Here is a 115,343-nt window from a genome sequence, read left to right as displayed (position 1 = left end):
AATCCCTGCAAAGAATTCGCTTCATTAAGCAGGGGCATCATCAATCCACTCGCCCAAAAGTGATTCCCATCTTTGCGAACGTGCCAGCGTTCGTCTTCGGCCCGTCCTTGCAGTAGAGCCGTTTGCCTCTGGTACTCGGCTTGTCCTTGTTCGTTATCTGCAGGTGTGAAAATCATCCGACTCGAGCAACCAATTGCTTCTGTCTCGGTATAGCCCAACAGCCGTTCTGCCCCTGAGTTCCAACTGGCAATGATGCCGTTAAGGTCGAGGGTGAAGATGGCATAATCTTTGGCGCTTTCAAAGATCAGACGGAGGCGGGATTCACTCTCGCGCAAGGCTTCCTCAGCTTGTTTGTGGTCTTCAATATCAACACAGGAGCCGATGTAGCCCAAGAACTCACCTTCCAATCCGTAACGAGGAACAGCTTCATCCATCACCCAACGGTATATGCCATCAAAGCGTTTCAAACGATATTCCATCTTGAACGGTTGACGGGCATCAAAGCTAGTCACATAGGTGTCTAAACACCGATCGAGGTCGTCGGGGTGGACTCCTTCTGCCCAGCCATTACCCCTTTCTTGCTCGATCGTCCGTCCGGTAAAGTTGAGCCACGGGAGGTTGAAGTAATAACAGAGTTTATCGGTGCCCGACATCCAAATCAGCACAGGGGCGGCATCTGCCATCAGCCGGAACCTTGCCTCACTCTCCCGTAGTGTGGCTTCGGCTTGTTTGCGCTCGGTGATATCGTTGACCAGTGCTACAAACCCTTCAACTTTTCCCTGGCTATTGAAGCGGGGAACATAGGTCGCATTGACATAACGGATTCCACCATCTTTGTAGGGAATTTGGGTTTCAAAGGTCACTTCCTGTCCTGCCAAGACTTGCTCAACATAAGGACGAATCCCTTCATAGCCAGTTTCGCCTAAAACCTCTTGGAGGTGCTTACCATAGATTTCCGCTGCCGGATGTCCAAACCATTCTTCATATGCTCGATTGTTGAAGCGATAGCGCTGGTCTGAGTCTACAAAGGAAATCAAGGCAGGCACGGCATTGGTCACTAAACGAAGTTCTGCTTCTCGTTGTTGCAATACCTCCTCGGCCAGTTTTTGATCGGTGACATTTCGGAAATAAATTGTAATCCCGTTCGTGGCAGGGTAGGTGCGAACCTCATACCACCGATCGTGATCCGGATAAAACGCCGTGACTGACAAAGCCACGCGCTCGTTTGCCACGCGCCGATAAACCCGCTCAAACTCGCTGCCATTGAACCCAGAGAATTCTTCCCACAAATTCTTCCCAATCAGAGCGCCCGGAGTGCGGTCTAGCAGAATTTCCGCTGACCGATTCACGTAAGTAAAACGCCAATTCTCATCAAGGGAAAAGAATCCATCATCAATGCTCTCCAGAATGTTCCGACTGTGCTCTTCGCTTTGACGCAACGCTTCTTCGGCTTGTTTACGATCGCTGATGTCGATTAATACGCCGCGCGTCGAAATTATTATGCCCTCAGCGTTATAGGCGCAATCGCCCTTTGCCAAAATCCAACGAACGGTGCCATCTGCCCACAGCGTCCGATACTCAATTTCAGTATGCGGTTGATTCGCTTTTAGCTCACTGAGGGCGGTGTGAAGCAATGGGCGATCTTCGTGATGCACCGCTTCTAAAAACACCTGTATCGACATTGCGGTATTGACGGGTAAACCAAACATCGCTTTGGCTATGTCCGTCAAACTCAGCGTGTCAGTTTCTATATCCCAATACCACAAACCCAAATTGCCGCCTTCGGAAGCCAGTCGGAGCTGTTCTTCGCTCTCACGCAACGCCTGGAATGATCGATCGCGCTGGAAGACGATGCTGGCAACTTGGGTGCCGAACTCCGCGAGTTTATGTTCCCAATCAGTCGGCATCCGCGCCTCGCTAAAGCACAGCATCAGCGACCCCATAGGTAGATTGTCGTGCCTGAACACGGGCTGAGAATGACAGGCTAGAATGCCATGAGCCACGCATAAATTTCGCCATGCTTGCGACCAGCGATCGTCCTTGGCAATGTCGGCGCAGGTCACTGGCTGACCGCTATACACTGCTTCGCCGCAGGTTCCAATGCACAAATCGTTAATCGGAGCATCTTGAAGTCCTTCAGCAAAAGATGGTGGAAAGTCTGGAGTAATGTATCTGTTAAACGTTAGGCGCTGAGCATCGGCTAGCAGGAAGCCCGCGCGGGTACCCGGATTCAGCCTGGATACTGAGTTACATACTGCTGCCAGACAGTCGTCTAGTGGCTGTCCGAATGCGATCAACTCCAGCAGTCGTTTCTGCTCGATTAGGAGGAGTTCTGCCTGTTTGCGATCGGTAATGTCAGCAAGCAAAACGGTCAGTCCACTGGGCGAAGGGTAAATTCGATGGTCATGCCAACCCTTCCAAGGTGAGTACAGATAATCAAACTGGAGCGGCTTTTGTTCGCGCATTGCCCGATGAAACTGCACGTAAGCATCGGTGTCAACGGCAGCGGGAAATAACTCCCAAACGTTCTGACCCAAAATCGCTGACTGCGGCATTCCAACCATTTCACAGTAGCGATCGTTGGCATAGGTGTAGCGCCAATCGCGATCGAGGATGTAAAATCCATCGTTGATGGTAGAAAGTACCGTTTCTAGCTGTTCTTTTGCCGCAGTCGCCGCAGTTTGTGCTATTTGGCCGCGAAGCTGGGCTTTTTGTTCTAGCGACCTTGCCTCCTGTAAAGTTTGCAAGGCTGCTTTTGCATTTTTTAGAGCAGTGCGCCACGATAGATTGAGTGAAGCGCTCAATCCTGCGGCGATCGAAAACATACCGATCCGAACAATTGTCTCTACATTAGCGATCTGTAAGGAATAGAACGGCTCAATAAAAAAATAGTTGATTGCCAGCGTCGATAAAATTGTTGCCAGAAGCCCAGCCCCGAAACTGCCATACCAGGAACTCACCATCACCGCGATGAAAAACAGGGGCATCGTGGTTGGGTAGAGCCACGGTAAAAGCGATCGGGTTAGCCCCAGTGCCAGAACCACGGAGAGAATCGCCACACCATAGGGAAGTAGTCGAATATCTCTGAAAATGCTGTTGATTCCCTCTACACTCACCATTTTTACTCCTTATCCGAAAAATATCTTGCTCGCTGTGCCTTACTGCATTCGCCGTTGCATCTGGCGAATCACCTAACTCATCCAGCAAGATGTAAATTTGCTTGAGTGGCAAGCGAGAAGTCGTAGCGTGTCCCTTTTTCCAACGATTAATCGTGGAAAAGGTCATCCCTAATTCATCCGCCAACTTTTTCTGAGACAGGTTCAGCGCTGGCCGCCGTTCTCGCACCAAATTACCGATCGCTGGCTGTTCCGCCCTCAGCCGTTCTATTTTGAGAAGCCTCAGAAGTAACAGCTATAAAGCTGTTTATATTTTACACCTTTGACAGATTCCAGAGGTCAGTCATCACTCTCAAGATATATATCAATCCTTACAGGAGTCGTAAATTTTTCACCCACCCCAACTCTCCCCGAACCTGCAGGGAGAAAGTAAGAAATTCACAAGTGATGCGAGGATTGCTATATGGAGTCAATCTCAAATCTCAAATAGACTAGCTTGCTTTAAATTCCTTTGAGGAGCGATCGCCAATCCCGACAGCGTTTCAGGTAAATGCGAGCTACATGATCGCTGGGATTTGTTCGCAAACACTCTTCAAATAATTTTCCCGCTTCTCGGAACTCTTTGCGATCGCACAGTAACATAGCTTCATTATATACGGACAAATTTGCTAGCTTTGCCGACAAAATTTCCGGCGGATCTGCATCAAATACCTCATAGACTACGACATATTGAGATTTTCCTTTTACCTGTACTTTATCCACAATTCTAATAGCATAATCTGTGGGATTTCGCAACCGTTCCAAAGTCTGCTGAGAAATTAACAGAGGTACGCCGTAATCTTTGGTCAATCCTTCAATGCGAGATGCTAAATTAACAGCATCGCTAATCACAGTGCTGTCCATTCGGCTTGTACCCCCGACTGTCCCCAGCATCAAAGAACCCGAATTAATGCCAATTCCAATTTGAATCGGGATGTAGCCGACGCCTTGACGGTATTCGTTATAATTTTTCAGGATATTTAGCATTGCAATACCCGCTTTCACTGCATCATCTGCAAAGTCACTAAACAAAGCCATAATTGCATCGCCGATGTATTTGTCAATAAACCCGTTATTGCTAGTAATCGCAGGCTCCATCCGCGAAAGGTAAGCATTGATAAAATTAAAATTCTCTTGGGGATCCATAGTTTCCGAAAGCGTCGTGAAATCGCGAATATCCGAAAAGAGCACCGACATTTCCTGTTGCACTTGATCGCCTAAATGGACATCTATAATACTTTCATATCCCAACAAATTTAGAAATTGGTGAGGCACAAATCGCCCATAGGCATCAGTTAAGTCTGATTCTGCATCCAGGGATTTTTCCAAGTTTTGATTCAGGTCAAATAGTTTCTTAATAAATAAATGGCGATCCGCTTCAGCTTCTTTGCGTTCCGTGACATCTTGAAAAACTGCGATCGCAAAAGCAACTTTGCCACTCTCGTCAAAAATTGGCGTTCCCCAAATCTCCAGGGGAACTTTCTTGTGGGATTGATGAATCTCCAGATTTTCAGCCGTCGCGTTTTCGCCCCTCAAAGCTCGAACGATCGGCAAATTCTCGAAAGGGTAAATAGTCTCACTTCCCGCAATATAAATTTGATAACTTTGTGACAAATCCTCAACTGAATTTAAGGGCAAAACTCCTTGGCCGAGTAACTGCTCTCCGGCGTGATTTACGTAGTAAGGTCTGCCTTGAGAATCCAGCACGAGCACACCTATGGGAATCGCTTCGAGAAATTGAGCCAGCTTGATTTCGCCTTCGCGCACCGCCTCGAATGCGCGAGATCGCAACTCTGTTTCAACCGTATCGGAATGTTGAGCAGTAGTTTCCAGCAAGATTTCCAGATCCGCTTTTTCCTCCTTCAAGTCTTCCACTTGCTGGCGCAATCTTTCTATCTCTAAAAGTAGCTGTTCTCTAGATGGTTGTTCTTCCAGCATAACTCGAGAATTTGCGCCTTGACTAACAAAAAATTGCTCAACATCTCGCACCCTAAAAGTAATCGTATTTCTAGAGAAATTCCAACTGTAAACCAGGCATCAGGCGCTGGAAATTTCTCAAAGATTTACCGTGCCAACCTATGCTTTGAGAGCCTTGTACCGCCATTTGCACCTTGGCTGTTTTGCGTACATGGATAATAAACTTCGATAGCATATTGATGCCAGAACTGTTCAAAAATTCTAACTGCTCAAAATTCAGGGTAATTTTTGTCGGTTCCACGTCGGCAACCTGAGTCAGCAACTGCGCTATCGGCGCGTACTCTGCAGGCCCGCTTAGCCTTAGAGAGCCAATAAAACTCACGGTTGCCGTTGCTGGATCGTAACAGATCTGGTAATCTTCTGTATAAATTTCCATAGCCACAAAAAAAAGTCCCTTCGATATTATCGATCGCTAGCGTTGCTTATACTGTTAATTGCACCATAGTTGTCACCGCAATTACTTCCGGGTCTTTGTGCACGGTCTGGAATTTCCAGCCAAGTTTGGCGGTATAATCGGTGAGCATGGTCAACAAACCCAATCCAGAATTGGTACAGTTGTCGTCAGCAGCATTTTTTTCTAACCGCTGAATGTAAAGTTCGCTTGGCTCGGAGGTCAGCAACTGGTGAATATAAGCCTGAAACTTGTCCACCGCTTGGGGAGAGATGCTGTTAGCAACTGAGAAAATCACTCCGTCGCTCTCTAATTGCAGTTTAATAGCGATCGGGTACTCCAAGGTTTCATCATTAAACTTCATGGCATTTTCCAATAACTCGTTGGCAATGTAGCTAACAGCGCTTTTTATTTCAGCTTGTCTTTCTATTGTCGAGGGTTCATCTTGGTTGCCCGGAAAAAAAGTCGTCAGGTAGTCAGCCAGAAAATCCGCCGACAAACCGTTGTTCCGCCACCGCTGCTTGAGAGGAACCGAACTTGGAGAAAATCCAATTATTAAGTATTCTTGGCTAGCGGGCTGCTCGATGAAATCTCCGAAAATCTGAGTCATATCGATGTGAGAGCTAAAGTTTGAGATGAGGGGACTCGCTGAATATATTTTAAACTTTAGGAGGCATATCCAAATAGTTATTTTTGTTTCAGTACCAGCAATGTGATGTCGTCAAAAACTTTTTGTTCGCCGATGTGCCATCGCACGTCCTTAATTACAGCCTGTCTAATTTCGGCAGCCGAACGCTGCCAATTAATCTCTACTACCTCAATTAACCTCTTTAAACCATAAAGCACTTTATCCATATTTTTAGCTTCCGTAATCCCGTCCGTGTATAGTACAACCACATCTCCTGAACGCAAATGCACAATTTTCTCAGCAACAAATTCATCAATATCTACATCCAGCCCGATCGGGAAACCCAAATCGATTGTATCAAACCGCTCGACAGAACCGTTACACCGCACAACAATCATTTCTTCATGCTGGCCACTCAACTTCAGCATCCCCTCCTCATAGTCTAGCAAAGCAAGGGTGGCGTTTTTATCGGATTTCATGCGCTGCACATTATCGTAAATTACACTGTTAATAGCACTTAAAAATCTTACTGGGTCTGGTTCATTGTAAGCGAGCAAAGTTCGCACTGCCGTTTGAACCATAATCATTAAAACCCCGCTCTCCAATCCGTGTCCCGTCACATCTCCAATGCCAATTTTCACTCTACCTTTGTGTTGGAGTACATCGTAATAGTCGCCGCCTACTTCCTCAGCAGCTTCCATAAATCCCGCAATATCTAAGCCCACAACTTCATTGAGTTCTCGGTCTTTCGGCAGCAGCATCTGCTGAATCTTGCGAGTAACGTCTAGTTCGGCGCTCATTCGCATATTTTCAGCTTTTAGGCGATCATTGAGGACAGTAATTTTTTGATTGGCACCAACTAAGGCATCGGCAATCTTGTTAAACGCACCCACAACTTGCCCCAGTTCATCTCTGTTATCCAAAATAATTTTGTGGTCTAGATTGCCGCTTGCCATCTTTTTTGCAGCTTCGTTAAGGACAAATACAGTTTGCATAACGCTTCTGTAAAAACTTACAAATAAATAAATAACTAGAGCTAAGGTTATTAACACAACAATAGAAATTATGCGTTTTTTGGCAACAAAACTATCAATGCGTTTTTGCAGGAGAAAGTTTAATTCATTGAGAGTTTTGTCCCACAGTTCAAAACTAGAATTCAGAACTCGATCGCTGCCATCGATATAGGCATAATATTCCACTAAGGCTGTGGGATAAATCAGTTTATCTATTTGACCAGTTAGCAGCTCTACTACGGAGTTAAATTTGGTCACATCGTCGCTTAATTTCTGTCGCAGATTCCTGTGAGGATTATTGCTATATCCTACCTCCATATTGATTGCTAAATCCTGATTAAGTTCTCTCAATTTGCCTGCCAAAGTAATCAGTTTCGCTCTTTCTTCAGGTGTGGCATAGGAACGCAAGCTGTTTGTTTGAGAAATAAGCCTAATCTCTGACAAGATTTTTTGGATTTCTGGAATCGTCAGCAAGGTAGCATCCATCAAATAATAGGTATCAAGATCGGGGTCTAAAATTAGATTAGAAGTATCGCCGACGTGAGCGCTCAGTCTATTAATGTCGGCCGCTAAACGTTGATATACCAAATCGTAAGTTTCTAAACTCCACTGACTGCGGCAAAGTTTGAAGTTTTGCCAATCTTGATAAATATTATTAAATTTTTCACTGGACATTAATATGTTTCCAAGCTGACGATCTGTATTAGCCAGGGATTGAAAGTTCGCGTCCATCTTAGCTTCTAAATCGGCTCTCGTATCTGGTAGGCTTAAATTTGTATTTAAAGGCTGATAATTTAAGAGTTGAAGTTGAGGTAGGTATTCCCTCAACTGGCGCAGTGGGCGCAGGTATTGATTACCGTAGATTTCTTTTTGGGAAAAATCAACCCTGCTGTTAATTTCGGAAATCAGCAGGTACATGACCAAGGTTAACGGTATTGCAAATAGAAAACCGATTAAGGTAAATTTTTGAGGATAGCTCAGCCGATTCATTAAATCGATAGCCAAGGATTTTCTGTTCATAATTGATAAATTTAAATAAGATTATACTAAAAAAGTAGCGATCGCTACTAAAGTAGTTTGGGGGACGATCGCTCTAGAAAACCACAATGCTAAGACAATTAATCAGCTATCGCTGATTTAATTTCTAAGGCGTTTTCGTCCTCTTGCAACAAATTTTGTGGCATCCCTGTGATATCCTTGGCTCAGCTCGCCTCCCACAGTCTAAAACACGTTTAGCAGTTTTGGAACGAAGAATAGTAATTTGTACTGGGATTGGGGGGCAGGATTAGAGGCTTTTAAGAATATTTACTTAAGCATAAATTTTTCTTAATACCCTGAGACAAAAAGTAAAAATTAAGTAATAACTGGGTAGTGCAAGTTTCCTGAAGCACAACTGCCGGCAGCGAGTAGGAAATACTTGCGCCGCACCAGCAACCAGCAGTCAAGTGGGTTCTGCACAAAGGAACCAATAGCACCAGCAATAGTGTCTAAATAAGTATCTGCAGTTGAGTGTTCAGGAGCGATCGCGCATTGTGTAAAGTGAGGCAGAGGGCGTATGATGAAAAGAATCTCCAAAAATAAACTTCAAAAAAATAAACACCGAGACCAAAAGCAGCCCAATCCTGTAATCTTGGCTTTGGTGCTGACAGGAATTCTGGTATGGGAAATGTATCCGGCGCTAAGACACACCGCTGCGGCTAACGCGGGCGCCCTCAAAGATTCCCTTGCCCAGTTGGAAAGGCAACAGCAGCAAACCGCGCAGCAATTTTCCTCAGCCGCGGTGCCCCAAACAATCAGCTATTCGGTATTGGCACTTAATGCACTCACTTCCGAACCGGGGAATTTGGCCGAGGGTACGCGCAAAAATCCCCCGAAGCAATTGCCCGCAACCGTAGCAGAAGCAGTTCGCCGAGAGTTGTCGGGATCCACTGGCATTGCTGCTGACAAGTTGAAAGTAACGGAATCAAGCGGACAAAGTTGGCCGAATACTTGTTTAGGACTCTCGAAAGCGGATGAAATTTGCGGTCAAATGATTGTCGAAGGTTGGCGGGTTGTGGTTTCTGATGGTAGGCAAACTTGGGTTTACCGCACTAATGCTAGGGGGAATATCTTGCGTTTGGAAAAAAAGTTAGCTAGGTAAATTTGAGTCTGTGAAATCAAAGATAAACTTCCTTTTGGAACAGGCAAGATGCCTGTTCCAAAAAGTGTGAATTTTCTTGTGGGAAGTTTCTGGTGGGGAGTAGGGGTTGGGCTTCTAGCCCGCCCCTTGCCTTAATTTGGGAGTTGGTTTCTTTCGTTGACATCCTCACCGACCTAAAGGCGCGGTGATTCCCAAACCTCACGATTTAGGTTTCTGTTTCATAGCAACTGCCTCTACCCACAAGGAGTTTTATGGTCTTATGTTAGCTCCACAGACTAACTCTGCTAGCCCAGCGGTTTTTATGTATCGAAATTCCACAGAAGAATTTCTTTGTCGTTTAGATTCAAGGGATGCATATTTCATTGCCCCATCCTCTTTTCCCGGTCTACCGATTTTTCTTCCCCGTTGCGAAACATCGCAAACTTTGGTGTTAGGGTTTATGTCTCCATCGTCGCGGGTGGGTCATTGACCACTGAAATTATACTACGACACCGTGTAAAGCCGTCCTAGAAGGACGGGGTTTCTACCCAATTTTTTCGATGATGCCACCGCCCAACAGCACATCCCCGTCATACCAAACAGCCGCTTGTCCGGGGGTAATGCTCAACTGCGGTTCGTCAAAAATCAACTTAACTCTTGTACCGCCGACTTTTTCTTCTGCTTGGGATGGTTCCACAGGAATAATTGTAGCGGGGACAGGGTGCGATCGATAGCGAATCTGTACCTGAGCCCGAATCGGAGCCATCGGCGCAGCCACAGAAACCCAATTCACTTTCTGGACTGTACATTCAGATTCTACTGCCAACTGTCGATCGCCCACAATTACCCGATTGCCAGCAGCATCAAGTTCAATCACGTATAGCGGTTCCGGTGCAGCAATCCCTAGTCCCTTCCGCTGGCCGATTGTGTAGTGATGCACGCCGTCATGCTGTCCGAGCACCCGCCCTGACTTGTCCACAATGTCACCCTTTTGTGGCGCAATGTACTTATCCAGAAAAGCCCGCATCGAACCGTTACTTTCCACCAAGCACAAATCCTGACTTTCCGGCTTATCAGCAGTTGTCAAGCCAAATTCCGCCGCAATTCTGCGAGTTTCTGTCTTGGTAATTTCCCCCAAAGGAAACTCCGTACCCGCCAACAAATCCTGTGTTAAATCATACAAGAAATAAGACTGATCTTTCGCAGGGTCGATCGCCCGCAGCAACTGATAGCGACCCGTATCAGCATTGTAAGTAATCCGAGCGTAGTGGCCTGTAGCGATTTTTTCAATTCCGAGTTCTTCGCGAGCATACTTAAGCATTGGCCCGAACTTCACAGTTTTATTGCACTGCGAACAAGGCAAAGGCGTAACTCCTGCACTGTAACCCTCCACCAAATAATCGACAATACTTGCCTGAAAGACCTCGCGGCTGTCAACAATGTGGTGGGGAACGCCCAAATCTTCGCAAATTTTAGCTGCATCGACCATTCCCTCAGAGCAGCACTGACCTTTACCCTTCATCAACCACAGCGTTAAACCCACCACTTCATATCCCTGATGGTGTAAAATTGCGGCTGCTGCGGAACTATCGACCCCGCCGGAGAGGCCTACAACAATCTTGTTCATGATTCTGAGAGAAATTGCTATTTTACTGTGAGTTAGTTCGATCGAGCTAATTTATTATACCACAAGTATACTACAACCTGCCACTGCTGCTGTTAGCTGAAATTTTAGCACTAATATGACTATTCAAAAATTTGTTGTCACCGCCGACCAAATGCGGCAAATAGAAACCAGAATCTTTGCTGCTGGAATGCCAGTCGCAGCTTTAATGGAAAAAGTCGCGGGACTGATTGCCCTACGCATTCAGGAGCTTTTGAAAGTGGAAGGAAGTTCGGCAACTAGCAATGTACGGGATTTAACGGATAGAAGGAAAAGGGAAGAAGGGAAAAATCTTGTTAATTCTCAATTGCCAGTTATCGGCGTATTGGTTGGGCCCGGGCACAACGGCGGCGATGCTTTGGTTGTGGCGCGTGAATTGCATTTTCAAGGTTTCCAAGTAGTTATTTACTGCCCGTTTTCTAAACTAAAAGAACTAACAAAAAATCACGCTGATTATGCCCGCTCTTTAAATATTTCATTTCTTGATAAAATTGAAAATCTGAAAAAGTGTACTTTGCTCGTAGATGGTTTATTTGGCTTTGGATTAGAACGAGAAATTAATAACGCTACCGCAGCAGCTATTGACGAAATAAATAATTTAAACATACCCATTTTAAGTATAGACATTCCATCGGGAATTCATACAGATACCGGAGAAGTTTTGGGGACGGCAATCCGGGCAAAACATACATTATGTTTGGGTTTGTGGAAAATGGCATTTCTGCAAGATAGAGCGTTAGAATATATCGGGAGTTCCGAATTAATTGATTTTGATATTCCCGCAGCAGATATTGCAGCAATATTGGGTGAAACGCCAGCAATACAACGCATTACACAAGCCTCGGCAACTCAGCATTTGCCGTTACCCCGATCGCCAATTTCGCACAAATACACCAATGGTCACTTACTAATTATTGCAGGTTCCCGCCGCTACAGCGGAGCCGCAATTTTGGCAGCATTGGGAGCAAGAGCCAGCGGCATCGGAATGCTGTCAATTGCTGTTCCTGAGTCGATTAAACCGATGTTGAGCAGTCAGTTACCAGAGGCATTAGTTATAGGATGTCCCGAAACCCAAAGCGGTGCAATTAGCGAGTTGCCAGTAGCAATTGATTTGGGCACCTATGATGCGATCGCCGCAGGGCCAGGTCTGACATTGGAAGCGGCAATCGCTGTAGAATCTGTACTGGAGAGCGATCGACCTCTGGTTTTAGATGCTGACGGTTTAAATATCCTCGCTCAACTCGGCACAGTCCCGATTTTGTCGGAACGTTCAGCACTGACAATTATCACGCCTCACCCTGGCGAATTCAAGCGTTTATTTCCCGACTTAGCCGATCGAACGGGCGACGATCGAATTGCCGGAACTCAAGCAGCAGCTCAGCTTTGCGGTGCAACGATATTGCTCAAGGGAGCCAGAGTTTGCATAAGTTGGAAGGATGAGGACGATTCCCTACCGGATAGCTACGCTTCACGTACCATCACCTACCTCAATCCCGAAAGCACCCCAGCCCTCGCCAGAGGCGGCAGCGGCGACGTTCTTACAGGCTTGTTAGGGGGACTATTAGCAAGTGCGATCGCCCGCAAATCCCCCCCCCAATCAGTTGCAGCAACAGCAGCTTGGTGGCACGCTCAAGCCGGAATCCTGGCGGCCAAAGAACGGACGGAATTAGGAGTAGATGCCTTTACTTTGACACAGTATTTAATTCCAGCTTTGCGAGAGTTTGCCGAGTAAACAATCAACAGTAATGGGTAGGGTGCGTACCTCGCATCTTTGTATTGGGTAGGTGTCCACCGCGCACCTTACCCCTTGGTTTGTAGTGACGACAGAAGTCCTCATAAAAATATTACAACTTGCATTCCTGACGACAAACCCACGGGTAACTCAAACGAGTGACACTCACATGAGTGACACTCCAAAAAGTGACTGTGCATCCACAAATCCCACCAGTTATACCTGAAATATCAAAGACGAAAACTTAAATGTTGAGAGGAACCACATTATGTATACCGAAGAAAGAAGCTTGAACAATGAAACTATGGCTCTTGTCGCCGATACTACTGCTCAATCAAGTCTGGCATTTGCTGAAACCACTGGAGTAAACAAACCCACTTTACAAATGGGTTCAACAGGTCAAGCTGTCAAGGAACTACAACAGCTTCTATATCATTGGGCATATTATTTCGGGCCGATTGACGGTATTTTCGGCGTCCAAGTTCAAAACGCGGTCAAAGGCTATCAACACCGCGTCTTTTTAAAAGAAGATGGAATTGTGGGCCCTCTCACTTGGGAAGCACTATACTCTGGTGCACCTGTGAATATGCCGACCCTCATGAAGGGCAGTTCTGGCAATGCTGTTAAAATTGTTCAGAATGTCTTGAAAATGAATGGATACTATTTCGGCTTCATTGACGGATTATTCGGGCCGATGACAGATGTAGCAGTGCGACAATTGCAAATTAGCATGGCTTTACCCCAAGATGGTATTGTCGGCTACAGAACTTGGCACGCCCTCAGCAAGTTACCGCACTAATGACTGGTTGGATTCATATCAATTCCGGTTGTACTCAGAAATGATTGTTGACTGTTGACTGTTGACTGTTGACTGTTGACTGTTGACGGGCGGGTCGAAAAACTGAATGGTTGAGTGTTGACTGTTGACTCGATTTTATTATTCTGATGCAGCCGGAAACGATATTACTTTCAGTGAGCACCCCAAATCGGTAGATAAATTAGGGATTTAGGCTTTGCCTAAGTCCCTAATTATCGTTAAGGGTAAGGCAGCGCGCGGGAAGGGCGATCGCAAATTCTGTTACCGTTCCCGGCGATGAAAAATATGCTCAACTTCCCCGTGTTTTTTTGTTACTATATCGTAGGAAATTGGGACTCACAAGCCGGTTTATTTCCCTTCAGCTTTATTTATAAATAGTTTCACTCATAAAAATATGAGTGCGATACTTACCTAAAAAGACTTAGGTATAGGAGGCTTATTCCCGGTTTCTACGAAAAATTCCACGTTGAGTAACGAGAAATCTAGGAATCAACCGGGTTTTTAAGCCAAGCGCGCGCAAGTCACTAACTAGCCTTTGATGAACTTTTCTAATTTGTGAGCCATCTTCTCGACAATTCCCTCTGAAGTATCTGCAGCCGATGATTCAGCTTCAATACGCTTGACCACATCCTCTGAAAGATTCAGCAACTTCACTAATTTGTGATAAGCTGCGGCTTCTTCAGCGTTAATTTTGGGTTCATCGGGAGTGCGAGAACTAGAAGAAATCACTTCATAGCCGAGTTGCAGGACTAATTCCCTTTCATCTTGAGTTTCTAGTTGACCGATCAACTCATCAAGGGGAATATTTTGCATGATGTAATCCCGCAGTTCTTGTTGCATTTGTTGTCCGTCGGTATCTGGGGCAAACAAACGACAAAAGCGACCGAGCATTAAATTAACTTCTTCGGTAGCGAGTTCGCCGTCTGCCCATGCCATAGAAGCAACAATTCTCAGCAGATTCATCTGGCGGGGGGTAATTGATGGAGGAGGTGGGGTTTGCATAATCAAAATTGGTAATTGGGAATTGGGAATTGGGAATTGGGAGTTCAGCTTGATTCCTTCTAGTTTTTTCTTTCCGGTTCCCCTTCATTTATGTCACAATTTTGATAGAGGAACTCCCAGCCATCCAGTAAAGTTTTGTTTCTGAATAGTAGTGGGCTTTTCCACAGGCACGATCGAGTAACGGCCAGGCAGGGGCGGGGCGAGAGTCACACGACGAGTCCGCAGTTCGTCTTGGTGAAAAACTGTCACCTCTATTGTGTCCCCCGGCTGATAATCTTTAAGCCTCTCGCCTGCTTGTTCTGAATTTACCCGAAAACCTTCGATCGCCAGCAACTCGTCCCCAGCGTCAATTCCCGCCAATTGTGCCGGAGAGCCTATTTCGACAAATTTAACCATTTCCCGCCCGTTTTCGGCTCCCAACGTCCAACCGATGCGAGGCGTTTTGTCAGTTTCATCTACCCAAATTTGCAGCCCGAAAGGTTCGAGATATTTGTTGTAAGGTAACTCTTCTGTGCCGTCTATATAGCGCGCGAAAAAGTCGCTCAAATCGATGCCGGCGACGGACTCGATCGCACTTTGCAACTCTTCGGGAGTAAAGCCTATTTCTGCAGGCAGCGAAGCAGAATTTAACTTTCCGTTTGATGTCAAATGCGCCGACTTGCCGTCTGTTTCCGACTTCAGGTCAAAATCGCCATTTTCAGACGAATTAGCCTTGCCAAACTGCTGCCACATCAAACGCATCACATCGTCGAGCGATCGCTCATTGCCGTGTCTGGCTCGAATCAACAAATCGAGCAAAAATGAAACAACTTCCCCTTTCAAATAATAGGAAATCTGTGAATTGTCGCTGTTAGAATCCCGGCGATAAAGTTTAATCCAAGCATCCCAGCTCGACTCACTCAGAGGCTGCACGTTCCGCCCCGGAGTCGTCTGCAAGCGAGTAATTTCCTTAGCCATACCTTGGAAAAAACCTTTCACGCTGTAGAGACCCGCTCGAAAAGGAATCACCAAATCGTAATAACTGGTAGTGCCTTCAGAGAACCATAAAGAAGGAGTGTAATTTTCTTTTTCGTAATCAAATACTTCGAGAGCTTTCGGTCGAATGCGCTTGACATTCCACAGGTGAAAAAACTCGTGAGCCACCAACTGAATAAAGCGTTCATACTTTTCCTTAGCCCGAAAACCAAAACGCGGATAGTTGAGAGTGCAACTCTCCTTGTGTTCCAAGCCGCCAAAACCAGAACTGGACAAATGCAGGAAAAACACATAGCGTTCGTAAGGTAAACCGCCGAACATTTTTGCCTCGACTTCGATCACTTTTTGGATGTCTCGAATCGCCCGTTCCGGCTCTAAATTGCCTTTTCCCCAAACAACTAGCTGGTGGGATTTTCCCATCACTTCAAACTCGTACACTTCGTGATAGCCAATCTCAAAAGGACTGTCTACTAGAGTGTCAAAATCCACAGCAGCGAAAGTAAGATTTTGGCCAGAAACAGGTGGCAAAGTAGTAACGGTGCGCCATTGGGGCTGGGGTGGCACAACCTTCACCGTGTAGCAGTTGCGCTCAAAACCGGGCAAGAAAAAGCACAAAGCCGCTGGATTGAAATAACCGTGAGTCGAGTCTAAATGATTGGTTCGCACTGTCAGTTCGTTGGCAAAAATACGGTAGCGAACCGTGACATCTGACACCGAATCGGTCTCGATTTGCCAGTGATTTTTGCTTTTTTTGTGCCAAGGTAAAGCTCGATCGCCCGCCTGGGAGCTAAAATCTTGCAGGTGGCGGGCGTACTCTCGAACCAAGTAAGAACCGGGAGTCCAGACAGGCATTTTTAAATCCAGAACCGGCTCCGACCAACCTTGCACGCGCAAAGTTACTTCAAAGAGATGGGATTCAGGATTGGGCATCGCCACCGAATATTGAATTGTCGGTGCTGTTAATTGCACCTGACGGTGGCCGGCAGCGGACGAGGTATCCTCATAAGTAACATCAGTCATTGACTTGCCAAATTAATCAAGTGCTTGAGGTTGATCAAATGGATAGTTTCGCGGTCTGGATCGATTTTGATCCAACCTTTACTATCGAGTTTTTCCATAATTTTGCTGGTTTCATCTAGGGTGATATCTGTCACATCAGCTAAGTCTTCATAAGGAATATTGAAGATATCTTTGCCCTCAGCAGTTTTCTGACCGTAGTTTTCTGCCAGCTCGACTAAAGTATTTGCTAGTTTAACCGCTGGCTGGCGGTTTCGGAGTTGATAGCGGAGATTGGTTTGGCGGAGTCGCCGTACCATCAGTTGCAGCATCCGGTGGTGCAATTGCGGATCTTTAAACAGGGTTTGGATAAATCGCTGAGCTGTGACGCTGAGCAGCCGCACGGGCGATAGAGCAAGCACGTCATTCGATCGGGGAGATTCGTCCAGAATGGCCATTTCGCCGAAGAAGGCACCTCGTCCTAAAATAGCCATTGATACAGCTCGATCGTCTGAAAGGCGCCGGACTTTGACCCAGCCGGACACGACAAAGTAAATCGCGTTGCCCCAAGAATCCTCCATCACCACAGCTCGGCCCGGGGGATACTCGTGCTTGACGGCATTTGATAGCAGCCCTCCCAAGGTTTCTGGGTTAGCACCCTTAAATAGAGGGAATAGCTCACTGAAAGCTTCTGTCTTCATGCAAACTCGTGGAGGTGGGAAATATGATTAGGCGACACCCAACAGCTAGGGAACGATCGATGTTTGGGAACACAAACAATCCGTTGCTCCTTTAATTGATGATAAGGGTGCAGAGGCGCGCTTCACTTAAAATTGGCAGATTCTTTAATCTTAAACGGGTTTACAAGCCTGCCACTGCTTGTTGAACTTTGCCCAACAGAGGTTCTATGTATTCCGGCCAGCCGATCGCGATTGACTGGGTGTGGGCCAGAGTCTCCGGCTCGATCGCATCTTTAGTCCACCTCAGCGGTTGACCTTGCAAGTCGCAACAAACCAATCCGGCTGCTTTTGCTAAAGCCAGAGGGCCGGCGGTATCCCACACTTTAACTCTGCCGTTGAGATACAGGTACAAACCAGCTCGACCGAAGATAACTTCCATCACTTTTAAGCCAAAGCTGCCCAGCGAGTAAAATTCTGCTCCGGGGATGCTTTGGGCGATCGCTTGGGCGTAGTTTTTCTGGTCTTTGTCTCCGAGAATAATTTTACAATTTTCCGCTGTCAGAGCCGGGGGTTTGCACAGCGCGATCGGCTGCGGCGCTTGGGTTCCGACAGTTTGGAACAATCCCCAATCTTTGCCCCCAAAATACATTTGGTCAAAAGCCGGGGCGTAGAGCCAGCCTGCCACCGGTTCGTCCTCAAGCAGCAGCCCCACCATCGAAGCGTAGTGTAGTTTTCCCCGAATAAATTCTTCTGTCCCGTCCAGGGGATCGATGCACCAGAGGCGCTGGTAATTAGCCCCGTAAGCTGCTCTGGAGGCGCTGTTTTCCTCGGTGATCCTGCCATCTTCAGGAAACAAAGCGCTAAATGCTGCCGATAGTTGTCGGTCTAGGTATTGATCGATACTCGTCACGTAGTCGTTGGGCCCTTTCTCAGAAACTTCAAAAGGTTGGGCTGCTAGCTTGTAAGCTTCTTGACCGCACTCGCGCAGGGTGTAGCGGATTTTTTGGTCTTGCTCTGGAGAAATATACATGAGGTTAAACATAAATTTTTTAGCTAACTTCAGCATAAAAGCTTAAGTCCTTGGAATCGATGGAATCGATCGGCCTGTGTCACTGTTTTTGATTCGTACAGGATTTGCGTGCGGGTGTCGATCAACCCGGTTTCATAAACATCAGCACCGTTTGCGGTACAAATTAGCGGTTTTTCTAAAGATGCTAAGGCTTTATCGCAAGCTTTCCCCGATACTATGCCAGAAAATATGTCCCGCAAGTTATACGAATGGCCGGATTTAGTGCAGCTTTACCGCGATGCAGACGTAATTGCAGTTTGTTTGGTAGACAATAAATATGCTGCTGGAGTGCAGGTTTTGCTGGAAGCCATGGCCTGCCAGCGGCCGGTCGTCATTACTCGGACTCAAGGTATCGTCGATTATTTAGCGGTCCCGGATATTGCCAAAGTCGTAGATGTGGGAGAGGCAGCAGGTTTGCGCGAGGCGATCGTCCGTCCATTTGCTAAAAAATCCTCAAGAAGCTGAATCTCAAGTGCAGCGGGGCTACGAAATGGTTGTGAACCAGCATAGCAGCGAACTTTATATCGATGTTTTGGTCGAGAAATTGCGATCGCTTTAATAAAAATGTAGGGTACGCCGAGGCGCACCATAAATCACGCCCGGGGGATGCACAATGCACACCTTACTGATATAGATAAAAAGCCCAAATATTTATTACCTAAGTTATAGCAAAACCATTTGATTTGTAAACAATCGATTCAATCATCACAAGCGTTTCAGGTTGTTCTACATTCACGACTCAAATAGACTTGCTATATATTTAAAAAGGAATGAATTATGAGTTGCAGTTACTAATTAAATTTCACAGCAGTTACGTACCTCCTAAATAAACCGGGTTTTAAAAAGATAATCGAAAGCCTTAAGGAATTACTTTCGTTCATCAAACCCGGTGTCTGTGCCTAAAACGGTTTCACTCAAAACTGAGAAATCAAAACTATTAAGACTCCCGTCCACTCGCCCACTTATCCCGCCATTTCACCGTCCCTTCCGAAACTAAAACCCAGCGGCGACAAACCAGATTTTCTCGCAGCGGCGAGAGTCCTTCCCGTAGCAGCGCATACTTATAAGAAATCAACTTTCCGGCACTTTCATTAAAAGGAATTTCCCCAAACCAAGTATTAGTATTGATATACTCCAACGGGAAACCCTTACTAATATCCCAATTCCCCAGTTCAGGACAATCTCCAATCACCACAATTCTTTCCCCTGGCTGAGTTCTAACGCTGTTAAGCTGCGCCCGCACAATAGTTTTCGCCTTAACTCGCTCTCCGACGCGGCTAAAAATCATTACTTCCTGCGAACCCAACTCAAGGTTGTACAGCATCCCATCTTTAACTTCAAACTTGCGGCGCGATAAAACCTCCGTATGCTCTCCATCAGGCAGCTCAGTATCAACCTCTTCAATTGTTGTAACAGAACTGCCACGATTCATCGCTACAAACACCACGGAATCGCGATAGCGGCGCACGTAACAATAAACATCAGGAGTTAGATATTTTTGCCACTGACTCCCCATCGAAATAGCTGGATTCAGTCGCCGCAATCCAGACAGCAACCGCACATCTCGGTAAATCGGCGCATCAGTATTCCACTTTTCCATCATGGGGCGGTTGTAGGGGTCATTTCCCCCATCTGTATCATCGTGCAGATACTGTTCAGTGCCGTAATAAATGCAGGGAATACCGCGAGTCGTCATAATTAAACATATCGCCAAATGCAGCATTTCTGGATCTGGATTCAACGACTGAAACCTCGGCATATCGTGGTTGTCAATAAAAGTAATCAACTCCGTCGCCCCGTAGTAGCGGTGATCCAAATTCAGGACATCTTGGACTAACTGAAATCCCGCCTCCGCACCCTTTCCCAATACTTCTCGAATTGCCACGCACAGACCAAAATCTAAAATAGTCATCCCCGACTCGTTGACAAATTCCACAGAACGATCGTTTCTAGGGTCGCTGTAAATCCATTCGCCAAAAATGAAAACATCAGGTCTGTGTGTTAAAATGTCAGCATTAAATTCCTGCCAAAACCAAATAGGCATATGCTTGACTGTATCAACCCGCAAAGCATCAACACCTCTGTCCAGCCATTGTTTAATTGCTGATTTAATGTAATTCCGGTAGGCAATATTGTTTTCATTGAAAGTTGCTAAACCAGACAGTTCGCAGTTTTGAACTTGCCATTCATCTTCCCAGTTTGTGACTTCGCCATAGTGGTGATACCAGTCATCGTCATCGTCGTTAAAGTCAGCTATTTTTACGCCGTCGTCATAGAGTTCCCCTTTTTTACCACTAAAATCTGGGTTGCTGTGATTGCAGACAATATCGAGCACGAGTTTCATGTTTCGCTGGTGCAACTCGTATACTAATTTGTCAAATACGGTATCTTTAGTTTCTTGTGTTTGATTGATAGAAGGATTGTCGCTTGTGGCAATGAAGCGGGGATTTAGTCGCTTGAAATCCTTAGTCCAGTAGCCGTGAATTGCAGCTTGTTCGACAAATAATGCTTCAACTTGCTCGAACAGTGGAGTCAGCCAAACTGCGGTAACTCCCATATCTTTTAAGTAGTCTAGTTTGTCGATAACTCCCTGCAAGTCGCCGCCCCAATATTTGCCCCAATCTTTCCCTTCTGGATCGTAAAGTTCTGGGTTGGGGCCTTCGTTATTTGCGGGGTCGCCGTCGTAAAAGCGATCGACTACAATGAAATAAATTGTTTCTTGTCGGAATTCAATGTCTCTGGTGTAGAGGAATTCTAAATCGATTTCGCTTTCTGGCTTAACTTCTTCTACCAGAGACTCAATTTTTTCTTCTGGTTCGCTAACTTCGTATTGAGAGGAAGTTTGATTGGGAGTGACTGGTGTCATGAGATGTATTTTTTTATATTGTAAGATTGGTCAGTTATTCGGAGCTGGAGTCGGAGATAGCTTTCCCCTCTGACTGACTTTTACAGCATCATACGGAATTTACTGGTTTAATGAAATCTTCCTTTAGACGGAGGGCAGACTCATCCTTGAGCATTAAGTGGATGAGAGTTAATATTTAGCGTAATTCTCAATCCAAGAGGCAAAGCCTCAAAAACCTACGCTACCAGGCTGATCCTGGTAACGAGAAAAGGTACACTACTTGTGCGATCGTACTTTTTCCCTTCCTTTCATTCCTCCCGCAAATTTTGGATATCTTCAATGCTCAAACGAGTAGTTTGACTAATGGTTTGATTGTCAAGGACATTGATAAGTTGCCTAGCAATTTCTAGAGCCTTTTCTCTCATTCCTAGCGCGATTCCTTCTTCTCTGTCTTCTGCGATGCCTTGTTCTCTGGCTTGTGCAATTCGTTTTTCAATTCCCCTGAGCAAGACACCCAACCCTGCTGATCGACAATAAACATTTCGCGTTCTTCTAAATCTGCCAACTCCTCTGGATTCAAATTAGTTTCATTAGCAATCGCAAAGGCTTGCTGTATTTCCGATACTGTTTCCATTGTTGACGGCACTATTTCCAAGCTGGGAGCATTTTTCATAAAATAAATCCACTTGTCAGTCAAAGTTTCTAACTCATCCAATTGTTTATTGAATTTTGGCAATGCGATAAATATTAGTTCAATCTCTGGCTCGACATAATCAAATAAACGCTTTTGCTCCTTAAACACAAAACTAGAGATTACTTATTGGTCATTATCAAACATTTCAAAATCAGTAATTGTCAAAGCAATTACAGGTTTTAACTTAAAGTAACCTTGACCGCGAATCAGTTGAAAAGAACGATCGCGCTACATCCACCCCAACCCTAGCTAACTACAGCCACCGCAGACTCTGGAACCTGAGAATGCTCCACCCGAAAAACATTCGCGCTTAAATTAGCAACAATTTGTTTCCCCTGCTGCGTCAGTTCCAAATAGCCGATCGCATCCTTCACATACCGATAAACCACATTCCAATAAAACTTGGGATAACCATCCCGCAACTCCCCCGGATTTTGATAGCCCAAAACCCGATTTTGCCCAATTTCCTCAAACTCGTAAAACAGCGCCGCAATCTTTTGCAAATATCGCGGATCACTCAACTGACCAATTAAATCAGCAGCCCGAACTAAACCAGGATAATTTACAGTATCTTGATAATCTTCATTTGCAGGAACTGGAAAACGAGTCAGCTCAATATTATGCTTAACCAGCTCAGCATCAATCAGTTTGTGACCGCCAAAACGCTCGTCAATAAACATTTTTCCGCGATCGACATGATAAGGCATCAAACTAGCATCCGTCGCCCCCGGAGGCAGCGTTAATTTCAGGTCGCCTATTCCCGTCGCATACAGTCCCAAATCTCTTCTATCTTGTCGGCAAACACCTTTAACATACCCGATATCGTGACATAGCAAAGCAATGTGGAAGTGCAGCCAATCTTCGCAGGAAACACCCCCTTCGCGGATGTGCTTCCCACCCAGAATTGCTTGTCCCACCAAGGTCACTAAAATAGTGTGTTCGACATTATGGTAAAGAGCATCGCTATTAGCAATATTTTCTAAAGCCATACTCGCCACCCAAGCAATAATTTCGCCATAGTCAGATTTAAACCCGCCATAAGTGTGGCGGTAGCCTTCAATCAGGCGATTGACAAAAGCCTTAATCAGCAGTTCAGTTGCGTTAAACATATTCACTTCCCTGAGCCCATGTAGATTATTAAATTATTTTTATAGTTATTGTTTTTGCTGCTACAGTTAGATGTTATTTTTGGCTTAAGCGCCACGATGAATACCCACTCCTATCGACAGGCATCCATTGATATTATCAACAATTATGGCTTAAATTATGGCTCTCGCAACTACCAGAGCGACAGACCCCATAAATAATTGATATCAATGGGCGATCGAGGTATGACACCCCTCAATTAGCTACGGCGTTACATCTTCCCCGTATAGGTTAGGAAAAAACGAGGGCGATCGAAAACGCAGCCGCACTAATTCCTCATACACAGGATTAAGCTTGCACATAGGCGGTATGTGGAAAAGCTGGTGTCCCTATAACGGAATATCTCTCTCAAAAGGACACCGTGCGGGTATAAGTTGGCACACCACTGAGTTACTTGTGGCTCTCCCACGGCAATGCTATCAAGCCACTGTCGCACTTGTTGCACGAGGCGATCGCAAAAAGTTAAGTCTTGGCACTGATTTTCCGGGAAAATACTTGTAGTCAAGTTCATGATTGATCTCAGTAATCATTACTAACAAAAACTTATGAATCACCCGACTTAATCCTCAACGAAACCCACTGTTGATCCGGTGACATGAATAAGTTTTATGAGTGACACTCACAGTCGCAAAATGTGATGCAAAGAGCTAGCATTTGTGATTTAAAACTCGCTAAAGTGTGAGACAGATCACGCCCTCTGTTCCCTCCAGAATGTATATTTAGATAGATGGCAAGAAAATAAGACAGAATAACTGGCAGTCCTCCCTCGCAGCTCCCCTCTCCCATCATCTGCGATCTACGACTCTGTATACTTACTAATATAAGGTTTCAGGCAATGATTAAACAAAAACATAAATATGCCGACCTTGCTCAACTCCCCCACACAGATACCGTGCTCCAAAAACTCCCTGTAGAAGTTAAAGAATGGGCCCAAAGCTTGCCTTGGAACCAACGGCGCTATGTCTTGTCCCTCTGCTACATATTGTGTGCATCTACTCCCGACTTGCAAGCAGAATTTTTAGATAATTATACAGCCGACGGTTTAGTCTCAAAAATGTTTGAAGATGTAGATACTCTACACCGAGTCAAAGAGTATTTAATCAGATTTCGGGTCAAAAAACAATTAAACGAATCAGATTTAAGAAGCTACATCAAACAATTTTATATCCACTCAGCTCAACAATCGCTCCGAGAAACTGACCAATATTTAGAATCAGCACTCCGCTTCGTCTTGAGTACAGAAGAACGTAATAATGTTTTTAACTACATTTTGGGCTTTGAATTTATTAAAATTGTGTTTCAAATGAGCTGGTTGCAACACGAAAGATTAGCGAGACTGCAAAAAAATCAGTCGCAGTTTATTGAAACCTACATCAAGCCGATTCAACACGCCCACAGAATTAATGGCATAATTCTCCCGAAAGATGAGAGAATCTTTTTTGCCAGACGCACCTATTACGTTCAACTACCTAACATTTCCTACAGAAGGCTCATTGAGTTAGTCATGGCAACTTTTACTACAGAAATGGTGAGTAATTGCGGATTTTCTATCAGTCGCCACTCTCAAGCTCTGCGTTTTGACTGCGATTACATTTATGATCCAGAACCAGAAGAAGAAAGATTTCCTACTGACTTGCAATTTATTCATTAACTTGACCCAGTAAGGTGTACCCTAAGTTGCTTTTTTCTCTTTACTTTTAGTTGCGCTTTGGGCACAGGAGAGTTTTTAAAGCATGGGACTTCTAGTCGGCAAGTTAAAACTGAATTTTTCAGCCTGATTTTCTATAAAATAGGAGGGCAGTATCCATTAACTTTCCGCTTGCATTTCTTCAATATCAAACCAGCTAACTATCACTCCCGCTAGCGGAATCGCCAGAAATATACCTAAAAGTCCTGCTGATCTTGCCCCAACTAACAGTGCAAAAAATACCACTACCGGATTGAGGTTAAGGGAATTTTGCATCAGTCTGGGATGAATAAGGTTGTCTTGAATTTGCTGCAAAACAATGCAAGCTGCCAATACCTTTAAAGATAGCCACACATTTTGAGACAATACAATAAAACACACTAAGCTAATTCCCAGCGTCGCTCCGATCCCCGGAACTAAATCAAACAATCCGATAATAAATGCTAAAATTAAAGGAAATCTCACATCTAACAGTAGGAAAATTCCAAAGCTAGCGGTTGTCAAAAATAACATTAACAGAATTTGTGCCTGAAAAAATCCTAAAAAGTTTCGCTCAATTGTTAAACTTAAACGCCTGTGCAGGTGTCGGGGTATAAATTTGAGAACTAACAGCCACAGCCTCTCTCCATCAAGTAACATGAAAGAAGCCACTACCATAATTAATATTAAATTCAATAAATTGGTTAAAAATACTTGTAAGAAAGCAATACTCCAAACAACTCCAGATAAAGCTTGATTTCGCAGTTGTTCCTCAATAACTCGCAGGTTAACTTGCAGGTTTCTCGCCCGCAGGAATGCTTCGATGCGCTCAGACAGAGGCGCCAGAGCATTCACAAATTCAGTCAGGCTGTCAATTAATTGCTGTCCTTGAGATAAAAGAGTGACCCCTACGGTGACGGTGAGACCGCCAAAAACTAAAAGGGTGAGCAGGACAACGAAGGCGACAGCTAAACTTCGCGGTAAAAATCTCTGGAGAGTTCGCACTGGATAGTTAAGCAAAAAAGCCACGAGTGCAGCAATGGTGAAAACCGCGACTGCTGTTTCAAAGTAAGCTAAAAGTTGCAGTCCAGCCCAACCAGAAGCAAATAAAAGCAAAAACCGGACTAAGGCTAAATTGCTTAGCATATTCCAAAAATTGGGAGGGGTTTTTTCTTGCTCTTTCACAGGGATTTTTAGGGGTTAATAGTATAGCTCAAAAATATTGCAGAGCCCTCTTTTAGAATCGCATCTAAGATCTATCTGTGGCTATCCCCCTCAAGACAGAAAACAGATGTCGAACTGAGGCAGGAGTGGGTTCTATTCACCATAAGTTCGATCGTCACGAATGCCGAATAAAACACGTCGGCGATCGAACAAACAGCATTTTTGACTCTAAAACGGCCTCGGAAACTCTTTGCCAGGGGAGTATTTGTCGTGGCAGGCCCCCAACTAGGAAACAAACGCCCAAACTAGCGGACGCCGAAAAATCCGGTTTCAGTGCCAGTGGCGAAAAATTTCAACTCTGCCCCGTGGAAGATAGTATGAACAGGTCAATTTTTGGGATACTAGAAACTAGCACTCAACTTAGCTGAGGAACAAACGTGCTGCTATCAAAAGGCTTTGAAGTAGAAATGTATACCGGCACTCCCGAAGGTGAGGTTGTCGGTCTATCCGATCGCATAGTTGCCGATCTAGAGGGATTTGTCCGGGAGCCTGATAGCCGCAATGTGGAGTACACGACCGCCCCGCTGTGCAGCTACGATCGCCTGTTGTGTGCCTTAGTCAAGCCACGAGTTCGGCTGCGCGAGTATTTAAAACAATTGGGCGACTATACCTTGCTGCCGGGAAGTACCTTGTCTCTCGGAGGGAGCGATCGATTTTACCGATCCGATCCCAACAACCCCTACCACACCTACATCGAGCAAACCTACGGCACCAAAGTCGTCACCGCCAGCATTCACATCAACATCGGCATCTCCCAACCAGAAATGCTGATGCGCGCCATCCGCCTCGCCCGCGTCGAAGCACCGCTATACCTGGCCTTGAGCGCCTCTTCCCCCTTCCTCGACGGCGAAGTGACGGGCTATCATTCGACTCGGTGGGGTTTGTTTCCCAAAACTCCCGCCATCGTTCCCCTGTTTGAAAGTCACAAGCATTACATTCAGTGGACTGAAGAACAGCTAGAACTCGGTACTATGCAAAACGTCCGCCATTTGTGGTCTGCAGTGCGACCAAATGGCGATCGTCGCCCCTACTGTCTCAATCGCCTCGAACTGAGAATTTGCGACCTCGAAGTCAATCCTCTGGCTTTGTTGGCCATTACTGCCTTACTAGAAGCTCGCATCTGGCAGATGATGGAAGACCCCAGCTTAGACCCTTTAGAGCTCAGCACCTTGCCTGCGGCCACCCGCAACGAAGACTTAGTTGCCCTCACAGACGCCAACGAAATTGCTGCATCCCGGCAAAGTTTGGATGCCGAACTCACTCACTGGCAAGACGGCAGAACTATTCTGGCACGAGATTGGATTGAGGAAATTTACCGCGAAGTGTGGCCTATAGCCAAAAAACGCGGCTTTAGTTGCTTTCTCTCGCCACTCAAAAAGATTCTCCGGGAAGGCAACACGGCCCAGCAGTGGTTGAAGCTACACGAGGGCGGTTCGGACACCCGCAGTATTATTCTGCAAGGGATTCAGGGGATGGCTCACCAAGAATGGGAGCTAGAAGACAACTTGTGCGCCCAGTTAGTTGCCTGAAGTACCCGCCGTTATGATAATGGGGGCTTTCACTAGCCCCCTGGCTATGCGTACTCAGCCAATAGAAATAGCCCGAACCTCCCGGTCAATCGATTTTAGATTTTAGATTTTAGATTTTAGATTGACCCCACGGATAAATTCGGGGGCTTGTGTATTGGATACAGGTTTTTTATTTCTGGACGGATGAATCCGGGGGCTTATATCCTGGATGCTTGATTGTCAAAAGTTGCAGATCGCCGCCCTTAAAACAAATCAGAATATTTAATCAATGGAGTTCGACAAAGGTTATAAATAAAAGCTATAAGGTATATCTACCTGTGGGTAGTTTTATAAATTTCCCAAGAGCTGTATTTTTCGCTTTTAATTAGCTTCATGCCCCAACTTGTCTTGATTCACCCGCAAATCCCCCCGAATACTGGCAATATCGCCCGCACTTGCGCTGCCACAGGCACGGAACTGCATTTAGTCGGCCCGCTGGGGTTTGAAATTAGCGATCGCTACCTAAAACGGGCCGGCTTAGATTACTGGCCCTACGTCAATCTCCAGTGCCACGAAGACTTAGCGGCTTTTCAGGCCTATCGGGAGCAGCGCGGGGGACGATCAATCGGATTCAGCACTGGCGGGCGATGCAATTACGCGCAATTCCAATTTCAGCCCAGCGACTGGCTGATGTTTGGCTCGGAAACTGTAGGCATTCCCCAATTCGTCTTGGATGCCTGCGACGCCACAGTTTTTATTCCGATGAGCCAGCCTGGAGTCAGGAGTTTGAACCTCTCCGTCAGCGCCGCTGTGGGTTTATTTGAGGCTAAACGACAGTTGGGGGAGCTGGGATAAATCATTATCAACACATAAATATATAGATATTTAATAGCTGCCGGAGGCTGCCAAAGCTGCATTTAAATATAAGAAATTTGTATCAAAGGGGTGAAAATCTAGATAGCCGACATTAATATATTTTATTCAGTCCAAAACAGATTGTTATCAGCAACACAAAATTACTCCCAAGATGATTCAGCAACAAAAACAGAGGATTTTAGGGATTTAGGGCGTGAGCGAGTACCAGCTTGGGTCTGAACACTATATCTAGTAAATATACGGTTGTAGGTTGTCCGGAAATTAGCCTAAAGTTTGATAATAGGTGAGAGTTCAGAGCCTTACCGGAACGAAGATTTTATGTATTCGTTCCAGCTATTACGGTGTAAGGCTTGTGGGGTTAATTGCAGCAGGTTTGACCGAGAATTTTAAAATTTCTGACGGTTTGAGCTTGTCTAAATTAAAAAAGCAAGGTAATCTGGCCTAAGCATGATAGCTGTCAACAATCAGAATATTTTTGCTTGTTGATTTAAACTCAGCGTCATGCGATCCCCTTGAGTGTTTCCAAGGACAGTTAGCGCTTCTCAGTAGGAGGTCGTTTTTTTGAAACGAACATATCCCCAAATTAAGCCTGTTCAGGCTAGTGAAATCGACAGAGACGGTTCTGCGGAACCATCCAAACAGACAACGCTCAGCACAGGCAGAGTTCGCTCTCTCGCCACGATCGGGCTGGCAATATCGGTAGGTGCTTCTGGCATCCTGCTACCGAGAAATGGAGACAGCGCTCGCGCGTCTGAACTCGCACCGACATCAGAATCCACCGCTGAAGTACAGCCAGTATCGGCCAACGGGCCCGCTACGTCGGCACAAGTTGACGGTTCCAGGGCCGAACAGCCCGGGTCACCTTATGAATCCGCGACGGTTAAGGTGCAGGAGGGGCAAAGCCTTTGGGAGCTTTCTCGGGATTATGAAGTTGAACCGTTGGCACTAGCAACTGCCAACGACATCCAACCCAATACCATACTCCAAGTTGGCCAACAGCTCAGAATTCCGACTGCGACGGAAGCCACACCACAACAGAACGCCGGCTATAGCACATCGGCTTCGCTAGATCGCGCAGCGACGGTCAATCCCGAACAAGAGTTAAATCTGACTGGCTCCGAGCCATTGGATAGTGCAGCCATGACAGCGCTGCCATCACCCGCAGCGACCCCGCTGGTCACGACGGTACCGGAACAAAGTTTGATCGAGATCCCGAATGCAGACGGGGCGATCGACAGTTTGAAAAAACAGGAAAACCGCACCACAGAATCGGGTCGAACTATGTTCGGGTCGGAAGGGGGAGCAAATTTATCTACACCTGCGGCATTTTTGCCGGAGTCAGCACCGACGCTGACCTCCCCCGGATATGCAACTGGGACAAATATTCCTGACCTCGATGCCACATCTGTAATTCCCAATTCCGGGGGAGGTCAAGCAGCATCGCCCGATCGAGCATTCGAGTCAATTGAACAGTCTTTGGCAACACCCACTGTGCTAGTCCCCCCTGCGGGAAGTACCGCCGCGCCGGCTGAGGTTCTCTACAGCGTGCGTCCGGGAGATACGCTAGATGCGATCGCCAAAGGTCACGGCGTATCGCCCACAGATCTGATCTCCGTTAACAAGCTCGGCAACCCCAACTTGCTGAATGTCAATCAACGGCTGAAAATTCCCCAAGTTGGGTTTAAAAATCCAGGGGTGCAGGCGGCAGCCTCTTATTCTGCCTCCAACTCTACATCTGTCTGGGCGGCGAGTTCGGTTCCCGCATCTTTGAACCCCAGCTCGTCTACCTCGGAAATAGCCGGTGCTGGCGTTGCAGCACCCGCGCCCAAAGTGCCTGTTGTCTCTCCCCTGGAGAACCTGGAAGGTCTGAACAATATTTCAGCGCCGATGGTTCCCCAAATTAACAGCATTCCGCTGACTCAAGTTTCCCAAACCATTAGCGATCCACGGAAGCTGGATCTTCAAGGCGAACCAACATTTACAGGTGCAGTTGACACCAGTGCCCTGCCCTCGCCAGCCAGTGCAACTGCTACCGCCATCGCTACGGGAGAATACCCGCAGCCGATCAGCTTCGTGGCAAATACTAGCGCCCCGGGTTCAAATGCGGAGCCAACTAGCGCTGTACCAGAGTCGAAATCGGAGCCTCTCCCTACCGCAGAATCTCTCAACCCTTATTCCGAACGCTTGAGGGCAGAAGTTGTCAGGCTGCGAGAGGAATATCGTGCCTCGCGCAATTCGATCGGCGCCAATGCGGTGTCCCTGGCTCCAAATGACGGGCCCTCGGTCAACCCGTCTGAGGATATGCCAAGTGCCAATCCCTATCTCTACACCCCCGACTATACTGAGGCGGTGCAGAATGAAATCAGCAGACCGCCATCGAGAGCCTGGTCTGAGCAGGTTCAGAAGCAGCAGCAAGAGCGTTTAGACCCCGCTCGCGCAGCGGAACTGCAACCGATCAACCTGACGCCGAACTCTGCTGGGCAGCGGCCTGTGGTAGCAACTGCTCCTTTGGGAGCCGACGGTTACGATCCCCTAAGCAACCCGTCTTTGGGACGCATGGTTTCTCCAGAACTGCCTCCGCTTTCGAGCCCTGATACTTATCTGCCTAACGGCAAACAACAGTCGGCTAACCGGTTTATTTGGCCGTCTAAGGGCGTTCTGACTTCTGGCTACGGTTGGCGCTGGGGACGGATGCACAGGGGAATTGATATTGCAGGGCCGATCGGCACGCCAATTGTGGCAGCATCAGACGGGGTGGTTACCTATGCTCAGTGGAACGACGGCGGCTACGGGTACCTGGTGGAAATTACCCATCCTGACGGCACTGAGACTGTCTATGCCCACAACAGCCGAATTTTGGTCCAAAAGGGTCAGAGAGTCGCTCAAGGGGAACAGATTTCAGAAATGGGCAGCACTGGATTCAGTACCGGGCCGCACTTGCACTTTGAAATTCATCCCGCCGGACAGGGTGCTATCAACCCAATGGCTTTACTGCCCGACGATGCCTCCAGCGCTTCTCGGTAACGACTGGTCGAAAGTTATGGGTTTTGAATGATTACCAAAACTCATAACTTTTACTGGAAGTCATTAGAAATAGTGTTGCTTGAAAAGAAGACATAGCTAGCCCTACCGTGCTACGATAGTAAATCGTGAAGTAGATTTGGCTCAGTGGCGCAGTGGTTAGCGCAGGGGACTCATAAGCCCAAGGTCGCAGGTTCAAATCCCGCCTGAGCCATTATTTAATCCAAAAAATTGCGCTCTCAAATTTGAGAGCGTTTTTTTTTGATTTCTCTAGAACATACTTGTAGTCGTTATGAGTATGATATATTTGTAACAGTTCGTAAAAAAGGAAACAAAATCTATGACCAGTGAATGCCTCCGGGTTGGTCAAGCTGCACCCGATTTCGCAGCAACAGCCGTAGTGGATCAGGAATTCAAGACAGTTAAACTGTCCGACTATAAAGGCAAAAAGTATGTAGTCCTGTTCTTCTACCCCTTGGACTTCACCTTTGTGTGCCCGACTGAGATTACAGCATTTAGCGATCGCTTCGAGGACTTCAAGAAAATCGATACCGAAATCCTCGGCGTATCCGTTGACAGTGAATTCTCTCACCTCGCTTGGATACAAACAGACCGCAAATCTGGCGGTGTTGGCGACCTCAACTATCCCTTAGTTGCTGACCTCAAAAAAACAATTAGTTCGGCCTACAACGTCCTCGACCCAGAAGCAGGTATTGCCCTCCGAGGTCTGTTCATCATCGACAAAGAAGGCATCATCCAACACTCTACTATCAACAATCTTGCCTTCGGCCGCAACGTGGACGAAACTCTCCGTACTCTGCAAGCTATCCAACACGTCCAGTCTCACCCCGATGAAGTTTGTCCAGCCGGCTGGCAGCCCGGTGACAAGACCATGACTCCCGATCCTGTCAAGTCTAAGGTATTCTTTGCTGCGGTTTAAGCAGATTATATTTGTACGGACACGGCAGTGTCGTGTCCGTACCTGCACGGGCATTCATTTAACCGGATTTTTAATTAGCAATTAGCAATTACCCAATTAGGAAATATGCTGACTTCTACTAATTTTAGCGGCTTGTTAAATCAGCGGTTTTTCCAAAATCTATTGCCTGTTCCGGCGACTAATGTTCTTAATCTGGAACAGAGAACGCCAGATTTTGAATTGCCGGATATTAATAATGGCAAATTAGTGCGGCTATCGAATTATCGGGGCGATAAGCCGGTAATTCTAGCTTTTACACGGATTTTTACAGAAAAGCAATATTGCCCTTTCTGTTTTCCTCACATTAAAGCTTTGAATGAAAACTGGGAAAAATTTGCCGATCGCAATATAGAATTATTGATGGTTGCCAGTACCGACGATCGCCAAAGCCAAATTGTGGTTAGAGATTTAGGCTTGAAAATGCCTCTGCTTTCTGATCCAGGCTGTCAAGTTTTTCGTGCTTATCAAGTCGGTCAGGCTTTAGGTGCTCCTTTGCCCGCTCAGTTTGTTCTGGATGCAGATGGAAAACTCCTCTTCAAACATTTGTTTTCTTTCATAGACCACAATGCTAGTGTGGACACTTTGCTGCAATATGTCGATCGGTAAGGACACCGCTGCTGTGTCCTAATTTGGAGTTTTTAGCCGCTGATGCACGCTGGTGTAGGCCCATCAGCGGTTTTTTTTTATCGGTTGACACTTGCTGCAACAGATATTTAGTGATAAATACTTATTGTGCCAATTTCAATGGCGGAATGTTGCCATGTTGGCTCGACATTAATCTAGGCTATAGCTTGAAGGTACTTAGTACAAGTTTAAGCCAATGTCGTCTCCCAAAGATCGATCGAGCAAAATTGAATTGAGCGTCTTAGCGTCGCATCCTGAGTTGTTGACAGGTTTAGATGCGTGGCTGCGACTAGGTTTACTTTCGCCCGCTGAGGTTGAGGAATTGTGCCGACAGTATTTAGTCTGCCCGCTTCCCGATCGCGCTGTAGATTTTTCTGAAATTGAGAACCCGCGAGCTCCTATTGCCGAGCCAAAAGTACCTGCCTTATCAACGCCTCAAGCATTACCGAGCAGCAGAGAAAGCGTTGCTAGGCCCACAGAAACTACTCAAACCCCTAATTTTCTCGCTCAAATTTTGCACTCGCTAATGGCAGAAATTAGCGTGGTGTGGCTGTTGTTTTTAGGAGTGTTCATGGTAGTTGTCTCCTCTGGAGTCTTAGCTGCCAGTCAGTGGGAAAGATTTCCTGCCGCCGGACAATATGGAGTTTTGTTAGCTTATACTTTAACCTTTTGGGCAATTAGCAGTTGGGCAAACAGACAGCAGAATTTGCACTTGACTGCTCAAACTTTGCAAGAAGTGACGCTGTTGCTAGTGCCGATCAATTTTTGGGCAATGGATACTTTTGGATTGTGGCGGTATCCTTGGGATTGGGCGGTAGCAATCGCAGCGGCACTTATTTTGACTTGGATAACTGCCCGGATTATCAAAGATCAATATCAAAGCTTTTCAGGAAAAAACATCACTCGCTCGATCGCCCTAAATCACTTGGGATTGAGTTATTTGCACTCTTGGTGGGCATTGGCAGGCTTTTCCCTGGCTGCGGTTTATGTGGGTACAGTGGGAACTGCTGCTATTACAGTTTATCAAGTTCAGCAACAACGATTGCAATCTATCCAACTTGGGGGAAATACTGAAACATTCCCGGCTGCTTTCAGTTTGAGCAGAGATTTTTTGACTTACAAAAAAGCGGCTTTAGTAGCTTATTCATTAGGCATTTTACTGGGTCGAGCGATATTTGTCAAGGATGTAAATATCGCTGAAATGGGTTTAGCTTTGGCGATTTGTGGCGTGCTTTTAGCATGGCTAGATTGGCAGCAACCCCGGCCATCTGGGACTATTGAAAACAATATATCCGACCAGCCAAATCCCAGCAACTTTTTTAAATGGCAATTAGCGGGAATGGGTTTGTTGGGTTTGGGGTGGCTGGTTTGTTTTCGCGACATTCCGCTACAGGCGATCGCAGTTAGCGGATTGGCTGTTTGGTTTTTTTATAACCGTTTAGTGCGGTTTGGGCAAGAGTTTGATTTGCTAATGCTTGAGGCGGTGGGACTTCAAAGTATTTGGCTGTTTTGGCGACTGCTTCCTTTAGGGATTAAAACACAAGTTGTGGCATTTTTAACTCAGCTTACAAACTCTCAGGAAACTCCTTGGGCTTTTTGGAGTGTTCTGCTATTGCCTTATTTAATTTTAATGGTAAGTGCGGCCGAGTGGCTCTACCGCAAGCGAAAGTTTCAACTCGCCAGTTTTGGCGAAAACCTTGCTCTCGGTTTGGGGAGTTTTTTAACTGTTATTAGTTTTGTCAATCCGTTTTGGCGATCGCTCAATTTATTAGTCTCTACTTTAATTGTAGGTTGGATAACTTGGAAATACGTAATTCCCGATAATTACCGGCGAGTTTCGAGGCCGGCTTCTGCTGTGGAACAACAGGGACATCCGGCAATTTTGGTTCCCATAACTCACATTATGGGTTTAGGCGCGATCACTTCGGCAATTGACTTATTTTTTCCCAACCAGCAACCCAATATTTGGTCGGCAATATTATTAATATTCATGGTGAGTGAATGGGTATTTTTTGTCTGGATGAAAGCGGCGAATTTCCGAGAAAATTCTGTGTTTTTTCGCTGGCCTCCTGCATGGTTCCAAAGTTCCTGGTATCTGGGCTTAGTGTTAGCAGGATTCAGCTTTATATTGTTGCAAAATTATGTAATTGCCGGTACTGCCACTCATCGCCCTCAGTGGAGTTTGCTCTGGCTGGCGACTCCTTTGGCTTTGACTGCTGTTGCTAAATATACTGAGGTTCCTCACAAACGAGTTGCCAGTAACTTTAGTACGATCGCCTTAATATTCGCACAATTTCTAATTTTTACTTTTCCGGGATATCGGTTAATTGGTTTGGGGGTTGCCACCGGATTAATGTTGGTCAATACTTACTATTTAGTCGAGCTACCAGCGGCTGCGATTGGAGTGGGGTTTGGCTTGAGTTTCGTAGCTGCGGTGATTGATCAATTAGGTTTTGTGTCTGGTTGGCTTTGGGGAATTGCCGGGGCGATCGCTCTTTTGTCTCTGTGGTTGCTTCGCAGCATAATAGTTCGTTTTTCCAGCCGTTTGCCTGAGTCTTCTCAATTAGCTGAAATTTACGAGCGAGCTTTAGATGGGTGGGCCATCTTACTGGCAAGCTTGCTGTTAACAACTATTACTTTTTATTCCTTTGACTTCTACGCAGGCAGGACATTGATTTCCCCGCCCTCTGCTGAAGTTTTGGCTGCTATTTTGGTGATAATGGCTGCGATTATTTTCCGAAGTTTACGCCAAATTTCCCCTCTGGCAATTTATGCCTTGGCTTGGAGTTTGGAGTTGTTGACAGCAGTCGGTTTGAGTTTTGTCGATCGCACTACGGTTAATTTGGCAGTTGCTAATATCGCTCTCGGATTGTTTACTCAATTGTTGGGGGATTGGTGGCGGCGCCGCCACCGGACTCAAACAAATTTACCTAGCATTCATTTTATACCTTTGGTTTACGGGGTATTGGGTTTAACTTTCCGATCGCACACTTTTGCGAATTGGACTGGTTTAACTGTGTTGGGGGCGTCTTTAATTGCGATCGGCATTGGTAGGCGGGAGCCAGAATTCAAACCTTTGGTTTATTTAGGATTAATTGGCGTCTCCGCTGCTGCTTACGAATCGCTACTCTATCAACTTTTTCAAACACCAGGAGGAGCTTTTGGCGACGGCTTAATTGTCCTGGCCACTCTCGGCACAACTTTAACATATATCTATCGCATTTTATCTCCTTGGCTCAGCAATTATTTACATTTAACTAATGCAGAGTTAAAAATATTTGCTCACCTGCACTGGGTTTTGAGCAGTTGGCTGCTGATTTGGGCTTCTGCCGATGATATTAAGTCCGGCCTAAGTTTAGGATTAGTCACTGGTGCTTTATTAGTTCAATATGCTTTCTTGCAAGGGCGAAATAATCTCGATCGCCAATGGGCTGAAATTTGGATTTACTTGGGCTGGCTAGAAGCCTTTGGCATCCGGCTTTATTGGATCAATACGCCTTTAGTTAAGTATATTTCCGGGCCGCTGGGGCCTTGGAAAGTTGCCCTCGCTTCTCTATTAGCCTATTTCCTTTACATTTTGCCTTGGGACAACTGGGGTTGGTCAAAAAAACCTTGGCAGGTAATTGCTTCGCTGATTCCAATAGTTACTATTTTGGAAAGTCCGGCTAAGTTTTATCCGATTAGCTTGCTGATAGCTGCCGCCTTCTATGTTTTCCTAGCTTGGGAAAGGCAGGAAGTCCGTTTTACCTATGTGAGTGTGGCGATAATTGATTGGATAATGCTGCGGTGGTTTGGGGAAATAGGATTGACTCAGCCGGAGTGGTTTTTTACTCCTTTGGGGCTTTCTTTCCTTTATATTACTCAGTTCGATCGCACTCTCAAATTACCCGCACAAAAACCGCTACGCCACACTCTGCGAATGCTTGCAACGGCGCTGATTTGCGGGATGCCTCTTTTGACTCAGCAAAGCCACGGTTTAGTTGCGGCAGCTTTTAGTTTACTGGCGATTGCCGCGGGTTTGGCGCTGCGAGTTCGGGCGTTTTTGTTTGTGGGAACGGGATTTTTTTTAATCAATGTTTTCTATCAGTTGGTGGTTCTAATCTTCGATTATCCGCTGATTAAATGGGCGATTGGTCTGGCTTTTGGGATTGCGTTTATCTGGATTGCTGCTACTTTTGAAACGCGGCGTGATCGCATTTCTGCTTTGGTGCAGCATTGGGTTGTGCAATTGCAATCGTGGGATTAAATTTTCCCTTAATCAACTTTTGTTGGGTGGTTAGGGTGGGTTTACCAAAACCCTAACCCTATGATTATTTGTTGATGAAGTTTTGAAAAATCGCCCTTTTTTTTTGGGTAAAAAGCTTGACACTGTTAGCTTGACAATGTATTATTTAATAATGGGAATAGTGGCAATTTTAAAACTTAACTCACTACTTCCATTATCTAAAATATACCTTAAAAGCAAACTAATATCAATAGGTAAAAATTCCTTTTTTTGCGCCGCGATTTGAGATTGTGAAAGCAGCAAAGGCGATGAAACAGAAAAAGGGCAACTAAAAGGAGCGCCAAATAAATGATGACAACTCAGTTAATCAAGCGCCTGTTCACAGTAAAAGAATATCATCAGATGATTAAATCTGGCATCTTGACAAAAGATGATAAAGTTGAATTGATTCGAGGAGAAATCGTTCAAATGGCCGCCGTCGGTAGAAGGCATACATCTCATGTCAAGCGTCTGACAGAGTTATTTTATACCCGCTTATTATCGAGAGTAACCATTGGAGTTCAAGATCCGGTAGAATTGGACGATCGCTCGGAACCTGAACCGGATATTTCCTTACTGCGACGGCGCGATGATTTTTACGAATCGGGACATCCTCAGTCTGAGGATATTTTACTCATTGTGGAAGTAGCGGATGCAACCGCTGAAACTGACAGAAATATCAAAATTCCTCTTTATGCCGAAGACAATATTGTAGAAGTTTGGCTGGTAGATATTAACGAGCAATGTGTAGTAGTTTATCGCGAACCTTCTCCATCGGGATACCAAAATATTCAAAGATTCCAGCGGGGTCAGACTTTATCTATTCTAGCTTTTCCAGATGTAGAAATTGCTGTAGATAATGTGTTGGGATAAAAGAGCCAAAACTCATACGATTTTAGATTTTAGATTTTAGATTTTAGAATGGGGAATGACTTATTATATAAGGATTTGGAGCTTGCCTAAAGTTGCTTTTTTTAAACGGGTTTCATTTAATTAAAAACCCGGTTTCTCCGAGAAACCGGGTTTTTAATTAACAGTATTTATCCGTCTGTAGACTGCATTAATGGCTCAATGCGAATTCGGGCAATTTCGGCTCAGATGAACCATCGGGCACTACCTTAACCTGACCGTTTTCATCCACATCCACGATCGCCTTTTGGCCGTCTTTCAGCTTGCCAGACAGCATTTCCTCAGCCAGTACATCTTCCAACAACCGCATGATGGCGCGGCGCAAAGGTCGAGCACCGTAGCTGGGATTGTAGCCTTCTGTAACTAACAAGTCCTTGAACCGTTCTGTCACCGACAAAGTAATACCCTGTTCGGTTAAGCGGCTGAAGACTTGCTGCAACATAATGTCCGCAATCTGCTTGACTTCTTCCCTGTTCAACTGGCGGAACACGATAATCTCATCCAAGCGGTTGATAAATTCGGGACGGAAAAACTGTTTCAGTTCTTCGTTTACCAAGCTGCGAACGCGGTTGTACTGCGCGTCTGCGGCACTTTCAGTAAACTCGAAACCAAGACCGCCACCACCTTTTTCAATCACTCGCGAACCGATGTTGGAGGTCATGATCAGCAGTGTATTCTTAAAGTCTACTGTCCGACCTTTAGCATCCGTCAAGCGGCCGTCTTCTAAGATTTGCAGCATCATGTTGAAGACATCCGGGTGAGCTTTTTCGATTTCGTCGAACAAGATGACCGTGTAAGGACGGCGCCGGACTGCTTCTGTTAGTTGGCCGCCTTCATCGTAGCCGACGTAACCGGGAGGCGAACCGATGAGTTTGGAAACCGTGTGGCGTTCCATGAATTCGGACATATCTAACCGAATCATGGCTTCTTCGGAACCGAAGAAATAAGTTGCTAGGGCTTTTGTAAGTTCCGTTTTGCCGACGCCGGTGGGGCCGGAAAAGATGAAACTGGCGATCGGGCGATTCGGATTTTTCAAGCCTACCCGCGCGCGGCGGATGGCCCGAGAAACTGCGGTGACAGCTTCTTCTTGACCGATCAAGCGCTGGTGCAGGGTGTCTTCCATGTGCAGCAGCAATTCCGATTCGGATTCTGTCAGCTTGCTGACTGGTACTCCCGTCCAATTAGCCACGATGTGGGCGATGTCTTCTTCGGTGACGACAGGAGAGGTTTTGAGTTGGCTTTTGTTGATCGTAGCTTCGGCGATTTCGGCTTCAATTTCTAATTCGCGATCGCGCAATTTTCCAGCTTTGTCGAAGTCTTGCTCGCGCACTGCTGCATCTTTTTCTTTTGTTACTGCTGGCAGTTGCTTTTTGAGTTCTTTAACTTCGGGCGGGGTTTGTGAATTCATCACGCGGACGCGGGAACCTGCTTCGTCAATTAAGTCGATCGCCTTGTCTGGCAAAAACCGATCATTAATGTATCTGTCTGACAGTGTTGCTGCTGCTTCTAAAGCTGCGTCGGAAATTGTCAGTCTGTGATGCTGTTCATAAGCCGATCGCAACCCGTACAATATTTCTATTGTTTCAGCCACACTCGGTTCACCGACTTTGATCGGTTGGAACCGGCGTTCTAAGGCAGCGTCACGCTCGATGTGCTTACGATATTCGTCCAAGGTAGTGGCGCCGACACACTGCAATTCGCCTCTAGCAAGGGCGGGTTTGAGCATATTGGAGGCGTCCATGCTGCCTTGAATTGCGCCTGCACCGACTAAGGTGTGAATTTCATCGATGACCAGAATAATGTTGCCGGCAGCCCGAATTTCGGCCATGATTTTCGTCAGCCGTTCTTCAAATTCGCCTCGGAACTTTGTACCAGCAATCAGCGAACCCATATCGAGGCTGATTACTTGTTTGTCTTCTAAAATTTCCGGGACGTTTCTATTAACAATCCGCTGGGCTAGGCCTTCGGCGAGGGCTGTTTTGCCGACTCCCGGTTCGCCTACTAATACTGGATTGTTCTTGGTGCGGCGGCCGAGAACTTGGATCACGCGCTCGATTTCATTTTCGCGACCCACCACGGGATCGAGTTTGCCTGCTGCGGCTAACTTGGTCAAGTTTGTGCCAAATTCTTCTAAAGTCGGGATTTTACGATCGCCACTATCTCCCCTACCTCCGGGTACCGCCGCCACTTCTCCTACGGCACGAATTACCTGCGTGCGGACTCTCTGGCGATCGATTCCCAAGTTTTGCAGCACCTTCGCCGCCACCCCTTCATCGTCCTGAATCAGCCCCAGCAGGATGTGTTCGGTGCCGATGTAATTGTGGCCTAACTGCCGCGCTTCGTTCAGCGCCGTCTCAAAAATGCGCTTGACGCGGGGGGTAAAAGGAATTTCCGGCGGGAGGAACCCAGAACCTCTACCGATGATATTTTCGATTTCATTGCGCGCCTCTTTCAAGTTGAGGCCCATATCCAGTAATACTTTTGCAGCGATGCCAGTGCCTTCGCCGACGAGCCCCAGAAGAATTTGCTCGGTGCCTACAAAATTGTGACCGAGGCGTCGCGCTTCCTCTTGGGCTAGCATGATTGCTTTAATGGCTTGTTCTGTAAAGCGTTCAAACATATTTTTTCTATCCTACTGTCTTGGCGAGGGCTGTATCGCTGCTGGTGAGGAGCGATTTGGAACACTACACAAATTATAGATGTAAATTTTTGTGTATTTCCTTCTCTAACAATGTATCTTGCTAAAGGGGTAGGGACAGTGGGGAGAGCCGAATAGTAGGGGTGTGGTTGCCGTCCGCCACCAACGACTATTAATTGAGAATAATAGTAGCAAAATGGCTTTGTTGCATAGATACTATAATTTCTTATATATCAAAATTTTATACCCGTAAATAAAATTGATTTTTTTACTTTAAGTAGACCATTTAACTAAGCTAAGCATATAACGGTTGCCCTGTCAAGACTTTTGACGATTGACGGTGGTCGTGCCGTCAGCCAACAGTCAACAGCGAACAGCGACTCGAATCAAATATATTTCCAACTCAGAGGAGAACTCCATGCAATTTCTCTCGCAATACCAAATCTACTCCACTCTCCACGAAGGTATCGAAACGATTATTTATCGAGGAAAAATCCCCACCCACCAGGATACAACCGTACTCAAAATCCTGAAAGCTGAATATCCCACCCTCGATGCAATTACCCGCATCAAGCACGAGTATCGCATTCGCCAACATTTAGACCATCCGGGCCTAGTTAAAGTCATTAGCCTAGAAACATTTGACAACCGTCTGGGCTTGCTTTTAGAAGACTTTGAGGGCGAATCTATCGATCGCCTGATGTCCAGACAAAAGCTCGAAGTTATCACCTGTTTGAGGTTTGGTATTCAACTCATAAAAACCTTAGAATATCTGCATCTTCAAAAAATTATTCATAAAGATATTAAGCCTAGCAATATCATCATCAACAGCCAAACAGGAATTATTAAGCTGACAGATTTCGGGATTGCTTCACGATTGTCCAAAGAAAATCCCCAAATTAATAATATTAACTCGATCGTCGGTACTTTTGCTTATATGTCTCCCGAACAAACCGGGAGAATGAACCGCACCCTTGACTACCGCACCGACTTTTATTCTCTCGGAATTACTTTATATGAAATGCTGACAGGTCAACTGCCATTTATGAGCAACGACCCGTTAGAGATAGTTTACAGCCACATAGCTTGTCAAGCAATTTTACCCCATCACATTAATTCAGACATTCCACCAGCAATCTCACAAATTGTGATGAAATTGATGGCCAAAAATGCCGAACAGAGATATCAAAGCGCAGGCGGATTGTTGGCAGATTTAGAAATTTGTTTAAATCAGTTAGAAACTACAGGCAAGATAGTAGATTTTACGCCGGGAAACTTAGATATATTGAGTCAGTTGTTGATTCCTCAAAAATTGTACGGTCGGGAAACACAAGTCAGCGAACTATTGGCAGCATTTGAACGTGTAGCTAATCCTCGCGAGGAAAATTCTTCCCCTTCCCAAATTGAACTGATCCTAGTGTCGGGTTATGCAGGTATAGGCAAATCTGCCGTAGTTAGCGAAATCCAAAAACCCATCACCAGACAGCGGGGTTATTTTATTTCAGGTAAATTTGACCAATTCAAGCGGAATATACCTTACGCATCTTTAATTCAAGCTTTTCAATCTTTGATCCAGCAGTTACTTGCCGAAAATAACAAAAAATTACAAGATTGGCAACATAAACTTTTAGCCGCACTAGGCGATGCCGGACAAGTAATTATTGACGTGATTCCCGAACTAGAATTGGTAATAGGCAAACAGCCTGCCGTTGCGGAACTTGCCCCCACAGAAGCACAAAACCGCTTTAACAGGCTATTCAAAGAATTTATCCACGTATTCGCGCAAAAAGAGCATCCATTAGTCATCTTTCTTGATGACTTGCAGTGGTCAGATTCAGCAACCTTGAAATTAATGGAATTGCTGGCGACTGACCCCGATAGCAAATATTTACTATTAATTGGAGCCTATCGAGACCATGAAGTTAGCTCTACACATCCTTTAAGGCAAACAGTAGAGTACCTTCAACAAACGGGTATTATTATCAACAATTTAGTGCTGGAACCTCTTTCTTTAGCCCAGGTTACTGAGTTAATTTCGGAGACATTGAATGACTCAGACCGAATTCAACCTTTAGCGGAGTTAATTTGGAATAAGACTGGTGGGAATCCTTTTTTCTTGACGCAATTGCTCAACACTCTTTATCAAGAAAAACTTTTGAGATTTGACTTTACCAAGCTGCTGTCTCCCGCAAGAAGAGGGGAGTGGCAGTGGAACATTGAGGAGATTCAGGCTATTGGCATCACAGATAAGAGTGTAGTTGAACTGGTAGCCAGTCGGATTCAACAACTGCCAGAGAGTACACAAGAAATTTTGAAATTGGCGGCTTGTGTTGGGGACAAATTCACTTTAGATGTTCTCTCTACTGTCAACGCAAAATCTCCATCAGTCACTGCGACTGAACTCTGGGATGCTTTGCAAGCAGGGTTAATACTTCCTTTGAATGAGAGTTACCTCATTCCTTTATTTTTAGATGGAGAAGGAGGAGCTAATTTAACTTTCGATTCTTCGCGAATCAGCTATAAATTTTTGCACGATCGCGTCCAGCAAGCTGCATATTCGCTGATTCCTGATGATGAAAAGAAAGTCACTCATCTTAGCATCGGTAAATTGCTGTTTGAAAATACGCCCGCCGATAAAGTAGAAGAGAAAATTTTTGATATTATCAACCAGTTGAATGTAGGAATTGATTGTCTGCTCCTGCAATCAGAAAAAGATGAATTAGCAGGATTAAATTTAATTGCTGGACATAAGGCAAAAGTAGCTAATGCTTACGAACCCGCTGTTAAGTATTTAAATGCCGGAATGTCGTTATTAGCACCTGATAGCTGGGATCGCAACTATAGCATGACGCTGCGGTTGTATGTAGAGACGCTGGAAGCGGAATATTTAAACACCAACTTCGATCAAGCAGAAAATTTGGCGGAAGTGGTTTTGCGATCGGCTAAAAACCAGCTTGACATAGTGAAAGTGTATCAGCTCAAGATCCTATTTTATCAGGCTCAAAGCCAGATGCTAAAAGCTGTTGAAACAGGTCTAGAAGTGCTGGAAATGCTGGGACTCAACCTATTAGACAACGAAACCATTGCAGTGCCAAAATTGCCACGAATTGAGGAATTAGAAAACCTGCCAGTTATGACAGATCCATATCTACTGGCAGCTATGGAAATCCTGACAGCCCTCTATCCTCCTGCTTATATTGCCAAACCTGAAATTGTGTCCTCCCTCGTCTTGACTATGGTCAATCTTTGTATCGATCACGGTCATTCAGCATTAGCTACTTTTCCCTATACTCTTTATGGAATGATTCTGTGCGGCATCGAAGGCGACATCGAAGCAGGCTACTACGCTGGATTAATCGCTTTAAAGCTACTAGAACAATTTAATGCTAGCCAACAGAAAGCTAAGGTTTATGTAATGTTTAATGCTCATATAAGAATCTGGAAAGAGTCTAGTAAAAATACACTTAATTCATTTCTAGAAGGGATGAAATCTGGTGTAGAAAATGGTGATTTAGAATGGGCGGTTTATAATTTTATGCACTATATTACTAATTTAGTGTTAGTGGGAGAACAGTTAGAATATGTCGAAGAAAAACAAAGCGTTTGTATGGAGTTTTTGCAAAAAAATAAACACGAATTTGCCATGGGTTATGCTCAAATTTGGCAAGTAACTGCTTCAAGCTTAAGAAGCAAAACATCAGAGCAAGTACGATTAGTTAGCGGCAGGTTGGATGAACCTGCTGTGATGTCCCGTTGGCAGAAAGAAAATAATCGAATGTCGCTGTTTGCAGCTTATGTTGCTAAATTGATGCTGCTTTATTTATTGAAAGATTATGCTGCGGCTGTGGCCAGCGGTAAATTAGCGGTAGAATACGCAGATGGGGCGATCGGCTTAATCACTGTTGGGATACACAATTTCTACTATTCGCTGGCTCTCCTCGCTCACTATCCTGACAGTGACAATCAAGAAGCATACCTAGCTATTGTTAACTCTAATCAGCAAATTATGAAAAAGTGGGCCTGCCATGCACCCATGAATTATCAGCATAAGTACGAGTTAGTCGAAGCAGAAAAAGCGCGAGTTGTCAACGATAAACTTGCCGCAATGGATTATTATGACTTAGCTATTAAAGGAGCTGCTGCTAACGGTTACATCCACGAAGAAGCATTAGCTTATGAATTAGCGGGAGAGTTTTATCTATCTTTGGATAAAGAGATAAGTGCTCGAGCTTATCTGACCAAAGCTTATTATGCTTACATCCGCTGGGGATCTACAGCCAAAGTTAAAGACTTAGAATCCCGTTATCATTATTTAGTTGAGCGCCATCAAGACCCAATACATAAAAATGTTATCAGCACTGCCCAAACTACTATGAACAATAGTTTGGTGCTGGATTTTTCAACAGTTGTCAAAGCATCACAAGCTGTTTCGAGCGAAATTATTCTCAGCCGATTGCTAGAGAAACTCGTACAGCTTGTAAAGGAAAACGCAGGCGCTCAAAAAGTATTATTTCTTGCCAAGACAGGTAATCAATTATTCATAGAAGCTGGACTTACCGATCAGTTTAATGATCTAACCGTGTTACCATCTCTCCCGATTGCCGAATCGGATATCCTCCCAATTTCCTTGATTAACTATGTAGAAAGAACCCAAAAATACTTGGTTTTAGATGATGCTACCCGATCCGAGCAATTCCAATTTGACCCTTATATTGCGGTCAATCAACCCCTATCTATCCTAGTATTGCCAATTATCCATCAAGGCAACCTTACGGGAATTTTTTACTTAGAAAATAATTTAACCAAAGGTGCTTTTACTAGCGACAGGCTAGAAATTTTGGGAATCCTGTCTGCACAAGCCGCTATTTCTCTAGAAAATGCTCGTTTTTATAGTATTCTGGAAACGCGAGTAGCCCAAAGAACTGAGAATTTGCATACTGCATTAGAAGAACTTCGCCACACTCAATTGCAGCTAATTCAAAGTGAAAAAATGTCCAGTTTAGGGCAAGTTGTCGGGGGAGTGGCTCACGAAATTAATAACCCGATTAACTTTATTTATGGAAATTTATATTACACCAATGAATACGCTGAAAACTTACTAAATATACTACGTTTATACCAAAAAAATTACCCCAATCCCGTGCTAGAAATAGTAAATGAAACAGAGCAAATAGATTTAGATTTTTTAATGAATGATTTCACTAAAATGATAGATTCAATGAGAGTGGGCGCTGCGAGAGTTCGCGATATTGTGCTGTCGCTGCGAAACTTTTCTCGGCTAGATGAATCTGATAGAAAATGGGTTAATATCCACGAAGGTATGGACAGCACCTTGATGATTTTGGATCACAAATTACTTAATATTCAAGTGATCAAGAAGTACGACAATTTGCCTTTAGTTAACTGCTATCCGGGAGAAGTTAATCAGGTATTTATGAATGTCCTGACCAATGCGATTGATGCTTTTTGTCGCGAAAGAGGGAGTGAAGTTGACTCGAAACACACTCCTACAATTCAGATTTGCACTGAAGTCGCGGAAGGAAATCAAGTAGCGATTCGCATTGTTGATAATGGTGTGGGGATGAATTCGGAGGTGCGGGGTAAAATATTCGATCCGTTTTTTACTACTAAACCGATAGGTAAGGGGACTGGTTTAGGATTGTCTATCAGTTATCAAATTGTGGTAGAACAGCATGGAGGAAAGTTAATTTGCAAGTCGGAACCTGGAGAGGGCAGCGAGTTTACTATACTGCTGCCGTATTGATTAATTAAAGCCATCGTGACAGCAACTGCTCAAATACTTCCACAAAGCCGATCGCAAGTTGAATCAATGGCCAACCCACCAGACAAATTAACACCGCCCAGCGAGTTTGAATATCCAAACCTTGCCGAACCGCGACAATTACAGCTAGCAAACTCCAGACAACTAATATGCGCTCTATTCCTTCTCCCAGCAAGGGAATTAAGGTTAAGAAACTCAGAACTTGGGGGGCGTAGGCAAATCCGATTGGAACCAGCAGCTCCCGATAAGTTACGTGACCCGGTTTCAGCCACTCCCCGATTTTAAAGATAGTGAAAGTCCAAAAATAATAACCCCCCGCGACTGCCAAACCCTCTATGAAAAGTCCTAGAAATAATATTGATAGCTCAGTTCGGTTGATTAACAAGATGACAGAACTGCCCAACACGCGGGACAGCGCAGCTAAAATTACAATTGTTAAAGCTATTCGCTTAGTTCTGCGAGTGTAGGGAGTTTTTTCGTAAAAGTTGCCGTTCAAAGAAAGTGCGTTCCAAAGCGTTGCGCCCAAACCTGCAATTGAATCTTCTCCCTTCACGTTGAACTCCTGCTCCTCAAGATAGTTGACAACTTGTACAAAATAAGCTCTAATACAGCAGAATCACCGAACTATTTCTAGGTAATTAAGTAATTAATTGGCATTCTACCAGATTTTATTAAATGCTAAGATTGATTTTACGGATACTTGCATGGCTGCGCGGGGGAAGTTTAAACTTGTTGCTGATCGCAGGTGTAATTTTGATAATTTGGGGCATTCTTTCGCCGGTGGGGACTGTTATATGGTGGCTGAATCAAAGTGCCGAAACTTTTGGTATCAAGAAAAATCCACCGGAGATATTGCCATCTAAGAAGGGCAATCTAGAAGCGCGTAAGTCTTCGCAGATAAATTGTTATATCATTTTTTTACCGGGAGTTGGCGATTTTTCGGGGGACGAATTAACCCCTGGTGAAGAGTTGTTTCTCAAGCGTTTAGTTAAAAGTCACCCGCAGTGCGTAGCAGTGGGCGATGTTTTTCCTTACTCAGTTTCTAACAAAAGTTTAGGAGGAGAGCGCTGGCTAGCTCCTTTTTGGCGGTTTGCAGAACAGGCAAAAAAAGGGCCGATTGCGGGGAATATATTCATTAAAATTCGCAATCTCTGGAGGTTTGCAATTTCTCTAGATTATCGCTACGGCTTTGCATACAATCAGGGAATAGCTAATGTAATTATCGAGAGGATGAATGCTCAATCTCCCTTTTCAGTTAAGTCTCAACAACCGGTGAAAGTTATTTTAATTGGCACTAGCGGCGGCGCACAAGTTGCTTTGGGTGCTACTCGCTATCTTAAAGAATGGCTGAAGGCAGAAATTACGGTTGTTTCGGTTGGGGGGGTTTTTTCGGGAGAAAATGGTTTTGCAGAAGCCGATCGCATTTTCCACTTTCGCGGCACTCGCGATTCAATTGAGGATATCGGCGGCATAGTTTTTCCCAGTCGCTGGTACTGGTACGCGACTTCTCCTTTCAACCAAGCTCGTTTGCAAGGCCGCTATGCAGAAGCTGTGAGCGGCCCTCACAAGCACGACGGCGATGAGGGATATTTTGGGGAAAATCTAGCAGCGGATGGTAAAAAGTATGTAGATATAACGCTGGACAAAATTAATCAATTGCCTGTTTGGTCTGAGGGCGCGCGCGATTGATGAGTTCTTGCATATTCGATAGTCATTAGTTATTAATTGTGTCATTGTTGGTTGTGCGTCGCTTGAAGCTGGGCCTTGTTGACTTCCAGTCTCTACCTCCAATTCGCAATTCCCGATGCCCAATTCCCCATTCCCCATTCCCCATTCCCTATTATAAATGTCTCGACCAACATTATATATTGCCATCACAAATCACGGATTCGGCCACGCTGTCCGAGTCTCCTCCGTAGCTGCAAAAATTCAAGAATTAAATCCAGAGATTTTACTAATTATCACAACAACAGCTCCTCGCTGGCTGCTAGAATCTTATATTAGTGGCGACTTTATCCACCGTCCCCGTGCTTTTGATGTGGGTGTGGTGCAAGCTGACAGTTTGAATATGGATAAAGACGCGACACTGCAAAAATTACGGGAAATTCGGAAAAAGCAAAATTCCCTAATTGCCAGCGAAGTTAATTTTATTAAGCAAAATCGGGTGGGTTTGGTGCTGGCAGATATTCCTCCTTTGGCAACGCGAATGGCGGCAGCGGCTGGGGTTCCTTGCTGGATGATGAGCAATTTTGGGTGGGATTTTATCTATCGCGATTGGGGCGGGGAATTTGCAGAAATGGCAGATTGGATTGGTGAGTGTTTCGGAATGTGCGATCGGCTTTTTCGTCTTCCTTTGCACGAACCGATGGCAGCTTTCCCAAATATTCAAGATGTGGGCTTGACTGGTGGCAATCCTCGCTACAGTAACGAAAAAATTCGGGAAGTATTCGGCATCGAAGCACCGCTGGAAAAAACTGTATTGCTGACTTTCGGCGGATTGGGTTTAGAGGAAATTCCTTATCAAAATTTACAGCAATTTAGCGACTGGCAATTTATTACTTTTGATGCGGGATCTCCCGATTTGCCGAATTTGATTAAAGTCAAAAATCAGGAGTTTGCAAAATCTCTCCCGATTTTACCGCGTCCGGTTGATATTATGCCTGTCTGCGGGCTGTTAGTTTCTAAACCGGGATACAGCACTTTTGCGGAAGCTTTGCGCTTGGAAATACCTGTTGTTTCTATAATGAGAGAAGGTTTTGCAGAAGCTGCGGTGTTGCTGGAAGGGATTCAAAATTATGCGGAACATCAAATTTTGACGGCGGCTGAGTTTTTTGAGGGGGATTGGGAGTTTTTGCGAAAACCGCTGCATCCGCCCTGTTTGTCGGATAAATTGGATAAAAATGGTACGGAGGATCTCGCCCAAGCTGTTGTAGACTATTTTTCATAAGTGCGATTAGAAATCGATCTTAAACAAACAAAGTCTACCTCCGCCGACAGAAGACTTTTGCATCAGTGTCATCCAAAATCTAAAATCTAAAATCTAAAATCGAATGAATCACTATCAACAGATACTCAAGATTCAAACTACAGGGAAATCTTTGGGGAAAATCACTCCTAAGATAGAAGATGTGGTGGCGAATTCAGGTATTAAAACGGGACTTTGTAGTTTATTTTTGCGCCATACTTCTGCTAGTTTGGTGATTCAAGAAAATGCTGACCCGGATGTACTTAAGGATTTGGCTAACTTTTTAGCTAAACTGGTACCGGAGGACGATCGCTACATTCACGATGCGGAAGGCCCAGACGATATGCCGGCCCACATTCGCACTGCGCTGACTCATACTTCTGAACAAATCCCGATCGATCGCGGCAGGTTGCTGTTAGGAACTTGGCAGGGCATTTACCTGTGGGAACATCGCCAGCGGAGTCACATTCGCGAATTAGTTGTTCACGTCAGCGGCACTTGATCGGAATTTGTACCTCGCTGATTTTAGTTGCTTCCGGCGTCATCGGGGAATTGTAAAAAAAGCGGCGCGGCGGCCCGACTATTTCGTATTCAGGATGTTCTTGAAGCCAATCTTTGAGTTTCTGGAGGTTATTTTCGTAGCTTTCCCAAGTGTAGGCCCCGCCCACGCCGATGCTGACAACCATCATGGGCGAAGTATCCGTAACTTCTACAGCGGAGTTAACGCTGCTGGGGGCGATATTTGGTGCGGGATAGAGGAACGAAACTTCAGCTTGAGGAACTGCATCGATTTGCCCGGAAGTTTCCGTGTAGCGCGCTTCTACTGGCGTTGTCATCGCAATTTGGTTGTTGCTGATGTGTTGAAATAAGGGATTGAAGGCGATTCCTGTTGCTTGTCGCAAATCGCCCGCGTGGGTGTAGGTGACAGCGCGGTAGTGAGGATATTGCTTAACTTCTATGACCCCAATCTGTGCGGGTTCAGGGAATCCAGTAGGTAATACCATTTGAGATTTGAAAGTTGAGATTTTACATTGAATAATGGGGAAGACTGACTCCGCAAGGGTTTGGAACTTGCTTGCAGTTGCATGGTTTTTGGCAACTGGTATAAATAGGCTGAGATTGTTTGCAGACAATCGTTCAGGTGGCACAATTAGTTTAGCAGTTATTTAAGGCACTGCTAACTGTCGATCGCCTAGAATTAGTTGAGAGATTATTAATTAACCTCATAATAATACGGACGGCACTGAGTAAGCAGAGAAACATTAATCTAGTTGTGCTTGAAAAATTAGCGTTTTTCAGGTGTTTGCTATTTGTGTCGGAAAATATTCGGTTGTTGGGCCGATCGAGCTGTGCGTTCTCAGTTATTGCCACGCTTATCGCGTTCAGTAACGTCGATCAATTATACCGCTTTCAGGGAATGACGTATGAAAAAGATTCTAGTGATTGAGGACGAGCAAGTAATTCGCGAGAATATTCTCAAACTCCTCAAAGCTGAAGGTTTCGACGTGACGGGTGCAGAAAATGGATCACAAGGTTTATATGCGGCGGTGTCAAATGTTCCCGACGTGATTATTTGCGACGTGATGATGCCAGAACTTGACGGGTATGGGGTGCTGATGGCCTTGCGATCTAATCCTGTTACTGCTACAGTACCTTTTGTTTTTCTCACCGGTAAAGCCGATCGCTCTGAAATGCGACAAGGTATGGAATTGGGAGCAGATGATTACCTGACTAAACCTTTTAGTAAAGCTGAACTTGTGGGCGCGATATCGAGCCGCTTGAAAAAACAAGAAGCTGTAGCCGAACAGTACAGTATTTTGCAGTCGCAAGCCAGCGAATTTATCCAAAATACAGCAGATAAATTAGAGCAGATAAAAACCCGTTTGTGCAACGCACTGGAACGAGAAGAATTCCAAGTTTACTATCAGCCCCAAGTCAATGTCCAGACAGGTAAAATTATGAGCGCAGAAGCTTTAGTGCGCTGGGTACATCCAGAAAAAGGGCTAATTTCGCCCGCAGAATTTATTCCCCATGCCGAAGAAACTGGCTTCATTGTACAGTTAGGGGAGTGGGTTTTGCACACAGCTTGCAAGCAAATGCAAGTTTGGCAAAATGCTGGTTTTTCGCTTCGGATAGCGGTGAATCTGTCGCCGCGCCAATTTCACCAACCGGATCTCAGCAGCAGAGTTGCCCAAATTTTAGCAGAAACTGGTTTGCAAGCGAGCAGTTTGGAATTAGAGCTGACAGAAAGTTTGATGGTAGAAGATGCCGAAAGTGCGATCGCGACTTTGCAACACTTGAAAAATTTGGGAGTTTGTATCTCTCTTGACGATTTCGGAACTGGGTATTCTTCTTTAAGCTATCTCACACAATACCCCTTCGATACTTTAAAAATAGACCGCTGTTTTATCACCAACATCACTGATGGTTGCACAAATGCAGCGATTGTGAAAGCTATTATTGAAATGGCGCACAGTCTCTGTCTTGAGGTAATTGCCGAAGGAGTTGAAACAGAAGCAGAAAAAGATTTTCTCTGGCGCTATAAGTGCGATATAATGCAAGGATATTTGTTCAGTCCTCCTTTGGCGGCAGCGGATTTTGAACAGTTGTTGGTGGCAGGTAAATAAAATATCTATTAAGTCAATATTGAGCAGAGAATTAAGTGCGATCGGGGTGGAATATGGTTTTAGAATCCAGCAGTAACGTTGACTCACTCAAATCAAGCCATAAAAAAAATCAGGATTTTTACCTAGCTGTTCAAATAGCTATAGTGATAGTGTTTTTAGCTATTTTGTCCAAATTTTTTATCATAGTCAACGCTGGAGAACGGGGCGTACTGATGCAGTTTGGTAAAGTGCAAGAACAGGTACTCGGAGAAGGACTTCACGTAATATTCCCCACAGTTTATAGTGTAAAAAAGTTGAGCGTCCGGGTACAAAAACAGGAAATTTCCGCTGAAGCTTCCTCAAAAGATTTGCAAGATGTTTTCACGGATGTAGCGCTCAACTGGCATATTATCCCAGAAGAAGCCAATGCTATTTTTCAACAAATAGGTGACGAGAAAGAAGTCGTGACTCGCATTATCGAGCCGGCTGTTGAAGAAGTATTAAAAGCAGTTATGGCTAAATACACCGCTGAAGAAATTATTACTAAACGGGGAGAAGTTAAAGCCGCAGTTGATGATTCTTTGACCTTGAGGCTGGTTACATATCACATTGCCGTTGACGATATTTCTTTAGTACACGTTCACTTTTCTGAGCGGTTTAGCGAGGCGGTGGAGGCGAAACAAATTGCCGAACAGGAGGCAAAAAGAGGGGAGTTTTTAGCGCTGAAAGCAGCAAAACAGGCGGACGCTAAGGTGAATTTAGCCAAGGGAGAAGCCGAAGTGCAAAGGTTGCTGCGGGACAATTTGACTCCGGAACTTTTGGAAAGGCAGGCTATAGAAAAATGGGATGGGAAATTGCCGCTGATTGTTGGTGATGGGGGTAAAAATTTATTGGATTTGAGGAAACTATTGAACAGCGGTCATTAAGGTAATTAGATATCTCCCATAATTCTTGTGGAACAGGCAGGATGCCTGTTCAAAACTTGCTTTTGAGGAGATGTCTATTAAGTAGGGACACGGCACCGTGCCTTTCGTTGTGTCCCTACTTAACGTACAACCAATAGTCCGGCAAGGCAAGGGTTGAAACCCCTGCCTCAAAGCTAAAGTCGTCTGAAGACGACTAATGAGTTCTTCAGTCCTCTTTGAGAGGACTTTAGCTATTAGACAGGGGTTTCAACCCCTGGCGGACTGACGGGCGGACGGAAGGACTGGGCGGACTGACAGCTTAACTTGACACTAATCGGCTCTTGGAGTGTCCCTACTGGGGTCTTACCAATTACCAGCACCTTAAGTTAATATCTGTTCAAAAGCTTTAGTAATTCCAGTTTGAAAACGCTGTCGGTGCTTCAGTTTTAAAACGGGTTTAATTATTTCCAAACATACATTAGAACTTGGTTGGCTATCTATAATTTTAATCGCTCGTAGTGTAGATAGCTGCAATTCTTTTTTTACCATCAATTCAGGAATAGCCGCTGCACCTGTGCCACTTTCCACCACTGCTTTTACCATTTCACTGCTGTTCAAAACTAAAGTTACATTCAATTCATCGGGATTAACGCCCCAACTTTGCAAAGCTTGTTCCAACATTTGCTGAACTCCAGAACCAGCTTCTCGCATCACCCAATCCGTTTTCGCAATTTCCGTTAAACTCACTTCTGCACGTTCAAACCAAGGGTGAGATTGGCCAACTACAATCAGCAAGCGTTCGCTGCCTACAACTTCTTCCTCTAGAGTGCTCTTAAGCGAAGCTTTAATGTCTCCCGTCACTAAACCCAAATCAAATGTTCCCGTCGCCGTCCCCGCACAAATTTCTTCGGCATTTGCCAGAGTACAATTCACGGAAATACCAGGATATTGCTGTTTAAACTTGCTAAGTTTATCCGGCAACCAATAATTGCCAATGGTCAGACTGCAACCCAAGTTTAATTCGCCTCGCTGCAAGTCATTCAACTCCCGCAAACCTCTCTCAGTCAAAGCAACTTGGTCGAGAATTTTCTGTGTTTCAACTTGCAGCAACTTCCCAGCATCTGTGATTTCGATCCGGCGGCCGATGCGGTGAAATAGTTTTACTCCGTATTGCGCCTCTAAGCTTTGGATTGTCGCGCTGACAGCGGGTTGGGTGATGTAAAGTTCCTCCGCTGCGCGGCTGAAGTGCAGGTGTTCCGCCACAGCTAGAAAAACTCGCAGTTGGTCAAGTGTCATTCCGGCCATGCGGAGTACCTTTTTACTAAATACAGACATTTTTTTTTGGAAATAAAAATCTTTGGCGGCTAAACTTTGACCTGAACTTTTCGAGTCTCTGGTACAGGCTGGAATTCCCCAAAAAGCACGGTTGTCAGCCGCTATTTAATTTTCCTTTTAACATCAAGGGTTTGGGCTGGTGGCGACAGATAGGTCTCGTCTTCCAACAGTTCTTTTGCCACGGCACTGCATCACTTGTATTTATTAATTCGATAAACAACACCATTTGATTCTACCTGTCAAGAGCCTTAAGGTAATACTTAAGCTTCTAATGCAGGGTCCAATGCGGAAGCAGCACCAACAAGTTTAAGCCGATCGCCAAAAGTCGATCGACAAAAAGAGAGAAGATAAATGACCAAGAAAACGCCAAAAAATCAGAGTGCACACGGCTTAAAGCCGGACTGCCTCTCCTTCGGGGAGGTTTTAGCTCAATCCTTTGCCGTCATTGCACCTACAACTATCCCAGCATCTAATATAGGGTTAATTGTCGCTCTTTCGGGTAAGGGGGCTTGGCTGAGCTTTCTCATCGGCTTGATAGGCCTAGTATTTGTCAGCATCAATATCAACCAATTTGCAAGTCGATCGGCTTCTGCAGGTTCTCTTTATTCTTATATTGTTAAAGGACTAGGCCCGACTGCCGGCGTAATTTGCGGCTGGAGTTTGGTACTCGCTTATCTATTTACTGCGATGGCCGTTTTGTGTGGTTTTGCCAACTTTACGGGTATTTTCATCGGTCATTTAGGCATCCATCCGTCACCGATTACCCTGTTATCGATCGGGGCTGGCGTTGCTTGGTATGCAGGTTATAAAGATATCCAGCTTTCAGCTATGGCGATGCTGTGGCTGGAGGGAGCATCAGTGGCGGCGATTGCACTTTTAGGAATCATCATCTGGGCGCACAAAGGTTTTGCCTTAGATATGTCCCAACTGACTTTGGAAGGCGTAACTCCGGGGAACATAGCGACGGGACTTGTCTTAGTAATGTTTGGTTTCTCTGGTTTTGAAAGTGCTACATCTCTGGGTGACGAAGCGAAAAAACCCTTAAAAAATATCCCCAGGGCTGTCATGGGCAGCGCTGTGATGGCAGGCTTATTCTTCATTTTGATGACCTATATTGAGGTTTTGGGTTTTAGCGGTACTGGAGTTTCTATTACTAATACTGAAGAACCTCTGAGTTTTCTGGCGCAACAAGTGGGCATGGGTTGGCTGGGAGAGTTAGTGGCTTTCGGCGCTTTATTTAGCTTTTTTGCTTGCGTACTCGGCAGCATCAATCCAGCGGCGAGAGTGTTTTTTATGATGGCGCGCCACGGTTTGTTTCACTCTTCATTAGGTGTAGCGCATTCGTCTAATAAAACTCCCCACGTTGCAGTAACCCTGTGTACATTTCTGACATTTTTGGTGCCGGCTGTGATGTCTATGTTTAACATCAAACTGTTCGATTGTATGGGTTATTTGGGGGCAATTTGCAGCTACGGATTTTTAACCGTTTACGTCTTAATTTCGATCGCGGCTCCGGTTTACCTGCACAAAATTGGTAAGTTGCGCCTGCGAGATGTGCTGTTCTCTGTGGTGGCGATCGCATTTATGATGATTCCGATTGCGGGCAGCGTGGGCATTCCCGGCAGCACTATGTTCCCACCTCCAGAACCTCCTTACGATGCGTTTCCTTACTTGTTCTTGATGTACTTGGTGGTTACTTGCGGATGGTTTTTCTGGCAGCGCCTGCGTTCTCCTGAACTCGCGGGATCGATGCAGCAGGGTATTGACGCAATTCATGCCAAGTTCGAGGAAGAAAATGCAATTTACGGCGGTGTTCGATTGAAAGCCGTCCCCTTTGACAGTGAGCGTTTTTGATTAGCAGTTACCAGTTCGCTGTTCGGAGAAAGAGTTTTTAAGCAACTGGGTTTTTACTGAGATATTGCAGAATTGTCAATCAGCATTTCAAGGGCGTTGATCAGCTCAACAGCCCACAATAAAATTTAATTTTTGTGGAACGGGCCTGAGAACCCGTTCCGAAGATACGATCCCAGCAAGTACAACGAAATAAAAAATCTGAGGAGACACAGAAATGAATGAATTACTAACAGCAATTTCTACGGCAATGACAGCTTTTACGGCTACGAATCTAGACGATATTCTGATTCTGCTGCTGTTTTTCTCGCAGGTGAATGCAGTATTTCGGCGCAGGCATATCGTCTTCGGTCAGTTTCTGGGCTTTACTGCACTGGTTTTGGTTAGCCTTCCCGGGTTTTTTGGCAGCTTAATATTTCCGCCTGATTGGATCGGAATGCTGGGTTTGCTGCCAATTGCGATCGGGCTTAGCCGCTTGCTGAATCCAGAAACTGATGATTCGGAAGTTGAGGCAGAATTACAGCAATCTGAGAAATCTTTTTTTAGCAGTTTCCTGTCTCCTCAAACTTACAGCGTAGCAGCGGTGACGGTGGCAAATGGGGGCGACAATATCGGGATATATGTGCCGCTTTTTGCTAGCAATACTTTAGAAAGTTTGGCGGTTGTTCTCACTGTATTCTTCGGGATGGTGGGCGTTTGGTGCTACGCTGCTTATCGGTTAATTCAGATGCGGACGATCGCAGATACTTTGACTCGCTACGGCAATCAGCTTGTGCCTTTTGTTTTAATCGGATTGGGAATGGCGATTCTGGTGAAAAGCGGCACTCTGGCAAGCCCAACTTTAAGTATAATATCTTTAGTGGGTTGCGCTTTCTGTTTGATAACTATGAGCAGAGGTAACGCCCGGGAAACTGAAGTCTAGAAAAATTGCAGGGACAGCACATGAATTGGATTGCAGCAGCGATTATTGCCGGGATTACATCTTTTGCCGCAACCAATATCGACGATATGGTGATTTCGATGCTGTTCTTCGCCCAGGTAAATGATACTTTCCGCCCCCGGCATATCTTTGTCGGTAAGTACCTCGGATTTGCAGCACTCATCGCTGCTAGTTTGCCCGGTTTTTTTGGCGGTTTAATTGTGCCGAAAGCTTGGATTGGCTTGCTGGGTTTGGTTCCGATCGCGATCGGCCTCAGTCACTTAGTCAAGAGAGAAAATGAGGAAAATGACGTACAAGCCGTATCGGGCGAATTTAACCGTCAATCTAACTCATCTCTGCTGTCAAAACTCGCCAATCTTTTCAATCCCCAAACTTTGAATGTGGCTGCGGTAACAGTGGCCAACGGGGGAGACAACATCGGCATTTATTTGCCGCTGTTTGCTAGCAGCGATTTGCCGAGCTTGGTGGTGATTTTGGCGGTTTTCTCGGTGATGGTAGGTGTTTGGTCTTATGCCGCTTACTGGTTAACTCGCCACAGGGCGATCGCCCCTATTTTGACTCGCTATACCAAGGCTGTTGTCCCTTTTGTATTGATTGGCTTGGGAATATTCATTCTGATTGAAAGCGGTACTTATCGCCTGCTCCCGGCATTTCAATTTAACTAAGAATTAGCCTCGGTTCCGCTACTTACATCCCTCTCTAGGTAGATAACTTTTTCGATGTTCATGATTTATAACTCATCATTTTTACCTTACAAATTGTTTTCTTAAAATGGTGTCTAAATTACTTGCCATATATCACCAAATATGCTAAGTTAATAATGAACTAATTAACCGAGCTAAAAGCAGCTTCAAACTAATTTAGCCTCGAATTTGTACGAAAGTTCAAGCCATTTTGTGAGCTAGCAAGTTGCCAGACTTAGGCAAGAATATACCTGTCATTTCACTAAATCCTGTAGTGGTGAATCCAACTCAGCTAAAAACTTGAGGAGGAATTCTTAAAATATCGCCCGCACACTTTGCCACTACCCCACACCGATCGACTTTGACAATAGGTCTCATCCTAAAAAACCAGATTTTTCGATTCTGCCAAATTTGGTTTCTCAGGCCAACCTGTTAAAGAGAGTTCGTTTTTGCCTAAGTCTTAAGATAGCAAGCAAACAGAAAGTTGAAAAAAACCTGACAATCTAGAAAAGGACAAAAATTGTGAAAATCTTCAAATTTGTTTTAGTGCTCTTGGTAATGACCGCCAATTTAGTATTCGTTCCCCCCTCCTGGGCCGACGCTCCAAAAACGCCGAAATATGCGAGCAATCCCGACTACATAGAGGTGACTCAAGCTCTAAACACTCTCAGGACAGCGAAAGATGCACCCGATACCGCCCAGACTTATACCCCTGAGCAACTTCAGCAAAAAATCGCTCAATTGGAGTTTCAAAAATACACTTTAGAAACGGGAAAACCTTGGGGTCAGTGCCGCAACGAGACAGGAAAAACCCTGGCTGTCTACGGCCCGAAAGGCAAAAAAGCCGCTTCTTCTACTTACGAGAATGCCCTTTATTTTCTAGCTGACGGCCAAACAACTGAACATAAATGGGATTGCGATGGAATTTATCTACCCAGCGATATCAAAGCAACCGATTTAAGAACTACCGATCAACCTTCAGAAGAATTGACGGGCGGTATAGCTGTTAAGATAGTTGACGGAACTCAAGTTGTAGCCAGAGCTAATCCCGATACGGGGGCTGTAGAATTCAACGTTCCTACTGCTAAGGTTTTCCAGCCTGGGGATGCGAATTGGTTTGTTCCTGATGTGACTCAGGCTTACATAGATACACAAGTTCCCAACGCACCAACTGAGGAAAATGATTAGTTTTGGTGAAGTTGTAATGCGATCGGCTGTGTAAAGCCTGTTCCAACGCAACAACCCGCCGGGGATCGATCCCCGGCGGATAATCGTCCCAGCGGAAATATATCAGTTTACCTTCATATTTGGAGTTAATCTTAAAAGGCTAATCTATGCTATTAAATTGGAAATCCACGAAAGTAAATACAGAAAAGATTAGGCGACCAAATCCGTCGCGGGTGCGGGATCACTTGGCAAACGAGCGCACTTATTTAGCATGGATGCGGACAGCAATATCGCTGATGGGTTTTGGCGTAGTTATCGTCCGCCTTCGCACCTTTCACCCCCCTCTACTCCCAACTCCCGGCAATGGCTGGAAGTTGGGTTTGCTTTTTTCAGCAGTGGGTTTGCTGACGGTGTTATTCTCAACTAAGCACTACTTTGGTGTCCGTCACGATATCGATTACGATACTTATGAACCTACCGATCGCTGGGTAATTCTTTTCAGCCTCGCGATCGCCATCCTAGGGGCTGGGGTAATTTATTATATGTTCACCGTTCCTTCTAGCTCATTTGGTTTGATGGCACCTGAATAATGGTGGCGGTTTAATATGAATATTCAAGAGTTCGATCGCGTGCAATTATCGTTCAAACCGATGCAAGTAGATGATGAGAAACCAAAGCAGCAAAATCTGTCGCGGGCGATCGATCGATCGGCAAATGAGCGCACATTCTTAGCCTGGATGCGGGCCGCGATCGCCCTCATGGCTTTTGGCGTCGTCATCATCCGACTTCGCGTCGTGCAAATGCCCGTACATTACCGTCAGGCGATGGGGTGGAAGTTGGGTTTAATCTTCTCTCTAATAGGTTGGGTGACAGTCTTAATCTCAACTAAGCACTACTTCACCGTTCGCCACCAAATTGACCACGATACCTACAATCCCCCAGACGCCATGGTTTTATTTTTCAGTTTTGCTGTGGGCTTATTGGGAATTGGAGTAATTTATTCGATTTTGGCAGCCGCCCTGGGCCCAAGTAGTTTTGTAATACCCGATTGATTGTCAACAGGAGTTAATCATGAACAGCGATACAGTTGCCACGATCGCTTCCATTATCATCTTAGCGGCTGCTATCTGGGCAGCCTTCGTAGTGCTGGAAACTGTCGCGAAAATAGTCCCTAAATTGCTGGGCGTGACAGTCGCGATCGGGATTTTGCTCGTTTACCTGCAATTTTACTGGGGTATCGATGTTGCATATCTTTGGCTAACTGTCAAGCATTTGCCTGAAGCTTTCAATTTCTCGATCGCAGCCTAAACCGACACCAGCCAGCATTCTCAACAACCTCTCCCGGATAGATATTTTTGTCTCGGAAAGAAAGTAGATTTAGGGGATCAACAATAAAATACGGTAACTTGATTGACTTACTAGACATAGCTCAGTTTTGCTGCTAAACTACGGTAAGTCGATCGAGTTATGAGCTATTAACGTGGAAAACGCTAAAAAAGTCATTGAAGAGTACCAGCTTGCAGGACAACTGACCCAACAGTTGCCAGAAGCTAAGGGGTTGAAGGAAGTCTGGTTTAAAAAAATCCGAGGCGGGTTGCTTCTGGCAATTGGATATTTGCTATCACCCTTGTGTTGGTGGAACGACATATTTTTCAATCTGCCAATTGCCTACGCCTTTGGGTATATCTTTAGTTGGCTTTCCCCAGATTTACTGTTTCCTTGCACAATTGTCGGCTACTGGCTTTCCAATATTGCTGGAATTCTGTTGATGCAGCTAGGAACTTTAGATGTTTTGACAGACAAACCCAAGGAAAAAAACTTCAAAAAAGAGTTATTGACGGGTTTAGTTTCCTCAACCGTCTTCACTGTTGTCATTGTGGCATTGATTCATTTTAATGTTCTCGATACTCCTGATTTATTTGCCGGCAAGCAGTCGGTTAACCTCAGCTCTACTTTACCTATGACGATCGTCACTTCCAGGTAGAAAGCAGAATCTAAACCCTCAATAAATCTAGAATTTTCAATCAGTTACACAGGTAGATTTAAGAAAATCAGGGAGCTTTTACACTACAATTTTTGTAGCTTTATTTATTTGCATTTAATTACTGTTACCAAGAATTTTGTATCTGAACGCGCGGAAAAGTCAAGCGTTGAAAAGCAAAATTTATAGCGGTAAATATTGAAATGCGAGTGATCTTTTGCCTGTGTAGCTGTGTTGCAGGAGCCACCCAAGTTATCTATTTGTTGGTTGCCAGCGCTTAAATACACAGTTTTTGGGCATAACCGTGAACTACTTATTACTATCCTTTCTCAGCTTTTTTGTGGGCATTATCGTTGGTTTGACCGGAGTTGGCGGAGCCTCGCTCATCACCCCAATGTTAATTTTTGTTTTCCAAATTCCAGCATCAATTGCTATTAGTTCGGATGTCGTAGCTGCCACATTAATGAAAGTTGTTGGCGGCTTCAAACACTGGCAGCAAAAGACCCTCGACTTGCAAGTAGTTAAGTGGCTGGCTGTGGGCAGCGTGCCGGGTTCGCTGACTGGCGTGTGGATTTTACACTGCATCAAATCCAGCGGAAATCAAAACTTAGACAGCATATTACTGCGGTTTCTGGGAGTAGCGATCGCCCTAATTGTCGCTTTATCGTTGACCCAATTAGTGGTCAAAACATTTTTCCCTAATTTTAAATTACCTTCGCCCCCTGAATGGGACTTAAATACTAATTATGGTCGTTTTTGTACTGTGGGTGCAGCAGCAATTTTAGGCTGCATAGTGGGAATCACTAGCGTTTCTTCCGGTTCGATGTTTGCACTGTTGCTGATTGCTTTTTTCCGCCTGGATACTTCTAAATTGGTGGGTACAGATATTTCGCAGGCGGCAATTTTGTTGATGTTTACATCTCTGGGACACCTCAGCCTCGGAACAGTAGACTGGAGTTTAGTTTTGCCAATTTGGTTTGGTTCGGTGCCGGGAGTTTTGGTAGGCGCTAAATTCTGCCAAATTATGCCTCAACGCCCGCTAAAGTTTGTGATTTACGGAATGTTGGCGATGGCGAGTTGGAAGTTGTATCAAGTCTGAAAAGTAGGGGTAGTGCCGGGCCCATTGGTGTCAACAAAGATGCGCTTTCGGTGCAGTCCGGCAGGGGTTTAAACCCCTGCCTCAAAGCTGAAGTCCTCTGAAGAGGACTATTAACTCATTCGTCCTCTTCAGAGGACTTTCGCTTTGAGCCAGGGAATTAATTCCCTGGCGGTCTTTCGGGTTAAGCTGATAGCAATGTCGCAGTAATGACGCTCGCCCCTACTACAATTTAATACTTGCTGACTAATGCTTCAAGTTCGCTGACCGTGGGCAATTCTAAATCTTTGAACAAGACTGTGCTGAGGTAGCGTTCGCCATAAGAAGGCTGCACAAAAACTATCAGTTTTCCAGCATTTTCGGGACGCTTGCCGACTTGAATTGCAGCACACAAAGCGGCGCCGGCAGAGATTCCTGACAACAATCCTTCTTCTCTGGCAAGTCGGCGACTGTAGGCGATCGCATCTTCGTCGCTAACTGTAATCACCTCATCAATTAACTCTGGTTTCAACACTTCCGGGATGAATCCTGCGCCAATCCCTTGAATTTTGTGAGCACCAGATTTACCTCCAGAAAGCACGGGGCTGGTGGCGGGTTCAACTGCGATCGTCCGAAAACTCGGTTTCCGCTGTTTAATTACCTCAGCAACTCCAGTAATCGTACCGCCGGTGCCAACTCCAGCAACTAAAAAATCTACTTTACCTTCTGTATCTTCCCAAATTTCCTCGGCCGTGGTTTCCCGGTGAATTTTCGGATTAGCGGGGTTGCGAAACTGTTGCAGCATGAAAGCGTCGGGGGTTTCTTCTACAATTTCTTCCGCACGGGCGATCGCGCTTAACATCCCTTCATGTCCGGGAGTTAATTCCAACTGAGCTCCGTAAGCTTTCAGCATCGATCGGCGCTCTAAACTCATCGTATCCGGCATTGTTAAAATCAGACTGTACCCTTTCGCCGCCGCGATCATTGCCAAAGCAATTCCAGTATTTCCTGAAGTCGGTTCAACTAAAATAGTTTTCCCCGGTTGAATTAACCCTGCATCTTCTGCAGCCTGAATCATGCTCGCTGCAATCCGATCTTTCACCGAAGCAGCCGGATTCATCCCTTCCAATTTGGCCACAATTTGAGCAACTACTCCTTCGGCTTGGGGAATTTTGTTGAGCTGAACTAAAGGAGTTCTGCCAATTATTCCTGTAACATCCTTAGCAATTTTCATGGCTTAATTTTTCTCCAATTAAATGTAGTACATGGGATGTGCTTGTTTGCGAACATCCCGCTGTTCGCACAAATCTTGTAATGTGTATTTGCCCAAAACAGCCCAAGATGCCTGTTGAGCTTCCTGCCAGATTTCTAGCACCGCAGTTTTTTCTATTGTTACAGATTCCGAAACTTTTTGGATCTTGCCGCTCCCTTCGCCTTCGAGACTCGAAAACACCTCTAGCAAAGTAATCTGCCAAGGCTCTTTCGCCAGCAAATAACCGCCTTTAGCGCCCCGCAGACTCTGGACAATACTTGCACGCCGCAGCACGGCAAGAATTTGGTCTAAATAGCGTTCCGGTATCTCTTGAGAAGCAGTAAGTTCGTTCACTGTTAGGGGCGAATCCTTCGGGTGGTGACTCGCCAATTCCAAGAGCGCTAACAGGGCATATTCTACTCTAGAAGATAGTTCCACATTCCCCACTGGCGATCGAGTTTAAATTGTACATTATATAATAGTACACAATTCCGGTAGGTGTACAGGTGTTAGTATATTTTTATTACAAAAACGGTTGGATAAATCCCGTGAGCAACGTAAATGTAGGTTTAAGCTGTCGGCACTGTCGGTTTTACGAGCAGCACGGGCACAGGGGCGGAAACTGCCTGATGCTCGGCGTGGGGGTACAGGGTGGGTGGAAAGCTTGCTCCTTCTTGGTTCCACCCTTTGCACAGTCTTGGGAACACCCCGAAGCGGGTAGAGCCCGAAAGTCTCAAATGTTGCAGGGAGCGAGTATTGTAGAGGCAATACCCCCCCCTTAAAGTAACTGCTAAGTAGGTAAGCGGATATATGGTGTGTCATCGTTAAGTTTATTCAGACTCACCTACTTAACCGCAGTCAACAGGTGCGAGATATCGCATCTGTTGACAGTGAGAAGAAAGAAATCAACACAAAGAAAAAAGCAAGTGCGACGATCGCACTTGCTTTTGAACTTATTGACGAGTCGATGAGAAAATTTAATAAACGCACATTCGATACAAATTATCTGTTGCCCAGACCATTCTGAATTTGATCGAAGATTGCACCGTCACCTTTGAACAGGGACGATTTTAACAGAGCGGCTGATTTAAGAGAAAATACTGGCAAACCAGTTTTTTTCCTAAATGGCTGCAAGACACTATCTGCGAGATGATGATTCCGCATTGATGCTTCTTAGTTCCTCTGGTTTTTCTCAGATCGATTGAGCGCATAATTAAGTTTAATGCGCTTGATATAGGGCAAATGCATCCTGATGAGATTTGCCCGGATAATCTATAAGATTTCGCTGATGTGGCAATTCTTATTAATGGCAACAGTGGCAAGATTGAGAGACTGTTTTGCTAGCAGTTTGGCGATCGATCTTTGAGTGCGATCGCCACATCTCTCTACTTAATCTAATACATTACACTATTAAATACTTAATGTATATAGATAAACAGTAGTTTATTGTTTTAGGTGCGCTTGCCGGGAAAACGCGACATCTGTAGGGACAAAGGCTTTGCCTTTGTCCCTACCCGCAGGTCGATCGCCTATTCAGGTTGGAAATTAATTCTCAAGTCGAAAGAGCGATCGCAATTTAATTCCCGCAACGCTGCCCAACAAAGCAGTCGCAATCCACAGCCAACCGTGCAAACTGGTAGAAGCAATACCGCTAAAAAAAGCGCCGACATTGCAGCCAAAAGCCAGCAGCGCCCCGTAACCCATCATGAAACCGCCGCTCAAAACGGCTGTAACTTTGGGTAACGAAAGGTTTGTTTTGACGGTGAATTTGCCAGCCAAAGCCGCCGCTAAAACTGCTCCCAAAACAATGCCAAAATTCATCACGGAAGTAACATCAGCAAAAATGCCTTTTTGCAAGGATTCCAACTTGTCGGGAGTATTCCAAAACGGGTTATTTGCGGGATTCCAGCCGAAAGCAGTAGCAATTTCTGCGGCCCACAAAGTAAACCCCCAAGTCACTCCCCAAGGCCTGCCGTCAATTAACAGTTTTACCCAGTTGAGAAAGGCAAGGGCAAAGGCTCCGGCAGCGAGAGACCAAGGCCCGTAAAGCCATTGATTCTTGATGTGAGATTGAGGAGTTTTAATGATAAAATCTACTGTTAAGGGTTGCTTGCCATTGGTGCGATTCCACTGCCAGAGGGCGATCGCAATTAACAGAAATACGCTTAGCTGCAAGATGACTGCGGGCATCCATCCCAAAGTTTTTCCTAAAGATATCGGCGGCAGCGAGGGCAAATGCCACAAATGTCTGGTCAAACTTCCTGCAAAAGAACCGATGCAAAAAGTCAGCAGCGTTAACAGCATTGACGTGCTGCCGCCGCCAATTGTCCAAAGCGTGCCGCAAGCGCAGCCGCTGCCCAATTGCATTCCAATTCCGAATAGAAAAGCGCCGATCGCATTTTGCCAGCCCACAGGCGCAACAGCCCCGGCTATTTTGTGTCCGAATGCCTCTCCTGATGCAAGTACGGGAGCAAAAAGTACAGTAGCAATTCCTAACATCAGCAAGTGCGCTAAAACACCTGTAATATCGCGATCGGCAAATAATTTGCGGTAAGCAGAAGCAAAGCCAAAACTTGCATGATACAAACTCGCGCCCAGCAAGCCTCCAATCAGAAATAAAACGCTCTGCCGCCAGCCGTAGGCGCTCAAACCGGCCGCACCAGCAGCAAATAGCGTCAGTATCAGAGCTAAAATCGGACGCTGCGATCGGGGCTGTGAAGTTTTTGTCAGCGGTGAAAGAGCAATTTCTGCGGTGTTATTCACAATAAAATACTTGACTCCAAAAACAACTGTAAAGCGAGGCAGAGCCTCCATTTTAGCGCTAAGTTTTTCGCGGCGAAGTCTCCGATTTTTCATCGGGTTGTTCGCTAGGAGTGCAAGCAACGGAATTATCTGCTTGTCGGTGCTCAGCTATTGTTGATAAACCAAAGCCAATCGCGCTGATTATTCCGAGCATTGATATCGAGATAATTGCTGTTTTCATTCTACCTATTCGGTCAATTTTTAGCCAAAATTGCTGTTAACTACAGATTTGTTTTCTACACTGCTTGTTCCGGACCAGTTTCTACAGGTAAATTAGTCTGACTGTATTCAGTCCAAGAACCTTCGTAGATTCTGACTTTCGGATAGTTCAGCAAGTGTTTTAAAACTACATATTGCAGCGTTGCTTCCCGCCCCGTACTGCAAGTAACGATGATGTCGCTGTTGCCATCGATCTTTTTAGCTGCCAAAATCTGCTTGATTTCGTCGAGAGACTTCAACTTGTGCGGGTTTTCAGCATCGGTAAAAGTCGGCCAGGGAATGTTGCGAGCGCCGGGAATGTGTCCGTTGCGCGTCCAGATTTTTTCTTCCCCTTGAAATAGTTTTTCCGGTCTGGGATCGATGAATGTAACGCCTGCTTTGCCAATTAAATTTTTGACTTCATCCAGGGTGACACGAATTGATTTGTTGTCGCGCACAGTCAGTGTACCAGCCACGTATTTTGGAAACTCTTTCGTCACAGTTTGAGCTGCTTTGTAACCCGCATAACCTCCGTCGATAACGGCGATATCCGAGTGTCCCAATCGCTCCAATACGTAAGCAACCATTGTCGCGCCTAGAATGTCTCTGCCGTCGGAATAAACTAAGACGCGGCTGTTGTCTGTTACTCCTGCCCGCGACAGTAATTGCCCCAGTTGATCCGGCGTTAGATACTGTACTGGCAAACCGCTGTCCGGCCCGCGCAAGGTGTTGTCGGCGATGTTGACTGCGTTGGGAAGATGCCCGATAAAGTAGTTCATTGGATTGGTGCGGACATCGAGAATTCGCAGGTTTTTGTCTGTGGCGTTTTGGGCAACCCACGCGGGGGAAACGAATTGAATTTTACTTTTTGATTCCGCTGCTTGGGTTGGGAAAAATGGGCACAGAGGAATTGCGATCGCCAGCACCGCTAGGACGGCAATTAATGCCTCTATTTTCTTTCTTTTAAATCGAGCTTTCAGGGATTTAGTTTTCATTTTCTTTCCTCTTGCATTGTCTCTGTCGAAAAGCACAAAAAGCTCCTCGCTGCTAGAGAGCAGATCGCTCCCTACACTAATCACCTTAAACTTGACCGATTTACCGTATATTATAGCTATAGCTGTTGATTGTTGCACAGACAGTCTCAGAAAGTCAATAGTTTTTTTTAGTAGCGAAGGATACAGGAATTTTGGGGCGATTCCCTCCGGGATAGCTTCGCACGCGCGTGCGAATTGGCCCGTGTCAGCAACGGACTCGCGAGCACGCGGGTGCGAGACATTGATTCTACCCTTAGATTTCGTAGTGCCAAACCTCGGAAGGTTGTAGAATAATCCGGTGGAGAGGCAGACGATCGATCAAGCCTTGCTGCTCAAAATGACCGAGGGTGCGAGTGACAGTTACGCGACTTGTACCGATAATTTCTGCAATGTCCTGATGCGTTAAAATCATATCGATCAGATGTCCTTGCTCTACCTCAGAGCCAAACCTCTTAGCCAGCCAGGTTAATAGTTGATAGAGCATAAAATCAACTCTTTTGTAACCTCGCATTACCATAAAATCTTCAGCCTGCTGAATGTGAGTGAGCAAAATATCTCTATTTAGCCAGCGATCGCCAGATAGTAAAATTGCTTCGACTTTAGTGAGGCATTCAATTTGAAAAGGCTCGCATTTTGATATCGGTTTGCCGATCGTATCACCAGGCCCCCACAATCCCAAGGTGATAATTGTGCCATCTTCAAGCCACGTTACAGTTCGCACTACTCCAGTTTCAATTCGCCACAGAGCATTGCTTCTGTTAGGCAAGTGCGAGCGACGAGGAAATATATGTCGGCTCGTTTCATCAAAAGTTTTAGTGGAAAGAGAAGCAATAGTCATAGCCAGTTACTGAAAGAATAAGAGTTAGTTTGTCCAATAGCAGCAGGATAGTGTCGCTGGCAAAAATCTATATAAATTAAAGCTTTACTAGATTCCGGCCCCGTCTAAAAACTGTGTAATGAATAAATCCGAAGACAGGAATAATTCATGTTTTTCGACCTCTGCTCGCTCTGATTGAGTTGTTGGGAGCGGAGATAATTGAGATTTCAAAAAAGCAACCTGCTCTTCTAAATCCTTAATTCTATCGAACAAAGCTCGAATCGCTTGAGCTTCCAAATCCGGTATTACTTGAGAATTTATAGCATCTTCCACCTGCTTTTTCCGAGAGATAATGCGGCCGGGAATTCCCACAACTGTGCAATCGCTAGGGACATCCCGCAGCACTACCGAACCCGCACCAATCCGAACATTATTGCCAATTTGAATATTGCCTAAAACTTTAGCACCGGCTCCCACCACTACATTTTCTCCCAGCGTTGGATGCCGTTTTCCTATTTCTTTGCCCGTGCCGCCAAGGGTCGCTCCTTGATAAATTACAGCATAATCTCCAACGATCGCAGTTTCGCCAATTACCACCCCCATGCCGTGGTCGATAAACACGCCCTTACCAATTTTCGCACCTGGGTGGATCTCAATACCTGTTAAAAACCGACTCAGTTGGGAAATCAAGCGGGGTACAAACGGCAGGCCAGCGGAATAAAGCCAGTTTGCTATCCGGTGCAAAAAAAGTGCTTGCAGTCCGGGATAGCAAAATAATACTTCCAGCCAGTTGCGCGCCGCGGGGTCGCGTTCGTAAATAATTTGCAAGTCACTGAACATATTTAGCCTCGCCGTGTTTCGGTTATACAGTCTCGGCAGTGCCGACGGTTTAAGCTGCATAAAGCAGTATAGGTTGTGGCATTATTCCTTATAATACTATAACCCGACCGAATTACAGTAGTTAATGAGAAAAAAATTTTCCTTCCCAGCCTTTTCTAAGCTGCCTCGGATATTTTCCGCGAAACAAACGGTACAGCTTGTTTGACTTCTTGCCGCAGCGGAATCTCGATCGAGAATTCCGTCCCCAATCCCGGAGTCGAATCGCAGCGCAGCGTACCTTTGTGCTTTTCTACGATAATTTTATAGCTGATTGACAGTCCCAATCCTGTCCCTTTTCCCACGGGTTTAGTCGTAAAGAACGGGTCAAACAGCCGTTTTTTGACATTTTCTGCCATACCGGGGCCATTGTCCGATATCCGCACAATTATTTTATCGGGACTTGAATATTCTGTGGTAATGGCGATCGCAATCGGATTGCCTTTCGCTGCTTCGATCCCGCGATCGAGGTTGTAACTCTCAAGGGCGTCGATCGCATTAGCCAGAATATTCATAAACACCTGATTTAATTGTCCGGCATAGCACTCTACTAAAGGTAAATGGCTGTAATTTTTAACAATCTCGATCGCCGGGCGATCGGCTGTAGCTTTCAGGCGACTTTGCAGAATTAGCAGAGTGCTGTCAATGCCTTCATGGATATTGACAGGTTTCATTTCGCTTTCGTCTAAGCGAGAGAAATTCCGCAAAGATTGAACAATTTGAACAATGCGCTCGGCTCCTATTTTCATCGAGGACAGCAGTTGCGGCAAATCTTTGCTGAGAAAGTCAAAGTCAACATTTTCTAAATACTCAGAAATTTCCGATGGAGGGTGTAAATATTGTTTTTGGTATAGTTTTACCAACTCTAACAAATCGCTAGTATATGCCGTGGCGTGATGGATGTTGCCATAAATAAAATTTATAGGATTGTTAACTTCGTGGGCGACACCAGCAACTAATAAACCCAAACTAGACATTTTTTCCTGCTGAATCAGTTGAGCTTGAGTTTGTTGCAACTCTTGCAAAGTTTGCTCTAGTTTTTTAGATTTAGCCGTGCGTTCTGCGGCTATTTTTTCAATTTTTTCGGTATAATTTAACAAGCTAATTATATAAAGTGTCGCCACCAAAGTTAAGATTATCCCCAAAATCAAAACAGTCAAAGAACGCCAAAACTTTAGAGGATTAATGTACTCGGGCGTTAGCCGTAATTGCAGCAACCACCTGCGATTTTCAATATTGAGAATGCGGGTGCAACTGCTGCCGTCCGGGCAGTAAGCTCTTTCCCCAATTTGGATGTTATTTTTAATGTTTTCATCGGTAATTATCCTTTTTGTCTTGGCTTCATAAAAAGCTAGAAATCTTTCGGCTTCAGGAGCCATAGCATCTTGAAGATAAACGTTAACAAAGTTGAGGTTAGTTTCCTGTAAAGCCGATTTGACAATAGCATCAACCAGCAAAACGCCAAAAGTAAAACCTTTCAAAATTTCTGGTGAGCGAGCAGGTAAATTTGGCTGCAATTCTGCGCCATCGTCAGCAGAATTTTGAGTAAAAATTGGCATGAAGACGAAGACGGTGGGTTGATTTTGGGAAGACCATTTTTGGCGATCAGTCGCGGTAATTTCTTGTCTTTTTGTGGCGTTTTCTAACGCTATCCGATTGGCCTTTAAATCTAAACCTAAATCTATTTCATCTGTTAGGAATTCGGGAGAGTCAGAAACACGGGGCAGCCAAGCGATCGCCTTCAGGCTAGGATGGCGGTAGAGGGCAGGCCCAACAAATGTCTTCACTTCTGGTTTTTTAACGCCGTCAAATACGCTGTAAAATGCTCCAGCAGCCCGAATTATTTCTAAATTACCGCTAACATCTCTCTGAATGTCGGTAGCTATTTTGTCCAGGCGGTCTTGCAGTTCGGCTTGCATGGATTTGTATTCCCAATTGTACGCAACTGAAGAGGCGATCGCAGACAGTCCCAATCCTGCACAAAGTGTTAATCCTGCCTGGATGTGGCGGCGATAAGCAAGTAAAGTGCTAGTTGCTAAATTCTTGAATTTGTTAGCAGTCATATTCTTCACCTATCTTGTTTCTAGTTCTCCGTCCCAGGCTCTGCCTGAGATTTCTCGTTTTTCTCGTTCCCAGGCTCTGCCTGGGAATGAATTTCAGGAGGCTGTGTCTCCGATTTAGAGCCACGAGACAGCATTACCAGGCACGAGCCTGGTAACGATGTGAGAGGAGTGTTTTGTAAAAGCTCCCCGATAGTATTTTGAGTAAGATGCCGCCGCTGATTTAAATTGAATAAACAGGGAAAGTCATCGCGTGTTTGGGCTTGACGTAAACCTGCTGATCTCGCGTTAACTGTAGAGAATCGAAGCGCTCGCGACTCACGTAAGCTGTTACTACCTGCTGCGATTCTAACAGTAACTCGGTTTGTATTTCCCGCCCTAAATGAATGATGCGGCTGACTTTTGCTAATGCAAAACCAGACTGCGGCTTAGTTTGAATTTCCACATCGTGGGGGCGCAAAAACACTACTTCAGAATGAGCTGCTCCGTTCTTGTGAGCCGTTGTGCCGTTGCTGGCGAACAAACCCGCAGCATTCGACAGCACATTGACCGGCCCAATAAAACTCATCACAAAAGCTGATGCCGGTTTGTCATAAATTTCAGCAGGAGTGCCAACTTGTTCGACTCTACCTTTGTTCATCACCACAATTTCATCGGCTACTTCCATAGCTTCTTCTTGGTCGTGAGTCACAAAAACTGTGGTGATATTAACTTCTTTGTGAAGGTTGTGCAGCCACGATCGCAATTCTTTGCGGACTTTAGCATCTAATGCTCCAAAAGGTTCGTCTAGCAGCAGCACTTTCGGTTGAACTGCGAGAGCTCTTGCCAAAGCAACCCGCTGCCGCTGCCCGCCGGAAAGTTGCGAAGGATAGCGATCGCCCAAACCTGTCAACTGCACTAAATCCAAAAGTTCATCAACCCGCCTGCGAATAGAGTCTTTAGGAACTTTGCGAATTTCCATCGCAAAAGCAATATTTTTCCGAATACTCATGTGTTTGAACAAAGCATAGTGCTGAAACACAAAACCAATATGCCGTTCCTGCACCGACTGCTGGGTAGCATCCTCCCCGATCAGGTAAATCTGACCGCTATCCGGCGGTTCGAGTCCCGCAATCATCCTCAGCAGAGTCGATTTCCCCGAACCGGAAGGCCCTAAAAGCGCGACTAGAGAGCCGTTTTTTATTTTCAAACTCACGTTGTCAATGGCGTGGAAGGAGCCGAAGTGTTTCGATACGTTCTCAATTGTAATGCTCATGACTTTGTGTACCTATTTTAGGAGTTGACGATATTAACTCCATATATCTGACCGATTTACAGTAGTATATCCTGAAATTAATATTTGGCAAGGCCTGTAACTTTTTGTATTGTATTTCGAGCCCTGCTGATGGGGACGGCACTGGAAAGTTGACGCTGGCGGGTCGTCCGAGTTAACCCGCGAGGGTTTCCAGATGTGGGATTATCGGTAAATGCGATCGTCGGAGAATAAGCCAATGCTGAAATTACGTAGAAACCGGGTTTGATGGACGAAAATACTGCCTCATAACCTTTAAAACCTTTAATCCCCGTAAAAAACCCGGTTTCTTTGCTGTCGATCTATCTATATTTTACCGCTGCCGACAATTCCCCGACTCCCGGCGATATTAAAGATTTCATGTACAAATTGCTCAATCAGAGGTGCGATCGCACACAATTTAGATCACAATAGTTAATTCAGAAGCGCGCCAGCTTCACCTTTGACAAACTACCAGAATAGTAAATTCTAACCAGAACACCACTATGGGAAAACCAACCGGCTTTATCGAATTCTTGCGCGAATTGCCCTCCGAACTCTCACCAGTCGAGAGAGTCCACAACTGGGACGAATTTCACCTGCCGATGGAAGAGGACAAACTCCGCACCCAAGGCGCGCGCTGCATGGATTGCGGCATTCCGTTTTGCCACACGGGCACAATTATCAGCGGCATGGCAAGCGGCTGCCCGATTAACAACCTCATCCCCGAATGGAACGACCTCGTATATCGCGGACTCTGGAAAGAAGCCCTTGACAGACTCCACAAAACTAACAACTTCCCTGAATTCACCGGCAGAGTCTGTCCCGCACCCTGCGAAGGCGCTTGCGTGCTCGGCATCAACAACCCGCCAGTCACGATTAAAAACATCGAAGCCGCAATTATCGATAAAGGCTGGGATGAAGGCTGGATTACCGCCGAACCACCCGCCAAACGCACCGGCAAAAAAATCGCCGTCATCGGTTCCGGGCCCGCAGGTTTGTCCGCCGCCGCGCAACTCAACAAAGCCGGTCATTGGGTAACAGTATACGAAAGAGCCGATCGACCAGGCGGCCTGCTAATGTATGGCATCCCCAACATGAAGCTAGACAAAGAACAAGTCGTGATGCGCCGCCTCAAAGTCCTTGAAGACGAAGGCGTGACATTCGTCTGCAACACCGAAGTTGGCAAAGACTTGCCAGCGGAACAACTGCTAAAAGAATACGACTCCGTTGTGCTCTGTACCGGCGCCACCAAACCCCGCGACTTGGGCATCCCCGGCCGGGAATTGAAAGGCATCCACTTCGCAATGGACTTCCTGACTGCGAACACCAAAGCAGTTTTAGACAAGAGCACCAACGATAACTTCATCTCCGCCGAAGGCAAAGATATCGTGATTATCGGCGGCGGCGACACCGGCACCGACTGCGTGGGCACCTCCATCCGCCACGGCTGCAAAAGCCTGGTACAGCTTGAAATCCTGCCCAAACCTCCTTCAGAACGCGCCGCCAACAATCCCTGGCCCGAATGGCCGAAAGTCTACCGCCTCGACTACGGCCAAGAAGAAGCTGCAGCCAAATTCGGCGACGACCCGCGCGGCTATCTCACCACGGCGACCAAGTTCGAGGGCGACGAAAACGGCAATGTCAAAGCTGTGCACACCGTTGAGGTGGAGTGGACGAAAAACGAGAAAGGGCAGTTTATTCCGAATCACATCCCGGGCACGGAAAAAGTTTTGCCGGCACAGCTTGTCTTGCTAGCGATGGGCTTCCTCGGCCCCGAACAGCCCTTGCTGGATGCGCTGGGATTGGAACGCGACGCGCGCAGCAATGTGAAAGCCGAGCACGAAAAATATACAACCAGCATTCCGGGAGTTTTCGCGGCTGGTGACTGTCGCCGGGGACAAAGTTTGGTGGTTTGGGCGATTAACGAAGGGCGCGGCGTGGCCCGGGAGTGCGACCTTTATCTGATGGGGAGCACTGATTTGCCTTAAGACTTGACCTGTGAAATGCCGTAGGGACACGGCTGCCGTGTCCTTGACTTGTGAAATGATGTGTCCTTGGCCTGTGAAGTATGTGTCCTTGACTTGTGAAATTAACGCGCTTGTTGACAAGATAAAGGACACGGCAGTGCCGTTTCCCTATCTTGATTTGACGGATAGAGGACACGGCAGTGTTGTTTCCCTACCTTGAATGGACTGAAAACCGCTATTTTATCCATTGGTTTGTAGACTTCCTTCCCTGCGGGTTTAACGCGATTGTTGACAAGATAAAGAACCCGGTAGTGCCGTTTATCTACCTTGACTCGACTGAAAACCGCTATTTTACCGATTTGGGCGATCGCTCTGGTAGGGCAAGTAGTTGGGGAGTATGGGGAGATATCGAGGGAAATCGCGGCAATTGGGATGAATTAGAAGTTGAGACAGATGTGGGCGATCGCTCTGGTATGGCAGCTTCGATCAATTGTTTGGGAGAAAATGAACTCGGTAGAGGCAATCTAGATGCAGCAGAACCGCTTTTACAAGAAGCTTTAGCGAAATTACAAGAACTGGGAGAATCTGCAAAAATTGCCGAGGCTAACTACGGTTTAGCACAACTTGAACGCAAACCTAACAACCCAGAACTTGCCCAACAACATTACAATAGTGCCCATCAAATATTTTAACAATTGGGAACCGCCAAAGACTTAGAAAGAATCGAGCGAGAGTGGGAATCCGATTAATTTTCATCAAGAAATGCCGCAGGCGATAGGTGGAAAAACTCAGCTAATTTCTGAATTTGACTCACCGTCAGTTCTCTGTTACCATTCAACACCTCAGCCACCCGAGACTCAGTAGCAAAAATATCAACCAAGTCTTTTTCTGAAACCTCAGCTTCCACCATCAAAGCCTTCAGCAATTTAATCCCTTTCAGCACAGGCATTGGCTCATGTTTTTGTTCGTAATCATAGACAAGAATACCCAGCACATTTAAGTAATCTCGGTCATCTTGCGTCAGTTTTCGGCGATCCAAAATATAATTAATCCGATTTTGGGTAGCAATTAACTCAGCTTCACAACTAATCGGGCGCGGGGGAAAAGCTACGATTAGCTCAATGTAATCGCTACTAGGAGTTTTCAAACCAATCGTCATTTTTCCAATTCTCCTTGTCGTATTCTGAATGAATTAATACACTGCGGACGAATACTATTTGGTATTCATAATCAATAAAACAGATTAGTCGGTAATTATTGCCACCAATATTAAAGACTGTAAAATTACCTACTAAGTCAGCGGAGGGAAAGACTTGGCGTACCTCGACAAAATTTTGCCATTCAGCCTCAGAAGTACGCTGATACCATATTAATAAACTTGGTTCAGCATTGGGGTGTTTTTCCCAAAATTCTCTCAGTGGTTTTCGGCTGATGACACGCATTAGATAATTATTTTATTCCTTGCTTGATAAGTATCATAGCTTTTAAGGTGCGTCAGCTTGGAGGTTTTAGATTATGGATACAATTGTCGAAGCTGACACACCCTACGATTACACCACCAATCAACCAAAATTCAACGGATCGACATCAATAGTTAAACTAACAGAACGCGGCGTGCGATCGCGCAATCCGATCAAATCCGACAAATCCACCGACTCATCCAAAGGCAACTTCAGCAAAATCTGCCACCGATACCGATTTGCCACCCGCATAATCGCCGCAGGTGCAGGCCCCAACAACTCACATCCCGGTACAGACAATCGCTGAATATACTCGTGACAAACAGACGCTAATTGTACCGCCGTCACCGCCACTTCCGCCGCATCTACACTGCTCAATCGCAACAAAATCAGCCGCCCCGAAGGTGGATAATTCAGCGCCGCTCTTTCTGCTAATTCTGTTTCCACAAAATCTGCATATTCGTGCCGCCTAACTGCTTGAATTACCCGGTGTTCGGGAGTGTAAGTTTGAATAATTACCCGCCCCGGATCGTCGCCTCTGCCCGCACGGCCCGCGACTTGAGTTAATGTTTGAAAAGCTCGTTCGCTTGCGCGATAATCGGATAAGTTCAGCAACCCATCAGCAGACACAACTCCCACCAAGGTAACTCCAGCTAAATCTAACCCTTTCGTCAGCATTTGCGTACCCAACAAAATATCAGCTTCCCCATTAGCAAATTGCGTTAACAATCTGCGGTGATCGCCCTTATTTCTAGTTGTATCGCTGTCAAATCGAATTGCCCGCAATTCGGGAAATAATCTCGTTAATTCCTGTTCGACTCGCTGAGTGCCACTACCAAAGTTTTTGAAGTAAGGAGAACGGCATTCGGGGCAGTTTTGGGGGTGTCGTTCCGTGTGGTTGCAGTAGTGACAGCGCAATATTTCTGCTGTTGCTTCGCCTACGTGGTGATAAGACAGGGAAACATCGCAATTCGGGCATTCCATCACATAGCCGCAACTCCGGCAAGACACAAAGGTACTGTGTCCTCTTCTGTGAATAAACAGGATACCTTGCTGTTGTCTGGCTTGCAATTGTTCCAGGGCATTTTGCAGGGAAGCACTAAAAATTGAGCGATTCCCTTGTCGCAATTCTTGGCGCATATCGACTATTTCCACAGGCGGCATCGGACGGGAATAAATGCGATCGGGCAATGATAAATAATGGATATTTGGTAACGAGTAATAATCTCGGCGCGTCCCCACCCAAGTCTCTAATGCTGGCGTTGCAGAACCTAAAATTAAGGGACAATTTTCTAATTCGGCGCGCCATTTGGCAACGGTGCGGGTGTGGTAGCAGGGGGCTGGTTGGTCTTGTTTGAAGCTGCTGTCGTGTTCTTCATCGAGGATAATTAAGCCGAGGTGAGGTAAAGGTGCGAAAATGGCCGATCGCGTGCCAATGACAATTTGCGGGGTTCCAGTCAGCATCTGACGCCATGTATCGTAACGTTCGCCGTCGGATAGGGCGCTGTGGTAGACGCAAATTTGCTCGCCAAAACGGGCGCGGAATCTGTCTGTAAGTTGCGGTGTAAGGCCTATTTCGGGAACGAGTACAAGGGCGGATTTGCCGCTGGCTAAGATTGGGGCGATCGCCTGCAAATACACTTCAGTTTTCCCGGAACCTGTAACGCCGTGCAGCAGCACTTGACGGAATCCCGAAAAAGAGTTAATAAAGGCTAAGGCTTGAGCTTGAAAATGAGTTAAAGTTTTGGGTGCATCGGGCAATTGAGAAATTCCGCGATCGCCTCTGAGAACTTCCCTTTGGTCAATTACAACGCTACCTTTTTGCTCCAAAGCTTTGACAACCGAAGAACTCGCGCTGCAAATTCTCAACAAATCATTCAGCCACATTTCACCGCCACCGCGCCGCAAAACTTCCAATACTTCTTGTTGTCGCTTGGTTAAATCTGTGACAAATGCATTAGCAATTAATGTCACTGCCGGTTTGAGTTGTGGTTTGGGAGGATTGGGCGGTTCTAAATAACTTTCTACCCAACCGCGTTTCAATAAATCTTTCAATCCCCGATAACTTCCCTTCACTTGGCGCTGGAGGTATTGCCAAGTGTAATCGCCGTTTTTTTGAGCTTGCAGCAATTGCAAGATTTGACTAGCGGCGGGATTGAGAAATGTTTCGGCATTCGGAGAAATTGCCTCCTTAATTAAGCGAATTCGGCGCACAGAACGGCTTAACAAACCGGGCGGCAGCGAGGTTCTAATTACTTGAATTAATGGTGTACAATAATAGGTGGCAGTGCGATCGAGCAATTCCCAGTAAGTCGGTGGGAAAAAACCAGCACTGACAACATCTTCGACCTCTTTAACCCTTGTGGGATCTAAGTCGGGCGGCAGTTGAGAAATGAACCGAATCGCGATCGCGCCTACCTGTTGACTGCCAAAGGGTACACTCAAGATATCCCCTGGTTGCACGGTAAGTTCCGCAGGTAAACGATAGGTAAATAACTTATTTTCCTCCCCAGGAGAGTCCCCCGCAACCCTGAAAGGAGAGTCCACCAATACCTCGATCCACTCTGCTTGCACGGTGGGGCGCTGTGGCGGTTCGCTGCTGCCGTAGGATGCCCCGGCCTCTGCCGCTATAGGGGTTGACAAACCAAAAGTGACAGTAGACATAGGGTTGCACATCAAACTAGGAGGAGCCGCGGTCAAAGGGAGTTTTCATTATCCCTCAGTTTAGCTCGATCGATCGATCTTAGCTGCGGGATTTGGCGATCGGAATCTCGATCGCCAATTCAGTCCCTTCTCCAATTGCGGAGATACACTCCAACCTCCCGCCGTGTTTGTCCACAATAATTTGATAGCTAATTGACAGTCCCAAACCCGTCCCGTGACCAACTGGTTTGGTGGTAAAAAACGGATCGAAAATTTTCGATTTTACAGCTTCATTCATCCCGATACCATTATCTTTGATGCTGATTATTGCCCAATTTTCGCAAATAATAGAAGTAGTAATAATCATCATCTGGATAGGGTTGGCTTCTATCTCGTCCAGTGAAGACTTTTGCTCTCGCTCCCGCAGGGCATCAACAGCATTATTAATTATGTTCATAAACACCTAATTTAATTGCCCAGCATAACACTCTACCTGGGGCAAAAAACCATAATTTTTAATGAATTTTATAGCGGAACTACCGTTTTTTTTAGTTAAGTATTAACATTTCATTTGTATTGGTGGATTGAAAAATTCTATCTAAGATACATTCAAAATGTCAAGTTATTAATAACAAATCTGGTTAAAACCGCTCGCTACTTTTATTCCATGCTCTCGCATTGGCGGGGTTTTTATCGGATTATTGATAAATAAGCAGGCCGATCGCAAACTTATAAAGGTCGGCCCAGCGCGAAAAATTGCCCGATTCAGACAACCTTTGTACAAAACCCGCCGGCAATGCAAAGCGGAAATATTAAATGTGAGTGCGATCGACCGGGGGCGATGGGAAAAGTGCGATCGACTGGGCGCGCGATCGCCCACAAGCAATCTCAAGTACCAAGCCACTTGCGAGTTCCCAGAACGCAATCACACTATACCATTCCTCCGAAATCTCACTTTAATGTGTCGATCGTACTCACACACCCGCACCATTTTGTGTTAAGAACTACTACTTGTGACAACATCGACACAGCAGTTTATATTTGGAGAGTAATTGATGTCAGGTAGCGAAGTTCGTGCAGACTTTTGGATGAGCGAGTACATTACCCCCTGGGATATTTACGTTCACGGCGTCATCGCGGTGCTTGCTTACAAGAAAACAGCCTATCAAGAAATGTACGTAGTTCAGACCGGTACTTACGGCAAAGGCTTAGTTTTGGACGGTAAGTGGCAATCTTGTACAGGCGACGAGTTTCTGTACCACGAACCCTTGGTACACCCAGCCATGATTTGTCACGGTAGCCCCAAAAAAGTTCTCGTTCTCGGCGGCGGAGAAGGAGCTACAATTAGAGAAGTGCTGCGCTGGAAAACAGTTGAAAAAGTCGTGATGATCGACATTGACGGCGAAGTAGTAGAAGCTTGCCGCGAACACCTCCCAGAAATGCACCAAAACGCCTTTGACGACCCCCGCTGCGAAGTAGTAATCGGCGATGCTTTGGACTATTTAGATAAAACTGACAATGATTGGGATATTGTCATTTCTGACTTGTCCGATCCAATTGAAGAAGGCCCATCTTTCCAGTTGTTTACCAAGGAGTATTTTGAGAAAGTTCGCAGCGTAATGTCGCCTAACGGCTATTTCGTAGTGCAAGCGGGCCCCGTTTCTCCGGCAGAAATGAAAATGCACGCTCGCATCGTAAATACCCTGAAATCTGTTTTCTCCAATGTTCAATCCTGCACCAGCTTTATTTCTACTTACGGAGCTCCTTGGGGTTTCGCCATAGCTTCTAATCAAGAAATAAATACGCGGCCCGAACCCACAGTTACTGACAAATTACTCGCCGAGAAAACAACTGGCGGGTTGCGGATGTTCGACGGAATTACACTATTGGGGTTGATGCAGCTTCCCGGTCACTTGCGGCAGGTAATCGCCGCTGAAACCGAAGTTTACACTATGGCAGCACCGCCTAAGTTTTTCGGGAAAGGTTCGGTTGGTCAGTGAAGTTAAATTGGAAGAGAAAACTCGTTTGGAGTAACTGAGATGAGCAATTTAATTCGCATAGTCGCTGCAATTTTTCTTCCCCCTCTGGGCGTATTTTTGACTGTCGGCATCGGTACGGATTTTTGGATCAACCTGGTTCTCACGTTTTTGGGCTTTATTCCCGGCATCATTCACGCTGTTTGGGTGATTGCTAAGCACGACCGCGGTTAAGTTGAAAGCAAATCCGGTTTTGGGATAATAAACAGGCAAGAGAAAATAAACTTTCTTTTGCCTGTTTTGACTAATTAATCTGGATTAAATCTGCGTTCATCCGCGTTCCTCTGCGGTTAAAAATAAAAAATCTAATTCTTATCAAAATTTGATTGCACCTCAATTTCTTGACAAACCAATTCAGCAATTTTTTTCGCCGCCCCCGATTCTCCTCGAACCGCACGCAAACGATCGCCCATCTGTGCTAATTTTTCAGGATGGCTCAGATAGTCGATCGCCAATTGAGCAATTACTTCCGGTTCCAGCTTCCCAATGAACTCCGGCACAATCTCCTCCTGTGCCCAAATATTCGGCCAAGCATAAAGCTTTCCCTTTCCCAATTGCCAGATTAGCCAATTAATCGCCGTAGCAAAAACTGAACCGACTAACGGCAAATTTGCCAGCAATCCCGGCAATCCATCCCAAGCTTTCATCGCATCCAATTGCTGCGTCGGAATCAAAACAATCATCGGCACAGCTAACGAACCCAATTCGGCAGTATTCGCTCCCACCGTAGTTAAACACAGGCTGCATTCTGATAGCAAGTCGTAGGCGGGCCTCTGCGTCCAAAGTTCTATTTGTAAGCCATTGGCTGTGTGCAAAAACGGCGATTCTGTTAACTGAAGTTCGGCGCTAGCGTTCTCAAATAAATGCAGGCAAGGATTTTGTTCTGGGTCGGCAAAACGTGCTAGAGTTTGCACATCTATGGTAGGAGCAACAGGAATTACAAAGCGAGTTTCAGGGCGGAGGCGATGGATGGATTGGGCGATCGACAAACATAACGGTACACCTAAAGCTAATTTAGCCGCCTTAGAACCGGGCAACAATCCAATTAATTCTATTTTCCGTAGGGGTGGTGCCCCCGTGCCCGCCCTGCCCGATTTTCCGTTCCCTACTTCGGCGATCAAATCTCCTACAACGGTAAATTTATTAGCATATTTTTGGGGAATTTTAGCAAAAACTTCTGGTTTCATCGCCGCAAATTTATCAATCCAGCGATACCACCGGGCGTCCCATTCAGCATAAATAACAGTGCGATATTTGAGCCTTTTGCCAATAACAACCGTAAAAAATTGATCGCCACCTAAAAATAAAACAACTCCTGTTTCGTGCCAATCCCAATTTTCAGCAGTTTTGCCCGACAATAAGAATGGAAAAAAATGCTCCGGTGCTTGCACTCTGTCAACTTCTGGGTAGGAAGATGCGATTTGCGCTTCTTTCCCCGTGGCGTGGGGACAGGGGGACAGCACCACAGAGATGCGGGCTTGAGTCCCCGCGTTTGGCAATTTCTCGCGCAAAGCTTGCACGGCGGGACGCACCCAAGTTGCCAATTCTCCGGGGCCGTTGGAGAGGATTAAAATATCTACTGCCATAGGATTTAAGATTTGAAAGGATGCAACGGAGATTTTATGACAGATTTAATTAAGGCCGTCAAGACGGGTGATGTTGCGGCTGTAGAAAGTGCGATCGAACAGCGTGCAGATATCAATGCCAAAGATGAGGAAGGTGCGACTGCTTTGACGGCTGCGGCTGAAGCTGGCAATTCGGCGATCGTCAAAAAATTGCTGGCGGCAGGTGCCGGGCCCAACAGTCAGGATAATGACGGGTGGACGCCGTTAATGAGTGCCGCTGCTGCGGGACATACGGAGATTGTACAGCTTTTGCTGGAGGCGGGGGCGGATGTGAATGCTAAAACTAATTTTGGTTTGACGGCTTTGATGAGTGCAGCAGGTAGCGGGCGCACTCAAGTTGTGGAATTTTTAATCGATAAGGGAGCTGATATCAAAGCGTATGATAATAATACTTGGACTGCGTTAATTTGGGCGTCTTCGGAAGGTCACAAAGATACGGTTGAGGTTTTGAAGCTAGCGCGCGATCGCCATTAAAGACTTAGAAACCGGGTTTATTCGATAAATCCGGTTTCTGGAGGGTACAATTAATTATCGCACCGACAGCAGACCAATACCAATCCCGAATAGCTGCGATATTTCTATCCAAGTAAAAGTGTCCCAAAAGAAGATTTTGGTAATAAATTCAACTTGAGATTTCCGCCACCTTCAATAACTGCGATCGTATCACCATAACTAAGTTGGTCGCCTCCATTTGGTGTAAAGAACGGCAAGCCGTTTGTTTGGATTGCTAAATCTCGATTATTGTTGATGGGAAACACAATGTATCTATCGAATAATGATGTAGAGCCGAGCTGGATCGTATCCTGACCTTGGGTAAAGTTTTGAATTGTAGCAAAACCCGGTCCAAGGTAGAAAGTTTTATATCCAATCACAAACACTCTACTGGTAAATACAGGCTGCGCTAACACGAATGTATCGGCGCCGGGTCCGCCAATCAGAGTATCGAATTCGTTGCTGCCGTCACTTCCAGACACTCCGGCGCCAAAGCCTGCAGAGCTTGTTACTCCAACTAATTCGACATTCCCCACTCCTATACCAGTGAGGGTGTCATTGCCGGAAGTTCCGATAAAAGTAGCAGTCCTGTTTGGCTCGTTTTTTCCGAAATTGAAGTAGTGTTCCCGACCAGTTGTCAAAGCTCCAGAGTAGACAAAAGGTCCAATATCACGGTTTCTATTTAAGTATACTGTTTCATAGAAAGAAGTACCATTACTGAAGCGGCCGAATTGAATGAAGTGCTGGTAGCCACTTTTAAAGTTATTCTCAATAAACGACCGCGAATCTCGGTTAGTTGCTACATAAAATGCTTCGTCATAATTTGGCGATACGCGCGATCGACCTTCTTCGTAACCGTATTGGATAAAGTGGTCTAGGCCCGTCGCAAAAGGTGCATTTGCGTTGTTGGGGGTGCGGACTAAGGCAGCGATATCTGGGTTGCCAGCGAGGTAAGTAGCTTCGTCAAAATACCGCGATATTTTTGTGAGGCCGCCGGCTTGACCGAACTTTTCAAAGTGTTCTCTGCCGGATTTTATAATTCCTGCATCAATGGCTGGTTTCACCCAAGGATATTGCGCCAGGTAGTACGGTTCGTCAAAAATGTCATAGTTAGTCATAAGTTTTTCTCCAAGCTTAGTCTGCTTACTTGTCGGTTAAACTTGATCAACTATAACTAACTCTACTAACTCAGTATGTCAAGTTAATTATTGTTAAGCCTGTTTTATTATTTTCATGGCAAACGCAAAAGTGCGATCGCACTTTTTTTGAAAGAGCGATCGCACTTCTCAGCAGCAATCAGCCAAATTCCCAATAGCTTCGAGATTTCTAGCCAAGTAGAGGTAGAGAACCTCTAGATTCTGGTAAGAGATTCAACTTTAGATTTCCGCCGCCTTCAATAACAGCGATCGTGTCAAAGCTACTAATTCCCGAAGTTCCATCTGGAAAGTAAACGAACAAGCCGTTCGTTTGGATAGCTAAATCTCGATTGTTGTTGATGGGAAATATCAAGAATTTATCTAAAGAAGGTTGGATATCGCTTGTTGCTAGCTGAATGGTATCCTGACCTTGGGTAAAGTTCCGAATTGTAGCAAAACCCGGCCCAATATATAACTTTGTTGGGAAACTGTATCCCTTACCACCAGTACCTTGTACAACGTCTCCGAGCATGAATTTATCGCGGCCGCTACCGCCAGTGAGAGTATCGAATTCATTACTGCCCTCACTTTCATAATTTCGGCCGGGGATGGAAAAAGCACCACCTGTACCTAAACCTACTTCAACTCCAATTAATTCGGTATTCCCCACCCCAGCACCGGTAATGATGTCATTCCCGGAACTTCCGATAAAAGTCGCAGAGCGGCTTGGATCGTTTTTGCCGAAATTGAAGTAGTGCTCCCGACCAGTTTTCAACGCTCCCGATTCGACAAACGACTGAACATCGGAGTATTTGTTTAAGTATTCTTTTTCAAAAAAAGAAGTCCCAAACTGACCGTCTTTGATGCCGAATTGAACGAAATGCTGGTAGCCGTTTTTAAAAGTTCCATTCTGAATAAATGGCTGCAACTGTCGGTTATTTGCTACATAAAACGCTTCGTCATACTCAGGCGATACGCGAGTGCGACCTTCTTCGTAACCATATTGGATAAAGTGGTCTAGGCCAGTCGCAAAAGGTGCATTTGGGTTGTTGGGGGTGCGGACTAAGGCAGCGATATCTGGGTTGCCAGCGAGGTAAGTAGCTTCGTCAAAATACCGCGATACTTTGGTTAAGCCACCGACTTGACCGAATTTTTCAAAGTGTTCTCTTCCAGATTTGATGACTCCTGCATCAATGGCGGGTTTGACCCAAGGATATTGAGCAATGTAGTATTGTTCGTCAAAAATTGCGTAACTAGCCATGTTTTTTTATTGCGGCTTTAATGAGCTGTTGATGCAATTTATCAATAATCTGAAACTGAGACAATTACCTGATCGGGTGATTTTTTCCAAGTGTCAGTCAAATCTCATTTAAGCTCTCTAAAGATGTCGTAATTCATCGTTGTTTATTGGAGAACGTAAAGTGCGATCGCGGAATGCGAGTTGTTGGCATAGGAAAGTGCGATCGCACCGACAGCATCCCAAAGAAAATTCTGAATAGATTCGATATTTCTACCCAAGGAAAGATCTAATAACACTAGATCCTGGTAATAGATTCAAATTGAGATTGCCGCCACCTTCAACAACAGCGATTGTGTCAAAGCGACTGGCTATGAAAACTCCATTCTCAACAACGGGAAAGCCATTCGTTTGGATAGCTAAATCTCGATTATTGTTGATTGGAAACACCAATAATTGATCTAAGGGAATCCCTATCTGGATGATATCCTGACCTTGAGTAAAGTTCCGAATAGTAGCAAAACCTGGGCCGATGTAGAACTGTCTGGATGAGAGGGTTCCTCCCCTGAAGCCAACAATGTCACCGAGCACGAATTTATCGCTGCCGCTACCGCCAGTGAGAGTATCGAATTCATTGCTGCCGTCACTTTCATAATTTCGGGGGCCGGGATAGGTAACACCTACTTCAACTCCAATTAATTCGACCCTCCCTACCCCTACACCGGTGAGGATGTCATTACCGGAAGTTCCGACAAAAGTTGCCTCGCGGCTTGGCTCGAATTGCCCAAACTTGAAGTAATGTTCCCGACCAGTTTTTAAGGTTCCAGAGCTGATAGCCTCAAACACATTGAATAAGTATCCCGGTTCAAAGAAAGATGTTCCAAAACGACCTTCTTTTACCCCGAATTGAATGAAATGCTGGTAACCATTTTTAAAAGTTCCATTCTGAATAAACGGCTGCAAATCTCGGTTAGTTGCTACATAAAACGCTTCGTCATACTCAGGCGATACGCGAGTGCGACCCTCTTCGTAACCGTATTGGATAAAGTGATCTAAGCCTGTAGCAAACGGCGCGTTTGGATTGACTGTGCGGACAAAGGGTTTAAGGTCTGGATTTCCTTCAAGGTAAGTATCTTCGTCAAAATACCGCGATATTTTTGTGAGACCGGCGGCTTGACCAAATTTTTCAAAGTGTTCTCTTCCTGATTTGATGATTCCTGAATCAATGGCTGGTTTCAGCCACGGATATTGCGAAAGGTAGTATTGTTCGTCGAAGATATCGTAATTCATAGTTTGCTGTTTAAAGTAAAGTACGATAAAAAAAAGTCATCAATCATCAGTATTAACTAATGACCAATGACCGATGACTAATGACTAATGACCAATGACTAACCAATCAAGAAAGTACCGTTACCGTTAGATTCTTGGAAACTCAAATTCAAACTTGCTCCTCCTTCAATCACGCCCAGCACATCTCCAAAACGCTGGATTGACAAATTGTTGCCAACCGGAGTTAGGCTGTAGCCGTTTAATGAAGTTCCTTGCAGTTGGATAAAATCGCTTTCGATGTCGAAGTTACGGATGGTAGCTTGACCGTTACCCAAATACAGCGGTGTCGGGCTAAAATTCCCGGCTGTAGCAGGAACTCCGAGTACGAATGTATTGGTTCCCGGAGCACCAATCAAGACATCGAATTCATTAGTGCCAAAGCTTTCATACTGTCGGTTGCGTTGCGAATCTAGACCTACTTCCACTCCCACAAGTTCGACATCCCCGACGCCAACACCAGTTAAAACATCGTTGCTGCGGCTGCCGACAAAAGTTGCGTCGCGGGCCGGCTCAAATTGTCCAAAATTGAAGAAGTGTTCCCGGCCTGTTCTCAAGTTTCCAGAGTTGACAAACGGCACAATATCGGGGTTTTCTTTTAAGTATTCCGGTTCAAAAAATGAAGTCCCAAACCGACCGTCTCTGATTCCGAATTGAGTGAAATGGTCGAAGCCTGATTTGAAAGTTCCGTTCTGAACGAACGGTGCGACATCTGAGTTGTTTGCTAAATAAAAATTTTCGTTGTACTCAGGGGATACTTGAGCGCGGCGCTGTCCTTCATCGTAACCGAACTGGATAAAGTGATCGAGGCCGGTTGCAAAAGGTGCGTTTGGATTGACTGTGCGGACAAAGGCTGCGAGGTCTGGATTTTTCTCAAGGTAAGTAGCTTCGTCAAAATAACGCGATACTTTAGTTAGACCGCCGGCTTGACCAAATTTTTCAAAGTGTTCTCTCCCGGATTTGATTACTCCTGCATCAATCGCTGGTTTGATCCAAGGATATGAGGCAAGGTAGAATTGTTCGTCGAAAATTGCGTAGTTAGCCATGTTTCCCCCTTAATGTTGGGATGAGTTTGAGAGTTTATAGCAATTAGCTTTCCATGAACTCGATCGCTAATCAGGAATTTACACCAAACGGACATTATGAAATGGTTTTAATTTCCTGGAATAATATCACTTTTTGTGACTCAGCAATTATCCGAAGGCTACATTCTGCCTTCACAAATTATACCTTTTTCCCCTCAGTTAATTGCTCTATCGCAAGTGTGATCAATTCTACAAACCTGGGAACTTTTTTCAGGATTTTTTTGTCGATTGTTGGTTAATTTTTAATTATTTTTATCCTACTAATTAATCGTATACATATTATCTTTTATTTGTCAAGTAAATTTTTGTAAACAAAATATGGAGTATTTGCTCAAGGAATTTATAAAAAAATGTAACGAAAATTTGACCTAAATTTGTCGAATTGTGTCATGTGCAGGCTCAAATCGCCTAATGGCAAGCGTTTTCTGGTAAAAATGCTTATGGGATAAAAAAATTCCCGATTCGCGAAAACAGCATCTTAAAGGAGCCTAACCGGATGTTCACTCACGTCAAGCCCACCATTCGCCACGTCGTGCCGGAAAACTTGCAGGGGCGATCGCTCATGAAGGTGGTCTATGTCGTACTGGAACCGCAGTATCAAAGCGCCCTGTCCGCAGCGGTTCGATCGATAAACCAGAAAAATCCGAATTTGGCAATAGAAATCAGCGGCTACCTGATCGAAGAACTCCGCAGCCCGGAAAATTACGAGGCTTTCAAGCGGGATGTGGCAGATGCCAATGTATTTATTGCTTCTCTAATTTTCATCGAAGATTTGGCAGAAAAAGTTGTAGCGGCGGTGGAACCGCTGCGCGACAGCTTGGATGTCGCCGTCGTCTTCCCGTCGATGCCAGGGGTGATGCGCCTCAATAAAATGGGCAGTTTCTCGATGGCACAGTTGGGACAAAGCAAAAGTGCGATCGGCGAATTCATGAAAAAACGGAAGGAAAAATCCGGGAGTTCCTTCCAAGACGGAATGCTGAAACTGCTGCAAACTTTGCCGAAAGTGCTGAAATATTTGCCCATCGACAAAGCCCAAGATGCCCGCAACTTCATGCTGAGTTTCCAGTATTGGCTGGGCGGTTCCCAAGAAAACTTGGAAAACTTCCTGCTGATGCTGTCACATAAATATGTCTTCAAAGGCCAGTCACAGCCAACTTTCCAAGAACCTGTTGTCTACCCCGACATGGGAATTTGGCATCCTTTGGCATCGTCGATGTTTGAAGATGTAAAAGCATATCTGACCTGGTTTAATGCCCGTACAGATATTTCTGCAGATCTCAAAGATCCCCTCGCACCTTGCATTGGTTTAGTGTTGCAACGCACTCACTTAGTGACAGGAGATGACGCGCACTATGTAGCAATGGTGCAGGAATTGGAGGCAATGGGCGCGCGGGTTGTGCCGATTTTTGCCGGCGGTTTGGACTTCTCTAAACCTGTGGAAACTTTTTTCTTGGAAGTCGGGGCAAAAGGTGTTACACCTCTGCCGATCGTTGATGCGGTGGTTTCTCTGACGGGTTTTGCTTTGGTGGGCGGCCCGGCGAAACAAGATCACCCGAAGGCGATCGAATCTTTGAAAAAATTAAATTGCCCTTACATGGTGGCTTTGCCGCTGGTTTTCCAAACGACAGAAGAATGGGAAAATAGCGATTTAGGCTTGCACCCGATTCAAGTTGCGTTGCAAGTTGCGATTCCTGAGTTGGATGGTGCGATCGAACCGATTATTGTGTCGGGACGCGACGGCGCAACTGGAAAGGCGATCGCCCTGCAAGATCGAATTGAAGCAATTTCCCAGCGCGCCATGAAATGGGCAATGCTGCGCCGCAAACCAAAATTAGATAAGAAAGTTGCGATCACAGTTTTCAGTTTTCCGCCAGACAAAGGCAACGTCGGAACAGCCGCTTACTTGGACGTTTTCGGCTCGATTTACGAAGTATTGAAAGCCTTAAAAGGTAACGGTTACGACTTGCCAGAATTGCCGGATTCCGCCGAGAAACTGATGCAAGAAGTCATCCACGACGCAACAGCCCAATACCAAAGTCCCGAATTAAATATTGCTTACCGGATGTCGGTAGCTGAATACGAAGAATTCACTCCTTACTCCGAACGGTTGCAAGAAAATTGGGGCCCGCCTCCGGGACATTTGAACAGCGACGGACAAAATTTGCTGATTTTTGGCAAACATTTTGGCAATGTGTTTATCGGAGTGCAACCTACTTTTGGATACGAAGGCGATCCGATGCGGTTGTTATTCTCTCGTTCTGCTAGCCCCCACCACGGTTTTGCTGCGTACTATACATATTTGGAGCGCATTTGGGGTGCGGATGCGGTGCTGCACTTTGGCACTCACGGTTCGCTAGAATTCATGCCCGGTAAGCAGATGGGAATGTCTGTGGATTGTTATCCTGACAGTTTGATCGGCAAGATTCCTAACCTCTATTATTACGCCGCCAACAATCCCAGCGAGGCAACAATTGCTAAGCGCCGCAGTTATGCTGAAACAATCAGTTATCTGACTCCTCCGGCTGAAAATGCTGGCTTGTACAAAGGTTTGCAGGAACTCAGCGAGTTAATTGCTTCTTATCAAACTTTGAAAGAGACTGGGCGCGGTGTGCCGATTGTGGATGCGATCGTCGAAAAATGCCGTTTGGTGAATTTGGATAAGGATATCGCCTTACCTCCCGAACAAGAACGCGGGGTTGCTGCGGATATGACTGCGGAGGAACGGGACAATTTAGTTGGCTTGGTTTACCGCAAGTTGATGGAGATTGAGTCGCGGTTGTTACCTTGCGGTTTGCACGTGATCGGTAAGCCGCCGACTGCTGAAGAGGCGATCGCAACTTTGGTTAACATTGCCAATTTAGACCGGGAAGAAGACGGATTAATCAGTTTGTCGCGGATTATTGCTCAAAGTCTCGATCGGAATATTGACGAGATCTACACCAACAACGACAAAGGCATTTTAGCAGATGTTGAATTGTTACAAAACATCACCTTAGCCTGTCGCGATGCTGTTAGCGCTTTGGTGAAGGAACAAACCGATGCTGAGGGTAGAGTTTCCCTGGTTTCTAAGTTGAATTTCTTCAACATGGGCAAGAAAACACCCTGGATTGATGCTTTGCACGCAGCGGGTTATAAAAAGGTCGATCCAGAACTGATTAAACCGCTGTTTGAGTATCTGGAATTCTGCTTGCAGCAAGTTTGTGCCGACAACGAATTGGGCGCATTATTGCGCGCGCTAGAGGGCGAATACATTATCCCCGGCCCTGGTGGCGATCCGATTCGCAACCCGGATGTTTTGCCGACTGGCAAGAATATGCACGCTTTGGACCCGCAGTCAATCCCTACCACGGGGGCGATCAAGTCTGCTAAGGTTGTAGTCGATCGGCTGTTAGAAAGACAGCGCGTTGATAACGGCGGAAATTACCCAGAAACCATCGCCGTTGTGTTGTGGGGAACCGACAATATCAAGACTTACGGTGAATCCCTCGCCCAAGTAATGTGGATGGTGGGAGTGAAGCCAGTTCCCGACGCTTTGGGCCGGGTAAACAAACTCGAATTGCTTTCTTTAGAAGAGTTGGGACGCCCTCGGATCGACGTAGTAATTAACTGTTCAGGCGTATTCCGCGACTTGTTCATCAACCAAATGAATTTGTTAGATAAAGCCGTGAAAATGGCAGCGGAAGCCGACGAACCGTTAGAAATGAACTTCGTCCGCAAACACGCCCTGAAGCAAGCGGAAGAAATGGGAATCAACCTGCGACAAGCAGCCACCCGCGTATTTTCCAATGCTTCTGGTTCCTATTCATCTAACGTCAACTTGGCGGTAGAAAACAGCACTTGGGAAAGCGAAGCAGAGTTGCAGGAAATGTACTTAACTCGCAAATCCTTCGCCTTTTCTTCCGACAATCCCGGAACAATGGAACAAGACATGCAGATTTTTGAATCCTCCTTGAAAACTGCTGAAGTGACATTCCAAAACTTGGATTCTGCTGAGATTTCCCTAACCGACGTGTCGCACTATTTCGACTCTGATCCGACTAAATTGATCGGCAGTTTGCGCGCAGATGGCAAGAAACCGGCATCCTTTGTTGCTGATACAACCACAGCCAACGCGCAGGTGCGGACGCTATCAGAAACCGTGCGTTTAGATTCGCGGACTAAGCTGCTGAATCCGAAGTGGTACGAGGGGATGTTGTCGCACGGTTATGAAGGTGTGCGGGAGATTTCTAAGCGTCTGGTGAATACGACTGGATGGAGTGCGACGGCGGGCGCTGTGGATAATTGGGTGTATGAGGATGTCAACACTACGTTTATCCAAGATGAGGAGATGCAGAAGCGTTTGCTTAACTTAAATCCTCATTCTTTCCGCAAGATTGTCAGCACTTTGCTTGAGGTGAATGGCCGCGGTTATTGGGAGACTTCTGAGAACAATTTGGATCGTCTGCGTGAACTTTATCAGGAGGTGGAAGACCGGATTGAAGGGGTAGAGTAAAAAACTTGAAAAGGATGGGTATTTTACCCATCCTTTCCTCCCAAATAGCTCATAACTCTTAACTCTCCTTGAACTCATTTGAAAAATACAGTCACTAAAAATATGCAGTTAATCAATTTTTCTATAACCAACTACCGCAGTATTATTAAGGCTTATAAATTGCCTGTTTCTAATCTAACTGTTTTAATCGGTCAAAATAATGAAGGTAAATCGAACATTGCTAATGCCTTAGCGAGCGCTATATTGGCACTTAGTAATCCATCACGCTTAAGGATACCACATAGACAGAGAGCAATTGATTATCCAGAAAGTTATGATTGGCAAAGAGATTTTCCTATCTCTTTACAAACTAAAGATAAATTGGGCAAGTCAAGCTTTACGCTTGAATTTTCCTTAGAAGAGAGTGAGTGCGAAGAATTAGGTGATTATCTTCAGTCAAATACCATAAATAGAGAATTCAGTGTTTTATCACTTACTATTACTATAGATAAAGATCGTAACTTAGAATTTGCCCTTCAAAAAAAAGACAAAAAAAATAAATGGAAAGCCTTAGCGCCAAAAACAGCCTCTAAAATAGCTACTTTTATAGGGCGAAAAATTACATTTACATATATTCCTGCTATACGTACCTCAGAAGCGGCCATCAAAGTTGTTCAACAAATGGTTGATCGAGAATTAGCTACCTTAGAATCTCAACCAGACTATCGCGCAGCACTAGAAGCGATTGATCAATTACAAAAGCCTATTCTAGACAAAATATCTGCAAAAATAACTCAACCATTACAGGAATTTATACCACAGGTTAAATCAGTAAAGATTTCTGTTTCTCAAGAAGTAAGGTTCAGAGCATTAAGAAGATGTGAAATTATCATTGATGATGGAACTCCAACGCCTCTAGAAAGAAAAGGTGATGGAATTAAAAGTTTAGCAGCTATTAGTTTACTAAGGAGAGAAAATACTCAAAATCGACTATCTATTGTCGCATTGGAAGAACCAGAATCACATCTTCATCCTAGTGCCATACATAGATTAAAAGATGTTATAGATGAATTATCCAGTAATCATCAAGTAATTTTAACAACTCATTGTCCTTTATTTGTTAATAGAATAAATCTTGCTAGCAATATTCTAATTACTAATAATAAAGCTGTCAACGCCAAAAAAATTAGCGAGATTCGTGAGATTCTTGGAGTACGAGCTTCTGATAACTTGATGCACGCTCAAATTGTTTTAGTAGTAGAAGGAGAAGATGATAAAATTATTTTAGAAAGTTTATTTTCTTGTTACTCAGAATGCTTAAAGGCTTCTTTGAAAAATGGTACTTTAGTAATTGACCCTCTACATGGTGCATCAAATCTATCTTATAAACTGTCTTCACTTAAAGCATCTTTATGCGTTATTCATACTTTTTTAGATCATGACAAAGCTGGCAAGGATGCAATTGAGGAAGCTATGAAAAATAATCTTCTTAAAATAGCTGATTATCAGCTTGCTATCTGTAATGGAATGACTGAATCAGAAATAGAAGATTGTTTGAATAAGGAAATATATGAAGAGGCTTTAAAACTACAATTTGGTATTAAATTAAACTGTTCCGACTTTAAAAACAATAATAAATGGTCAGATAGGATCAAAAAGACTTTCTTCTCACAAGGTAAGAACTGGAATATAAAAATGGAATCTCAAGTCAAAGCAATAGTGGCTGAACAAGTAAATAATAATCCTGAAAACTCTTTAAATCTGCATAAAAGAAGCTCCATAGATACTTTAATTCAAGCATTAGAAGAAAAACTAAATAAATAAATTAGTGTTGTGTAGTAAATGACATTTGTCAAGCACTGCTATAGCAATTTAGTCTCTGTCTAACGATGCCTGACGACTCAGCCTTCCGTCTACTTCCCCTCAGCCAAAGAGCGATCGCCACTTTATTTCTTAAACCGATTTTCTTTCTCAAAGAGCGATCGCCCTTATCTTCCCAAAGTGCGATCGCCCTGATATTCCTCAAGTGCAATTAAACTTGACCAGGCAAATCCAACGCAATTAATAAAGCTTGATTCAGCAGAAGTATTGCTTCATCACTAAGCATTCCTCGTAAACTCAATAAACGAGATTTAGATAATACCCGTACTTGATCGGCCATACCGATAGAATCGTTAGTTAATCTACCGTCGGGAGCTTTAATTAATACCTGAGTGGGATAAACTCGTTTACCAGTTTGATAAGTAGTGCAGGGAATAGCCAAAACTACAGGGCTATATGTATTTATTGTAGCTCGACTAACGATGATAACAGGACGGGTTCCTCCTTGTTCAGAACCCTCAACAGGTTCAAGTCTAGCATCATAGACTTCTCCCCGGTTCATACAGGAGATTCTCCCAATTGCAACGCTTCCCAACTCGCTACCGCAAACTCAGCCTCCATCTGTAGCACTTGAGCTTGATACTCTGGATCTTGTACCATTTCAATCAGTGCTGCATCAATTTCCGATCGTTTACCCTGAGTCTGGGTTGTTACCCGATCGCGAATCAATGCTGACAATACTTCTAAAAGCTGCTGTTGCTCTTCAAGAGTGAGATTTTGAGCCTGACTCAGTACCTCGCTATAAGTAGACATAGGCTTTATGTTGAGATTTTTTGGCTGATTGTTATTATAGCAATTTAGAATCGAAGGAAGTGCGATCGCCCTGATCTTCCCAAAAGTACGATCGCCCCTCTCTTCCCATCCAAAAATAATCCATCAACTTCTCAAATGCTCCAAAACTAAAACCGTTAACCCAGGTAAAGAAGGCAACCGCGCATCATTTGTCAAAAAAAACGAAGCACCCTCATGGATAGCTGTAGCCATTTGAATAGAATCGGGCGATCGCAAATTGTAAGTTGCTCTCAGTTGTGCCGCTGTTTCAGCAATATCTGGAGTTAATTCAACAACAGTTAAACTTCCTTGATTCATCAATATTTCACGATATTCTTGAGCCAAGGCAGTATTTTTCTGTCGCAGGGGATGAACTAGCACTTCTACGAGCGTTACTGTTGATTTCACTATCCTAAAATCACCGCGATTAAACGATCTAAAGAAAAGCAGCATCATCTCTAGATATTTTGGATTTTGCTCCATAAAGTAAATCAGAGGCGCAGTATCCAATTCGACAACTTGTCCCTGTAGCTGAGCTATCCATTCCATGAATCTCTTTCCCGATCCACATATTCTTGAGCATCAATCCCCTGCCAAATTTCCTTACCCAAGCCTGATAATTCTAAAATACTGCGCTTCGGCTTAGGAATCACCCGTTGACGAATATGTGCAAACAATTCAGAGATGAGGCGCATTTGCTCATCTGGTGCAAGTTTTAGAACCTGAGTCAGTACCGTGCTGTAAGTAGACATAGACTCTGCATTAAGATTTTTTGGCTGATTGTCATTATAGCAATTTAGGAGCGAAGGAAGTACGATCGCCCTTATTTTCCAAAAGCGCGATCGCCCTTATCTTCCGCAAGTGCGATCGCCCATCTTTATTAAGCCTCAAACGGGTTAATCAGTGTGAGTTCAGCAATCCACCGAAAATCCCCTATATTTCTTGTTACTAAAGTTCTGCCATATACCAAAGCTGTTGCCGCAATAATAGCCTCCCCAAGTGTCATTATCCTTATCTGTCGCAACAGCACTGCGCGATCGAGTACAGCGTTAGAAATTGGTATAACCTCCACCACACCAAAGAATTCCTCAAAGTACACTCTATACTCTTCAGTTAGCCCATGATAACCCAAGACTTCAACGTAACTTATTGCCGATACAACTATGTCATTTTCGCCAATAAAATGCCTAATCTGCGAGTTTTCGGGCTGGGAAGCGTAGATAATAATATCACTGTCTAGCAGCATTCATTATTAATCCCTACCTGGAAGTAAACGGTCTTGACGCAAATCTCGCTGCCATTCCACTGGATCGCTAATATCAGCAAAGACATTATTTGCTGCAATTTTTTCCAATATTTCAACTATTCTCTGACGGCGAAACTCCGCACTTAAAGTCCATCGCTCTTCTTGTAAAGTAACGTAAACTCTGACAGGGCGATCGCCTTGTCTTGGAACCTCATTAGCCCATTCTAAAACGTTTCCCTTCAATGTAGCCTCAAATATTCGCTGCATAGCTAATATCAAATATTCTTTATCTCTACTATTCTAACCCTTTTGAGCATTAAAGGTACTTGTTGGATTATACCAGATAGTCGCAAATTGAGTTCCTGCGGCCCCGATATTGCCTGCATTGCGATCGCCCTGAACTTCCTCTGCATGGAAATTTAGTTTTGAGGAATGTTGCCAGTACCTTGAATGTTATCACCTACGCTTCAAGCTCAGCACACTGAGAAAAAAGCTCGACAAAACCATCTGCAAACCGACAGTCAGGCAAGTGAGTGAGGGAATAACTAAACGCAGAGTTTTAGAAGGATTGAGAGAACCGAAAGCAGTTTCGCTCCAGATAGTTAATGACAAGAACGAGCCAACTATGCCGATTAATATCAGCGTGACTCCGACAATCAATCCTGTCTCTAGGGTGACATAGCGAAATATTTTGTTGAGTTTGGGGTCTTCGGGTAGGAATTTCTCGCTGATGGCAAAAATTTTGGTGAAAAAAGCAAAAGTTACTGCTTGAAAACCGATGATAATTGCGATCGCAGCATAAAGCAGCGTATGTACATCAAAGCTTATACTACCAATCTTTTGAGTACCGGGTAACAGCCAAACCACGATAATTAGACCCCAAATCATCAGCGCAGTACCCGGATACAAAAACAGCCACCGAGGACTGTAAAGCAGCAAAAATCGCAGGTGCCGCCAGCCATCTCGCCAAGTTCGCAAGTGCGGCGGCCGACTGCGGCCGTCGGGAGAAAGTACGGTTGGAATTTCAGTTATCCGCAGCTTGTACACAGAAGCCTTGACCACCATTTCGCTAGCAAATTCCATCCCCGTCGTTTGCAAGTCGAGTTTCAAAATTGAGTCTCTCCTAAAACCCCTGAGTCCGCAGTGAAAATCGCCTACGGGACTGGCAAAAAATAGCCTCCCAACCCATGTCAGCACCGGATTTCCTAAATATTTGTGCAGCGGCGGCATTGCACCCGGTTTGATGCCCCCTTGAAAGCGGTTTCCCATCACTAAGTCGAAACCTTCTCGCAATTTGTTGACAAAAGCGCCGAGGTTGGAAAAATTGTAGCTGTCGTCAGCATCGCCCATGATAATATAAACTCCGCGCGCTGCAATGATGCCTCCCATCAGGGCGCTGCCGTAGCCTTTGGCTGCTACGGGCACGACTCTCGCTCCCATTCTGGTAGCGATAGCTTGAGAACCGTCTGTGCTGCCGTTGTCTGCTATGATGACCTCGCCGGCAATATCAAGTTCGTGCAGAAACTTCTGTGCCTTCTTGATGCAGATTTCTAAAGTTTCTGCTTCGTTCAGACAAGGCATGAGTATCGATAGTTCTAGAGTATATTCTCCGCTTGGGTTGGTCTGCTCGGCCATATATTTGTTCGACTCTCGATCGCGCTCGACCATACTTGATTTTCCCGTATTTCTGCTTAAAATATTAGTGTGAATAAAGCCTAGCAAAACTTAATTAAAGTTTTTCAGGTTTTTGGGAACGGCAATTTTTGATTGTACTATAGGTTAGTAAACTTATGAATAGAAGCGTTTTTTTGTTATTGCTTGCTGCAATATTGTGCGGCGTCGCAGGTCAATTTAGTCTGAAGGCCGGAGCTAAAATATTAGGGCCCATTGGCGCTGCTAATTTAATAGAAAAAATTATAGCAATGGCTACTCAGCCGTTGATAGTAACTGGTCTTTCTTTGTATGCAATTTCTTCGATCGGGTTTATTGTAGTTTTGTCGCGGGCAAACCTTAGCATAGTATCGCCTTTACTGTCAATTAGTTACCTGTTTACTGTTTTAGGGGGCAAACTGATATTTCACGAGCCTTTGCCGCCGCTGCGGTTGGTAGGCGTGGCGCTAATTATGACAGGAGTAATTTTTGTACTCAGAGGTCAAGCTGGGGGAGTGACTGGGGGGAACTAGCCACTTTTAAGATTGACGCTGGAGAGCTGAATTGATAACTTAAATCAAAGGGTGTATTTGAGCCTTTTTTTATGAAATGATGCTGCTGTATGTCTAATATTTCTGAGCCTGTGAATCCCAATCAATTATTGAGCGATCGCACCGCAGTTCTTGCTACCATGCACCAAAAAGAACGGGTAATGGCTCCAGTTTTAGAACGAGAATTGGGTGTAAATATCCTAGTACCTGCAGAGCTTGACACTGACGCATTCGGCACCTTCACCAGAGAAGTTAAACGCTTAGGAACACAAATAGAAGCGGCTCGCCATAAAGCACAAAAAGCCCTAGAAATTGCGGGCGAAACTCTTGCCTTTGCCAGCGAAGGTACTTTCGGCCCTCACCCAATGATGCCGTATCTGCCAGCTAACAGAGAAATAGTAATTTTATTAGATCGAGCCAACAATCTAGAACTAATTGGCGACTCCTTCTCGGTTGAAACTAACTACAGTCACCAGTTAGTTTCCAGTATAGAAGAAGCAGATGATTTTGCGAAAAAAGTGGGATTTCCCGATCACGCACTGGTGGTTATAGTTCGCGATGCTGCGCTCGGCAACGGCGAAATTGTCAAGGGCATTAGGACAGAAAAACAATTTTTCGACGCGGTGACAGCAGGCTTAAAAAAATCGTCAACCGGCCGAGTTCACATCGAAACAGATATGCGGGCGATGTACAATCCAACTCGGATGAAAAACATCGAAAATGCAACTCTCGATTTAGTTAAAAAATTTAAGCAATTCTGCCCGGAGTGCGGTTGGCCGGGATTCGATATTGCTGAGACGAAAATCGGATTGCCCTGCGGAATTTGCTATTTTCCGACTCAGCTAGTGCGATCGGCAATCTATAAATGCAAAAACTGCGGTTATACTAAAGAAAAACTATTTCCCGACGGTCGAGAGACTGCCGATCCTTCCCTTTGTCAATATTGCAACCCTTAGAAAAATAATTGCACAAAAATAGTAAAGTTTGTCACAATATTATTGATAGTTCCCTAATTAAATTCACTAATGATAGCTGTAGAAACAGAACGCAACTGGAAACCCGTTATTAAAGAATTCGAGGCTGTAGTCGGCAAAAATGGCGTCGTACAGCGTCGCGAAGAATTGATTGTCTACGAGTGCGACGGACTCGCCAGCTACCGCCAGCGCCCTGCCCTGGTGGTATTGCCTCGAACTACGGAGGAAGTAGCGCAAGTGGTCAAAATATGCGATCGCAACTCAATTCCCTGGGTGGCTAGAGGCGCAGGAACAGGCCTTTCCGGCGGCGCTTTGCCTGTAGAAAACTGCGTGCTGATTGTCACTGCCCTGATGCGAAAAATTCTAAAAGTAGACTTAGAAAATCAGCAAGTAGTCGTGCAACCGGGAGTAATTAATAACTGGGTAACGCAAGCAGTTAGCGGCGCTGGTTTCTACTACGCGCCAGATCCTTCCAGTCAAATTATTTGTTCGATTGGTGGCAACGTTGCGGAAAATTCTGGCGGGGTTCACTGCCTCAAATACGGAGTCACAACGAATCACGTTTTAGGATTAAGATTGGTACTTCCAGACGGTTCTATTGTCGATGTCGGTGGCGAAATTCCCGAAATGCCCGGTTACGATTTAACTGGTGTATTTGTCGGTTCCGAAGGCACTTTAGGAATAGCTACAGAAGTTACTCTGCGAATTCTCAAAGCGCCGGAATCGATTTGCGTTCTCCTAGCGGATTTTTCCAGTATAGAAGCAGCGGGCGAATCAGTTTCCGATATTATCAGCGCTGGCATTATTCCCGGCGGCATGGAAATTATGGACAACATCAGCATCAATGCTGTGGAAGATGTGGTGGCAACTGGATGTTATCCCCGTGATGCGGCGGCAATTCTACTCGTTGAAATCGACGGTTTAGAAGTGGAAGTTGCCACAAACAAACAGCGGATTGCTGATATTTGCAAGCATAACGGAGCGCGAAATATCACCACGGCAACCGACCCGGAAACGCGCCTAAAAATTTGGAAAGGGCGGAAAGCTGCTTTTGCGGCGGCGGGTCATCTCAGCCCGGATTATTACGTGCAAGACGGCGTAATTCCGCGAACGCAAATGGCGTATGTTTTGAAAGAAATTGAGGGTTTGAGCGAGAAATACGGTTATCGAATTGCTAATGTTTTTCATGCGGGAGACGGGAATTTGCACCCGCTGATTCTGTACGATAACTCGGTAAAAGGTGCGCTGGAAAAGGTGGAAGAATTGGGCGGGGAAATTCTTAGGCTTTGTGTGAAAGTTGGGGGAAGTCTTTCGGGGGAACACGGCATCGGTGCTGATAAGAAGTGTTTTATGCCGGATATGTTTTCGGAGGTAGATTTGGAGACGATGCAGTGGCTGCGTCAGGTGTTTAATCCGAAAGGTTTGGCGAATCCTGGGAAGATGTTTCCGACGCCGAAGACTTGCGGGGAAGCGGCGAGGGCTAAGGTTGAAACTTTTAAGAAGTTGGAAGGTGCGGAGGTTTTTTAATTCCCTATTTATGGGGTAAGGTGAGCCGAAAAGCACCTGATAATTGTCTCTACAATGGGGATGCAAAACCTCTAAGTATGCGTTCCCAGCCAGAGTATGGTAACGATAAAAAACGATAAAAATCGTTTTTTACGAGTGCGAGATTCCCGCTCACTTGCTTGCCTATATATCACGTTGGTAAGGTGCAGATTGCACATTTCGCGCTAATGTGCGATCGGCATTTTGATAGTAAATTCCGTACCATTACCCAATTCCGAAGTACAATATAATTCGCCTTTGTGTCTTTCTACAATAATTTGATAGCTAATTGACAAACCCATTCCCGTGCCTTTGCCAATGGGCTTGGTAGTAAAAAAGGCATCAAATATGCGCTGTTTGACTTCCTCCGTTATTCCTGGGCCATTGTCGGCAATTTTTATTTCTACAAAATTGCCGACAACTTCCGTAGAAATCCTAATCTGGCTGGGATTTTCTAGCATTTCTTGACAATTTTGCCTACTGTTCGCATCTTCTAAAGCATCGATCGCATTGCTGAGAATATTCATAAAAACTTGATTTATCGGTCCAGCAAAACACTCAACAGTCGGCAATTCTCCGTATTGTTTTAGGATTTGAATTGGCTGCTTTTCTCCGTTCCCTTTCAAACGGTGATTGAGAATTAACAGCGTGCTGTCAATACCTGCGTGGAGGTTAACAGGTTTCATCTGTGCATCGTCCTGCCGCGAAAAGTTCCGTAGCGACTGCACAATCTGGCAAATGCGATCGACACCAACGCTCATTGAAGATAGTATTTTAGGTAAATCTTCAGCTAAAAAATCGAGATCATTTTTTTCTCTTTCCTCTTGAATTTCGGCGACTGGATTAGGATAGTGCTGTTGATAAAGTTCGAGGTGGTGAAACAAGTCTTGAGTATAATTTGTGAGATGAGCGAGATTGCCGTAAATGAAGCTGACTGGGTTGTTGATTTCGTGAGCGACGCCAGCAATTAGCAATCCCAAACTCGACATTTTTTCGCTTTGAACTAATTGGGAATGAGTGGCTTTGAGTTCGTCCAGCGCCGCTGCTAGTTGAGCTGCTTGTTCTCGGCTTTGTGCTTCGGAATTATGCAATGCTTCTGCGGCTTGTTTGCTGTGGGTGATGTCTCTCTGTACGCCGATAAAATGAGTTAATTTACCCGTTCTATCGCGCACGGGAGATATTGAGAAACAATTCCAGAAAGCGGTTCCGTCTTTGCGGTAATTCTTTAATATTACCTTGCATTCGCTTTCTGCTTGCAAGGCTTGGCGAATTATTTCTACTGCCGCCGGATCGGTATCGCTTCCGTGCAAAAATCGACCGTTTTTCCCGATAATTTCCTGCCGCCGATAACCTGTCATGCTTTCAAATGCGGGATTGCAATAAATAATTGGATTTTCGGGGTCAGTGGCGTCAGAAATCGTAACTCCAGTGCTAGTAGCTGCGATAGCTCGATCGTACAACCAAAGCATTTCTTCTGCGCGCTTGCGATCGGTAATGTCCCGCAGCGTAGCTAAATAAGCCATTTCTCCGTCCCATTCCGTTTCCACCACACGCATTTCTACTACAGCATTTGCTTTTTGCTTGCGAATAGCTTCAACTTCTGTTTGCACGACGCGAGTTCCTGGTGCTTCTGTTTTTCCAACTTGGGGAATAATATCCGTCGCCATCTCAAGGTCGCAAGCTGAAACTTCTACTACTAAATTGCCAAAAAATGCTTGCCCTAAAAGTTCCTCTGCCGTGCAGTTAAACAGCGCTTCTGCTGACTGGTTGGCAAAACAGACAAGTCCTCGCTTGTTAACGATTGCGATGCCGTCACCATTTTTTTCGATCACATTCCGAAACCGAGATTCGCTAGCTTTCAACTGCTGCTTTAGCTGTTCCATTGCTCGCTCCATCTGCTGCAGTTCGCACAGACTAAGACTATAAGCTTCAGAAATGTTTGCCTCTGTCGAATTCTCGGCTCTTTTTTTGGGAATCTGTTGGTACTCTGTTCTATGGGTCATATTGTGATCAGTTTTTTTATGATTCCTGCTAATATTACTGAGCTTATTTTCTGGATCTGCTTCTTGAAAAAACATATTTCAGCCCTACTAAATTGTTGTTTAGATTAAGGTGTTGCGCTCGCCCAATTTTCCGGGAAATTTAGGGAGAGAGCAATTTACACCCGATGCTAGCACATTACTTTTAGAATTCATCATAAAACATCGTTAAAATTCAAGAGCATCGCCATTAATTTATCTATTAAGTTTTATTAAGTAATTTCACCAACATTGACACTTACGTAGCGACATGAACTGTGCAAGCTGAATATGGCTTCAATCCCCCTCGCACTCACAAAATAACCAGTTCCACGCGCAAGTTCTACATATTTAGAAGCCACTGGTCAGTATAAAATATTATATAAGTTTGACAAAAAATATGGTTTAAAATAAGCGAGCTCATCTTTAAATTATTAAAAATAATCATAATTAGCCATTACCAAATCATCTCCCTGCCGCCAGATTTGGTATATAATATAACCTGTCTATTTTTATGATCGCAACTTCAAACCAATGGCACGTCTAGCACTTCTGAGCACATCCAATAAAACCGGACTAATCGACTTAGCGCGCAGTCTAGTAGAAGAATTTGAATTTGACATAATTAGTAGTGGCGGGACAGCAACGGCCCTCAAAGAAGCAGGCATCCCAGTGACAAAAGTTGCGGAATATACTGGTTCTCCCGAAATTTTGGGAGGGCGAGTGAAAACACTTCACCCACGAATCCACGGTGGCATTTTAGCACGCCGCGATGTACCGGAAGACCTCGCAGATTTAACCGCAAATCACATTCGGGCGATCGATTTAGTTGTAGTCAATTTGTATCCATTTGAAGAGACAATTGCTAAGCCAGGAGTTACTCTAGCAGACGCAATTGAGCAGATAGATATCGGCGGGCCGGCAATGTTGAGAGCCTCAGCCAAAAACCACGCTCATTTGACAGTGTTGTGCGATCCCGAACAGTACAATAATTATTTAAAAGAACTGCGGGAAAATGGCGGTCAAGCATCCTTAGAGTTTCGGCAAAAATGTGCGCTAGAAACCTTCAAACATACAGCCAACTACGATCGCGCGATCGCAACTTATCTCAGCAGCAGCCAATCCGCTGAAGAATCTTCGCTACCAGACGAGTTTAATTTATCAGGAAAAGAGTTGCAAACTCTGCGCTACGGCGAAAATCCCCATCAAGCCGCCACCTGGTATCAAAGCGGAAGTATACCGACAGGCTGGACGACTAGCACCATCCTGCAAGGTAAAGAATTAAGCTACAATAATTTAGTAGATTTAGAAGCAGCAAGGCGGCTGATCGTAGAATTCCCCGACACACCCGCCGCCGCTATTCTGAAGCATACAAATCCTTGCGGCACAGCCTTGGGAACAACTATTTCTGAAGCGTATCAAAAAGCCTTTGACACCGATTCAGTCTCAGCTTTCGGCGGCATTGTCGCCCTCAATCGCCCCATTGATGCTGCTACCGCAACGGCCTTAACTCAAACATTTTTAGAATGTATTGTCGCGCCAGGGTGCGAACCAGAAGCTGAACAAATTATCAAGAAAAAGGCGAAAGTTCGAGTATTAATTTTGCCAGATTTGACTCAAGGGCCGCCACAAACTGTTAAAGTTATTGCAGGCGGTTTGCTGGTGCAAGACTCAGATAATGTAGTAGAAGAAACTAGCAAATGGCGGGTTGTTACTGAGAAACAGCCGACGGCGACAGAGATGGAAGAATTGCTGTTTGCTTGGAAAGTAGCGAAACACGTCAAATCTAATGCGATCGTTGTGACGCGCGATCGCACTACAATCGGTGTCGGCGCCGGACAAATGAATCGCGTCGGCTCAGTTAAACTAGCATTGGAACAAGCAGGAGAGAAGAGCAAAGGAGCGATTTTGGCCAGCGACGGTTTCTTCCCCTTCGACGATTCAGTCAAAACTGCGGCTGAGGCGGGCATAATTGCGATCGTCCAACCAGGCGGAAGTATGCGCGATCGAGATTCCATTGAAGCAGCCAACCAACTCGGAATCACAATGGTTTTCACTGATATCCGCCACTTCTTGCATTAGGAATAATACCTAAAGCAATTCTCAATTGTGTATTTTATTGTAGGGATACAATAGTGTTTATTGGTCTTAACTTAAGTCGGAAATTCTTTGTATCTCTGGTTTTACTCTAAGTCTCCATCCCCCTAAATCCCCCTTAAGAAGGGGGACTTTGAGAAGAATCCTGTCCCGTCTTCCGACGGGAGACTTTGACACTCTTGTCTCCCCCTTAACAAGGGGAACTTTGACACTCTTGTCCCCCCTTTTTTTAGGGGGGTTAGGGGGGATCTGGAAGACTATGACACCAATCAAAACTGTTATATCCTACCCAGTGTCCGCTTGCGTCCTTCAAAAATTATGACTTACACTCAACCGCAAATTAAACCCCAAGACATAAAAGTCAAAATCCTCCTCACTGGCGGACATCAATGCACCGTCACCCTTAAATCTGATACACCATTATTGCACAGCCTTGTCAAAACATTAGTCGATCGCACTCAACAAACACCCGGTTTTTCCACCTTATTTCAAATCCCTATAGACGGAGGCCGTTCCGCCCTTTCTTTTCCCGGCGAAAACCTAGTCGGATTAGTCACCGAACCCCCAATTTACTTGCAGGAACTGCAACCCCAGCAGCTTGCAACTCCCGTAGAAATTCCCGTCACAGAAATTCCCGCCCCTGCGCCGCCTGTAAATGACGATTTAATATCTCGCTACGCCCAAATAGACAACTTTTTGACCCCTGCAGAAAAGAATAAACTCATCAAATATGTCTTAGCAAAAGAATCAGAATTTGTGAGTACCAGCACCTCAACTAATGCCGAAGATTACCGCCGTTCGATGGTACTCCACTCGTTCCCCGAATTTTCCGAACTGATGGTTAATCGCATCAAAGCAATTCTCCCCGACGTGCTCAAGAGTTTAAATATTCCGTCATTTCCCCTGGGTGAGATAGAAGCTCAGCTAACCATGCACAATGACAACAACTTTTATAAACTTCACAACGACAGTGGCTCGCCAGATACCGCCAGCCGATTTTTTACTTACGTTTACTATTTCTATCGAGAACCCAAAGCTTTTTCAGGTGGCGAGTTGCAGATTTATGACAGCAAAATCGAGAACAATTTTTATGTTGCGGACAAGACATTCAGAACTGTTGAACCGCGCAATAATAGCATCGTGTTTTTTCTGAGTCGCTATATGCACGAAGTTTTGCGAGTTAGCTGTCCCTCAAAAGCTTTTGCTGATAGCCGCTTTACTATTAACGGCTGGGTACGCAAAGCAAATTGAGGTTAATTCATAGTCCTGGACGCACTAATCACCGAATTTTGTCATTCTGAGTGAAGCGAATAATCTCAAATTATTGCCACACCGTTACAATGCGTAAGTCCCGATATGTGAGATTCTTCACTTCCCGCCTACGCTCAGAATGACAGAATTACCTTACTCAAAACGATTTCATTCTTACTCCAGTGCTCCAGCACTTTTGAGCAATTTCACCACCTTAGAATAACCCTTAAACTCAGCCAGCATTAAAGCTGTATAATTTCCCGGATTTTTGTGGTTGAGTTCTGCACCAGCATCAATTAAAATCTTTACTGCATCAGGATAACCCCGATGTGCTGCCCACATTACAGCGGTTGCGCCCGAATCATCGAGCAAGTTGACATCGGCACCTTTTTCGACTAATAATTGGACGATCGCAATATAACCGCGATCGCACGCCTTCATTAAAGCAGTTTTCCCCAAATCCGCCGGGACATTGGGATCAGCACCGCCGTCAAGCAAAGCCTTCACCGTCTCGGTATGTCCGTGAAAAGCAGCCAGCGTCAAAGCCGTCTCCCCAAAGTTTTTAGCATTCAGAAACTCAGCCCGATTTGAATTTACTTTTTGCAGTAAAGCCGATACGATCGCACTATGACCGTGAACAGCCGCCACCAGTAAAGGCGTATCGCCCAACCGATTTCTCGAACCGACACTAGCACCTCGGTTTAACAACAATTCCACCACATCTTCGCAGCCTTCAATCACCGCAAAATTCAAAGCAGTTTCATCATCTTTATCCTTAGCGTTGATATCCGCGCTAGCATCGAGTAAGATATGGGCGATCGCCGCATTTCCCCCAGCAGCAGCGGCCATCAAAGCCGTGCCCCCATCTCCATTTTTCACATTCGCATTAGCACCCGCACCAAGCAAAGTTTGCACTACATCAGTATTGCCCGCATCCGCAGCCAAAGTTAAAGCAGTTTCTCCGTTTTTGTCGGGAATTTCGACATCAGCACCAGCAGCCAACAGCGCCTCGACAACAGCCAAATTTCCCGCCGTCGCAGCCAGCATCAAAGCAGTTTTGCTCTCTAGATTTTTAACATTAGCATCCGCCCCACACTTGAGCAAAATTCGCACAATTTCAGCGCTTCCTTGACGGACAGCTAAAAACAGCATAGAATTGTCAGCAACAGCACCCGCATCCACTAAAGCTTTTACAACAGCTTGATGACCCGATAAAGCAGCTATTTTCAGAGCTGAATCTCCATCTTTATCTCGCACATTTACATCAGCATTAGCATCAAGTAACATCCGCACAACATTGATATCGCCCTTGAGAGAAGCTGCCATTAAAGCCGTACTTCCATCATCATTTTTAGCATTAACATCAGCACCTGCCGCCAGCAACAGCCGCACAGAGTCAGCCTGTTTGTGAGCCGCCGCCAGCATCAAAGCCGTTAGCCCAAAACGCCTGCTCACCTGGTTGACATTAGCGTCATTGTTTAGTAGACTACGCACGATTTCTGTATAGCCCTTTTGGGCAGCAAACATCAAAGCCGTCGTCCCCTCAGAGTCTTTGGCGTTAGCGTTAACATTCTTAGCGAGTAAAGCTTGGACGTGAATAATGTTGCCAGTCTTGGCGGCTTGAATCAATACAGCGTCTTGTTTAGTGGCAGGCATAATAGTCTCTCATACCGTATATTTTTACCGTCGCACGAGACGGCCTGACTGGTATGCTAAGTTTTATGAAGTATGTTTGCTAATCCTCAGAACACTATGAATCTCGAAATTCCTCAGTCAGTGAAAGTTTGGAGCCAATTCTTCCACCCAGTTTTAATGTGGGTACTACTGGCCATCTCATTTTATGCTTTGTATCTCGGCCTGCAAATCCGACGTACCAGAAGCGCCGAAGGCGAAGTCAAAAAAGAGTTAATTAAGGGCAAATTCAACATCAAGCATCACCAGATGGGTTCTTTGCTGCTAGCCTTGATGGTAACGGGTGCAGTGGGCGGAATGGCCGTCACCTACATCAACAACGGCAAGCTATTTGTGGGGCCGCACTTGCTAGCAGGGTTGGGAATGACGGCAATAATTGCGATCGCAGCCTCGCTTACTCCTTTGATGCAAAAAGGCAGTGATTGGGCGAGAAACACTCACATCTTTCTGAATATTGTGCTTTTGGGGCTGTTTGGCTGGCAAGCGGTATCAGGCGTGGAAATCCTGCAAAGAATTATCAGCAAAATGTGATCGTTTGGGTAAAATTGCTAATTGCTAATTGCTTTATAGCGATTAGTGATTAGCAATGAAATTGTGACATTTTTTTGTTGTTTAATAGCCAAGCTTTCTTTTGGATGATATAATAGAATCAAAGTTAAATTGAGCGAACCAATTATAAGATTAATTAGGGAGCTTTTTCAAATCACAAGAAGGAAAGCCATGTTAGAAAACCTGATCAAATACTTTGTCTATGCAACAAAAGGCTATATTACAAAAACGCAATTAATCAAGTTTTTGTATTTGACCGATCTTTATGCGGTCAAATGGACAGACAAGCAGCTTACTGATTTAGATTGGCGTTATTATTACTATGGGCCTTGGAATGAAGGCATAGACGCTGTTTTAAATCAAATGAATGGCAAAGAGATTGTTCAAGAATCTCACGGAGAAAGTATATTCATCAGACTTGGAGAGAGAGCAGGTAATGTGGATGATTTAAACTTACCTTTAGGTCTGAAGCTCATGCTTGACAACATCAGGAGAGAATGGGCGGGTGCAGGAGAGGATAAACTGCATCAGTTACTAGAATATGTCTATAACACTGCTCCCATGCTTGAGGTTAGATATAGCCACCAACCAGAGGAACAGGTGAGACTTAATCTGTACAAAGAAAGAGAAAAGTTAATGAGTGAATTGGAGTGAGCGAGTGGCTGGACAAAAACCGCGTCAAGGTTGGATTTATTTTATCAATCCCTATAGAGTATCTCTTCGTTGCAAACTCGGTCATCATCATATTTATGAGATAAATCAACCAGGGGAGGTTGAGTGCAAGACAATTTCTTGCACTCAGCTGATTAATTCGAGTCGGGTTTTTCGGGGAGAGCATCCTTATATCGTTTGGACAAATGACCAATTTCAAGATGAATCTAAATACATCCAAACTTTGACGCTGATTCCGTTGACTTCACAAGAAACCTATAAAGGTTTGCCAACTGTATATCCGATTAATTCTACAAGCACAAATGGTCTTTCTCAGAATTCCTTCGCTCTAGTGCATCAAATATGTACTGTTGATGCTAACTGTTTTAAAGATTCGCAAGGGGATTGGCTTAAGCGAGTTGGACAACTGGATAAAGCAGATAAGGAAGCTATAGAGGAACGTTTAAAGTATTTTTTAAATCTTGGGGATAATCCGGGTGCAGATTGGTTTATTGAAAATGCGTCTATAGAACTTTTACAGAAAGTGTTTAATTATCTGCCAGATGAAACCACAAAAAGTATGGCTATAGAAAAACTGATCGACGATTTGCGATCGTAGTCAATAGACATCTCCAAAAAATCAAATATCGCGTAGGAGTACGATCCCATAGCCTGGGGAGGATGAAGCATTTGCGGATAAAATCGCCCGTTTTTAACATAAATTGTCGCCCCTGGGTGTACTCCTTAAATCTCCATCAAAAACTTGAGATTATTTGTTGGAGATCTCTAGTCAAACAGTGTCGGCGGACTTGATTTTAAACCTACATAGGCTGGTTTTGTTCTAAATAAACCAACCACACTGCTTGCAACGCGATATAAGGGCATCTTTGTCAGGCAAATCAGATTGATTTTTGGGGAGGTGTTTCATTTGATTATTGTGCAGTTTACCATAAGAGGTGTGCCGTAAGGTAGGTGCAACGTACACAATGAGGTTTTCTCTATCATCTGGATAGTGATGACCTGGAGCAATAGCAATTAGGTTCAGGTCAAAAAGTGTATGTATATCAGCTCGCAAGAGCAACCCATTATAGATAGTATTATCTTCAGTCTCACAGTAAGGGATGATATGAGCAGCTTCTAAGGCTTCTTCGGCGTCGCAGCCAGTAATAGCACAGCAATAGCCGTAAGCCTCAAGTAAATCTTTACGAAACTTTGGCTGTCCTCGTCTTTGAGCGATAGACCGTGAAACTCGCTCTCTTGCTTCCTCTCGACTTTTTGGGGTAAAGTCCCCTTCAGTATCCAGATGTTCACCTATAGATTCAAGCTCCTCATTTTCGGGAGCAACTGTATAGTTAATTGAGTCTAGATTATTTTGCTTGTACTCTAAAGCAACGATTGTTTTAAGAGTTTTTTGTTCTATTTCACACATCCCTAAGCGAGAGAAAAAACTTTTAAGAACAAGAATTTCACACTCTTTATATTGAGTGCATAATGCTGCATTTACACTAAGCAATCCTTCTGTGTAAATTCGTACTCTTGAATTCAAGGCTTTGAGTCCTTCTAATCCGGGTTTCCAAACTACTTCCAAGGTTAGGGGAAGCATTAATAAACCCCAACGAGGAAAATGCCCATCAGGAATTTCCTGCAAGTCTAGAGTTATTTGATTATTAGTAAGCCAGCCTTCTTCAGGAAGCCACCATTTTAGGTAACCAGCACCTAGTTCACTAAAGGTAGAGAAGCTTGCTTTAGCCCGTCTTTCCTGAGAAATTATTTTCCATAGCCTATTTTGAATACTAAAACCAAACTTCGTATCACTGTAATACTGCCATAGTAAATCGATTGTGCATAAATCTGTGCAAGGGAATTTCTCAATATCTTCAATTGTTAAGGATTCATAATCTCTATGATTTTTTCCACTAATCGTCAAGATTAATTTTGTTGTCTCAGCATCAGCTCGTAGCCAATTTTTTTTAACTAGCAAGTCGTGTAGCTTGGTGTAATCTGCATCAACTTCAGATAAAAGTTGAATTTCAGCCATAGTATATACCTATTCGATCTATGATTACCTTTGATATTAGAAGATTGTCCTATTGAACTGAGTCAATCAAATCAATCCGCCATTTCACCATTAATCTCATCAATCAGCGCTTCTAGTCCATCTGAATTATGCACCAACCGAGCCTGCCACTGTTATAAAGCCAAAACTCAAGAGGGTTTTCTCGATCGCCCAAACGGCATTTTAGCCACATCTAACAAAAATTAATGTCGAGTGTCAAATTATTTGTCCGCTTGCCAAATTATTGACCGCTATCTTTGATCGCTTCACAAGTTTTATACAATAAGGCTTTGAGCTATTTTAACACCTTTCTTTGACGACTGGATACTTTTGACAAATTAGTTGTCCGCTCTTCGATAATTGACAAATTATGTGTCTTTTCTTGAAAACCGCTATTTTTACGAGTTTTTTAAGGATTGACACATTATTGTCCTTTTGCTTTATAATACATAAACGTTGCAATCAAAACATTTATGTATAAACCGTTATGCAGCAATTGCTTGGAAGTATAAATGCTTATCCCTTCCTCAGATGAAACAGCTAGCCCTGTTGAAGTTCAGGAAATAGTGACTGAACTCTCAGATGAAGCAAAGCTTAAGCAGGAGGTAATTCAGACCCTTATGGAACCGTGCGATCACCGCACCTATGGGCAAAGGCAAAGAGAAGCAGCCCAAAAGCTGGGCGTATCAGTGCGAACGGTGCGACGGTTGGTTGCTAAGTGGGAGCAAGAAGGATTAGCAGCTCTTAACCAGGATCAACGCGCCGATAAAGGAAAGCATCGCATCGCCCCTGACTGGCAAGACTTCATCCTTAAAACCTACAAGGAGGGCAATAAAGGTAGTAAACGCATTACCCCTGCCCAAGTAGCGATTCGTGTTCAGGCAAGGGCGCAAGAATTAGGTCAAGAAGATTACCCCAGTTACAGAACGGTATATCGCGTTCTGCAACCAATTATTGAGAAGCAAGAGCAAACCCAAAGTGTCAGGAGTAGGGGATGGCGAGGATCGCGGCTATCGGTTAAGACTCGTGATGGCAAAGATTTATCCGTGGAATACAGCAACCATGTTTGGCAATGTGACCATACCCGTGCAGATGTGTTGTTGGTAGATCGAGATAGTCAGATTCTAGGTCGTCCTTGGTTTACAACGGTGATTGATACCTATTCTCGCTGCATTGTGGGCATTAATTTGGGCTACGATGCACCGAGTTCTCAGGTGGTAGCGCTGGCATTGCGCCATGCAATTTTACCGAAGCAGTATGGCTCAGATTATCAACTCCATTGCGAATGGGGGACTTATGGCAAACCTGAACACTTTTATACAGATGGCGGTAAGGATTTCCGTTCTAACCATCTGCAACAGATTGGGGTGCAGTTAGGATTTGCTTGTCATTTACGCGATCGCCCCTCTGAAGGTGGTATTGTTGAGCGTCCTTTTGGCACTTTTAACACTGAATTGTTTTCGATGTTACCGGGATATACGGGTTCAAATGTGCAAAAGCGACCAGAAGAAGCCGAGAAAGAAGCTTGTCTGACGCTGCGGGAATTAGAAAAACTGCTAGTGCGCTTTATTGTTGATAAATACAACCAGAGTGTTGATGCGCGAATGGGCGACCAGTCGCGGTTTCAAAGGTGGGAAGCAGGGTTGATTGCTGTTCCCAATCTAATTTCTGAGAGAGATTTACATATTTGCTTGATGAAGCAGACGCGGCGCTCGATTTATCGAGGCGGCTATTTACAGTTTGAAAACTTGACTTATCGAGGCGAAAATTTGGCAGGATACGCTGGAGAAAGCGTTGCGCTGCGATATGACCCTAGAGACATTACAACGGTCTTGGTCTATCGAACTGAGGGTGATCGAGAAGTATTTTTAGCTCGTGCCTATGCTCAAGATTTGGAGACAGAGCAACTGTCTATAGATGAGGCGAAAGCTAGTAGCCGCAAGGTTCGGGAAGCTGGGAAGGCGGTTAGTAACCGTTCGATTTTGGAGGAAGTGCGCGATCGCGACACTTTCGTCACTCAGAAGAAAACGAAAAAGGAACGCCAAAAGGCTGAACAAGGTGAAATCCGTAAGGCAAAACAGCCTGTATCTATGGAACCGGAACCGGAGGAAGTGGTATCGAACAACAGTGAAGCTGAACCAGAAATGCCGGAAGTATTGGATTACGAACAAATGCGCGAAGATTACGGGTGGTAAAAAATGACGAATCAAGAAGCCCAAGCAGTCGCTAAGGAATTAGGCGATATTCCCCTTAATCAAGAAAAAATTCAAGAGAAAATTCAAAGATTGAACCGCAAGCCTTTTGTGCAGTTGGAACAGGTGAAAATTCTCCATGACTGGCTGGAAGGAAAGCGCCAGTCTCGGCAGTCGGGGCGAGTTGTGGGCGAGTCGAGGACGGGCAAAACTATGGCGTGCAATGCTTACAGGCTGCGACACAAACCTCTTCAGCAGCCGGGACAGCCGCCAACGGTTCCTGTGGCTTACATCCAAATTCCGCAAGAGTGTGGCGCGAAGGAATTGTTTGGGGTGATTCTTGAGCATTTGAAGTATCAGGTGGTTAAGGGAACGATCGCCGAAATTCGCGATCGCACGATGCGGGTGCTCAAGGGGTGCTGCGTGGAGATGCTGATTATTGATGAAGCCGATCGGTTTAAACCTAAGACGTTTGCTGAGGTGCGGGATATTTTTGATAAGTTGGAAATTCCGGTGATTTTGGTAGGAACCGATCGCTTAGATGCGGTGATTAAGCGGGATGAACAGGTTTATAACCGTTTTCGGTCAAGTCATCGGTTTGGTAAGTTGTCGGGGGAGGAGTTTAAGCGGACGGTGGATGTTTGGGAAAAGAGGGTTTTGCTGTTACCTGTGGCTTCTAATCTTTCTAGTAATACGATGTTGAAGATATTGGGGGAGGCGACTGGGGGTTATGTGGGGCTATTGGATATGATTCTTCGGGAGGCGGCGATTCGGGCTTTGAAGAAGGGGTTATCAAGGATTGATTTGGATACTCTCAAAGAAGTTGCTGGGGAGTACAAGTGATGGAAGCGATCGATATCGAGCCTTGGCTTTTTCGGGTGGAACCTTTGGAGGGTGAGAGTTTTAGCCATTTTCTGGGGCGGTTTCGACGGGCGAATAAGTTAACGCCGACTGGGTTGGGTAAGATGGCGGGGTTGGGAGGCGCGATCGCCCGTTGGGAAAAGTTTCGGTTTAATCCTCCTCCTTCTCGTCAACAGTTGGAGGCGTTAGCGTTTGTGATAGGCGTCAAGGGCGATCGGTTACAGGAAATGTTACCGCCTCTTGGTGTAGGGATGAAGTTAGAGCCGGTCCGGTTGTGTGGCGCTTGTTATGCCCAGTCGCCTTGTCATAAGATTGAGTGGCAGTTTAAGACGGCAACGGGGTGCGATCGGCATAAATTACGCTTGCTGTCGGAGTGTCCTAACTGCAAAGCGAGGTTTAAGATTCCGGCGTTGTGGTTTGAGGGTGCTTGTCAGCGGTGTTTTATGACATTTGCACAGATGGCAGAGTACCAAAAGCTTATTGTCTAAGTAAACTCCGTGATTCCTTTGCTAGCGATCGCTTTTCTAAGCGGTAGCTGTATCGTTTTAGTGCAGCGCAGATATAGCAATTTTCGCAGTTACATCTAAGTTTTTTACCTATTCCCAATTCCCGAAAACCCAAAAATTTGTACCAATAGGAAGTCCATCAAGGCGAGATGGCGTAAATCGGCAGGTTGCGGACGGCGGTAGTTGCCACCTCTTCTGAACCACCCTCGCACGGTAGACATGGATTGAGAGCAGATGAAGGCGATCGGAGGCGTGGCAGGCGTTGCTGGAAAAGTTGGGAGGCAATGAGCGATCGCTTTTCCTCATCCTCCAATGTGCGATCGCATCCAGCAATTACAGCAGCAGATTGAGGCGTGGCAAGCGTTGCTGGAAAAGTTGGCAGGGCATGAATGAGCGATCGCATCCTCAAACGCGATCGCATCCAGCAATTACAGCAGCAGATTGAGGCGTGGCAGGCGTTGCTGGATAAGTTGGGAGGGAGTGAATGAGCGATCGCACCCCCACGTCATCCATTCAGGCGATCGCAACTCATCTAACTGTTGCCGATTGCGATCGCAGTTCCTAAAATCTGCACAACTGTTGAGCGATGTCTGGCGACAAGCCGCTGCACGTCTACGCGTTTCCGAAAAGCAGGTTGTGTTAGTCTCGCTTCACCCGTTGTCACCACAGCTCAAGCTGTCGTTAGGAATGCTGAAGCTGGGGTTATCGCACCTCTCCCCTAACCCGTACTCTTAACTCTCTTCTCGACTCCAGACATACTTTTGACAAGTTTCGCAGGCTTGCTTTTCTACTTCAGTTTGAGGATTTTTGAAGACGGGATGGTAACGTAATCGGTTACAGCAGACTTGCAGCCACGACTGCCAACCAACTCGCCACAACCGCACGGTGTTATCAGAACTACCACTGACAATCAGCTTGCCATCTGGGCTAAAGGCGACTGAATCAACAGACTTCTCATGTCGAAACGGTTGACCAATCGGGTTGCCTTGGATGTCCCACAGCCGCACGGTGTTATCAGAACTACCACTGACAATCAGCTTGCCATCGGGGCTAAAGGCGACTAACCTGACAGAATCCTCATGCCCTGGAAAGGGTTGACCAATCGGGTTGCCTTGGATGTCCCACAACCGCACGGTTTCGTCCCTACTACCACTGACAATC

General features: G+C 45.2%; 96 protein-coding genes, 1 tRNA gene and 1 pseudogene (1 of these 98 running past the window's edge). 48 read left to right on the top strand and 50 right to left on the bottom strand.

The window, feature by feature from the left end; all coding sequences use genetic code 11:
- The 6 genes and pseudogenes from QUA90_RS00565 to QUA90_RS00540 all read right to left on the bottom strand — a co-directional run.
- A protein-coding gene (locus QUA90_RS00565) for a PAS domain S-box protein (protein ID WP_445300080.1) crosses the window boundary here: on the bottom strand, positions 1 to 3,119 show its 5' portion. 1,723 nt of this gene lie to the left of the window's left edge; the window shows 3,119 of its 4,842 coding nt (coding positions 1–3,119); it begins with the start codon at positions 3,117 to 3,119; the stop codon falls past the left edge of the window.
- 127 nt (positions 3,120 to 3,246) lie between these two features.
- Positions 3,247 to 3,345: pseudogene (locus QUA90_RS00560) on the bottom strand (helix-turn-helix domain-containing protein); the annotation flags it as partial.
- 272 nt (positions 3,346 to 3,617) lie between these two features.
- Positions 3,618 to 5,093: an adenylate/guanylate cyclase domain-containing protein gene (locus tag QUA90_RS00555; RefSeq protein WP_333443307.1), complete on the bottom strand. Its 1,476-nt coding sequence runs from the start codon at positions 5,091 to 5,093 to the stop codon at positions 3,618 to 3,620.
- Between the two features lie 70 nt (positions 5,094 to 5,163).
- Positions 5,164 to 5,508, bottom strand: coding sequence for a slr1659 superfamily regulator (locus tag QUA90_RS00550; protein ID WP_333083060.1), 345 nt, complete (start codon positions 5,506 to 5,508; stop codon positions 5,164 to 5,166).
- Between the two features lie 46 nt (positions 5,509 to 5,554).
- Positions 5,555 to 6,133 (bottom strand): DUF6272 family protein, encoded by a 579-nt coding sequence (locus QUA90_RS00545; RefSeq protein ID WP_333325092.1) that lies wholly within the window; start codon positions 6,131 to 6,133, stop codon positions 5,555 to 5,557.
- Between the two features lie 77 nt (positions 6,134 to 6,210).
- Entirely contained in the window at positions 6,211 to 8,184 is a 1,974-nt protein-coding gene (locus tag QUA90_RS00540) for a PP2C family protein-serine/threonine phosphatase (protein WP_333443305.1), read from the bottom strand.
- A gap of 535 nt (positions 8,185 to 8,719) precedes the next feature.
- On the opposite strand from QUA90_RS00540, the gene QUA90_RS00535 reads away from it, so the two are divergent.
- Positions 8,720 to 9,304, top strand: coding sequence for a hypothetical protein (locus QUA90_RS00535; protein WP_333443303.1), 585 nt, complete (start codon positions 8,720 to 8,722; stop codon positions 9,302 to 9,304).
- A gap of 523 nt (positions 9,305 to 9,827) precedes the next feature.
- On the opposite strand, the gene mnmA is transcribed toward QUA90_RS00535, so the two are convergent.
- On the bottom strand, positions 9,828 to 10,910 hold the full coding sequence (gene mnmA / locus QUA90_RS00530) for a tRNA 2-thiouridine(34) synthase MnmA (RefSeq protein WP_333443301.1): 1,083 nt from the start codon (positions 10,908 to 10,910) through the stop codon (positions 9,828 to 9,830).
- 115 nt (positions 10,911 to 11,025) lie between these two features.
- On the opposite strand from mnmA, the gene QUA90_RS00525 reads away from it, so the two are divergent.
- Both QUA90_RS00525 and QUA90_RS00520 read left to right on the top strand, forming a co-directional pair.
- The gene (locus tag QUA90_RS00525; RefSeq protein ID WP_333443299.1) at positions 11,026 to 12,678 is read left to right on the top strand and encodes an NAD(P)H-hydrate dehydratase; all 1,653 of its coding nucleotides are present in this window, start codon (positions 11,026 to 11,028) and stop codon (positions 12,676 to 12,678) included.
- Positions 12,679 to 12,946: 268 nt separating this feature from the next.
- The gene (locus tag QUA90_RS00520) at positions 12,947 to 13,477 is read left to right on the top strand and encodes a peptidoglycan-binding protein (protein ID WP_333083068.1); all 531 of its coding nucleotides are present in this window, start codon (positions 12,947 to 12,949) and stop codon (positions 13,475 to 13,477) included.
- Between the two features lie 546 nt (positions 13,478 to 14,023).
- Here the strand turns inward: QUA90_RS00520 and QUA90_RS00515 are convergent.
- The 4 genes from QUA90_RS00515 to QUA90_RS00500 all read right to left on the bottom strand — a co-directional run bounded on the left by QUA90_RS00515 (position 14,024) and on the right by QUA90_RS00500 (position 18,190).
- Complete coding sequence (locus tag QUA90_RS00515; protein WP_333443297.1) at positions 14,024 to 14,497, bottom strand: TerB family tellurite resistance protein; 474 nt, start codon at positions 14,495 to 14,497, stop codon at positions 14,024 to 14,026.
- Between the two features lie 93 nt (positions 14,498 to 14,590).
- Positions 14,591 to 16,492 carry a M61 family metallopeptidase gene (locus tag QUA90_RS00510; RefSeq protein ID WP_333083070.1) on the bottom strand — a complete coding sequence of 634 codons (1,902 nt, stop codon included), beginning with the start codon at positions 16,490 to 16,492 and terminating at the stop codon, positions 14,591 to 14,593.
- On the bottom strand, positions 16,489 to 17,169 hold the full coding sequence (locus QUA90_RS00505; RefSeq protein ID WP_333083071.1) for a Crp/Fnr family transcriptional regulator: 681 nt from the start codon (positions 17,167 to 17,169) through the stop codon (positions 16,489 to 16,491). The genes QUA90_RS00510 and QUA90_RS00505 overlap by 4 nt, the downstream gene beginning before the upstream one ends.
- 160 nt (positions 17,170 to 17,329) lie before the next feature.
- Positions 17,330 to 18,190, bottom strand: a complete 861-nt coding sequence (locus tag QUA90_RS00500; RefSeq protein WP_333083072.1) for an inositol monophosphatase family protein — start codon at positions 18,188 to 18,190, stop codon at positions 17,330 to 17,332.
- Positions 18,191 to 18,406: 216 nt separating this feature from the next.
- Between QUA90_RS00500 and QUA90_RS00495 the strand changes: the two genes are divergently transcribed.
- Complete coding sequence (locus QUA90_RS00495; protein ID WP_333443295.1) at positions 18,407 to 18,682, top strand: glycosyltransferase family 4 protein; 276 nt, start codon at positions 18,407 to 18,409, stop codon at positions 18,680 to 18,682.
- A 472-nt stretch (positions 18,683 to 19,154) separates the two neighbouring features.
- On the opposite strand, the gene QUA90_RS00490 is transcribed toward QUA90_RS00495, so the two are convergent.
- From QUA90_RS00490 to QUA90_RS00470, 5 genes are all read right to left on the bottom strand, one after another.
- The gene (locus QUA90_RS00490) at positions 19,155 to 21,083 is read right to left on the bottom strand and encodes an alpha-amylase family glycosyl hydrolase (protein WP_333443293.1); all 1,929 of its coding nucleotides are present in this window, start codon (positions 21,081 to 21,083) and stop codon (positions 19,155 to 19,157) included.
- A gap of 406 nt (positions 21,084 to 21,489) precedes the next feature.
- A complete protein-coding gene (locus QUA90_RS00485; protein ID WP_333443291.1) occupies positions 21,490 to 21,864 on the bottom strand; it encodes a PD-(D/E)XK nuclease family transposase in 375 nt (124 codons plus the stop codon).
- A 137-nt stretch (positions 21,865 to 22,001) separates the two neighbouring features.
- Positions 22,002 to 22,865, bottom strand: a complete 864-nt coding sequence (locus tag QUA90_RS00480; RefSeq protein WP_333083075.1) for an Npun_R2479 family HD domain-containing metalloprotein — start codon at positions 22,863 to 22,865, stop codon at positions 22,002 to 22,004.
- Between the two features lie 240 nt (positions 22,866 to 23,105).
- Positions 23,106 to 23,204, bottom strand: a complete 99-nt coding sequence (locus QUA90_RS00475) for a Mo-dependent nitrogenase C-terminal domain-containing protein (protein ID WP_445242801.1) — start codon at positions 23,202 to 23,204, stop codon at positions 23,106 to 23,108.
- Positions 23,171 to 23,413 (bottom strand): hypothetical protein, encoded by a 243-nt coding sequence (locus QUA90_RS00470; protein WP_333384645.1) that lies wholly within the window; start codon positions 23,411 to 23,413, stop codon positions 23,171 to 23,173. The genes QUA90_RS00475 and QUA90_RS00470 overlap by 34 nt, the downstream gene beginning before the upstream one ends.
- 324 nt (positions 23,414 to 23,737) lie before the next feature.
- Between QUA90_RS00470 and QUA90_RS00465 the strand changes: the two genes are divergently transcribed.
- Positions 23,738 to 24,553 (top strand): cobyrinic acid a,c-diamide synthase, encoded by an 816-nt coding sequence (locus QUA90_RS00465; RefSeq protein ID WP_333210173.1) that lies wholly within the window; start codon positions 23,738 to 23,740, stop codon positions 24,551 to 24,553.
- A gap of 156 nt (positions 24,554 to 24,709) precedes the next feature.
- Here QUA90_RS00465 and QUA90_RS00460 read toward each other — a convergent pair whose 3' ends face one another.
- Positions 24,710 to 25,753 (bottom strand): AI-2E family transporter, encoded by a 1,044-nt coding sequence (locus QUA90_RS00460; protein WP_333083079.1) that lies wholly within the window; start codon positions 25,751 to 25,753, stop codon positions 24,710 to 24,712.
- 416 nt (positions 25,754 to 26,169) lie between these two features.
- Here QUA90_RS00460 and gshA point away from each other — a divergent pair, with 416 nt between their 5' ends.
- The 8 genes from gshA to QUA90_RS00420 all read left to right on the top strand — a co-directional run bounded on the left by gshA (position 26,170) and on the right by QUA90_RS00420 (position 37,937).
- Entirely contained in the window at positions 26,170 to 27,321 is a 1,152-nt protein-coding gene (gene gshA, locus QUA90_RS00455; protein ID WP_333210167.1) for a glutamate--cysteine ligase, read from the top strand.
- 372 nt (positions 27,322 to 27,693) lie between these two features.
- Positions 27,694 to 28,155, top strand: a complete 462-nt coding sequence (locus tag QUA90_RS00450; protein WP_333293458.1) for a tRNA (cytidine(34)-2'-O)-methyltransferase — start codon at positions 27,694 to 27,696, stop codon at positions 28,153 to 28,155.
- Between the two features lie 582 nt (positions 28,156 to 28,737).
- Positions 28,738 to 31,200, top strand: a complete 2,463-nt coding sequence (locus QUA90_RS00445) for a peptidoglycan DD-metalloendopeptidase family protein (protein ID WP_333443289.1) — start codon at positions 28,738 to 28,740, stop codon at positions 31,198 to 31,200.
- Positions 31,201 to 31,338: 138 nt separating this feature from the next.
- Positions 31,339 to 31,411: transfer RNA gene (locus QUA90_RS00440), tRNA-Met, on the top strand.
- 126 nt (positions 31,412 to 31,537) lie between these two features.
- Positions 31,538 to 32,137, top strand: coding sequence for a peroxiredoxin (locus QUA90_RS00435; protein ID WP_015178160.1), 600 nt, complete (start codon positions 31,538 to 31,540; stop codon positions 32,135 to 32,137).
- A gap of 105 nt (positions 32,138 to 32,242) precedes the next feature.
- Complete coding sequence (locus QUA90_RS00430) at positions 32,243 to 32,782, top strand: redoxin domain-containing protein (protein WP_333443287.1); 540 nt, start codon at positions 32,243 to 32,245, stop codon at positions 32,780 to 32,782.
- Positions 32,783 to 32,996: 214 nt separating this feature from the next.
- Complete coding sequence (locus QUA90_RS00425; RefSeq protein ID WP_333443285.1) at positions 32,997 to 37,046, top strand: hypothetical protein; 4,050 nt, start codon at positions 32,997 to 32,999, stop codon at positions 37,044 to 37,046.
- Between the two features lie 330 nt (positions 37,047 to 37,376).
- Entirely contained in the window at positions 37,377 to 37,937 is a 561-nt protein-coding gene (locus QUA90_RS00420; protein ID WP_333325234.1) for a Uma2 family endonuclease, read from the top strand.
- 187 nt (positions 37,938 to 38,124) lie between these two features.
- Here QUA90_RS00420 and QUA90_RS00415 read toward each other — a convergent pair whose 3' ends face one another.
- Complete coding sequence (locus QUA90_RS00415; protein ID WP_333325123.1) at positions 38,125 to 40,593, bottom strand: ATP-dependent Clp protease ATP-binding subunit; 2,469 nt, start codon at positions 40,591 to 40,593, stop codon at positions 38,125 to 38,127.
- Between the two features lie 436 nt (positions 40,594 to 41,029).
- Here QUA90_RS00415 and QUA90_RS00410 point away from each other — a divergent pair, with 436 nt between their 5' ends.
- Positions 41,030 to 46,375 carry an AAA family ATPase gene (locus tag QUA90_RS00410; protein ID WP_333443283.1) on the top strand — a complete coding sequence of 1,782 codons (5,346 nt, stop codon included), beginning with the start codon at positions 41,030 to 41,032 and terminating at the stop codon, positions 46,373 to 46,375.
- Between the two features lie 4 nt (positions 46,376 to 46,379).
- Here QUA90_RS00410 and QUA90_RS00405 read toward each other — a convergent pair whose 3' ends face one another.
- A complete protein-coding gene (locus QUA90_RS00405; protein ID WP_333210154.1) occupies positions 46,380 to 46,946 on the bottom strand; it encodes a hypothetical protein in 567 nt (188 codons plus the stop codon).
- Positions 46,947 to 47,068: 122 nt separating this feature from the next.
- Between QUA90_RS00405 and QUA90_RS00400 the strand changes: the two genes are divergently transcribed.
- From QUA90_RS00400 to QUA90_RS00390, 3 genes are all read left to right on the top strand, one after another.
- On the top strand, positions 47,069 to 48,082 hold the full coding sequence (locus QUA90_RS00400; RefSeq protein WP_333325129.1) for a hypothetical protein: 1,014 nt from the start codon (positions 47,069 to 47,071) through the stop codon (positions 48,080 to 48,082).
- 157 nt (positions 48,083 to 48,239) lie between these two features.
- The gene (locus QUA90_RS00395) at positions 48,240 to 49,340 is read left to right on the top strand and encodes a glycosyl transferase (RefSeq protein ID WP_333443281.1); all 1,101 of its coding nucleotides are present in this window, start codon (positions 48,240 to 48,242) and stop codon (positions 49,338 to 49,340) included.
- Between the two features lie 103 nt (positions 49,341 to 49,443).
- Entirely contained in the window at positions 49,444 to 49,860 is a 417-nt protein-coding gene (locus QUA90_RS00390; RefSeq protein ID WP_333443279.1) for a secondary thiamine-phosphate synthase enzyme YjbQ, read from the top strand.
- Here QUA90_RS00390 and QUA90_RS00385 read toward each other — a convergent pair.
- Entirely contained in the window at positions 49,847 to 50,362 is a 516-nt protein-coding gene (locus QUA90_RS00385; RefSeq protein ID WP_333443277.1) for a heme-binding protein, read from the bottom strand. The two genes, QUA90_RS00390 and QUA90_RS00385, sit on opposite strands and share 14 nt — an antisense overlap.
- Before the next feature lie 420 nt (positions 50,363 to 50,782).
- On the opposite strand from QUA90_RS00385, the gene QUA90_RS00380 reads away from it, so the two are divergent.
- A complete protein-coding gene (locus tag QUA90_RS00380; RefSeq protein ID WP_333443275.1) occupies positions 50,783 to 51,985 on the top strand; it encodes an EAL domain-containing response regulator in 1,203 nt (400 codons plus the stop codon).
- A gap of 53 nt (positions 51,986 to 52,038) precedes the next feature.
- The gene (locus tag QUA90_RS00375; RefSeq protein WP_333443273.1) at positions 52,039 to 52,890 is read left to right on the top strand and encodes a prohibitin family protein; all 852 of its coding nucleotides are present in this window, start codon (positions 52,039 to 52,041) and stop codon (positions 52,888 to 52,890) included.
- Positions 52,891 to 53,250: 360 nt separating this feature from the next.
- On the opposite strand, the gene QUA90_RS00370 is transcribed toward QUA90_RS00375, so the two are convergent.
- On the bottom strand, positions 53,251 to 54,204 hold the full coding sequence (locus QUA90_RS00370; RefSeq protein ID WP_333443271.1) for a LysR family transcriptional regulator: 954 nt from the start codon (positions 54,202 to 54,204) through the stop codon (positions 53,251 to 53,253).
- Between the two features lie 351 nt (positions 54,205 to 54,555).
- On the opposite strand from QUA90_RS00370, the gene QUA90_RS00365 reads away from it, so the two are divergent.
- From QUA90_RS00365 to QUA90_RS00325, 9 genes are all read left to right on the top strand, one after another.
- Positions 54,556 to 56,058, top strand: coding sequence for an APC family permease (locus tag QUA90_RS00365; RefSeq protein ID WP_333443269.1), 1,503 nt, complete (start codon positions 54,556 to 54,558; stop codon positions 56,056 to 56,058).
- Positions 56,059 to 56,272: 214 nt separating this feature from the next.
- Entirely contained in the window at positions 56,273 to 56,977 is a 705-nt protein-coding gene (locus QUA90_RS00360) for a cadmium resistance transporter (RefSeq protein ID WP_333443267.1), read from the top strand.
- Between the two features lie 20 nt (positions 56,978 to 56,997).
- Positions 56,998 to 57,660, top strand: a complete 663-nt coding sequence (locus tag QUA90_RS00355; protein ID WP_333443265.1) for a cadmium resistance transporter — start codon at positions 56,998 to 57,000, stop codon at positions 57,658 to 57,660.
- A 540-nt stretch (positions 57,661 to 58,200) separates the two neighbouring features.
- The gene (locus QUA90_RS00350; RefSeq protein WP_333083968.1) at positions 58,201 to 58,866 is read left to right on the top strand and encodes a hypothetical protein; all 666 of its coding nucleotides are present in this window, start codon (positions 58,201 to 58,203) and stop codon (positions 58,864 to 58,866) included.
- 146 nt (positions 58,867 to 59,012) lie between these two features.
- Positions 59,013 to 59,435, top strand: coding sequence for a DUF202 domain-containing protein (locus QUA90_RS00345; protein ID WP_333325157.1), 423 nt, complete (start codon positions 59,013 to 59,015; stop codon positions 59,433 to 59,435).
- A 15-nt stretch (positions 59,436 to 59,450) separates the two neighbouring features.
- The gene (locus tag QUA90_RS00340; RefSeq protein WP_333325159.1) at positions 59,451 to 59,897 is read left to right on the top strand and encodes a DUF202 domain-containing protein; all 447 of its coding nucleotides are present in this window, start codon (positions 59,451 to 59,453) and stop codon (positions 59,895 to 59,897) included.
- A gap of 19 nt (positions 59,898 to 59,916) precedes the next feature.
- Entirely contained in the window at positions 59,917 to 60,153 is a 237-nt protein-coding gene (locus QUA90_RS00335; RefSeq protein WP_333325161.1) for a hypothetical protein, read from the top strand.
- A 172-nt stretch (positions 60,154 to 60,325) separates the two neighbouring features.
- Complete coding sequence (locus tag QUA90_RS00330; RefSeq protein WP_333443263.1) at positions 60,326 to 60,829, top strand: hypothetical protein; 504 nt, start codon at positions 60,326 to 60,328, stop codon at positions 60,827 to 60,829.
- Positions 60,830 to 61,130: 301 nt separating this feature from the next.
- The gene (locus QUA90_RS00325) at positions 61,131 to 61,925 is read left to right on the top strand and encodes a sulfite exporter TauE/SafE family protein (protein WP_333325167.1); all 795 of its coding nucleotides are present in this window, start codon (positions 61,131 to 61,133) and stop codon (positions 61,923 to 61,925) included.
- 229 nt (positions 61,926 to 62,154) lie between these two features.
- Here QUA90_RS00325 and cysK read toward each other — a convergent pair whose 3' ends face one another.
- The 8 genes from cysK to QUA90_RS00285 all read right to left on the bottom strand — a co-directional run bounded on the left by cysK (position 62,155) and on the right by QUA90_RS00285 (position 72,195).
- The gene (cysK, locus tag QUA90_RS00320) at positions 62,155 to 63,135 is read right to left on the bottom strand and encodes a cysteine synthase A (RefSeq protein WP_333443262.1); all 981 of its coding nucleotides are present in this window, start codon (positions 63,133 to 63,135) and stop codon (positions 62,155 to 62,157) included.
- An 18-nt stretch (positions 63,136 to 63,153) separates the two neighbouring features.
- A complete protein-coding gene (locus tag QUA90_RS00315; RefSeq protein WP_333325173.1) occupies positions 63,154 to 63,591 on the bottom strand; it encodes an Rrf2 family transcriptional regulator in 438 nt (145 codons plus the stop codon).
- Positions 63,592 to 64,698: 1,107 nt separating this feature from the next.
- Entirely contained in the window at positions 64,699 to 66,009 is a 1,311-nt protein-coding gene (locus QUA90_RS00310; protein WP_333443260.1) for a YeeE/YedE family protein, read from the bottom strand.
- 182 nt (positions 66,010 to 66,191) lie between these two features.
- On the bottom strand, positions 66,192 to 67,148 hold the full coding sequence (locus QUA90_RS00305) for a sulfurtransferase (protein ID WP_333443258.1): 957 nt from the start codon (positions 67,146 to 67,148) through the stop codon (positions 66,192 to 66,194).
- 292 nt (positions 67,149 to 67,440) lie between these two features.
- Entirely contained in the window at positions 67,441 to 68,025 is a 585-nt protein-coding gene (locus QUA90_RS00300) for a Crp/Fnr family transcriptional regulator (protein ID WP_333443256.1), read from the bottom strand.
- Positions 68,026 to 68,112: 87 nt separating this feature from the next.
- A complete protein-coding gene (gene cysE / locus QUA90_RS00295; RefSeq protein ID WP_445300079.1) occupies positions 68,113 to 68,844 on the bottom strand; it encodes a serine O-acetyltransferase in 732 nt (243 codons plus the stop codon).
- Positions 68,845 to 68,999: 155 nt separating this feature from the next.
- Positions 69,000 to 70,943 carry an ATP-binding protein gene (locus tag QUA90_RS00290; RefSeq protein ID WP_333443251.1) on the bottom strand — a complete coding sequence of 648 codons (1,944 nt, stop codon included), beginning with the start codon at positions 70,941 to 70,943 and terminating at the stop codon, positions 69,000 to 69,002.
- Between the two features lie 220 nt (positions 70,944 to 71,163).
- Positions 71,164 to 72,195 (bottom strand): sulfate ABC transporter ATP-binding protein, encoded by a 1,032-nt coding sequence (locus tag QUA90_RS00285; protein WP_333325188.1) that lies wholly within the window; start codon positions 72,193 to 72,195, stop codon positions 71,164 to 71,166.
- A gap of 521 nt (positions 72,196 to 72,716) precedes the next feature.
- On the opposite strand from QUA90_RS00285, the gene gltD reads away from it, so the two are divergent.
- Together gltD and QUA90_RS00275 are read left to right on the top strand one after the other, a co-directional pair.
- The gene (gene gltD, locus QUA90_RS00280; protein ID WP_333138135.1) at positions 72,717 to 74,201 is read left to right on the top strand and encodes a glutamate synthase small subunit; all 1,485 of its coding nucleotides are present in this window, start codon (positions 72,717 to 72,719) and stop codon (positions 74,199 to 74,201) included.
- Positions 74,202 to 74,380: 179 nt separating this feature from the next.
- Positions 74,381 to 74,872 carry a tetratricopeptide repeat protein gene (locus QUA90_RS00275; RefSeq protein WP_333325190.1) on the top strand — a complete coding sequence of 164 codons (492 nt, stop codon included), beginning with the start codon at positions 74,381 to 74,383 and terminating at the stop codon, positions 74,870 to 74,872.
- Between the two features lie 53 nt (positions 74,873 to 74,925).
- On the opposite strand, the gene QUA90_RS00270 is transcribed toward QUA90_RS00275, so the two are convergent.
- The 4 genes from QUA90_RS00270 to QUA90_RS00255 form a co-directional block, all read right to left on the bottom strand.
- Positions 74,926 to 75,339, bottom strand: a complete 414-nt coding sequence (locus QUA90_RS00270) for a transcriptional regulator (protein WP_333325193.1) — start codon at positions 75,337 to 75,339, stop codon at positions 74,926 to 74,928.
- The gene (locus QUA90_RS00265) at positions 75,314 to 75,622 is read right to left on the bottom strand and encodes a type II toxin-antitoxin system HigB family toxin (protein ID WP_333310847.1); all 309 of its coding nucleotides are present in this window, start codon (positions 75,620 to 75,622) and stop codon (positions 75,314 to 75,316) included. The genes QUA90_RS00270 and QUA90_RS00265 overlap by 26 nt, the downstream gene beginning before the upstream one ends.
- 120 nt (positions 75,623 to 75,742) lie before the next feature.
- Positions 75,743 to 78,304, bottom strand: a complete 2,562-nt coding sequence (gene priA, locus QUA90_RS00260) for a primosomal protein N' (RefSeq protein WP_333384695.1) — start codon at positions 78,302 to 78,304, stop codon at positions 75,743 to 75,745.
- A 79-nt stretch (positions 78,305 to 78,383) separates the two neighbouring features.
- Complete coding sequence (locus QUA90_RS00255; protein WP_333443249.1) at positions 78,384 to 78,740, bottom strand: ATP-binding protein; 357 nt, start codon at positions 78,738 to 78,740, stop codon at positions 78,384 to 78,386.
- A 339-nt stretch (positions 78,741 to 79,079) separates the two neighbouring features.
- On the opposite strand from QUA90_RS00255, the gene QUA90_RS00250 reads away from it, so the two are divergent.
- From QUA90_RS00250 to QUA90_RS00240, 3 genes are read left to right on the top strand one after another with little or no spacing between them, the layout of a single operon-like run.
- Complete coding sequence (locus QUA90_RS00250; RefSeq protein ID WP_333443247.1) at positions 79,080 to 79,349, top strand: hypothetical protein; 270 nt, start codon at positions 79,080 to 79,082, stop codon at positions 79,347 to 79,349.
- A complete protein-coding gene (locus tag QUA90_RS00245) occupies positions 79,339 to 80,283 on the top strand; it encodes a fused MFS/spermidine synthase (protein WP_333325201.1) in 945 nt (314 codons plus the stop codon). Before QUA90_RS00250 ends, QUA90_RS00245 begins: the two co-directional genes overlap by 11 nt.
- A gap of 39 nt (positions 80,284 to 80,322) precedes the next feature.
- Complete coding sequence (locus QUA90_RS00240; RefSeq protein WP_333259816.1) at positions 80,323 to 80,493, top strand: YqaE/Pmp3 family membrane protein; 171 nt, start codon at positions 80,323 to 80,325, stop codon at positions 80,491 to 80,493.
- A gap of 131 nt (positions 80,494 to 80,624) precedes the next feature.
- Here QUA90_RS00240 and QUA90_RS00235 read toward each other — a convergent pair whose 3' ends face one another.
- Entirely contained in the window at positions 80,625 to 81,905 is a 1,281-nt protein-coding gene (locus QUA90_RS00235; RefSeq protein WP_333443245.1) for a lipid-A-disaccharide synthase, read from the bottom strand.
- A gap of 36 nt (positions 81,906 to 81,941) precedes the next feature.
- On the opposite strand from QUA90_RS00235, the gene QUA90_RS00230 reads away from it, so the two are divergent.
- Positions 81,942 to 82,418 carry an ankyrin repeat domain-containing protein gene (locus QUA90_RS00230; protein WP_333443243.1) on the top strand — a complete coding sequence of 159 codons (477 nt, stop codon included), beginning with the start codon at positions 81,942 to 81,944 and terminating at the stop codon, positions 82,416 to 82,418.
- 104 nt (positions 82,419 to 82,522) lie between these two features.
- Here the strand turns inward: QUA90_RS00230 and QUA90_RS00225 are convergent, their stop codons facing one another.
- From QUA90_RS00225 to QUA90_RS00210, 4 genes are all read right to left on the bottom strand, one after another.
- Positions 82,523 to 83,554 (bottom strand): calcium-binding protein, encoded by a 1,032-nt coding sequence (locus QUA90_RS00225; protein WP_333443241.1) that lies wholly within the window; start codon positions 83,552 to 83,554, stop codon positions 82,523 to 82,525.
- A 208-nt stretch (positions 83,555 to 83,762) separates the two neighbouring features.
- Complete coding sequence (locus tag QUA90_RS00220) at positions 83,763 to 84,833, bottom strand: calcium-binding protein (RefSeq protein WP_333325211.1); 1,071 nt, start codon at positions 84,831 to 84,833, stop codon at positions 83,763 to 83,765.
- A 249-nt stretch (positions 84,834 to 85,082) separates the two neighbouring features.
- A complete protein-coding gene (locus QUA90_RS00215; protein ID WP_333443239.1) occupies positions 85,083 to 86,099 on the bottom strand; it encodes a calcium-binding protein in 1,017 nt (338 codons plus the stop codon).
- 98 nt (positions 86,100 to 86,197) lie between these two features.
- Positions 86,198 to 87,181 (bottom strand): calcium-binding protein, encoded by a 984-nt coding sequence (locus QUA90_RS00210; protein WP_333325219.1) that lies wholly within the window; start codon positions 87,179 to 87,181, stop codon positions 86,198 to 86,200.
- A gap of 535 nt (positions 87,182 to 87,716) precedes the next feature.
- Between QUA90_RS00210 and QUA90_RS00205 the strand changes: the two genes are divergently transcribed.
- The 3 genes from QUA90_RS00205 (at position 87,717) to QUA90_RS00195 (ending at position 93,727) form a co-directional block, all read left to right on the top strand.
- Positions 87,717 to 91,712, top strand: coding sequence for a magnesium chelatase subunit H (locus QUA90_RS00205; protein ID WP_333443237.1), 3,996 nt, complete (start codon positions 87,717 to 87,719; stop codon positions 91,710 to 91,712).
- A gap of 78 nt (positions 91,713 to 91,790) precedes the next feature.
- The gene (locus tag QUA90_RS00200) at positions 91,791 to 93,515 is read left to right on the top strand and encodes an AAA family ATPase (protein WP_333443235.1); all 1,725 of its coding nucleotides are present in this window, start codon (positions 91,791 to 91,793) and stop codon (positions 93,513 to 93,515) included.
- 65 nt (positions 93,516 to 93,580) lie between these two features.
- Positions 93,581 to 93,727: a hypothetical protein gene (locus QUA90_RS00195; protein ID WP_333325226.1), complete on the top strand. Its 147-nt coding sequence runs from the start codon at positions 93,581 to 93,583 to the stop codon at positions 93,725 to 93,727.
- Here QUA90_RS00195 and QUA90_RS00190 read toward each other — a convergent pair.
- The 7 genes from QUA90_RS00190 to QUA90_RS00160 form a co-directional block, all read right to left on the bottom strand.
- On the bottom strand, positions 93,724 to 94,074 hold the full coding sequence (locus QUA90_RS00190; RefSeq protein WP_333443233.1) for a type II toxin-antitoxin system PemK/MazF family toxin: 351 nt from the start codon (positions 94,072 to 94,074) through the stop codon (positions 93,724 to 93,726). The genes QUA90_RS00195 and QUA90_RS00190 overlap by 4 nt on opposite strands.
- On the bottom strand, positions 94,071 to 94,325 hold the full coding sequence (locus tag QUA90_RS00185) for a hypothetical protein (protein WP_333172072.1): 255 nt from the start codon (positions 94,323 to 94,325) through the stop codon (positions 94,071 to 94,073). Before QUA90_RS00185 ends, QUA90_RS00190 begins: the two co-directional genes overlap by 4 nt.
- A 123-nt stretch (positions 94,326 to 94,448) precedes the next feature.
- Positions 94,449 to 94,892, bottom strand: coding sequence for a PIN domain-containing protein (locus QUA90_RS00180; RefSeq protein WP_333332161.1), 444 nt, complete (start codon positions 94,890 to 94,892; stop codon positions 94,449 to 94,451).
- On the bottom strand, positions 94,880 to 95,095 hold the full coding sequence (locus QUA90_RS00175; RefSeq protein WP_333332157.1) for a hypothetical protein: 216 nt from the start codon (positions 95,093 to 95,095) through the stop codon (positions 94,880 to 94,882). Before QUA90_RS00175 ends, QUA90_RS00180 begins: the two co-directional genes overlap by 13 nt.
- Positions 95,096 to 95,223: 128 nt before the next feature.
- On the bottom strand, positions 95,224 to 95,589 hold the full coding sequence (locus QUA90_RS00170) for a type II toxin-antitoxin system VapC family toxin (RefSeq protein ID WP_333332154.1): 366 nt from the start codon (positions 95,587 to 95,589) through the stop codon (positions 95,224 to 95,226).
- A gap of 6 nt (positions 95,590 to 95,595) precedes the next feature.
- Positions 95,596 to 95,856 carry a hypothetical protein gene (locus QUA90_RS00165; protein ID WP_333332151.1) on the bottom strand — a complete coding sequence of 87 codons (261 nt, stop codon included), beginning with the start codon at positions 95,854 to 95,856 and terminating at the stop codon, positions 95,596 to 95,598.
- Positions 95,857 to 96,045: 189 nt separating this feature from the next.
- Entirely contained in the window at positions 96,046 to 97,257 is a 1,212-nt protein-coding gene (locus QUA90_RS00160) for a glycosyltransferase family 2 protein (RefSeq protein WP_333443230.1), read from the bottom strand.
- 122 nt (positions 97,258 to 97,379) lie between these two features.
- On the opposite strand from QUA90_RS00160, the gene QUA90_RS00155 reads away from it, so the two are divergent.
- The 3 genes from QUA90_RS00155 (at position 97,380) to glcD (ending at position 100,291) form a co-directional block, all read left to right on the top strand.
- The gene (locus QUA90_RS00155) at positions 97,380 to 97,772 is read left to right on the top strand and encodes a transporter (protein ID WP_333054053.1); all 393 of its coding nucleotides are present in this window, start codon (positions 97,380 to 97,382) and stop codon (positions 97,770 to 97,772) included.
- 89 nt (positions 97,773 to 97,861) lie between these two features.
- Positions 97,862 to 98,746, top strand: a complete 885-nt coding sequence (locus tag QUA90_RS00150) for a DUF6671 family protein (protein WP_333443229.1) — start codon at positions 97,862 to 97,864, stop codon at positions 98,744 to 98,746.
- 69 nt (positions 98,747 to 98,815) lie between these two features.
- The gene (gene glcD / locus QUA90_RS00145; RefSeq protein ID WP_333443227.1) at positions 98,816 to 100,291 is read left to right on the top strand and encodes a glycolate oxidase subunit GlcD; all 1,476 of its coding nucleotides are present in this window, start codon (positions 98,816 to 98,818) and stop codon (positions 100,289 to 100,291) included.
- Between the two features lie 203 nt (positions 100,292 to 100,494).
- Here the strand turns inward: glcD and QUA90_RS00140 are convergent, their stop codons facing one another.
- Positions 100,495 to 102,312 (bottom strand): PAS domain S-box protein, encoded by a 1,818-nt coding sequence (locus QUA90_RS00140; RefSeq protein WP_333332140.1) that lies wholly within the window; start codon positions 102,310 to 102,312, stop codon positions 100,495 to 100,497.
- Positions 102,313 to 102,861: 549 nt separating this feature from the next.
- Here QUA90_RS00140 and purH point away from each other — a divergent pair.
- Complete coding sequence (gene purH, locus QUA90_RS00135) at positions 102,862 to 104,409, top strand: bifunctional phosphoribosylaminoimidazolecarboxamide formyltransferase/IMP cyclohydrolase (RefSeq protein WP_333332137.1); 1,548 nt, start codon at positions 102,862 to 102,864, stop codon at positions 104,407 to 104,409.
- 333 nt (positions 104,410 to 104,742) lie between these two features.
- Positions 104,743 to 105,675 carry a 2OG-Fe(II) oxygenase gene (locus QUA90_RS00130; RefSeq protein WP_333443224.1) on the top strand — a complete coding sequence of 311 codons (933 nt, stop codon included), beginning with the start codon at positions 104,743 to 104,745 and terminating at the stop codon, positions 105,673 to 105,675.
- 174 nt (positions 105,676 to 105,849) lie between these two features.
- Here QUA90_RS00130 and QUA90_RS00125 read toward each other — a convergent pair whose 3' ends face one another.
- The gene (locus tag QUA90_RS00125; protein WP_333443222.1) at positions 105,850 to 107,331 is read right to left on the bottom strand and encodes an ankyrin repeat domain-containing protein; all 1,482 of its coding nucleotides are present in this window, start codon (positions 107,329 to 107,331) and stop codon (positions 105,850 to 105,852) included.
- A gap of 96 nt (positions 107,332 to 107,427) precedes the next feature.
- Here QUA90_RS00125 and QUA90_RS00120 point away from each other — a divergent pair, with 96 nt between their 5' ends.
- From QUA90_RS00120 to QUA90_RS00110, 3 genes are all read left to right on the top strand, one after another.
- Complete coding sequence (locus QUA90_RS00120; protein ID WP_333041475.1) at positions 107,428 to 107,898, top strand: DUF4079 domain-containing protein; 471 nt, start codon at positions 107,428 to 107,430, stop codon at positions 107,896 to 107,898.
- 189 nt (positions 107,899 to 108,087) lie between these two features.
- On the top strand, positions 108,088 to 108,570 hold the full coding sequence (locus QUA90_RS00115) for a type II toxin-antitoxin system antitoxin SocA domain-containing protein (protein WP_333443220.1): 483 nt from the start codon (positions 108,088 to 108,090) through the stop codon (positions 108,568 to 108,570).
- Between the two features lie 4 nt (positions 108,571 to 108,574).
- Positions 108,575 to 109,186, top strand: a complete 612-nt coding sequence (locus tag QUA90_RS00110; protein WP_333443218.1) for a type II toxin-antitoxin system PemK/MazF family toxin — start codon at positions 108,575 to 108,577, stop codon at positions 109,184 to 109,186.
- A gap of 222 nt (positions 109,187 to 109,408) precedes the next feature.
- Here QUA90_RS00110 and QUA90_RS00105 read toward each other — a convergent pair whose 3' ends face one another.
- A complete protein-coding gene (locus QUA90_RS00105) occupies positions 109,409 to 110,605 on the bottom strand; it encodes a GUN4 domain-containing protein (protein WP_333443215.1) in 1,197 nt (398 codons plus the stop codon).
- A 530-nt stretch (positions 110,606 to 111,135) separates the two neighbouring features.
- Here QUA90_RS00105 and QUA90_RS00100 point away from each other — a divergent pair.
- From QUA90_RS00100 to QUA90_RS00090, 3 genes are read left to right on the top strand one after another with little or no spacing between them, the layout of a single operon-like run.
- Entirely contained in the window at positions 111,136 to 112,818 is a 1,683-nt protein-coding gene (locus QUA90_RS00100; protein WP_333443213.1) for a Mu transposase C-terminal domain-containing protein, read from the top strand.
- Between the two features lie 3 nt (positions 112,819 to 112,821).
- A complete protein-coding gene (locus QUA90_RS00095; protein ID WP_333443211.1) occupies positions 112,822 to 113,658 on the top strand; it encodes a TniB family NTP-binding protein in 837 nt (278 codons plus the stop codon).
- Positions 113,658 to 114,164: a TniQ family protein gene (locus QUA90_RS00090; protein WP_333443208.1), complete on the top strand. Its 507-nt coding sequence runs from the start codon at positions 113,658 to 113,660 to the stop codon at positions 114,162 to 114,164. Before QUA90_RS00095 ends, QUA90_RS00090 begins: the two co-directional genes overlap by 1 nt.
- Positions 114,165 to 114,321: 157 nt before the next feature.
- Here the strand turns inward: QUA90_RS00090 and QUA90_RS00085 are convergent, their stop codons facing one another.
- Positions 114,322 to 114,603: a hypothetical protein gene (locus QUA90_RS00085; RefSeq protein ID WP_333443206.1), complete on the bottom strand. Its 282-nt coding sequence runs from the start codon at positions 114,601 to 114,603 to the stop codon at positions 114,322 to 114,324.
- Between the two features lie 310 nt (positions 114,604 to 114,913).
- Positions 114,914 to 115,343 (bottom strand): WD40 repeat domain-containing protein (locus QUA90_RS00080; protein WP_445300078.1); only part of this gene is annotated, 430 nt, incomplete at its 5' end.

Source organism: Microcoleus sp. D3_18_C4 (assembly GCF_036702355.1).
Lineage (GTDB): Bacteria > Cyanobacteriota > Cyanobacteriia > Cyanobacteriales > Microcoleaceae > Microcoleus.
The sequence above is the reverse complement of the archived record's forward strand: the minus strand, read 5'-3'. Positions and strand labels throughout refer to the sequence as shown.

What these genes read in the sequence shown, in the direction of transcription:
- QUA90_RS00555 (WP_333443307.1), bottom strand. Translation starts at nt 5,093, where the DNA reads ATGCTGGAAGAACAACCATCTAGAGAACAGCTACTTTTAGAGATAGAA.
- QUA90_RS00550 (WP_333083060.1), bottom strand. Translation starts at nt 5,508, where the DNA reads ATGGAAATTTATACAGAAGATTACCAGATCTGTTACGATCCAGCAACG.
- QUA90_RS00545 (WP_333325092.1), bottom strand. Translation starts at nt 6,133, where the DNA reads ATGACTCAGATTTTCGGAGATTTCATCGAGCAGCCCGCTAGCCAAGAA.
- QUA90_RS00540 (WP_333443305.1), bottom strand. Translation starts at nt 8,184, where the DNA reads ATGAACAGAAAATCCTTGGCTATCGATTTAATGAATCGGCTGAGCTAT.
- QUA90_RS00535 (WP_333443303.1), top strand. Translation starts at nt 8,720, where the DNA reads ATGATGAAAAGAATCTCCAAAAATAAACTTCAAAAAAATAAACACCGA.
- mnmA (WP_333443301.1), bottom strand. Translation starts at nt 10,910, where the DNA reads ATGAACAAGATTGTTGTAGGCCTCTCCGGCGGGGTCGATAGTTCCGCA.
- QUA90_RS00525 (WP_333443299.1), top strand. Translation starts at nt 11,026, where the DNA reads ATGACTATTCAAAAATTTGTTGTCACCGCCGACCAAATGCGGCAAATA.
- QUA90_RS00520 (WP_333083068.1), top strand. Translation starts at nt 12,947, where the DNA reads ATGTATACCGAAGAAAGAAGCTTGAACAATGAAACTATGGCTCTTGTC.
- QUA90_RS00515 (WP_333443297.1), bottom strand. Translation starts at nt 14,497, where the DNA reads ATGCAAACCCCACCTCCTCCATCAATTACCCCCCGCCAGATGAATCTG.
- QUA90_RS00510 (WP_333083070.1), bottom strand. Translation starts at nt 16,492, where the DNA reads ATGACTGATGTTACTTATGAGGATACCTCGTCCGCTGCCGGCCACCGT.
- QUA90_RS00505 (WP_333083071.1), bottom strand. Translation starts at nt 17,169, where the DNA reads ATGAAGACAGAAGCTTTCAGTGAGCTATTCCCTCTATTTAAGGGTGCT.
- QUA90_RS00500 (WP_333083072.1), bottom strand. Translation starts at nt 18,190, where the DNA reads ATGTTTAACCTCATGTATATTTCTCCAGAGCAAGACCAAAAAATCCGC.
- QUA90_RS00495 (WP_333443295.1), top strand. Translation starts at nt 18,407, where the DNA reads ATGTCCCGCAAGTTATACGAATGGCCGGATTTAGTGCAGCTTTACCGC.
- QUA90_RS00490 (WP_333443293.1), bottom strand. Translation starts at nt 21,083, where the DNA reads ATGACACCAGTCACTCCCAATCAAACTTCCTCTCAATACGAAGTTAGC.
- QUA90_RS00480 (WP_333083075.1), bottom strand. Translation starts at nt 22,865, where the DNA reads ATGTTTAACGCAACTGAACTGCTGATTAAGGCTTTTGTCAATCGCCTG.
- QUA90_RS00475 (WP_445242801.1), bottom strand. Translation starts at nt 23,204, where the DNA reads ATGTGCAAGCTTAATCCTGTGTATGAGGAATTAGTGCGGCTGCGTTTT.
- QUA90_RS00470 (WP_333384645.1), bottom strand. Translation starts at nt 23,413, where the DNA reads ATGAACTTGACTACAAGTATTTTCCCGGAAAATCAGTGCCAAGACTTA.
- QUA90_RS00465 (WP_333210173.1), top strand. Translation starts at nt 23,738, where the DNA reads ATGATTAAACAAAAACATAAATATGCCGACCTTGCTCAACTCCCCCAC.
- QUA90_RS00450 (WP_333293458.1), top strand. Translation starts at nt 27,694, where the DNA reads ATGCCCCAACTTGTCTTGATTCACCCGCAAATCCCCCCGAATACTGGC.
- QUA90_RS00435 (WP_015178160.1), top strand. Translation starts at nt 31,538, where the DNA reads ATGACCAGTGAATGCCTCCGGGTTGGTCAAGCTGCACCCGATTTCGCA.
- QUA90_RS00430 (WP_333443287.1), top strand. Translation starts at nt 32,243, where the DNA reads ATGCTGACTTCTACTAATTTTAGCGGCTTGTTAAATCAGCGGTTTTTC.
- QUA90_RS00425 (WP_333443285.1), top strand. Translation starts at nt 32,997, where the DNA reads ATGTCGTCTCCCAAAGATCGATCGAGCAAAATTGAATTGAGCGTCTTA.
- QUA90_RS00420 (WP_333325234.1), top strand. Translation starts at nt 37,377, where the DNA reads ATGACAACTCAGTTAATCAAGCGCCTGTTCACAGTAAAAGAATATCAT.
- QUA90_RS00415 (WP_333325123.1), bottom strand. Translation starts at nt 40,593, where the DNA reads ATGTTTGAACGCTTTACAGAACAAGCCATTAAAGCAATCATGCTAGCC.
- QUA90_RS00410 (WP_333443283.1), top strand. Translation starts at nt 41,030, where the DNA reads ATGCAATTTCTCTCGCAATACCAAATCTACTCCACTCTCCACGAAGGT.
- QUA90_RS00400 (WP_333325129.1), top strand. Translation starts at nt 47,069, where the DNA reads ATGCTAAGATTGATTTTACGGATACTTGCATGGCTGCGCGGGGGAAGT.
- QUA90_RS00395 (WP_333443281.1), top strand. Translation starts at nt 48,240, where the DNA reads ATGTCTCGACCAACATTATATATTGCCATCACAAATCACGGATTCGGC.
- QUA90_RS00390 (WP_333443279.1), top strand. Translation starts at nt 49,444, where the DNA reads ATGAATCACTATCAACAGATACTCAAGATTCAAACTACAGGGAAATCT.
- QUA90_RS00385 (WP_333443277.1), bottom strand. Translation starts at nt 50,362, where the DNA reads ATGGTATTACCTACTGGATTCCCTGAACCCGCACAGATTGGGGTCATA.
- QUA90_RS00380 (WP_333443275.1), top strand. Translation starts at nt 50,783, where the DNA reads ATGAAAAAGATTCTAGTGATTGAGGACGAGCAAGTAATTCGCGAGAAT.
- QUA90_RS00375 (WP_333443273.1), top strand. Translation starts at nt 52,039, where the DNA reads ATGGTTTTAGAATCCAGCAGTAACGTTGACTCACTCAAATCAAGCCAT.
- QUA90_RS00370 (WP_333443271.1), bottom strand. Translation starts at nt 54,204, where the DNA reads ATGTCTGTATTTAGTAAAAAGGTACTCCGCATGGCCGGAATGACACTT.
- QUA90_RS00365 (WP_333443269.1), top strand. Translation starts at nt 54,556, where the DNA reads ATGACCAAGAAAACGCCAAAAAATCAGAGTGCACACGGCTTAAAGCCG.
- QUA90_RS00360 (WP_333443267.1), top strand. Translation starts at nt 56,273, where the DNA reads ATGAATGAATTACTAACAGCAATTTCTACGGCAATGACAGCTTTTACG.
- QUA90_RS00355 (WP_333443265.1), top strand. Translation starts at nt 56,998, where the DNA reads ATGAATTGGATTGCAGCAGCGATTATTGCCGGGATTACATCTTTTGCC.
- QUA90_RS00345 (WP_333325157.1), top strand. Translation starts at nt 59,013, where the DNA reads ATGCTATTAAATTGGAAATCCACGAAAGTAAATACAGAAAAGATTAGG.
- QUA90_RS00340 (WP_333325159.1), top strand. Translation starts at nt 59,451, where the DNA reads ATGAATATTCAAGAGTTCGATCGCGTGCAATTATCGTTCAAACCGATG.
- QUA90_RS00335 (WP_333325161.1), top strand. Translation starts at nt 59,917, where the DNA reads ATGAACAGCGATACAGTTGCCACGATCGCTTCCATTATCATCTTAGCG.
- cysK (WP_333443262.1), bottom strand. Translation starts at nt 63,135, where the DNA reads ATGAAAATTGCTAAGGATGTTACAGGAATAATTGGCAGAACTCCTTTA.
- QUA90_RS00310 (WP_333443260.1), bottom strand. Translation starts at nt 66,009, where the DNA reads ATGAAAAATCGGAGACTTCGCCGCGAAAAACTTAGCGCTAAAATGGAG.
- QUA90_RS00305 (WP_333443258.1), bottom strand. Translation starts at nt 67,148, where the DNA reads ATGAAAACTAAATCCCTGAAAGCTCGATTTAAAAGAAAGAAAATAGAG.
- QUA90_RS00300 (WP_333443256.1), bottom strand. Translation starts at nt 68,025, where the DNA reads ATGACTATTGCTTCTCTTTCCACTAAAACTTTTGATGAAACGAGCCGA.
- cysE (WP_445300079.1), bottom strand. Translation starts at nt 68,844, where the DNA reads ATGTTCAGTGACTTGCAAATTATTTACGAACGCGACCCCGCGGCGCGC.
- QUA90_RS00290 (WP_333443251.1), bottom strand. Translation starts at nt 70,943, where the DNA reads ATGACTGCTAACAAATTCAAGAATTTAGCAACTAGCACTTTACTTGCT.
- QUA90_RS00285 (WP_333325188.1), bottom strand. Translation starts at nt 72,195, where the DNA reads ATGAGCATTACAATTGAGAACGTATCGAAACACTTCGGCTCCTTCCAC.
- gltD (WP_333138135.1), top strand. Translation starts at nt 72,717, where the DNA reads ATGGGAAAACCAACCGGCTTTATCGAATTCTTGCGCGAATTGCCCTCC.
- QUA90_RS00270 (WP_333325193.1), bottom strand. Translation starts at nt 75,339, where the DNA reads ATGACGATTGGTTTGAAAACTCCTAGTAGCGATTACATTGAGCTAATC.
- QUA90_RS00265 (WP_333310847.1), bottom strand. Translation starts at nt 75,622, where the DNA reads ATGCGTGTCATCAGCCGAAAACCACTGAGAGAATTTTGGGAAAAACAC.
- priA (WP_333384695.1), bottom strand. Translation starts at nt 78,304, where the DNA reads ATGTCTACTGTCACTTTTGGTTTGTCAACCCCTATAGCGGCAGAGGCC.
- QUA90_RS00255 (WP_333443249.1), bottom strand. Translation starts at nt 78,740, where the DNA reads ATGAACATAATTAATAATGCTGTTGATGCCCTGCGGGAGCGAGAGCAA.
- QUA90_RS00250 (WP_333443247.1), top strand. Translation starts at nt 79,080, where the DNA reads ATGCAAAGCGGAAATATTAAATGTGAGTGCGATCGACCGGGGGCGATG.
- QUA90_RS00245 (WP_333325201.1), top strand. Translation starts at nt 79,339, where the DNA reads ATGTCAGGTAGCGAAGTTCGTGCAGACTTTTGGATGAGCGAGTACATT.
- QUA90_RS00240 (WP_333259816.1), top strand. Translation starts at nt 80,323, where the DNA reads ATGAGCAATTTAATTCGCATAGTCGCTGCAATTTTTCTTCCCCCTCTG.
- QUA90_RS00235 (WP_333443245.1), bottom strand. Translation starts at nt 81,905, where the DNA reads ATGGCAGTAGATATTTTAATCCTCTCCAACGGCCCCGGAGAATTGGCA.
- QUA90_RS00230 (WP_333443243.1), top strand. Translation starts at nt 81,942, where the DNA reads ATGACAGATTTAATTAAGGCCGTCAAGACGGGTGATGTTGCGGCTGTA.
- QUA90_RS00225 (WP_333443241.1), bottom strand. Translation starts at nt 83,554, where the DNA reads ATGACTAACTATGACATTTTTGACGAACCGTACTACCTGGCGCAATAT.
- QUA90_RS00220 (WP_333325211.1), bottom strand. Translation starts at nt 84,833, where the DNA reads ATGGCTAGTTACGCAATTTTTGACGAACAATACTACATTGCTCAATAT.
- QUA90_RS00215 (WP_333443239.1), bottom strand. Translation starts at nt 86,099, where the DNA reads ATGAATTACGATATCTTCGACGAACAATACTACCTTTCGCAATATCCG.
- QUA90_RS00210 (WP_333325219.1), bottom strand. Translation starts at nt 87,181, where the DNA reads ATGGCTAACTACGCAATTTTCGACGAACAATTCTACCTTGCCTCATAT.
- QUA90_RS00205 (WP_333443237.1), top strand. Translation starts at nt 87,717, where the DNA reads ATGTTCACTCACGTCAAGCCCACCATTCGCCACGTCGTGCCGGAAAAC.
- QUA90_RS00195 (WP_333325226.1), top strand. Translation starts at nt 93,581, where the DNA reads ATGCCTGACGACTCAGCCTTCCGTCTACTTCCCCTCAGCCAAAGAGCG.
- QUA90_RS00190 (WP_333443233.1), bottom strand. Translation starts at nt 94,074, where the DNA reads ATGAACCGGGGAGAAGTCTATGATGCTAGACTTGAACCTGTTGAGGGT.
- QUA90_RS00185 (WP_333172072.1), bottom strand. Translation starts at nt 94,325, where the DNA reads ATGTCTACTTATAGCGAGGTACTGAGTCAGGCTCAAAATCTCACTCTT.
- QUA90_RS00180 (WP_333332161.1), bottom strand. Translation starts at nt 94,892, where the DNA reads ATGGAATGGATAGCTCAGCTACAGGGACAAGTTGTCGAATTGGATACT.
- QUA90_RS00175 (WP_333332157.1), bottom strand. Translation starts at nt 95,095, where the DNA reads ATGTCTACTTACAGCACGGTACTGACTCAGGTTCTAAAACTTGCACCA.
- QUA90_RS00170 (WP_333332154.1), bottom strand. Translation starts at nt 95,589, where the DNA reads ATGCTGCTAGACAGTGATATTATTATCTACGCTTCCCAGCCCGAAAAC.
- QUA90_RS00165 (WP_333332151.1), bottom strand. Translation starts at nt 95,856, where the DNA reads ATGCAGCGAATATTTGAGGCTACATTGAAGGGAAACGTTTTAGAATGG.
- QUA90_RS00160 (WP_333443230.1), bottom strand. Translation starts at nt 97,257, where the DNA reads ATGGTCGAGCGCGATCGAGAGTCGAACAAATATATGGCCGAGCAGACC.
- QUA90_RS00155 (WP_333054053.1), top strand. Translation starts at nt 97,380, where the DNA reads ATGAATAGAAGCGTTTTTTTGTTATTGCTTGCTGCAATATTGTGCGGC.
- QUA90_RS00150 (WP_333443229.1), top strand. Translation starts at nt 97,862, where the DNA reads ATGTCTAATATTTCTGAGCCTGTGAATCCCAATCAATTATTGAGCGAT.
- glcD (WP_333443227.1), top strand. Translation starts at nt 98,816, where the DNA reads ATGATAGCTGTAGAAACAGAACGCAACTGGAAACCCGTTATTAAAGAA.
- QUA90_RS00140 (WP_333332140.1), bottom strand. Translation starts at nt 102,312, where the DNA reads ATGACCCATAGAACAGAGTACCAACAGATTCCCAAAAAAAGAGCCGAG.
- purH (WP_333332137.1), top strand. Translation starts at nt 102,862, where the DNA reads ATGGCACGTCTAGCACTTCTGAGCACATCCAATAAAACCGGACTAATC.
- QUA90_RS00130 (WP_333443224.1), top strand. Translation starts at nt 104,743, where the DNA reads ATGACTTACACTCAACCGCAAATTAAACCCCAAGACATAAAAGTCAAA.
- QUA90_RS00125 (WP_333443222.1), bottom strand. Translation starts at nt 107,331, where the DNA reads ATGCCTGCCACTAAACAAGACGCTGTATTGATTCAAGCCGCCAAGACT.
- QUA90_RS00120 (WP_333041475.1), top strand. Translation starts at nt 107,428, where the DNA reads ATGAATCTCGAAATTCCTCAGTCAGTGAAAGTTTGGAGCCAATTCTTC.
- QUA90_RS00115 (WP_333443220.1), top strand. Translation starts at nt 108,088, where the DNA reads ATGTTAGAAAACCTGATCAAATACTTTGTCTATGCAACAAAAGGCTAT.
- QUA90_RS00105 (WP_333443215.1), bottom strand. Translation starts at nt 110,605, where the DNA reads ATGGCTGAAATTCAACTTTTATCTGAAGTTGATGCAGATTACACCAAG.
- QUA90_RS00100 (WP_333443213.1), top strand. Translation starts at nt 111,136, where the DNA reads ATGCTTATCCCTTCCTCAGATGAAACAGCTAGCCCTGTTGAAGTTCAG.
- QUA90_RS00095 (WP_333443211.1), top strand. Translation starts at nt 112,822, where the DNA reads ATGACGAATCAAGAAGCCCAAGCAGTCGCTAAGGAATTAGGCGATATT.
- QUA90_RS00090 (WP_333443208.1), top strand. Translation starts at nt 113,658, where the DNA reads ATGGAAGCGATCGATATCGAGCCTTGGCTTTTTCGGGTGGAACCTTTG.
- QUA90_RS00085 (WP_333443206.1), bottom strand. Translation starts at nt 114,603, where the DNA reads ATGCGATCGCGTTTGAGGATGCGATCGCTCATTCATGCCCTGCCAACT.